General features: G+C 59.6%; 90 protein-coding genes, 4 tRNA genes, 1 other RNA gene and 2 pseudogenes (2 of these 97 running past the window's edge). 46 read left to right on the top strand and 51 right to left on the bottom strand.

What is annotated here, in order from left to right:
- The 3 genes from BMAGN_RS04535 to dapE form a co-directional block, all read right to left on the bottom strand.
- On the bottom strand, positions 1 to 1281 hold the 5' end (the start) of the coding sequence (locus BMAGN_RS04535; RefSeq protein ID WP_152593265.1) for a SpaA isopeptide-forming pilin-related protein. The gene continues 4980 nt to the left of window position 1, outside the view; only the first 1281 of its 6261 coding nucleotides appear in the window; it begins with the start codon at positions 1279 to 1281; the stop codon falls past the left edge of the window.
- Positions 1282 to 1793: 512 nt separating this feature from the next.
- Complete coding sequence (locus BMAGN_RS04530; RefSeq protein WP_022859994.1) at positions 1794 to 4577, bottom strand: Rne/Rng family ribonuclease; 2784 nt, start codon at positions 4575 to 4577, stop codon at positions 1794 to 1796.
- A 306-nt stretch (positions 4578 to 4883) separates the two neighbouring features.
- Positions 4884 to 6182 carry a succinyl-diaminopimelate desuccinylase gene (gene dapE / locus BMAGN_RS04525; RefSeq protein WP_022859993.1) on the bottom strand — a complete coding sequence of 433 codons (1299 nt, stop codon included), beginning with the start codon at positions 6180 to 6182 and terminating at the stop codon, positions 4884 to 4886.
- Between the two features lie 99 nt (positions 6183 to 6281).
- Here dapE and BMAGN_RS04520 point away from each other — a divergent pair, with 99 nt between their 5' ends.
- Positions 6282 to 7028, top strand: coding sequence for a ribonuclease HII (locus BMAGN_RS04520; protein WP_022859992.1), 747 nt, complete (start codon positions 6282 to 6284; stop codon positions 7026 to 7028).
- A 77-nt stretch (positions 7029 to 7105) separates the two neighbouring features.
- Here BMAGN_RS04520 and BMAGN_RS04515 read toward each other — a convergent pair whose 3' ends face one another.
- Both BMAGN_RS04515 and lepB read right to left on the bottom strand, forming a co-directional pair.
- Positions 7106 to 8050, bottom strand: coding sequence for an AEC family transporter (locus BMAGN_RS04515; protein ID WP_034250350.1), 945 nt, complete (start codon positions 8048 to 8050; stop codon positions 7106 to 7108).
- A gap of 34 nt (positions 8051 to 8084) precedes the next feature.
- On the bottom strand, positions 8085 to 8747 hold the full coding sequence (lepB, locus tag BMAGN_RS04510; RefSeq protein WP_022859990.1) for a signal peptidase I: 663 nt from the start codon (positions 8745 to 8747) through the stop codon (positions 8085 to 8087).
- Positions 8748 to 9063: 316 nt separating this feature from the next.
- On the opposite strand from lepB, the gene BMAGN_RS07865 reads away from it, so the two are divergent.
- Positions 9064 to 9636 (top strand): MarR family winged helix-turn-helix transcriptional regulator, encoded by a 573-nt coding sequence (locus tag BMAGN_RS07865; protein WP_022859989.1) that lies wholly within the window; start codon positions 9064 to 9066, stop codon positions 9634 to 9636.
- 184 nt (positions 9637 to 9820) lie between these two features.
- Here BMAGN_RS07865 and rplS read toward each other — a convergent pair whose 3' ends face one another.
- From rplS to BMAGN_RS04490, 3 genes are all read right to left on the bottom strand, one after another.
- Positions 9821 to 10177, bottom strand: coding sequence for a 50S ribosomal protein L19 (rplS, locus tag BMAGN_RS04500; RefSeq protein WP_022859988.1), 357 nt, complete (start codon positions 10175 to 10177; stop codon positions 9821 to 9823).
- 372 nt (positions 10178 to 10549) lie between these two features.
- Positions 10550 to 12247, bottom strand: coding sequence for a glucose-6-phosphate isomerase (pgi, locus tag BMAGN_RS04495; protein ID WP_022859987.1), 1698 nt, complete (start codon positions 12245 to 12247; stop codon positions 10550 to 10552).
- A gap of 164 nt (positions 12248 to 12411) precedes the next feature.
- Positions 12412 to 13671, bottom strand: a complete 1260-nt coding sequence (locus BMAGN_RS04490; RefSeq protein ID WP_022859986.1) for a mannose-1-phosphate guanylyltransferase — start codon at positions 13669 to 13671, stop codon at positions 12412 to 12414.
- A 162-nt stretch (positions 13672 to 13833) separates the two neighbouring features.
- Between BMAGN_RS04490 and BMAGN_RS04485 the strand changes: the two genes are divergently transcribed.
- Positions 13834 to 13909 (top strand) — tRNA-Thr (locus BMAGN_RS04485).
- Between the two features lie 385 nt (positions 13910 to 14294).
- A tRNA-Leu gene (locus BMAGN_RS04480) sits at positions 14295 to 14379 on the top strand.
- A 1059-nt stretch (positions 14380 to 15438) separates the two neighbouring features.
- Here BMAGN_RS04480 and BMAGN_RS04475 read toward each other — a convergent pair.
- The 4 genes from BMAGN_RS04475 to rph all read right to left on the bottom strand — a co-directional run bounded on the left by BMAGN_RS04475 (position 15439) and on the right by rph (position 19903).
- Positions 15439 to 16785, bottom strand: a complete 1347-nt coding sequence (locus BMAGN_RS04475) for an aminoacyltransferase (RefSeq protein ID WP_238548759.1) — start codon at positions 16783 to 16785, stop codon at positions 15439 to 15441.
- Positions 16786 to 16957: 172 nt separating this feature from the next.
- Positions 16958 to 18253 (bottom strand): aminoacyltransferase, encoded by a 1296-nt coding sequence (locus tag BMAGN_RS04470; RefSeq protein WP_022859984.1) that lies wholly within the window; start codon positions 18251 to 18253, stop codon positions 16958 to 16960.
- Between the two features lie 143 nt (positions 18254 to 18396).
- A complete protein-coding gene (locus BMAGN_RS04465) occupies positions 18397 to 19065 on the bottom strand; it encodes a non-canonical purine NTP pyrophosphatase (RefSeq protein ID WP_022859983.1) in 669 nt (222 codons plus the stop codon).
- A gap of 76 nt (positions 19066 to 19141) precedes the next feature.
- Positions 19142 to 19903: a ribonuclease PH gene (gene rph, locus BMAGN_RS04460; RefSeq protein WP_022859982.1), complete on the bottom strand. Its 762-nt coding sequence runs from the start codon at positions 19901 to 19903 to the stop codon at positions 19142 to 19144.
- Between the two features lie 124 nt (positions 19904 to 20027).
- On the opposite strand from rph, the gene BMAGN_RS04455 reads away from it, so the two are divergent.
- Positions 20028 to 21347 carry a nicotinate phosphoribosyltransferase gene (locus tag BMAGN_RS04455; RefSeq protein WP_034250347.1) on the top strand — a complete coding sequence of 440 codons (1320 nt, stop codon included), beginning with the start codon at positions 20028 to 20030 and terminating at the stop codon, positions 21345 to 21347.
- An 83-nt stretch (positions 21348 to 21430) separates the two neighbouring features.
- Here BMAGN_RS04455 and BMAGN_RS04450 read toward each other — a convergent pair whose 3' ends face one another.
- The gene (locus tag BMAGN_RS04450; RefSeq protein WP_022859980.1) at positions 21431 to 22321 is read right to left on the bottom strand and encodes a LysR family transcriptional regulator; all 891 of its coding nucleotides are present in this window, start codon (positions 22319 to 22321) and stop codon (positions 21431 to 21433) included.
- Between the two features lie 152 nt (positions 22322 to 22473).
- Here BMAGN_RS04450 and BMAGN_RS04445 point away from each other — a divergent pair, with 152 nt between their 5' ends.
- The 7 genes from BMAGN_RS04445 (at position 22474) to BMAGN_RS04415 (ending at position 29585) form a co-directional block, all read left to right on the top strand.
- Positions 22474 to 23256 carry an SDR family oxidoreductase gene (locus tag BMAGN_RS04445; RefSeq protein WP_022859979.1) on the top strand — a complete coding sequence of 261 codons (783 nt, stop codon included), beginning with the start codon at positions 22474 to 22476 and terminating at the stop codon, positions 23254 to 23256.
- 18 nt (positions 23257 to 23274) lie between these two features.
- On the top strand, positions 23275 to 23658 hold the full coding sequence (locus BMAGN_RS08080) for a flavodoxin (RefSeq protein ID WP_081640897.1): 384 nt from the start codon (positions 23275 to 23277) through the stop codon (positions 23656 to 23658).
- 720 nt (positions 23659 to 24378) lie between these two features.
- Positions 24379 to 25467, top strand: a complete 1089-nt coding sequence (locus BMAGN_RS04435; protein WP_022859977.1) for an ADP-ribosylglycohydrolase family protein — start codon at positions 24379 to 24381, stop codon at positions 25465 to 25467.
- Positions 25464 to 26405, top strand: a complete 942-nt coding sequence (locus BMAGN_RS04430; protein WP_022859976.1) for a PfkB family carbohydrate kinase — start codon at positions 25464 to 25466, stop codon at positions 26403 to 26405. Before BMAGN_RS04435 ends, BMAGN_RS04430 begins: the two co-directional genes overlap by 4 nt.
- A 39-nt stretch (positions 26406 to 26444) precedes the next feature.
- The gene (locus BMAGN_RS04425; RefSeq protein WP_022859975.1) at positions 26445 to 27971 is read left to right on the top strand and encodes a purine-cytosine permease family protein; all 1527 of its coding nucleotides are present in this window, start codon (positions 26445 to 26447) and stop codon (positions 27969 to 27971) included.
- Positions 27972 to 27974: 3 nt separating this feature from the next.
- Positions 27975 to 28535, top strand: a complete 561-nt coding sequence (locus BMAGN_RS04420; protein ID WP_022859974.1) for a cysteine hydrolase family protein — start codon at positions 27975 to 27977, stop codon at positions 28533 to 28535.
- A gap of 36 nt (positions 28536 to 28571) precedes the next feature.
- Positions 28572 to 29585: an aldo/keto reductase gene (locus BMAGN_RS04415; RefSeq protein WP_022859973.1), complete on the top strand. Its 1014-nt coding sequence runs from the start codon at positions 28572 to 28574 to the stop codon at positions 29583 to 29585.
- A gap of 24 nt (positions 29586 to 29609) precedes the next feature.
- Here the strand turns inward: BMAGN_RS04415 and BMAGN_RS04410 are convergent, their stop codons facing one another.
- Positions 29610 to 29855 (bottom strand): hypothetical protein, encoded by a 246-nt coding sequence (locus BMAGN_RS04410; RefSeq protein WP_022859972.1) that lies wholly within the window; start codon positions 29853 to 29855, stop codon positions 29610 to 29612.
- 31 nt (positions 29856 to 29886) lie between these two features.
- Between BMAGN_RS04410 and BMAGN_RS04405 the strand changes: the two genes are divergently transcribed.
- The gene (locus BMAGN_RS04405; RefSeq protein ID WP_022859971.1) at positions 29887 to 30147 is read left to right on the top strand and encodes a hypothetical protein; all 261 of its coding nucleotides are present in this window, start codon (positions 29887 to 29889) and stop codon (positions 30145 to 30147) included.
- On the opposite strand, the gene BMAGN_RS04400 is transcribed toward BMAGN_RS04405, so the two are convergent.
- Complete coding sequence (locus BMAGN_RS04400; RefSeq protein ID WP_193345728.1) at positions 30144 to 30419, bottom strand: DUF3039 domain-containing protein; 276 nt, start codon at positions 30417 to 30419, stop codon at positions 30144 to 30146. The genes BMAGN_RS04405 and BMAGN_RS04400 overlap by 4 nt on opposite strands.
- 236 nt (positions 30420 to 30655) lie before the next feature.
- On the opposite strand from BMAGN_RS04400, the gene coaD reads away from it, so the two are divergent.
- From coaD to ilvN, 7 genes are all read left to right on the top strand, one after another.
- The gene (gene coaD / locus BMAGN_RS04395; RefSeq protein WP_022859969.1) at positions 30656 to 31150 is read left to right on the top strand and encodes a pantetheine-phosphate adenylyltransferase; all 495 of its coding nucleotides are present in this window, start codon (positions 30656 to 30658) and stop codon (positions 31148 to 31150) included.
- A gap of 113 nt (positions 31151 to 31263) precedes the next feature.
- The gene (locus BMAGN_RS04390; RefSeq protein ID WP_022859968.1) at positions 31264 to 32001 is read left to right on the top strand and encodes a hypothetical protein; all 738 of its coding nucleotides are present in this window, start codon (positions 31264 to 31266) and stop codon (positions 31999 to 32001) included.
- Between the two features lie 28 nt (positions 32002 to 32029).
- On the top strand, positions 32030 to 32635 hold the full coding sequence (locus BMAGN_RS04385) for a YceD family protein (protein ID WP_022859967.1): 606 nt from the start codon (positions 32030 to 32032) through the stop codon (positions 32633 to 32635).
- 115 nt (positions 32636 to 32750) lie between these two features.
- Entirely contained in the window at positions 32751 to 32933 is a 183-nt protein-coding gene (gene rpmF, locus BMAGN_RS08075) for a 50S ribosomal protein L32 (RefSeq protein WP_022859966.1), read from the top strand.
- Between the two features lie 285 nt (positions 32934 to 33218).
- Positions 33219 to 34028 carry a ribonuclease III gene (gene rnc / locus BMAGN_RS04380; RefSeq protein WP_022859965.1) on the top strand — a complete coding sequence of 270 codons (810 nt, stop codon included), beginning with the start codon at positions 33219 to 33221 and terminating at the stop codon, positions 34026 to 34028.
- 165 nt (positions 34029 to 34193) lie between these two features.
- Positions 34194 to 36137 (top strand): acetolactate synthase large subunit, encoded by a 1944-nt coding sequence (locus BMAGN_RS04375; protein WP_022859964.1) that lies wholly within the window; start codon positions 34194 to 34196, stop codon positions 36135 to 36137.
- A complete protein-coding gene (gene ilvN, locus BMAGN_RS04370) occupies positions 36137 to 36673 on the top strand; it encodes an acetolactate synthase small subunit (RefSeq protein ID WP_022859963.1) in 537 nt (178 codons plus the stop codon). Before BMAGN_RS04375 ends, ilvN begins: the two co-directional genes overlap by 1 nt.
- Positions 36674 to 36725: 52 nt before the next feature.
- Here ilvN and BMAGN_RS08740 read toward each other — a convergent pair.
- Positions 36726 to 37679 (bottom strand): annotated as a pseudogene (locus BMAGN_RS08740) (ATP-binding cassette domain-containing protein); the annotation flags it as partial.
- 150 nt (positions 37680 to 37829) lie between these two features.
- A pseudogene (locus BMAGN_RS08735) lies at positions 37830 to 38882 on the bottom strand (ABC-F family ATP-binding cassette domain-containing protein); the annotation flags it as partial.
- Between the two features lie 195 nt (positions 38883 to 39077).
- Here BMAGN_RS08735 and BMAGN_RS04360 point away from each other — a divergent pair.
- Complete coding sequence (locus BMAGN_RS04360) at positions 39078 to 45290, top strand: hypothetical protein (protein WP_152593278.1); 6213 nt, start codon at positions 39078 to 39080, stop codon at positions 45288 to 45290.
- 42 nt (positions 45291 to 45332) lie between these two features.
- On the opposite strand, the gene BMAGN_RS07860 is transcribed toward BMAGN_RS04360, so the two are convergent.
- Both BMAGN_RS07860 and ffh read right to left on the bottom strand, forming a co-directional pair.
- Complete coding sequence (locus BMAGN_RS07860) at positions 45333 to 46718, bottom strand: endonuclease/exonuclease/phosphatase family protein (RefSeq protein ID WP_022859960.1); 1386 nt, start codon at positions 46716 to 46718, stop codon at positions 45333 to 45335.
- Between the two features lie 114 nt (positions 46719 to 46832).
- The gene (gene ffh, locus BMAGN_RS04350) at positions 46833 to 48446 is read right to left on the bottom strand and encodes a signal recognition particle protein (RefSeq protein WP_022859959.1); all 1614 of its coding nucleotides are present in this window, start codon (positions 48444 to 48446) and stop codon (positions 46833 to 46835) included.
- Between the two features lie 324 nt (positions 48447 to 48770).
- Here ffh and BMAGN_RS04345 point away from each other — a divergent pair, with 324 nt between their 5' ends.
- Positions 48771 to 49676, top strand: a complete 906-nt coding sequence (locus BMAGN_RS04345) for a cation transporter (protein WP_022859958.1) — start codon at positions 48771 to 48773, stop codon at positions 49674 to 49676.
- Positions 49677 to 49742: 66 nt separating this feature from the next.
- Here the strand turns inward: BMAGN_RS04345 and cysS are convergent, their stop codons facing one another.
- Positions 49743 to 51353 (bottom strand): cysteine--tRNA ligase, encoded by a 1611-nt coding sequence (gene cysS, locus BMAGN_RS04340; RefSeq protein WP_022859957.1) that lies wholly within the window; start codon positions 51351 to 51353, stop codon positions 49743 to 49745.
- Between the two features lie 180 nt (positions 51354 to 51533).
- On the opposite strand from cysS, the gene BMAGN_RS04335 reads away from it, so the two are divergent.
- The 6 genes from BMAGN_RS04335 to trmD all read left to right on the top strand — a co-directional run bounded on the left by BMAGN_RS04335 (position 51534) and on the right by trmD (position 55235).
- Entirely contained in the window at positions 51534 to 52262 is a 729-nt protein-coding gene (locus BMAGN_RS04335) for a type 1 glutamine amidotransferase (RefSeq protein WP_022859956.1), read from the top strand.
- Between the two features lie 165 nt (positions 52263 to 52427).
- The gene (locus BMAGN_RS04330; protein ID WP_022859955.1) at positions 52428 to 52838 is read left to right on the top strand and encodes a hypothetical protein; all 411 of its coding nucleotides are present in this window, start codon (positions 52428 to 52430) and stop codon (positions 52836 to 52838) included.
- Between the two features lie 152 nt (positions 52839 to 52990).
- Positions 52991 to 53434 (top strand): 30S ribosomal protein S16, encoded by a 444-nt coding sequence (rpsP, locus tag BMAGN_RS04325; protein ID WP_022859954.1) that lies wholly within the window; start codon positions 52991 to 52993, stop codon positions 53432 to 53434.
- A 2-nt stretch (positions 53435 to 53436) separates the two neighbouring features.
- Positions 53437 to 53670: an RNA-binding protein gene (locus BMAGN_RS04320; protein ID WP_022859953.1), complete on the top strand. Its 234-nt coding sequence runs from the start codon at positions 53437 to 53439 to the stop codon at positions 53668 to 53670.
- Between the two features lie 22 nt (positions 53671 to 53692).
- Positions 53693 to 54283 carry a ribosome maturation factor RimM gene (rimM, locus tag BMAGN_RS04315; protein ID WP_051126646.1) on the top strand — a complete coding sequence of 197 codons (591 nt, stop codon included), beginning with the start codon at positions 53693 to 53695 and terminating at the stop codon, positions 54281 to 54283.
- A gap of 64 nt (positions 54284 to 54347) precedes the next feature.
- Positions 54348 to 55235 (top strand): tRNA (guanosine(37)-N1)-methyltransferase TrmD, encoded by an 888-nt coding sequence (gene trmD / locus BMAGN_RS04310; protein WP_022859951.1) that lies wholly within the window; start codon positions 54348 to 54350, stop codon positions 55233 to 55235.
- Positions 55236 to 55284: 49 nt separating this feature from the next.
- On the opposite strand, the gene rsmD is transcribed toward trmD, so the two are convergent.
- Together rsmD and BMAGN_RS04300 are read right to left on the bottom strand one after the other, a co-directional pair.
- Complete coding sequence (gene rsmD, locus BMAGN_RS04305) at positions 55285 to 55932, bottom strand: 16S rRNA (guanine(966)-N(2))-methyltransferase RsmD (protein WP_022859950.1); 648 nt, start codon at positions 55930 to 55932, stop codon at positions 55285 to 55287.
- A gap of 5 nt (positions 55933 to 55937) precedes the next feature.
- Entirely contained in the window at positions 55938 to 57002 is a 1065-nt protein-coding gene (locus BMAGN_RS04300) for a PfkB family carbohydrate kinase (RefSeq protein ID WP_026502055.1), read from the bottom strand.
- Positions 57003 to 57350: 348 nt separating this feature from the next.
- Between BMAGN_RS04300 and rpmB the strand changes: the two genes are divergently transcribed.
- Both rpmB and BMAGN_RS04290 read left to right on the top strand, forming a co-directional pair.
- The gene (rpmB, locus tag BMAGN_RS04295) at positions 57351 to 57545 is read left to right on the top strand and encodes a 50S ribosomal protein L28 (RefSeq protein WP_022859948.1); all 195 of its coding nucleotides are present in this window, start codon (positions 57351 to 57353) and stop codon (positions 57543 to 57545) included.
- A 429-nt stretch (positions 57546 to 57974) separates the two neighbouring features.
- Positions 57975 to 60755, top strand: coding sequence for a tetratricopeptide repeat protein (locus BMAGN_RS04290; protein ID WP_152593291.1), 2781 nt, complete (start codon positions 57975 to 57977; stop codon positions 60753 to 60755).
- A gap of 81 nt (positions 60756 to 60836) precedes the next feature.
- Here BMAGN_RS04290 and BMAGN_RS04285 read toward each other — a convergent pair whose 3' ends face one another.
- Positions 60837 to 63221 (bottom strand): ATP-dependent DNA helicase RecG, encoded by a 2385-nt coding sequence (locus tag BMAGN_RS04285; RefSeq protein WP_022859946.1) that lies wholly within the window; start codon positions 63219 to 63221, stop codon positions 60837 to 60839.
- 98 nt (positions 63222 to 63319) lie between these two features.
- Here BMAGN_RS04285 and BMAGN_RS04280 point away from each other — a divergent pair, with 98 nt between their 5' ends.
- Positions 63320 to 64504: a pyridoxal phosphate-dependent aminotransferase gene (locus tag BMAGN_RS04280; protein WP_022859945.1), complete on the top strand. Its 1185-nt coding sequence runs from the start codon at positions 63320 to 63322 to the stop codon at positions 64502 to 64504.
- A 92-nt stretch (positions 64505 to 64596) separates the two neighbouring features.
- On the opposite strand, the gene BMAGN_RS04275 is transcribed toward BMAGN_RS04280, so the two are convergent.
- On the bottom strand, positions 64597 to 65364 hold the full coding sequence (locus tag BMAGN_RS04275) for a putative ABC transporter permease (protein ID WP_022859944.1): 768 nt from the start codon (positions 65362 to 65364) through the stop codon (positions 64597 to 64599).
- 100 nt (positions 65365 to 65464) lie between these two features.
- On the opposite strand from BMAGN_RS04275, the gene BMAGN_RS04270 reads away from it, so the two are divergent.
- On the top strand, positions 65465 to 66847 hold the full coding sequence (locus BMAGN_RS04270; protein WP_022859943.1) for a DUF2974 domain-containing protein: 1383 nt from the start codon (positions 65465 to 65467) through the stop codon (positions 66845 to 66847).
- Between the two features lie 269 nt (positions 66848 to 67116).
- Positions 67117 to 67785: a TetR/AcrR family transcriptional regulator gene (locus BMAGN_RS04265; RefSeq protein ID WP_051126640.1), complete on the top strand. Its 669-nt coding sequence runs from the start codon at positions 67117 to 67119 to the stop codon at positions 67783 to 67785.
- A 114-nt stretch (positions 67786 to 67899) separates the two neighbouring features.
- Here the strand turns inward: BMAGN_RS04265 and BMAGN_RS04260 are convergent, their stop codons facing one another.
- The 7 genes from BMAGN_RS04260 to murA all read right to left on the bottom strand — a co-directional run bounded on the left by BMAGN_RS04260 (position 67900) and on the right by murA (position 75756).
- Positions 67900 to 68967, bottom strand: coding sequence for a CPBP family intramembrane glutamic endopeptidase (locus BMAGN_RS04260; protein WP_160257212.1), 1068 nt, complete (start codon positions 68965 to 68967; stop codon positions 67900 to 67902).
- A 32-nt stretch (positions 68968 to 68999) separates the two neighbouring features.
- Complete coding sequence (locus tag BMAGN_RS08405; protein ID WP_022859942.1) at positions 69000 to 69920, bottom strand: DUF4190 domain-containing protein; 921 nt, start codon at positions 69918 to 69920, stop codon at positions 69000 to 69002.
- A gap of 83 nt (positions 69921 to 70003) precedes the next feature.
- Positions 70004 to 70825, bottom strand: a complete 822-nt coding sequence (locus BMAGN_RS04250; RefSeq protein WP_022859941.1) for a mechanosensitive ion channel family protein — start codon at positions 70823 to 70825, stop codon at positions 70004 to 70006.
- 57 nt (positions 70826 to 70882) lie between these two features.
- Complete coding sequence (locus BMAGN_RS04245; protein WP_022859940.1) at positions 70883 to 72019, bottom strand: D-alanine--D-alanine ligase family protein; 1137 nt, start codon at positions 72017 to 72019, stop codon at positions 70883 to 70885.
- Positions 72020 to 72234: 215 nt separating this feature from the next.
- Complete coding sequence (locus BMAGN_RS04240; RefSeq protein ID WP_022859939.1) at positions 72235 to 73233, bottom strand: NAD(P)H-dependent glycerol-3-phosphate dehydrogenase; 999 nt, start codon at positions 73231 to 73233, stop codon at positions 72235 to 72237.
- Between the two features lie 45 nt (positions 73234 to 73278).
- Positions 73279 to 74217, bottom strand: coding sequence for a lysophospholipid acyltransferase family protein (locus tag BMAGN_RS04235; RefSeq protein ID WP_022859938.1), 939 nt, complete (start codon positions 74215 to 74217; stop codon positions 73279 to 73281).
- A gap of 213 nt (positions 74218 to 74430) precedes the next feature.
- Positions 74431 to 75756, bottom strand: coding sequence for a UDP-N-acetylglucosamine 1-carboxyvinyltransferase (gene murA, locus BMAGN_RS04230; RefSeq protein ID WP_022859937.1), 1326 nt, complete (start codon positions 75754 to 75756; stop codon positions 74431 to 74433).
- Positions 75757 to 76223: 467 nt separating this feature from the next.
- On the opposite strand from murA, the gene BMAGN_RS04225 reads away from it, so the two are divergent.
- Both BMAGN_RS04225 and BMAGN_RS04220 read left to right on the top strand, forming a co-directional pair.
- Positions 76224 to 77561 (top strand): NAD(P)/FAD-dependent oxidoreductase, encoded by a 1338-nt coding sequence (locus tag BMAGN_RS04225; protein ID WP_022859936.1) that lies wholly within the window; start codon positions 76224 to 76226, stop codon positions 77559 to 77561.
- 23 nt (positions 77562 to 77584) lie between these two features.
- Positions 77585 to 78871 (top strand): metallophosphoesterase, encoded by a 1287-nt coding sequence (locus BMAGN_RS04220; protein ID WP_022859935.1) that lies wholly within the window; start codon positions 77585 to 77587, stop codon positions 78869 to 78871.
- 127 nt (positions 78872 to 78998) lie between these two features.
- Here BMAGN_RS04220 and BMAGN_RS04215 read toward each other — a convergent pair whose 3' ends face one another.
- A complete protein-coding gene (locus tag BMAGN_RS04215; protein ID WP_034250345.1) occupies positions 78999 to 79823 on the bottom strand; it encodes an IclR family transcriptional regulator in 825 nt (274 codons plus the stop codon).
- Between the two features lie 235 nt (positions 79824 to 80058).
- Here BMAGN_RS04215 and leuC point away from each other — a divergent pair, with 235 nt between their 5' ends.
- Both leuC and leuD read left to right on the top strand, forming a co-directional pair.
- Positions 80059 to 81480, top strand: coding sequence for a 3-isopropylmalate dehydratase large subunit (gene leuC / locus BMAGN_RS04210; RefSeq protein WP_022859933.1), 1422 nt, complete (start codon positions 80059 to 80061; stop codon positions 81478 to 81480).
- 9 nt (positions 81481 to 81489) lie between these two features.
- Entirely contained in the window at positions 81490 to 82173 is a 684-nt protein-coding gene (leuD, locus tag BMAGN_RS04205) for a 3-isopropylmalate dehydratase small subunit (protein ID WP_022859932.1), read from the top strand.
- A gap of 427 nt (positions 82174 to 82600) precedes the next feature.
- Here the strand turns inward: leuD and BMAGN_RS04200 are convergent.
- From BMAGN_RS04200 to BMAGN_RS04180, 5 genes are all read right to left on the bottom strand, one after another.
- Positions 82601 to 82675: transfer RNA gene (locus BMAGN_RS04200), tRNA-Gln, on the bottom strand.
- Positions 82676 to 82713: 38 nt separating this feature from the next.
- A tRNA-Glu gene (locus BMAGN_RS04195) sits at positions 82714 to 82786 on the bottom strand.
- Positions 82787 to 83030: 244 nt separating this feature from the next.
- Positions 83031 to 84587 (bottom strand): glutamate--tRNA ligase, encoded by a 1557-nt coding sequence (gene gltX / locus BMAGN_RS04190; protein WP_026502051.1) that lies wholly within the window; start codon positions 84585 to 84587, stop codon positions 83031 to 83033.
- 77 nt (positions 84588 to 84664) lie between these two features.
- A complete protein-coding gene (locus BMAGN_RS04185; protein ID WP_022859930.1) occupies positions 84665 to 85600 on the bottom strand; it encodes a hypothetical protein in 936 nt (311 codons plus the stop codon).
- 31 nt (positions 85601 to 85631) lie between these two features.
- Positions 85632 to 86291 carry a histidine phosphatase family protein gene (locus BMAGN_RS04180; protein WP_022859929.1) on the bottom strand — a complete coding sequence of 220 codons (660 nt, stop codon included), beginning with the start codon at positions 86289 to 86291 and terminating at the stop codon, positions 85632 to 85634.
- Positions 86292 to 86532: 241 nt separating this feature from the next.
- Between BMAGN_RS04180 and BMAGN_RS04175 the strand changes: the two genes are divergently transcribed.
- Complete coding sequence (locus BMAGN_RS04175; RefSeq protein ID WP_022859928.1) at positions 86533 to 87951, top strand: MFS transporter; 1419 nt, start codon at positions 86533 to 86535, stop codon at positions 87949 to 87951.
- A gap of 33 nt (positions 87952 to 87984) precedes the next feature.
- Here the strand turns inward: BMAGN_RS04175 and BMAGN_RS04170 are convergent, their stop codons facing one another.
- Entirely contained in the window at positions 87985 to 88542 is a 558-nt protein-coding gene (locus tag BMAGN_RS04170) for a GtrA family protein (RefSeq protein WP_026502049.1), read from the bottom strand.
- A gap of 140 nt (positions 88543 to 88682) precedes the next feature.
- Here BMAGN_RS04170 and BMAGN_RS04165 point away from each other — a divergent pair, with 140 nt between their 5' ends.
- Positions 88683 to 89027 (top strand): phenylpyruvate tautomerase MIF-related protein, encoded by a 345-nt coding sequence (locus BMAGN_RS04165; RefSeq protein ID WP_022859926.1) that lies wholly within the window; start codon positions 88683 to 88685, stop codon positions 89025 to 89027.
- Positions 89028 to 89126: 99 nt separating this feature from the next.
- On the opposite strand, the gene BMAGN_RS04160 is transcribed toward BMAGN_RS04165, so the two are convergent.
- From BMAGN_RS04160 to ptsP, 4 genes are all read right to left on the bottom strand, one after another.
- Complete coding sequence (locus tag BMAGN_RS04160) at positions 89127 to 90644, bottom strand: formate--tetrahydrofolate ligase (RefSeq protein WP_022859925.1); 1518 nt, start codon at positions 90642 to 90644, stop codon at positions 89127 to 89129.
- Between the two features lie 54 nt (positions 90645 to 90698).
- Positions 90699 to 92246 (bottom strand): C69 family dipeptidase, encoded by a 1548-nt coding sequence (locus BMAGN_RS04155; RefSeq protein WP_022859924.1) that lies wholly within the window; start codon positions 92244 to 92246, stop codon positions 90699 to 90701.
- Positions 92247 to 92464: 218 nt separating this feature from the next.
- Positions 92465 to 93019: a YbhB/YbcL family Raf kinase inhibitor-like protein gene (locus BMAGN_RS04150; protein ID WP_022859922.1), complete on the bottom strand. Its 555-nt coding sequence runs from the start codon at positions 93017 to 93019 to the stop codon at positions 92465 to 92467.
- A 184-nt stretch (positions 93020 to 93203) separates the two neighbouring features.
- Positions 93204 to 94883, bottom strand: a complete 1680-nt coding sequence (gene ptsP, locus BMAGN_RS04145) for a phosphoenolpyruvate--protein phosphotransferase (RefSeq protein WP_022859921.1) — start codon at positions 94881 to 94883, stop codon at positions 93204 to 93206.
- A 281-nt stretch (positions 94884 to 95164) separates the two neighbouring features.
- Here ptsP and BMAGN_RS04140 point away from each other — a divergent pair, with 281 nt between their 5' ends.
- From BMAGN_RS04140 to BMAGN_RS04125, 4 genes are all read left to right on the top strand, one after another.
- Complete coding sequence (locus BMAGN_RS04140; RefSeq protein ID WP_022859920.1) at positions 95165 to 95431, top strand: HPr family phosphocarrier protein; 267 nt, start codon at positions 95165 to 95167, stop codon at positions 95429 to 95431.
- 163 nt (positions 95432 to 95594) lie between these two features.
- Complete coding sequence (locus tag BMAGN_RS04135) at positions 95595 to 96644, top strand: LacI family DNA-binding transcriptional regulator (RefSeq protein WP_022859919.1); 1050 nt, start codon at positions 95595 to 95597, stop codon at positions 96642 to 96644.
- A gap of 33 nt (positions 96645 to 96677) precedes the next feature.
- On the top strand, positions 96678 to 97310 hold the full coding sequence (gene tmk, locus BMAGN_RS04130) for a dTMP kinase (protein WP_022859918.1): 633 nt from the start codon (positions 96678 to 96680) through the stop codon (positions 97308 to 97310).
- Position 97311: 1 nt separating this feature from the next.
- The gene (locus BMAGN_RS04125) at positions 97312 to 98466 is read left to right on the top strand and encodes a DNA polymerase III subunit delta' (RefSeq protein ID WP_022859917.1); all 1155 of its coding nucleotides are present in this window, start codon (positions 97312 to 97314) and stop codon (positions 98464 to 98466) included.
- Between the two features lie 44 nt (positions 98467 to 98510).
- Here the strand turns inward: BMAGN_RS04125 and topA are convergent, their stop codons facing one another.
- Positions 98511 to 101465 carry a type I DNA topoisomerase gene (gene topA, locus BMAGN_RS04120; RefSeq protein WP_022859916.1) on the bottom strand — a complete coding sequence of 985 codons (2955 nt, stop codon included), beginning with the start codon at positions 101463 to 101465 and terminating at the stop codon, positions 98511 to 98513.
- A 107-nt stretch (positions 101466 to 101572) separates the two neighbouring features.
- Entirely contained in the window at positions 101573 to 102643 is a 1071-nt protein-coding gene (locus BMAGN_RS04115; protein ID WP_160257209.1) for a phosphatase PAP2 family protein, read from the bottom strand.
- 164 nt (positions 102644 to 102807) lie between these two features.
- Between BMAGN_RS04115 and BMAGN_RS04110 the strand changes: the two genes are divergently transcribed.
- Positions 102808 to 104922 carry a family 43 glycosylhydrolase gene (locus BMAGN_RS04110; RefSeq protein ID WP_033510725.1) on the top strand — a complete coding sequence of 705 codons (2115 nt, stop codon included), beginning with the start codon at positions 102808 to 102810 and terminating at the stop codon, positions 104920 to 104922.
- A gap of 171 nt (positions 104923 to 105093) precedes the next feature.
- Here the strand turns inward: BMAGN_RS04110 and BMAGN_RS04105 are convergent, their stop codons facing one another.
- Complete coding sequence (locus BMAGN_RS04105) at positions 105094 to 107481, bottom strand: transglycosylase domain-containing protein (protein WP_081640893.1); 2388 nt, start codon at positions 107479 to 107481, stop codon at positions 105094 to 105096.
- 148 nt (positions 107482 to 107629) lie between these two features.
- Between BMAGN_RS04105 and BMAGN_RS04100 the strand changes: the two genes are divergently transcribed.
- Together BMAGN_RS04100 and ffs are read left to right on the top strand one after the other, a co-directional pair.
- Entirely contained in the window at positions 107630 to 108772 is a 1143-nt protein-coding gene (locus BMAGN_RS04100) for an inositol-3-phosphate synthase (RefSeq protein WP_022859912.1), read from the top strand.
- A 103-nt stretch (positions 108773 to 108875) separates the two neighbouring features.
- Positions 108876 to 108970, top strand: an RNA gene (gene ffs, locus BMAGN_RS08065) — signal recognition particle sRNA small type.
- Positions 108971 to 109077: 107 nt separating this feature from the next.
- Here the strand turns inward: ffs and leuA are convergent.
- The 6 genes from leuA to recR form a co-directional block, all read right to left on the bottom strand.
- Entirely contained in the window at positions 109078 to 110988 is a 1911-nt protein-coding gene (gene leuA, locus BMAGN_RS04095; protein WP_026502047.1) for a 2-isopropylmalate synthase, read from the bottom strand.
- 294 nt (positions 110989 to 111282) lie between these two features.
- Entirely contained in the window at positions 111283 to 111903 is a 621-nt protein-coding gene (locus BMAGN_RS04090) for a DUF5701 family protein (protein ID WP_026502046.1), read from the bottom strand.
- Positions 111904 to 112344: 441 nt separating this feature from the next.
- Positions 112345 to 113415 carry an aspartate-semialdehyde dehydrogenase gene (locus BMAGN_RS04085; protein WP_022860371.1) on the bottom strand — a complete coding sequence of 357 codons (1071 nt, stop codon included), beginning with the start codon at positions 113413 to 113415 and terminating at the stop codon, positions 112345 to 112347.
- A gap of 84 nt (positions 113416 to 113499) precedes the next feature.
- On the bottom strand, positions 113500 to 114060 hold the full coding sequence (locus BMAGN_RS04080; RefSeq protein ID WP_022860370.1) for an ACT domain-containing protein: 561 nt from the start codon (positions 114058 to 114060) through the stop codon (positions 113500 to 113502).
- 36 nt (positions 114061 to 114096) lie between these two features.
- Positions 114097 to 114858, bottom strand: coding sequence for an aspartate kinase (locus tag BMAGN_RS04075; RefSeq protein ID WP_022860369.1), 762 nt, complete (start codon positions 114856 to 114858; stop codon positions 114097 to 114099).
- Positions 114859 to 115003: 145 nt separating this feature from the next.
- A protein-coding gene (gene recR, locus BMAGN_RS04070; protein ID WP_022860368.1) for a recombination mediator RecR crosses the window boundary here: on the bottom strand, positions 115004 to 115343 show its 3' portion. Its footprint extends 266 nt past the window's final position; only the last 340 of its 606 coding nucleotides appear in the window; its start codon lies beyond the right edge, outside the window — the gene reads right to left on this strand; it ends in the stop codon at positions 115004 to 115006.

Raw genomic sequence — 115343 nt, 5'->3', positions numbered from 1 at the left:
ATCCGCAAATGATTGCTTGCCCTGATGCTTAACCGTAGGATCGAAGAGATAGGCCAACGATTCGCTGGTGCCATTGGTCAGTCCTGAATCGTTGCCTAGAAGCTTACCGCTACCCGATAGCCGGGGATAACCGTTATTGTCAAGCAGCGGCGCAACGATCCCCTGACGCACACCATCGCTTTCCGTAAAATTGTTATACAGGCCCAATCCGTTATTATTGTCGGGCTTATTGCTGCCGGAGTTCGTCACAAATTTGAAGGCGTGCCCCGCATTGATCCCCCCATTCGGATGGTTCACGGGTCCCTGATCCTGGAACCCCCAGCCCGGCGTGGGATCATTGCGGTTTGGCCGCTCCCAGTAGTCGAACAGGTTGATTACCGTGTTCTTGGGATTCACCACATGCTCGTCTATAACAAGATCATCGAATTCGCCATGGTTGGCCTGCATGTCCGGCTCGGACGCCTTGCCGTCTTCACCGGAGGCAAGTACCCCGGCAAGCCTGTCCTGCTGGTCAATGTCTTTCGCGTAGACAATAAGCGCCGTGGCATTCCCATCCTTGGCGGTGCCATACTTCGCGTTATCCGTCAGTTCCAGTCCGCGTCCGCCCGCTTTCACATTGAACAACCGGAATGTTTCCGCGAGACCGCCGCTTTCCGCGGCCCCGTCAGCATCGGTGAAGGACAGCGCGAATTCAGCGGCCTCTTCTTTCTTTTCCGCCAACGACAACGTGCCGCCCGTATCGGTCGCCACATATTCGCCGGATTCCGCATTCTGCAGCAGTACCGGATCCTTGGCGTCGCCTTGCGCCGCGACAACTTTCCACTGCCAGGAAATATCATCCATGGTCAATGCATCTACGGGGACCGCTGAAAGTGTGCCCTCATCGGTAAGTGCGCTGGTAATGGCGACCATAGCGAGTTCATCGAACAGGGCAACTGTCTTGCCAATGATCACATCGCGTTCGCTGGCGCGCGACCATCCTTCGAGCGCATTGATATCGATACCTTTTTCATGAGTACCTTGTACCGGCGCCTCTTCCATATCGTTATCGTTGTCATTCGCAAATAGACCATTGTCATTGCTCTGAGTCTCAGCTGACCGTGCGAGCCTGTCCTCCACCAGCGTCACTACCCGCATATCGTCCGCATACGCGTTTACGCCTACGGATAGCACCATCGCGGACGCAACGATTGCCGCGATGGCTGACGCGGCCGCCTTCCAGCGGCGTTTTGGCAAATGGGAACGCAAAGGCTTAGGGACATAACGATTGTGGTCTGCCATTCCTACCCATCTCGAATTTCGTTGCCTCAATCCATGTACGCACCACCCTTCTGTGGCGGGCAATCACTCCTCAAGGCGTACTGTCGTTTGAGCGCACTTCTCCAAATTTCACTATTGGTAAAAGTATAGAAAAATTCCCAACAGAGTGGAAGAGCACGTTCAATGACTGAAAGTCTGTATCACCCCCAATATCAGCGATTCCACAGGCTTTTCCCGCTGTGTTCCCGCTTGGTCCGAAGATATTGCGCAATATGAATCTTCACGATTCCCTCACGTAAGTTTTCAGTCAGATCCCGAATAATTGTCGTTTCATTCCAATACATGAGACAAGCATTACAACGGTCTCAGGCTGACATTTCGAAGCAACAGCATGGCTGGCACCCCACGCGGACCGCCCGACGGCACGCCGCCGGATCTAAGTTGCCGCAAACGCGAACAGCCCCGACGCGACGCGTACGGGGCTGTTTATGCTGGTATCGGCGTTTTATACGTCATACCCGGCTTGTGCGTGGTCAGTCGTTAGTGTCCGATCCAGCGGCCGTCGGAGCCTTAATATTTTCCGAACCGGATCCGTCACCGGATTCGGCGGAAATGTTGGCGGCGCGCCCATCGTTTATGGCGGCCGCCGCGGCGGCGATCTCCGCGAGCTTCGCTCTCACATCCGCGGAAGATCCCTTGGATGCGTTGTTCACGGCGGCCTCTTCGGCCCGGGTACCGTGACCGTGCTTGTTCGTCTTCACGAACGGATCCCCGCCCTTCATAGCGTATGGATCCGCATAGTCGGCGGAGACCGTCGGCTCATCATGAACAATGAAACCACGGCCATGGCACGTTGGGCACTCTTCGGAGAACGCCTCCACGAGACCCTGGCCAATACGTTTGCGTGTCATCTGCACCAAGCCGAGCGAAGTGACCTCGGCCACCTGGTGCTTCGTACGGTCGCGCGCAAGGCATTCGACCAGGCGGCGCAGCACGAGGTCGCGGTTGGCCGGCATCACCATGTCCACAAAGTCGATCATGACCATGCCGCCAATATCGCGCAGGCGCAACTGGCGCGCGATCTCTTCGGCGGCCTCAAGGTTGCATCGCGTCACGGTCTCTTCCAGCGAACGGCCCTTGCCAATGAAGCGGCCCGTGTTCACGTCCACGGTGGTCATGGCTTCGGTACGGTCGATCACAATGGATCCGCCGCTCGGCAGGTAGACCTGGCGCTCCATGCCCTTGCGCAGCTGGGAGTCGATCTGCCACTTGTCGAACACGTCCTTGCCCGCATGCTCGGCCGGATCCCACTTCTCCAGCTTGTCCTTGAGGTCGGGAGCCATGGCGTCGAGGTACTCGCAAATGCGCTGGTAGACGCCGTCACCCTCCACCACGAGCTTGCTGAAGTCGTCGTTGAAAATGTCGCGGACCACGCGAATGGCCACATCCGGCTCGCCTTGCAGCAGCTTCGGGCGCTTGCCATGCAGGAACTCTTCCTTCTTGGCCTGGATCTGCTCCCACTGGTGGATCAGGCTCTCGAGATCCTTCGTGATGGCTTCCTGCGAAGCGCCGTCTGCGGCCGTACGAATGATCACGCCCATGTCCTTCGGCGCGATCTTGGCCACAATGTTCTTGAGTCTCGAACGTTCATGGTCGGAAAGCTTGCGGCTGACGCCCGTCATGCCGCCGCTGGGCACAAGCACGAGGAAGCGGCCAGCGAGCGTCACCTGGCTTGTCAGACGTGCACCCTTGTGGCCGATCGGATCCTTCGTCACCTGCACAAGCACGGGATCGCCCGACTTGAACGCGAGCTCAATGCGGCGCGGCTGGCCGTCGAGACGCGTGGCGTCCCAGTTGACTTCGCCCGCATACAGCACGCCGTTGCGCGCCTGGCCGATGTCCACGAAAGCGGCTTCCATGCTCGGCAGCACGTTTTGCACGCGGCCCAGATAGATGTTGCCTACCGTGGCCACTTCCTGGATGTCGGACACGTAATGTTCCACAAGCACGTTGTCTTCGATTACGGAAATCTGCGTATGCTGGCCGCGCTCGCGCACCACCATAAGGCGGTTCACGTTCTCGCGACGTGCAAGGAAGTCCTGTTCGAGCAGCTGGTTCTGGCGGCTGCGTTCACGGCGGTTGTCCCTGCGGCGCTGCTTCTTGGCTTCCAGACGCGTGGAGCCTTCCACATCCGTGATTTCGTCAATATACTGCTGCTTGCGCGAACGGTGCGCGGAAGCGGCCGGCGCCTCTTCTTCCGCACTGTTCTTGCGGCGGCGGCGGCGACGGCGTACCGTGGTCGTCTCTTCCGCATCGTCGTCATGATGATCGGAAGATTCGTGATCCTCGGCATGCTGTTCGTTATCCGAAGATTCCGTTTCCTGCGCTGCCGAGTCGGCCGACTTGCGACGGCGACGACGACGCGTACGCGTGGGCTGTTCTTCCGACTTCGTTTCGTCGTCGATCGGAGAATAGACGATGTCGTCGAGCAGCAAGTCCTCTTCAATTTGTTCGACTTCGGCTGCGGCGGCGCGTTCTTCCGCGTTCAAACGGCGGTTCTTGTGGCGGCGCGGCTGCTCTTCGGAAGTCTCCTGCGACGACTCGGATTCCTGCTGCGCCGACTCTTCGCCCTTGTGATGGCGGTTCCTGCGGCGACGGCGCGGGTTCTGCAGTTCCTCGTCGCCCGTCTCGTTGGCGTCGCCATGGTCGCGCGACTCATGCGGTTCAGGTTCAGGCAGCACACTCGGCAACACGGGTTCCTGGAACAACAGCGACGTCATGGGACGAGCCGGCTGCGCGGGCATGGATTCCTCATGATCGTCGTCGTTACGATCGTTGCGTTCCGCGCGCGAATGGCGGCGCGTGACAGGCTCGAGGAACGGATCCTCCTCAACATGCGTCATACGGCGGCGACGGCGGCGGACGGGCTGCTGCGCGGATTCCTCGGTATCGGATTCTTCATGCGAGACGCGCGAAGCGGAGCGCGAACCGCGGCGGTGCTGCGTCACGTCCTCGGCGTCCTGCAACGCGGAACGGCGACGGCGACGGTGAACAGGCTGTTCTTCGGAAGAACCGGCGGGAAGCGCGGCATGTTCCTGAGCGGCAGGCAAAGCCGGCGGCATGGCGGCCGGTTCGGTTTCGGCGGCGCGCTTGGCCTTGGCGGATTCCTCAACCTTCATGGTCACATTCGCGTCCGCGGCTCCCGCGCCGCGCACGACCCTGCGGCCATGACTTCCACGCCTGCGGGTTGGTTGGTTTACCTTCTCGTTTTCGTTGGCTTCGTCATGGGCGAAGTCCTTATTCAATTGTTCGGGCACGATGCTCCTTGCGCGCGCATTGCAACCTGCGCTCGCCACGTTCCAGCCCCGTGCCGGTCTCACGCTACGCTCTCACCGCAGCCGCGCTTCTCGCGCCCGAATCGGGGGCAACTCACAAGCAAAACTCCTCAGTGGCGGACACCATCGCTTACGCGAGCCAAATCGTACAGACCGACCGACAAGCTCAAGCATAAGGGGATCGACGCCACCTGAGACGTTCATCGGCGGCCGTTGCAAAACCGCCGGAAAACATCACTATATGCAAGTATGGCACAACAACGCAGACAAGAACACCAAACTGCGCAATTAACGCAGCCAATCTTCCAAAATCTGCGCCATCCTCAGCAAATCGGATTCGGGCAGCTGCTCGTCGTGCTTATGCGCAAGGAGCGGGGACCCCGCTCCAAGGTTCACGGCCGGAATGCCGAGTTCCGAGAAACGCGCCACATCCGTCCAGCCGAGTTTGGCCACGGGATCAGTCCCAGTACGCCCTTTGACAAGCGCGGCCAGCGAGCGCGCGAGCGGTGCGTCAAGGCCTGGCCTGGCCGACTCCGACTCGTCCTTCATCTCGATATTGAATCCTTGGAACACGCCTCCCGTGACCATGTGTTCACCATTGCCCATCTGGGCCTCGCAATCGGGGCCGAACATCAGCGCCTTCGCTTCCTGCAACGTTTTGTTGGGTGCGAAACGGTAGTTGATGTGTACGCGGCATTCCTCGGGAATCACGTTCGTACCCGAGCCTCCCGAAATCATCGTGGCGTTCAAGCCTTCGCGGTATTCGAGGCCGTCCACGGCAATCGTCTGCGCCTCATACTGGTTCAGGCGGTTGAGCACTTCGGCAGCGTCGTGGATGGCGTTGTGCCCCATCCATGCGCGCGCCGAATGCGCGGCCGTGCCATGCAACACCACGTCGAAGCGCATGGTGCCGTTGCATCCGCCTTCGATGCCCGTATCCGTGGGCTCGCCGATAATCGCGAAATCGCCTTGGATCCAGTCTGGATGCGCGGCGATCACTTTGCGCAGGCCGTTCTTGCTGCCTTCGACTTCCTCATGATCGTAGAAGACGTAAGTAATGTCATAGGAAACGCGTTCCGGAGCGTTCAATACGGCCGCCAAATACAGCATGACGGCGTCGGAACCTTTCATATCCACAGCTCCCCTGCCCCACATGATGCGCTCACCTGCGTGAGTACGGGCCACGTCCGGACGGATGCGCGCGTCTCCCGGAGCGAGCCAGTGCGGCGGGAAATTGCCGATAATCGGCACCGTATCGAGATGTCCGCACAAAATCACGCGCTGGGACTTGCCGAAATTCGTGGAGGCGACCACGGTGTCGCCGTGCCGTTTCGTTTCCAGATAATCCAAATTTTTCAGGAATTTCTCGACCATGTTGGCGAGCACCGTCTCGTCCCCGCTTACGGACTGCACATTCATGATCTGTTCCATCAGCGAGTTCAGTGCGGCCTGCTTGTCCGCATTGTCGAGCAGGACGACGGTATCGTCATGATCAATTTTCGGAAAATCGAGCGTATGCGAACCCTCGTTATGGTGTACCGGAGCGGCCTGCATGCCGAAATCAAAATCGTTCGATTGATCGGTCATCGACTCCCCCTTTCCGTGTTCAATATAAAGTCGCGTAGTCTGTGGAGCAATCGTAACGGAAAAAGCGAGTGGTTTGGATAATTGCCCTACAATGCAGACATGAGCGTTTCAGTAATTCCCACCCTGCAACTCGAGCATTCTCTAGCCGAAAGCGGCGCGGACGTTATTATCAGTTTCGACGAAGTGGGACGTGGCGCGCTGGCCGGTCCCGTAATGGTGGGAGCTTCCGCCATATGGGCGCGCGATGTGGAAAATTTGAACGTTCCCGAGGGCGTGGCCGATTCCAAAATGCTTACGCCACACAAACGCGAACAAATAGTGCAGTCGCTTAAGGACTGGTGTGCGGCATGGGCTGTGGGATCGGCAAGCAACAAGGAAATCGACACATACGGCATTTCGGCGGCGCTCGGCATGGCGGCGTTGCGCGCCATTGCGCAAGTCGAGGAGCATATGATCGCGCAGGCTGCGGGAGCGCCACGCGCGCGCGACGGATGGCAACCCGAATTGCCGATGGACTGGAATCCGCAACTCACGTTCGCCGGGATTTTGGACGGTCCGTACGACTACATCACGAAAGCCGCGAACGCGATTGACGCGCCCGCCACCCCCGCGCCCGTGCACATCACCACAAAAGTCAAGGCCGACCAGTCGTGCGCCACGGTGGCGTGTGCGGCGGTGATCGCGAAAGTGACGCGAGACAACATTATGGAACGCTTGGCCACGCAGGAGCGCTATGCGCCATACGCATGGGACCACAACAAGGGGTATGGGTCCGCAGCACACAAGCAGGCGATCCGCGAATTCGGGCCGTCCGACTTGCATCGTACATCCTGGCATTTGCAATAGCGATTCGATTCAAGTAATCCTGCGGCGAGCGCCGGGACATGCGGCCGCAGCCGCGCTGGGTTGAGCCAGCAGCCCGCTCAGCTCAACAGCGCCGCAATAATGGCGATGAATACGGGACTTGTCAGCGTACTGAGCAGGATGCCGTCGCGTGCAAACGTCATGCCGACGTTGTAGCGCGCCGCATAGTTGTAGACGTTCTGGCCCGTGGGCAGCGCCGCGAGCACCACGCAGCCATACAGTTCGGGTCCGCGGAAGCCGAGCACGAAATAGCCGAGCAGGAATGCGATGACGGGCATGACGGCGTTCTTGAGCACGGCCACGGTGATCGTGGCGGCGCGGCCTTCCTTGTCTTGCATGGGCTTTGTGCCACACAAGGACATGCCGAACGCCCTGAGGATCATGGGGACGGCGGAGTCACCGATCATGCTGATGGGATCGAACAGGAACGATGGCACCACGAAGAAGCCCACATTGCTGGAAATGATCGATACGATCATGCCGGCCAACGAGCCCAGCAGCAACGGCTGGCGCAACGGTTGCGTGAGAATCTGTTTGGCCGAAACTTTGCCGTTGTCCAAGATGTCGAGCGTGGTGAGCGCCACGGGAGTGAACAGCAGCTGCTGCATGAGCAGGATCGGCGCCACCAGCGCGGGGTTGCCGAGAATATAGGTGGCGACGGGCAAGCCGATGTTGTTCGAGTTGACATACAGCGAGTTGAGCGCGCCAATCGTGGCGTCGCCGGCTTTCATGTGGAAGAACATTTTGTTCAATACAAGGAACACCACACCCACGAGCATGGCCGATCCGAAAGCCACAATCAGCGAGGAATGGAAAATCGCGCCAATCGATTCTTTGGCGAGCACGGCGAACATGAGGCAGGGGCTCGCAATGAAGAAGCTCAGCCGGTTGAACACGTATTGCGCCTGGGGGCCTCCCAAACGCAACCGGGCCGCCAGATAGCCGGCCGCGATCACGATGCCGATAACGCAAAAACCTTCCATGGCGCTGATCAAACCGGCCATAGGACACCTTTCTTACAGTCTTGACAATTGCAGACTATTCGTTGGCCGGTTCCGGCACACGTGCGAACACGTCATGATGGGCGCTGAGCCAGCCGATGCGATTGAGCGGCCAATAGCGCAGGAACGCCACACCCACCACGTCGTTGACGGGGACAAGTCCTTCGTCACCGTCGTTTTGATGGTAGCGGGAATCGGCGGAATTCGCGCGGTTGTCCCCCATCACGAACAAATGGCCCGCGGTGACATGCTCTTGGAACGCGAAAGAGCTCGGTTCGACGCCCGGCTTCAAATACGATTCCTCATGAATGGCCACGCCGTTGATCGTGACGGGATAGCCGGGCCCTTTGCAGGCCACCGTGTCTCCGGGCAGACCGATCAGGCGTTTGATCAGGAAGCTTGAGTTGGCGTTCGGCTCGTTCGCGAGCCAGTTCGCGGGATCCTTGAACACCACGATGTCGCCGCGCTGCAGTTTTTGGATATGCGACGCGAGTTTCGTGGTGACCACACGGTCGCCGGGCATGATCGTGTCTTCCATGGAACGTGACGGAATCACATACATTCCGAACACGAATACGCGCAACAGCACCACAATAATGACAGGAATGGCACACCAGAGCGCGAAGTCGCGCCATTTTGCGGACGCCGGCTCGTCATCCCGCGTCGCGTGCGCAGCTTCCTCGGTAGGAGACAGTCTCATTTTTCCCCACAATCGACCATATAATCTGTCACATCCTCAAGTCACTACCACAGTGCCACTACAGATGTCCATAATATGATACAATTCATGAGTTTACGTGGTACGTATTGATCTACTCTTGGAAAAGTTTTCAATATTTTTATACACTTGAACTTCATCATATAGAACTGGTGTTGCAACTTTGGGGAGGGTTGCAATGCTGCGGCGAAAAGGGTGATTTTCGTTGAATATTACACAATTGAAGACGGTTTTATTAGCAGCGCAAGGGTGGGCGGAACTTTTTGAGCACGCTGTATCGTCTGGCAAACCGCGCGACGTGACGGCACGTACGCAAGTATTCATTCTCATTTCCTTGGAACTCAACGGGAAGCAGTCGATCGGAGAATTGAGCAGAAGGTTGGAATACGCGCCGGAACAAGTTTCCCGCGCCGTAAAGGCATTGCGCAAAATGGGATTTGTGGAATGCAACCGGTCGGACGACAATCATCGCGTCGTACTCGCGGAGCTCACCGAAGCGGGCCGCGACCAACTGAACGAATACATGGCGTGCATGCTCGCGATGGTCGGCCAATACATGAACCGTCTTGACGCTCCCACACAGGAGTGGATGCTCAAGACCGCGGAAGAAACCGTGGACATCATGCGCAACCGTGTGGAAAACGAAAATTCCGCGGAAATCCCGACCTGTCCGCTATGCCAGCAGTATCGTTTCGACGTGCACGAGCAGGCGGTGCAAACCCAGAATGCGGAGCCGACGGGCCCCGTATACAAAACCGATCCCACGGCCAGCGAAGACGCGGCCATGCTTGCGGAAACCACGGGAGGCATTACTAATACGGCGGCGCGCAACCGCCCCGAACACGTGTCCATCGACGCGTCGGAGGCATAAGCGAGTTTTTAAAGTCGGCGCGGAATCGCCCAGCCATTCACCAGAATTGAACATCATCCAAAGCTTTACGGAACCTGACCTGCAGTACAGCTTTGGGAACCTGATCGCAAAAGGCCGGCACTCGAAAGTGTCGGCCTTCTTGTTTGCCGCCCAATGGCGGCAATTCACGATTGCAATACGCGAATCACTTGGTGCGGCGCTCGACGATACGAGCAGCCTTACCGCGCAGGTTGCGCAGGTAGTACAGCTTGGCGCGGCGCACCTTGCCCAGACGCACAACCTTGATCGAATCGATCGACGGGGAGTGCAGCGGGAAGCGACGCTCAACACCGGTGCCGAAGCTCATCTTGCGGACCACGAAGGTCTCGTGCACGCCGGAGCCCTGACGAGCGATAACCACGCCCGTGAAGGTCTGGATACGGGAGTTGTTGCCTTCCTGGATCTTCACGTTCACGTCGACGGTGTCGCCCGGACGGAAAGCCGGGATCTCCTCGGCGGACTTCATGTGCTTGGCGTCGAATGCCTCGATTGCGTTCACCATAATAATTCCTCTTTCGCCGCCGCATACCAGCGCATGGGTTGGCGGGCCGGATCCATACATGCGTACGATTACCGCGTCCCGAATACTGTATTTTCAAGGGATTGCCCTTGAAAAGCGCGCCGATCCGCCGAAAGACGAGTCCGGCTGGACCTAGTGGAACACCGACTTATGCGGCAGGCGGTATTCCGGCACAACGAGAGCCAATTATAGGGGGTTCGCAAGACAGGTGCGGCCGGCGACCGCGAGTGTTTTTAATTAAAAAAGTCCGGCGGCCTCCGAGAGACTGCCGGACTTATTTCGCTTTCCTCGTATCCTTTCTAGGCCTTCACCTCTAGAAAGGAAGATTTAAACGCTACCGTTGGTGAGCGCGAATCAGAATTCGCGGACCTTGCGGTAGTAGTTGATCAGGCTGCGCGTGGACGCATCCTGGGCGAGCAGCGCCTCGTCATCCTGGGAGATGGCCGGGGTGATCTGCTTGGCCAGCTGCTTGCCGAGCTCGACGCCCCACTGATCGTAGGAGTCGAGGCCCCACACGGTGCCCTCAACGAAGGTGATCATTTCGTACAGCGCGATGAGCTCGCCGAGTGCGAACGGATCCAGGCGCACGCCGAAGATCGACGTGGTCGGACGGTTGCCCGTGAAGACGCGAGCCGGCACGATCTCTTCCGGAGTGCCTTCAGCGCGCACTTCGTCGGCGGTCTTGCCGAAGGCGAGAGCCTTGGTCTGGGCGAAGTAGTTGCCGAGTAGCAGTTCGTGCACGTCCTGGTCGCCGTCCTTGAGCGGGTTCGGCGTGTTGGCGAACGCGATGAAGTCGGCCGGGATCAGCTGCGTGCCCTGGTGGATGAGCTGGTAGAAGGCGTGCTGGCCGTTGGTGCCCGGCTCGCCCCAGAAGATCTCACCGGTCTCGGTGGTCACCGGGGTGCCGTCCCAACGCACGGACTTGCCGTTGGATTCCATCGTCAGCTGCTGCAGGTAGGCCGGGAAGCGGTGCAGGTACTGGTCGTACGGCAGCACAGCGTGGGAAGCGACCTTGAAGAAGTTGCGGTACCACACGTTCAGGATGCCCATGAGCACCACGACGTTCTTCTCGAACGGCGTGTTGGCGAAGTATTCGTCGATCTCGTGGAAGCCGGAGAGGAACTCCTCGAAGCGGGCCGGTCCGAAGACCACAGCCAGGGAGGTACCGACGGCGGAGTCCACGGAGTAGCGGCCGCCAACCCAGTTCCAGAAGCCGAAGGCGTTCTGCGGGTCGATGCCGAACTCGGCGACCTTCTCGAGGTTCGTGGAAACGGCGACGAAGTGCTTGGCGACAGCTTCGGCTTCCTTTTCCTTGGAATCGTCGATGGCGTCGATGCGCTTGAGCTCTTCAAGCAGCCAGGTGCGGGCTTCGCGAGCGTTGGTCAGCGTCTCCAGCGTGGTGAACGTCTTGGAAACCACGATGAACAGCGTCGTCTCCGGGTTCAGGTCGCGCGTCTTCTCGGCCAGATCGTTCGGGTCGATGTTGGAGATGAAGCGGGCGGAGATGCCTGCGTCAGCGAACGGCTTGAGAGCTTCGTAAGCCATGACAGGACCCAGGTCGGAACCGCCGATGCCGATGTTGACGATCGTGTCGATTTCCTTGCCCGTGACGCCCTTCCATTCGCCAGAGCGGACCTTGTTGGCGAACGCGTAGATGCGGTCGAGGGTCTCACGCACGTCCTTGACGGTGTCCTGGCCGTCAACGATGTACTTGCCTTCGTCCTCCTTCGGACGACGCAGCGCGGTGTGCAGTACAGCGCGACCCTCGGTGTTGTTGATGTGCTCGCCGGAGTACATGGCCTTCGTGCGCTCGTCAAGCTTCACGTCCTTGGCGAGGTCAGCGAACAGCTTAAGCATTTCCGGCTTGATGAGGTTCTTGGAAAGGTCAAAGTGCAGCGTACCGGCGTCGAAGCTCAGCTTGTCCACGCGGTTCTCGTCTTCGGCGAACCACTTCTTCAAGTCGATGCCTTCAGCCTGCATTGCGTCATACTCGTGCTGAAGCGCAGCCCAAGACGGGGTCTGCGTGGCGTCAATAGGCGGATTGATAGCCATTGGTCGGTCCTTTCGTTTCAAAGGCTCTGCTCGGTACGGAATACGTTTTCCGCAACCGTTTGCATTCCTTTATACTCACAAAATAAGACACAAAACAGACAGGACGAAACGTGGAGTACACAAATCCAATCTGTTTTGTTCCTATTCTGCATCAAAATCGCTCATTAAAGCACGTCTTCATAGCCTTCATCGGCCAGATGGCGCACGATTTTCTTGACATCTTGGCTGCGGGCGCGCGGTGCGATCAATAGGGCGTCCGGAGTGTCGACCACTACCATGTCGTCCACGTCGAGCAGTGCGATCATTCTGCCAGATTTGGGCACGACCACGTCGCCAGCTGATTCGATGCTTACTACTTGGTCTACATCCCCGAGCACCTTCAAATTGCGCTCGTTCACGCTCGGCAAGAGCGCTGCGAGCGAATTGAAGTCGCCAATATCGTCCCAGCCGAAATCTCCCGGGATAACGGCCACGCCGCCAGCCAACGAAAGCGGTTCCGCGACGGCGTAATCGAACGCGATTTTTTCGATACCCGGCCACCAGCGTTCCATCGCCTCGTCACAGTGGGCGTGGAAGTCGGCATAGTCAATATCGACCGTTTCCACTATTTTGACCGGTTCCGCAGTTCCCGACGATTGCGCCGACTCGGCCGCCGCGGTGCGCGCCGCTTCCAGCGTCTCCATATAGTCACGGTCGTCCTCGATAATCGCGTCCGCAATTTCGTCAATCGCGGCGGCGAGCGCCGGCTTGTATTCGTGCAGATGGTTGAGCAGCACGTCGGCGCGCATGACGAACATGCCCGCGTTCCAGCGGTATTCGCCCGTAGACAGGTACGCCTGGGCCGTGGCGGCGTCTGGCTTTTCGACGAACTGTTCCACGACATGTGCGCGAGGGGCACCCGGGACGCGGTCGGCGATTGATTCGCCCTCATGGATGTATCCGAAGGCCGTGGACGGGCGCGACGCCGCGATGCCGATGGTGGCGATGTACCCGGCGCGGGCCGTCTCCACGGCTTCGCGAACGGCTTCCACAAACGCCGCGGTTCCGCGGATCACATGGTCGGCCGCGAAGGATCCCACAATGATCTGGTCGCCGTGGCGGCGGCTCAACACTGCGGTGGCGAGCGCAATGGCCGCTGTCGAATCGCGCGGCAACGGCTCGGCGAAGATGTGGTCGGCGGCAAGAACGGGGATCTGCTCACGGATGGCGTCCACATGGGCGCGGCCCGTAGAAACGGACACATGGTCGATGCCGGCGATGGCCGCAAGCCTGTCAAAAGTGGACTGAATGAGCGTGCTGCCCGAGTTGAGCAGGTCATACAAGAATTTAGGGCGGCTTTCGCGGCTAAGCGGCCACAGGCGTGTGCCCGTGCCGCCGGCGGGAATGATGGCGTAAAAATCGTCGAATCCGTTGGAAACACTCATGGTCATTCATCATAGCGGCTTTATTGCTGCTCTTCCGAGCGGATATTTTCGCATGGTAGGCACGTAAACGACACGCCGAAATTTCGAGAATTTGAAATTTGCGGAACGCTCCCCTATACTCCTTATCTTGTTGCGGTAATCGGTACAGCCGATTAGCAATGTGCCATTTTAGCTCAGTCGGTAGAGCGGCTCACTCGTAATGAGCAGGTCGACAGTTCGATTCTGTCAAATGGCTCCAGTTGGCCCGAAACTTCGGTTTCGGGCTTTTTTGTTTTCTGTTCTTCTGATTATGCAGTGTATAAGGCATTGTTCCTTCAGTTATCCACCGTCTTTCCCGCAGCAGCATTGTGCATAACTTTCGCGCGACGACGTTACGCACGCCTCAAACAACAGGAATGCCGGAGGACAAGGGGATCCAAGACCGCACCACGGCCGACACCTCACAAAATCCAAGCCATATCGCGGCGCTTGCGCCGCCACGTCGATTCATAGACACCGTTGTGATACAGTGGTAAGTCGATTCACGGTGCCGGCTATGGAAAATGCCCTAAAATCGCGGAAATTTGGCTCCTGCGGAGCCCTATGTGCGGTTTGGGAAGTTTTCCAGGACGGATCGGGAACGGGCGCGAGTGGCGTAATTGGTAGCCGCGCAGGATTTAGGTTCCTGTGACTTCGGTCGTGTGGGTTCAAGTCCCATCTCGCGCACCAGTGCAAATTTTTGCACCCTGGCATGGGCGCGCAAGCGCTCTTATATGAAATCAATAGTGGCGTTACCGGCAATTGAGGGACATGGAGAGAGGCTCCTCCGGTTTGTTATGCCCAAAAAGGCTGTGGAAAACATTGCATTCGGCAACTTATGCACGTCATCATGCACACCCTGTGAATTATTGCGGCGCATAACTCCTCTTTTTATAAGCAATCCACACGATTATCCACATTTTTATATTCCTCTCCCGTTTTTATGATCGCCGCGCCTCTTTTTTACGAAAAGAAGGCTCTTATACGTCATTTTCTGACATAACGTTAATCAAGGGACGTCACGCTATCTCCACTTGTAAGGGCATCAACGGGCGGAAACCCGCGTAAAACCGGTAATTTTCACCCATCTTGGCATACATCGGTACACATATGGCACAAAAGGCCGTGAGTGGACGACATATGGCCTATATAGGCTCTAAATAAGGGCATTACAAGTCTGAATAACGACCTTGATTCAAAGTTATGCACTGAAAATCAGCCATTATCCCCTATCCGGATATATCAACATTGCATACTTATGCATAACTTTATACATTTGTATACAACCATTATGCATAACTGTGCATACTCGGTTGCGTATAAATGAATATTTTTATTCAATCATTATTCATCTTTTATTACGCCACGTATTCACGGCAGAATCGTTTTTAAAGTCGACTATATTTTTTAGATATTTTATAGTCAGATATTTTAATCTTATCAGTTTTCTTCTTTATTTATTATTTAATTTCTAATTTATAAATTACGATAATCTATTTTTAGATATCTTTTTATTTTGATTTGCGATTTTTGATATCTGAAATTAGAAGAATGATGGACGCCGTTTTATATGACACTTCTTCTTCAATTAGTCGAGATTCGACTTTTTAACGGATTCTGTAGAAAATTTCGTGTTGCACACGACGCAAGAACGAACTATCAAAATGAAATCGAAACAAAATGAGGCCCGCGATTGCTCGCGGGCCTCTTCACGGTCTAGTGCGACCTCAACCTTGCACTTTGCCGATGTTACTTGCGCAACTTGTGGATGAACTCCTGGATGCCGTAACGCAGTGAGTTGACGGGCAGCGTGAATTCGCCCGGCAGCTCCTCGACATATCCGTTGAAGCCCTGCTTGAACTCGAGCACGCCATAGCCTTCGGCGGACGGATCGTCGAAGTAGCCCGAGATGCCGTAGAAATTGTAACGGTCGATGCCGTGTTCAATGCACCAGTTCATCGCCTCATGCTGCAGCGCCGTGGGCGCATAGAACTTCGCGTACTTGTCGTTGCTGCCGCTCATGAGGTAGACCATCTCGTGCGGGTGCACGATGAACAACGCGGCCGCCACGGGCACCACGGTGCCGTCTTCGGCAATATACTCTTTCGCGCGCTCGATGCGCTTGAGGGCCGACGCCTCGTTCTGACGTGCAGTACGCAGCTTGCTGGCCTTCTTGTCGCTCAATTCCCCCTGGGCCTCTTCGGGCTCAAGCTGCGCGATCACCTTGCGGGCCGCTGCAAGCTTGTCTTCCCACACCTTCATGTACTCGTCCAAGTGGATCTCGGCGATCATGAAGTGCGCGGCATCGACAAAGGAATCGAACACTTCCTCGGCATACTCCACAGAACGGTTGTGGAAGCCCTGGCGGGCGGAGCTCAGCTCGCAAATGTCGTGGAACACCTGCAGCTCGTCGCGGCTCACCTGGCGTACCGTCACGCAGCTGTTGCGCGCGATCTTCACATTGCGGCGCGTATTTTTCGCGTAAGAGGACAGCAACGCCTTGCTGTCTGAAAATTCAGTGAGGTCCTTGACATAGACCCAGCGGTTCACCACGGAACCATAGCCGACGTCGAAGCCGCCATGCTTCCAGCCGAGGTTCGCGAAGTTCTTCATCATCGTCGAATCGGCGTCGCCGTCGGGAGCGCCTTCGGACGTATGCTTGCGGTACACGTCGCCCGGCCATGCGCTCACGCTGATCGCATGGTGCGCCTTGGCGTCGTTGCGAATCGCGTCCGTCAACTTGCCCAGCAGCGGACCATCGTCGGGATCGGCCAGAGGACCCACCCAAATGGAGCCCGTCTCGCCGAACTTGGACGGCGTATAGGCCACCATCGCGCCCGCCACGGGCACATCGTTGTCATCCACCAAACCGATCAACGACGTGTCTTCCACCGAATGGTTCGCCAAGTCGCGCATGGCGGTGGTCTGCTGGAAGTTGCCCTCGGGAAGGGCCGCGGACAGCGCGTCAAACTCGGCGTCCGTCAACTTGCGGACCTTGAGTCGGTCCGCGGCATGCTCGTTATGAGCACGTTCCTTGAAGTATTGCTCTACGTGGCCGGACACGGTTTGTTCCAGCATGCTAGAGGAAACAGGCATTCGCACACACTCTCTTATTGCAAGTCTTGGCGCAAGCCGGCCCCATGAATCTGAACCATCGGGGACTTGCGCGCAAATGATCATTGCTCAATTGACCAGAGGCAATTATAGCCACGCCTCATGGTCAGGAACGCCGTGCACGCTGTGAGCTTGGAGCGGCAAAAATGCGCGCTCAGTGCTTCAAAATCTTGTGCGCCAACTGCGAGAGCCCATACATATGCGGGTGCACGAGCAGCATGAATTCGCCCATAAGCTCCTCGACATATCCGTTGAAGCCCTGCTTGAACTCGAGCACACCGCGGCCCTCGTCTTCAGGATCGTTGAACTCGCCGTCAATGCCATAGAAGTTGTAGCGGTTCACGCCGCGCTTGACGCAGAACTCGAGCATGGCCTCATGCTGGATCAGCGCCGAAGCATAGAACGGCTTGTATTCCTCCACGCTGCCCGAGAACAGGTACACGGTTTCGCGCGGATGCGTCACGAACAGCGAGGCCGCGGCCGGCAACACGGCTCCCCTCGTGCACAGTTCTTCAGCCGACTGCAAGCGCTTCTGCGCCGCCAACAGGTTCGAATGCTCTTCCGTGTAGCGGCGGCGGATCTTCGTGGTTTCACGCTGGTTAAGCTTGATCTCCAACGAATTGACGAGCTTGCCGAGCTCGTCAACGCGCTGCTGCATGCTGGCGCGGTATGCCTCCGTATGGATCTCGGCCACCATGAAATGCGCATGCTCGCCATACGCATTCTTGAAGGAACGGAAGTATTCGGCGCCGCGATACGCGAAATGACGACGCTGCGCCGTCTGCTGCTCGATTTTCGCAAAGGTCTCCAGCTCTTCGACCGCGATCTCGCGCACGCGCACGCCCATCGACAGGGCGCGCTTGACGCTCCACTGTGTGCGCTTGGAATAGGAGGCCAGCAGCTCTTTCTCGTTCTTCAGGCCCGTAAGGTCCTTGAGGAAGCGCCAGCGCGGCACAGCCGTATAGCCCACCGTAAAGCCCTCATGGTGGAATCCGGCGTCCTTGAGGTCGTCCAACGCGCGCTCGTTCGGTTCGGTCGAGTGCGCCGGCAAATTCGCCACCACGGGCGAATCGGGCGGAAGGGGCTTGCCTTCCGCGCTCAAGATCTGGTACGGCATTTCCGGCGTAATATCCACGTGGATCGCGCCTTGCTGCTTGGCATACACCTTCAAATGCTCGGTAAAGAAGTCGACGAGCTCCTTGTCGGTCAAATCGCACAGCGGGCCGTCCACAATGGAACAGAACGTGGCCATGGGGGCCTTGCGCGTGCTTACGAGCGCGGCCGCGACCACGGCGCCGGCTTCCTTGACCGCGATGAACGCGACCTGTGCACCTTCATGTTCGCGCAGTTTGGCCGCGGAGGCGGTCTGCTGGAAGTTTCCGTACGGAGCCTTGTTGGCGAATTCCGTAAACTCGGCGGCGGAGATGAGTGCGAATTCGAATGACCTCATAAACTGTTCAGGCTCCTTTTGACCGGCATGGGCCGGCACTTCACTTCAAGCTACTTCAAGCTGGTTCCAGCCACCCAAGCATAGTCCCGGGTGGCCGTTTGATGGCGACTGTCCCCTCACGGCGACAGTCGCGTCGCAAATTTTCAGCCGCGCACAAGCTTTTCCACGGCCGGCATGAGCGCGCGCAGCGCCTTGCCGCGGTGCGAAATGGCGTTCTTCTGTTCGGACGTCATCTGGGCGCTTGTGACGAGTTCGCCGCCCTCGACCGCTTCCTTGGGCTGGTCGTCAGGCATGAACAGCGGATCGTAACCGAAGCCGTTCGTGCCGTGCGAGGCGCGCAAAATGGTGCCCGGCATTTCGCCCAGCGACACGGTTTCGTCATCGATGTCGTATACACCGTTGACGGCCTGCTCTTTAGGCACCACCAGCACTGCGGCGCAACGGAAACGCGCCGTGCGACGCTCGTCTGGAATGTCCTCGAGCTGGGCGAGCAGCAGCCTGTTGTTGGCCGCGTCGTCGCCATGCACGCCGGCCCAGCGCGCCGAAAGGATACCTGGGGCGTTGCCCATGACGTCCACAATCAGTCCCGAATCGTCGGCGATGGCCGGGCAGCCCGTGCTGGCCGCCACGAAACGCGCCTTGAGGAGGGCGTTTTCTTCAAAGGTCACGCCCGTTTCCACGGGATCCGCCAGTCCCAGGGAACCGGCCGAAACCAGTTCTACATCCGCCGCCGCATCTTCCAGATGCTCTTCGATGATCTGGCGGATTTCCACCAGTTTTCCCTCGTTATGAGTGGCCACAACAATTTTCATGTCGCCCTCCCTTCACCTATGTGGTGCGTCTGCGCACGTCAATAATTACGTCAGTACCAAATATTTTCGTAAGCAATCAGGCGTTCAGCGCCGCGCGCTGGGCCGCCTGCAACGCCTTGTTGCCCTTTTCGGCCAACGCCAGCAGCTCGTCCAGTTCCTTGCGGCTGAACGGACGGTGTTCGGCGGTGCCCTGGATCTCAATGAAATCGCCCGAGCCCGTCATGGCCACGTTCATGTCCGTCATGGCCTGGCTGTCCTCAATATAAGGCAGGTCCAGCATCGGCGTTCCATTAATAATGCCTACGGACACGGCGGAAACCGCGTCCTTGAGCACTTTATCCGCAGAACGGATCAGGCGCTTGCGTTGCGCCCAACGCAAAGCGTCTACGAGCGCCACGTAGGCGCCCGTGATGGACGCGGTACGCGTGCCGCCATCGGCCTGCAGCACATCGCAGTCGATCTGGATCTGGTTCTCGCCCAGCGCCTTCATGTCGACCACACCGCGCAGCACGCGGCCGATCAGACGGCTGATTTCGTGCGTACGACCGCCGACCTTGCCGCGGATCGACTCGCGGTCCGTACGCTCGGCCGTGGCGCGCGGCAGCATCGAATATTCGGCCGTGACCCAACCCAGTCCGCTATCCTTGCGCCAGCGCGGCACGCCGGCCGTGAATGTCGCCGTGCACATCACGCGCGTATTGCCGCAGCAAATCAGGACAGAACCTTCCGGAACGTCGGTAAAGTTGCGGGTAATGCTCACGGGACGCAGCTCGTCCACGGCGCGTCCGTCGGGACGGATCGCCGTTCCCGCTTGCAGCATGTCTTTGATAGCGACCATTTCGGTACCCCATTTCACGTTTTCTTCAACCTATTTGATCATAGGCAACCCGCATTACGTAATCTTGCGTTACTCTGGGAACCAGCTGTTATCTGTTGAATTATTCATTATTACGAGGGCTTTCATGGACTATTCACCCGCACTCATGACTGACATGTACGAATACACCATGCTCGACGCGACGTTGCAGGACGGCACGGCCGATCGTACGTGCGTTTTTGAAGTCTTTACGCGCCATCTTCCTGAAGGCCGCCGCTATGGTGTGGTCGCTGGAACGGGCCGCATTCTCGATTATCTGAAAGATTTCCATTTGTCGGACTACGATCTGAAATTCCTGCGCGACCGCCATATTGTCAGCCCGCAGACGATTCAGTGGCTGGAAAATTTCGAATTTTCCGGATCGATCCGCGGATACCGCGAAGGCGAGATGTTCTTCCCGAACTCCCCGATCCTGCAGGTCGAAGGCACGTTCGGCGAGTGCACGCTGCTCGAAACGCTCGTGCTGTCCGTGCTCAATTATGATTCCGCCGTCGCGTCCGCTGCGAGCCGCATGACGTCCGCGGCCAACGGGCGCCCCTGCATGGACATGGGCGGACGCCGCACGAACGAGTGGTCGGCCGTCGCGGCGGCGCGCGCCTCGATGATCGGCGGCTTCCAGGGCACGGCGAACCTCTTGGCCGCCAAGGAATACGACCTGCCGGCTATCGGCACCGCGGCCCATTGCTTCACGCTTGTACACGATTCGGAACGTCAGGCGTTCGAGTCCCAAGTCGCCGCGCTCGGCAAGAACACGGCGCTGCTGCTCGACACTTATGACGTGGAACAGGCTGTGAAAACGGCGGTTGAAGTGGCCGGACCCGACTTGGGCGGCGTGCGTATCGATTCGGGTGACCTCGCGGCCCTCGCACAACGCGTACGTAACCAGCTCGACGCGCTTGGCGCCACGCAGGCGAAGATCACGGTGACCAACGATCTGGACGAGTACGCCATCGCATCCCTGCAAACTGCGCCCGTGGACTCTTACGGCGTGGGCACGCAGCTCGTGACAGGATCGGGCGCCCCAACCTGCTCGATGGTCTACAAGCTTGTGGAACGCGAAGGCGCGGACGGCACCATGATGCCCGTGGCCAAGAAGTCGACGAACAAGGCCAACATCCCGGGACGCAAGCTTGCGTACCGTTCGTTCGAATACAATCTCGCCGACTGCGAGCATGTCATTGCGGGCAACAGATCCCAGCTGGACGCCTACCAGCCGGAAGAGGGTTGGAAAGACCTGCTTGTGGATTTCGTGGACCATGGCGAGATCGACGATACGTTCCGCGGCCATGACGCGATCATGGACGCCCAGAACCACCATGCCGAGGCGCTTGCCGAGCTGCCGATCACGGCGCAGTCGCTGATGCGCGGCGACCCCGTGATCCCCACGGAAGTGACGCTGCTGTAAGCAATCCTTGCGGGGCGCGCCATGCGGCTTGCCCTGGCTCCTGCCGGCTGGCCGCCCCGCATTGATATTGCTTTTATTGTCGGCTATTCCTGCGCAATGACGTTGCGCAGTTCATCAAGGAACGCCTGCGAGGCGGCCGTGAGCGTGCGACCGGAACGCCATGCGATACACAAGTTCGTATACGAGGGCGGCTCAAGCGGACGGAACGCCAGCCCGCTCCCCTCGCTCGCATCCACGAGGCCGGCCAGTCCGAGCGCGTATCCGCAGCCTTCCTTCACAAAACAGGACACGTTGTACGCAAGGTTCATTGTGCCCACAATATTGGGCGCCGACTGCGCGTCCGCCGGCAGCCATCCCGCAAAATCATGGCGTTGCGCCGATCCTTTGGCAATGAAGAGCGGAAGATTGCGCAACATGTCCGCGCTAATGGCGTCATATCGCGTAAGCGGATCGTCCTCGGGCATCAGCACGCCCGCCACATCATGTTCGGGAAGCGGCAGATAGTCGAACCTGCTCATATCCACGGGCTGCACGAGTATGGCGAAATCGGCCAGACCATTGGCCAGGCGCTCGGTGTTGTCGGGACCGTATCCGTCATACAAATCGAAGGTGATTCCCGGATGGCGCGTGCGCACGCGGCCGGCGGCGCGTCCCACAGTGCGCATCGCCACGGTTTGCGCGGCGGCAATATGGACCGTTCCCTCAATCGTGTCGCCTTGGTGCATTTCCGCGTACGCACGGTCGGCGAGCTCCACGATTTCGCGCGCACGACGCTGGAACACCATGCCCTCGGCGGTCAGTTCGGTCATGCGGCTGCGGTTGCCGCGAATGAACAGCGTAGTGTCGAGTTCCTTTTCCAAATCGCGCATCTGGCGCGAGAGTGCGGGCTGGCTGATGCGCAGCACGTCGGCGGCCGCGGAGATGCCGCCTTCCTGCGCAACGGCAAGGAAATTGCGCAACGTATGCAGATCCATGACTCCCCTTTTCCGGCGTTCGCAACGTCATAGTCCGGCTCTATTTACATGCATTTTTTGCATACGATTATATAGAACAATTCTATTTGTAATGGAATATGAACTTTTTTATATTGAGTTTCATCGATCCCCCCGCACTGAAGGAGACCAACATGAAACCCACCCACGTGCTGATTGTGGGCGCGACGGGCAGCGTTGGACGATTCGCCGTAACGGAAGCGAGGAACCAAGGCTACCGCGTACGCGCGCTGGTCCGGCCCGCAACATGCGCCTGTTTCGGATCCGATGTGGACGTGGTCCGCGGCGACTTGACGAGTATGGACGACATGCGCCGCGCGTTGGAGGGGATTGACGGCATAGTGTTCACGCACGGTTCCAACGGCGGTCCCACGCTTACGGAAAACGTGGATTACGGCGCCGTACGCAATGCGCTGAAAGCGTTGGACGGCCGCAAAGTACGCATCGCGCCGATGACTTCGATCGGCGTGACGCATATGGATACGTCATACAACCGTTCCACTCAGGCGCACGACTGGAAGCGCCGTAGCGAGCGCCTGGTCCGGGCGAGCGGCAACGACTACACGATCGTGCGTCCGGGCTGGTTCGACATGGAACCGGATGGCGCACACCGTTTGGAATTCCAGCAGGGCGACCGCGGTCCGGCCCTCGGCCCGCAAGATGGCGCCGTCTCGCGCCAGCAGATCGCGCAGACGCTCGTGACTGCTCTGGGCTGCGAATCGGCCAATCGAAAGACACTGGAACTGGTGGATATTCCCGGCCCTGCACAGTCGGACGCCCAGTTGGCGCCCATGTTCGCGGCGCTCAAGTCCGACATGGGGCTCGACGGCGTGGACGACTTGCCCAACTTCCCCGAATCGGCGCAGCCCAAGCGCGTCAAAGAGGAGTTGGCACATACCGAATCGATGAACCGGTAGTTCACAAAGGAGACCATCATGATCACTTCATCTGACGGCCCCACCACTAGCATTCACAAAGCGCGCGCCAGGCGTTGGTGTGGCGCCGCCGCGTTAACGATGATTATTGCCGCCACACTGGATGGTTGCGGTGCGCAATCGTCATCCAGTACTTCATCACCAACTTCAAGTCCAATTTGGTGGGGCGATGCCGCCTGGCCTCTGGAGACGTTCGCGAAAGGGAACGACTTCTCGGGTAAGACCGTGATTCCGTTCTGCACTTCCGGATCGTCTCCGGCCGGTCAAAGCGGCGCGAAATTGGCGCGCCTGGCCGGCAATCGCGGCACCTGGCTGGACGCGAAACGATTCTCGGCGAGCACGTCCGATGCCGAGATTGCAAAGTGGGTGCGTAGCGTGCGATAAGCGCGCATCATGCGGCGGTTAGGAGACCTGCCCGCGCGTGAGATATTGCGGTTAATGGGTAATCTGCAGATTCGTTGCGTTAAATTGTGCAGGTTACTGATTAACCGCATTTCTGTTACGTGAATAGTTGCGGCTTTCTCATTGGTTGCATAAAAATACGCAGATTACGCGTTACCTGCGGTTTTCGATCGTTAAAATCTGCAGTTTGCTGCTTAAGTGCGTAAAAATGCGCGGATTACCCGTTAACTGCAGATTTGTTGCGTGAATATTTGCAAATAACGACCAAGACGACGATTATTCACGTGAAAAACTGCAAATAACGTCTTAACCGCGCTTTTCATTCGCGTTCCGCGGCGTGTCTCGACTAAAAACCGCGGTTAACGAGCAAACTGCAAAAATTCACGTGAATAATCGTCGTCTAACCAGTAATCTGCGTATTTTCACGCGGGTAAGGAGAAACCCGCGTATTTTTACGCAACAAAAGTGAGATTAAAACGAAACAGCGAAGATTCACGCAACCTCCGACTTCAGAGAGGGTCCTATTTAATACGTTTAATACGGGAATCTTCCCAGCTTTCCGGCGACACCGATATGCCCCATCCCCGTAGTAAGCAAGACGCAACCCAACCACGTATGAAGAAGTATGATGGGTCGCGTGACGATACGCAATGATGCAAAACAACGCAAATCGTCCTTGCATTCGCTACGGGAAGCGGATAAATGAGAGAGATTGAACACGAAGAACTGACGTACGTGCGCGCCAAAGGCGCCCTTACGGGCCTCGCGCTCGGCGACGCATTGGGCATGCCCACGCAAAGCATGTCCGCCGCGGACATTCAGCACTATTACGGCGGCCATATCCATGGATTCGTGCGGGCCGTCGCCGAACAGCCCATTGCGCCCAATATGAAAGCGGGCGCCGTCACCGACGACACCGAGCAGGCGTTTGTGCTCGCGAACCGTCTGATTGCGGATGGCGGCACATTGGACAATCATGCCTATGCGCAAGATCTGCTGGCCTGGGAATCGGCGATGAAGGCCAAAGGGTCGTTGGACCTGTTGGGCCCCTCCACGCGGTTGGCGCTTCATGCGCTTGCGGACGGCGTGGATATTGAGCATACGGGCACCACGGGTACTACGAACGGCGGCGCCATGCGTGCGGCTCCCATCGGCATCGCGTTCTCCCCTGACGCGCCCGACCATTTGTTGGCGCGCATGGCGCGGGAATCCTGCCTCGTCACGCATAACACCGTGCAAGGCATCCAAGCCACCACACTGGTCGCCGCGGCTGTCAGTTTCGGCATTTCAGGAAGCGAGCGCCCGCTGGAAGACGCGATCTCGTATGTGTCGCAGCTTCCCGAAAGCGGCCATTGGTCGGCCAAGGCCTCCGTATTGGCGCGCGTGCGCAGGTTCTTTGACTGGGCGAACACGGGCGCCGGCAGCAGTATGGAAGCGTCCGAATTTGCGCAAACACTGCGCCGTGAATGCGGTACAAGCGTGGAGGCGAACGAGTCCGTGGCCGCGGCATTCGCATTCGCGGCGCGGTTCCGCCGGGATCCGAACGAGGCCCTGTACCAGTGCGCGTCGGTGGGCGGAGACACAGATACGATCGGCGCGATGTGCGGAGCGATGTTGGGCGCCCAGTATGGCGACGAAGTGTTCCGCCCCGATTTGGTCCGCCAACTCGTACGCCAGCTCAAGGAAGACAACCATCTCGACCTTGACGTCACGGTGGCCGGTCTTGTGCACATTCGTTTGCGCACTTTGCACACGCGGGATCCGCGGCACTCAGGGGATCCGCGCTCATGACAGGCCGCGTAATTTCACTCGGCCAGATCATTGTGGACATCGCCATGCGCGTCCCGTCCGTGCCGCGAGCCGGCGAGGACGTGTTCGCGGACGATCCCCGTTGGTATACGGGAGCGAGTTTCAATACGTTGCAGGCCGTGCGCCAAATGGGCGTGGACGCCTGTTGGGCCGGCATCTTGGGCACTGGCCCCATGGCCCACATCATCTCCCGCACGATTCAGGAAACGGGCATCCGCCACATCGGGCCTACCGACAGACAACGTGACAGCGGATTTTGTGTGGCGATGACCGACCAGAGCGCGGAACGTACGTTCGTGTCCACGCGCGGCGCTGAAGCGTATGGCGGCGCGGGCACCTTCCACCAAGTCCACCCGTCCGCGGCGGATGTGGTACACATGACGGGCTATACCTTCGTCCACGAAACACGCGCCGGACTATACGCATTTCTCCGCCGCACGTTGCACAGGGATTTCAAGGCCGTATTCGATCCGGGCCCCGTCCTCGAGGACTTGCCCGAGGACGCCTTGCGACTGTTGGTCGACTACCGGCCCATCTGGTCGGTCAATGAACGCGAGCTCTCGATTCTCGCGCACCGTCTTGGCATAGAGGCCACAGGCAATTCTGACACTTTCGCGTATATGACAACCGCCGTCGCCCGTAAGCTGCATGCGCCCGTAGTGGCGCGTGTCGGCAAAGGCGGCGCTTGGGTGGGCGCCGAGAACACTTGTGCCCACCATATTTGCGGCTACCCCACGCATGCCGTTGACACCAATGGTGCGGGCGATTGCCACACCGGTGTCCTATGCGCGCGCCTGGTTTGCGCAGATTCGCTGACCGCGGCGGCGCGCATCGCCAATGCTGCTGCATCCATTGCAGTGAGCCGGCCTGGTCCGGCAACTTGCCCCACGTATGAGGAGGCGTTGCGGGCAATGCAGTAACCCCCATTACATCCCACTGAAGAGAGAATTGAGGGAATTATGGAAAAACAAAAAGACACCTCATTGATTGAGGATACGGGCATTGACACCATTGCCGAGGAGGATCGCAAAGGAACGCCGAAAGACCTGTTTTGGCCATGGTTCGCCGCGAACATCTCCATTTTCGGCATCTCATACGGCGCATGGGCCTTGGGCTTCGGGCTCTCCTTCGGCCAGGCGCTCGCCATGTCCGTGGTGGGTCTCGTGGTTTCCTTCCTGCTTGTCGGCATCATTTCCATCGCCGGCAAGCGCGGCAATGCGCCCACCATGGTGATCACGCGCGCGACCTTCGGCGTTGAAGGCGCGAAAGTGCCTTCGGCGTTAAGCTGGATCGCCACGCTGGGCTGGGAAATCTCGCTCACCACCACCGCAGTGCTCGCCTTGTCAGCGGCCATTGAATCGCTCGGTTGGGGCACGGGAGCGGGACCCAAAATCATTTCCACGATCATCGTGGTCGGCCTTGTGGCCATCGCCGGCATCTTCGGCTACGACCTTATCATGAAATGCCAGCAGGTCATCACCATCGTCACGGGCATCGTAACGATCGGATTCTTTATTCTTGGCTGGGGAAGCATCGACTTTTCCGCCATCGGCTCGATTCCGGCGGGCTCGGTGCCAAGCATGCTCGGCTGCTGCTTCTTTGTCATGACCGGTTTCGGCATTGGCTGGGTGAACATCGCCGCCGACTATTCGCGCTATCTGCCGCGTAAGGCGTCCAATGGCGGCATCGTGTTCTGGACCACGTTCGGCGCATCCATCGCCAATGTGTTCCTCGTGGGTTACGGCCTGCTGCTGGCCGTGTCGAACGCCGACCTCGAGCAAGCCGTGAGCGACAACCCGATTGGCGCCATCTCGTCCATCCTGCCGACCTGGTATCTGGTTCCGTTCACGATCATCGCCATTCTGGGCCTCATGTCCGGCGCCATTATGGACAACTATTCCAATGGCCTGGCACTGCTCTCGTTCGGCATCAAGATTCCGCGTACGGCGGCCGCGGCCATCACGGCCGTACTCACCGTGATCGGCGTGGTGTATGTGTCGTTCTTCTCCGACTCGTTCATCGGACCGTTCCAAGGGTTCCTGACCACGCTGGGCGTCCCGCTGGCCGTCTGGGCCGGCATGTTCGTCGCGGACGTGATCCTGCGCAAGAAGGATTACGATACGGTGGACCTCTATAATCCGAAGGGCCGTTATGGAGCCTGGAATACGAAGTCCTTCATCATCTTCATTGTGGGCACGATCGTCGGCTGGGGCCTGGTGGTCAACAGCGCCGCGAACTGGCTCGCATGGCAAGGCTATTTGCTCGGCATTTTCGGAGGCAAGGACGGCACGTGGGCGTCGGCCAACCTGGGCGTGATCATCGCGCTCGCCATCGGCCTGTTCGGAGCCCTTATTTTCCAGCGTTCCGATATTCGCGCACAGGAAAGCATCCCGCTGCATGAGGAGCCGCAAACCGCAACCGTCATCGACCACGAAGACGAGACGCCCGAGGGATTCTCGCCCGAACCGCTTGTGGATGTGAGGTGAGCCATGATTCGAGACGGAGAATGGCTGGTCGTTGTCGACCGACAGAAAGTGTTTGCGGAAAGCGACTGGTCCACGTGGGCCGTCCCCGACCATTCCTACGACGCCACTACCGAACCGTTCCAGCGGCTCGCGCGCGAGTTCGACGACCATGTGGTCTACACCAAATATGTGTCTCCCGAACCGCCCACCGGGGCATGGGCCGACTATTTCGCCGACTGGCCCGACTTTGTCGTGCCCGCCACCGATCCGATGTTCGATTGGACGGACGATATGGCGGATCTTGTCGCCGGCCATCCGGTAGTCACGAAAACCGTGTTCAGCAAGTGGGGTCCGGAACTCGCACGCATTATCGGTGGAGCCAGCAAGATCACGGTCTGCGGAGTCGCCACCGATTTCTGTGTGCTGCAGACGGCGCTCGCCGCGTGCGATGCGGGCGTCTCCGTACGCGTGGCGGCGGACGCATGCGCGGGAACGTCACCGGAGAACCACCAGCTCGCGCTGGATCTGATGTCCCTATACGCGCCGCTGATCACGGTGAGCGACAGCGCTACGATTCTTGCGTAAGCAGTAATCAATATCCGACCAACAGTAAGGAAACCAATGCTGGAACCTTCACGACAGTACACGGCCGATCCCACGCGTTATGAATCCATGCGCTACGTGCGCAGTGGCGACAGCGGATTGAAGTTGCCGGAAGTCTCGCTGGGACTGTGGCACAATTTCGGCGACATCACGCCGTTCGACACGATGTGCCAAATCGCGTTCACGGCCTTCGACAACGGCATCACGCATTTCGATCTGGCCAACAATTACGGGCCGATGACGGGCGCCGCGGAACGCAATTTCGGCCGCATCATGCACGACTATCTGCGCCCGTACCGCGACGAAATGATCATCAGCTCCAAGGCCGGCTATGAAATGTGGCCCGGCCCGTACGGAGGAGTCAGCGGCTCGCGCAAGTACCTGATCGCCAGCTGCGACCAGAGCCTGGAACGCATGGGACTCGAGTACGTCGACATTTTCTACCACCACTGCATGGATCCGGAGACGCCGCTTGAGGAGACGATGCTGGCGCTTGAACAAATCGTGCGTTCGGGACGCGCGTTATATGTGGGCCTGTCCAACTATGACGGCCCCACGATGCGCAAGGCCGCGGCGATTCTCGATGAACTGCACGTGCCGTTCATCATCAACCAAAACCGGTACAACATTTTCGACCGCACAATCGAGCGCAACGGACTCAAGGAAGAGGCGCACGCACTGGGCAAGGGCCTGATCACCTTCTCGCCGCTCGCGCAGGGCCTGCTGACCGACCGCTACCTGGACGGCGTGCCCGCGGACAGCCGCATCGGCCACGATCCGCGATTCCTCGACAAGAACGCGCTCACCGAAACAAAACTCGGCCAGATCCGCGACCTTAACAAGATGGCGCAGCAGCGCGACCAGACGCTCGCCGAAATGGCGCTCGCATGGTTGCTGCATGACGAAACCGTCACGTCCGTGCTCGTGGGCGCTTCGCGTCCGCAGCAGGTGCTCGACGACATCGCCGCGATGAACAACACCGAGTTCACGCAGGAGGAGCTCGACAAGATCAACGAGATTTCGTCGCGCTGAGCCTTCCTGGACTAGCGAATATCGTCACATCGGGCGGCGCAGTCGGCGCGTCATCAGCATGACCAGCCACATGGTGACTCCGCCGCCCACAATAAGCCATACAAACGGCACCCACATCGTGGCCGTGGGCACGAAAATCATAAGCAGCACGGGCAGCGCGAACAGCACCAGCGTCATGAACGCTTTGGCCGGGTTGAGCACGGCGAGCTTGGCCGACCAGACGATCTGCGCCCAAACGCCACGGTCGCTGCGTCCCGCAGTCGGGAACACAAAAACGTTCCTGCATGCTTCGGGATTGCATATGGCCCCGCATAAGTCCGATTTTGCCGTGCCGCTTGAATCAGGCTTCGAAGTGGCCGACGAAAGCGGCGACTATATGCAAGTGCCGGCGACCATCGAGTCCATCGACACGGTCACCGGCACGGCGCGCGTAAGGCTTGAGATTCCGCGGCAGCTCACGCCTGCCGCGGTGCGCTACGCATGGCGCAGCTGGGGGCCGGCCCCGCTGTTCAACGAAGCCGGACTGCCCGCGTTCCCGTTCGCCCACCTGCGCGCGAACTAGCGCATCATTTCGTCATAAATGCGCTTGCAATCCGGGCAAATCGGATACTGCGACGGATCGTGCTTGGGTACCCACACCTTGCCGCACAGTGCCACTACGGGACGTCCCGTAATCTGCGACTCCATGATGCGGTCGCGGGACACGTAGTGCGCGAAACGGTCCGCGTCGCCCGTGTCGGAACGCTGCTCTTCGGTTTTTTCCTCGGGACGTTCCAGCACGGCTGTGCCCAAATCCGGGTTCGAGGCCGGCGCCGCCGGATTCGATTCCGCCATCATGCTGGCGAGCTGCAATGCGTCGCGCCATGCTTCCTGATTCATGATTCCCTCCAATACGCCTATTTATGCACCTTTCATCATAGAAAAACCGCGCCATATACGCCACCAATCGCGGATATCTTTGCCAAATTCGCCACTTTCGCGCACCAATCGCGTTTCCCCGTTCGCTTACTGCCTGATTTCACGCCGTTATCGGCCTGTTTCATCGGCCGGCGGCATTACGCTTAGGAACCATGACAATCGCTGTATGCCCGGGATCCTACGATCCAGTAACCAACGGCCACCTCGACGTAATCATGCGTTGTGCCAAGCTGTTCGACCAGGTCCACGTCGTCGTGGCCGTCAACGCCGCAAAAACGCCGCTTTTCACTGAAGAAGAGCGTGTGGAAATCATCCGCGAAGCCTTGGAGGCCAAAAGTGTTTCCAATTTCACGGTCGCCAGCACGGAAGGCCTGATCACCGACTATTGCAAGCAGGTGGGCGCCACCGTCATCGTCAAAGGCTTGCGCCAAAACGGCGACTACGAAGCCGAGCTCGGCATGGCCCTCGTCAACCGCAAGCTTGCGGGCGTGGAAACGATGTTCCTTCCCGCCGACCCCATTCTTGAGCATATTTCCAGTTCCGTGGTCAAGGACGTGGCGCGCCATGGCGGCGACATCAGCGGCATGGTTCCCGACCGCGTCGTGCCGATTTTGGGAACGATGCTGCGCAATCGCGACGCCAACTGACACAGTCTGACAATACCCAAACAAACCATCTACAATGCTGAACCAAACGCAACGCTTGGCCGGATCGGGGAATATCAATGAGTGAGGATTCGCAACACGTCTCTCCGCGCACCATGTGGGGGCGGGACAACGCAGGAACGCAACCGCATGACGAGGACTTTACGCAATCATCAAGTTACCAGCGCATCGACGACTCCACCCAGGAAAGTGAAGTGATCGAGGAAAACGCGGGACCCGCGCAGCGCGTCCCCATGGACCAGCTTCCCGACTTGAGGCGCCAGAACGACGATGATATCGACCAAAATCGCGCCGAATTCACGACGGTTTACGACATCATCGACCAACTGGAAAACACGATTACGGAAGCCAAAGGCACGATCTTTTCCCCGTCACTCGTCAAAATCGACCGTGACGAGTTCCTCGACCAGCTCGAAGAACTCAAATCCAAGCTGCCCGTGCAGCTGGAACGCGCCAGCGCGCTTATGAGGGAAGCCGAACATCGGCTGGAAACGGCACAGTCGCAGGCGAACGTGATTATCACGTCGGCGCAAAGCCGCGCCACCGACATGGTCCACGAAGCCCAGCAGCAGGCGCAAATCTTGGCAGGACAGGAACATGTGACGCAGATCGCGCGCCAAAAATCGCGCGACATGCTCGACCAGGCGCAGGCGAAGGCGGACACGCTCACGCAGGGCGCCGACCGCTATTGCATCAAGGTCATGGAAAGCTTGCAGCAGCAGCTCAACAAGCTCGGCAACGACGTTCAGGGAGGCCTTACCGTATTGAAGGACCGCCAGGAAGACGCCGCCGAAGAACTCGAACATCTCACGGACGAGGACTATCCTCGCTAAACCGGAGTAACAAACAGTAAAGGACATCATGGCACGAGTACCATTTACCGATTGGACGATTTCCGTGGCGCAGGTCGGCAGCCGGCCGGGCCAGACGAAGGATATCGACGCCGTTTTCCCGGCGCCTGAAGGCATTGGCGACGCCATTGTGGGCATTGACGCCGGCGCCGACGTACACGTGACGGGCCATTTCGACTCGATCGTGGACGGCCTCATTTTCATGGGCACGCTCTCCGCTCCCGCGCACATGGTGTGCGCAAGGTGCGACAAGGACATCAGCCAGACCTTGAGCGAGCAGGTCACGGCGTTCTTCCCGTTCGAGGACAAGTCGGCCAAGCCTGGCAAGAACGACGAGGAAGTGGACATTATCGCGGGCGAGGAAGAGGCCGAGGACGTCTATCCGCTGCTCGACAACGGCGCATTCGCGAATATCGAGCCGCTGATCCGCGACACCTTCGTGACCACGCTGCCGCTTCAGCCGCTGTGCAAGCCCGACTGCAAGGGCCTGTGCTCGCAGTGCGGCGCGGACCTGAACGAAACGCCCGACCATTCGCACGACATTCCGGACATCCGTTTCGCGGCGCTGGCCGATTTCAAGGCGAAGCTCGAAGAGAACGAAGCGGAACAGGACTGAGAGCGTGGCGTGGCGCGTGCATCATCCACGCGCCACCACACACACTTGTACGGAGGGCGCGTTAAACTTCTGAACGCTTAAGCTCATATTGTTCGAACGAAACAGAGGATAAGAAATGGCACTGCCAAAGTACAAGATGTCGCGCGCCAATACACGCACTCGTCGTTCCGCTTGGAAGGCCAAGCCGGTAGCGACTCTCGCATGCCCGAACTGCGGCGAACAGACGATGCCGCACATCGCATGCCCGAACTGCGGTTCCTACCGTGGTCGCGTGTACCGCGAAGCAATCGCTAAGTGATTCTGAGCGTACTCAGCATTTCATGAGAACCCTGCCATCGACGGGTGGCGGGGTTTTCTTATTGGTGTGGCATGTTCAGCAAGGGGTTCATCATGGGGGAATTTTTTTGGAATAGGTATGGACTATCGCGCTTAGGCACGAGACAATAGACAAACATATATGACGGTTGTCAAGAGAACCGCCGAGCAAACGTTGTAACACTGCGCCGTGTTCAATATTGAGGCCATAGTTGGCGATATTCTGGACTCTTATTCCGCAGTATGTTGTATGGAGAGAAGCGCTTTTATGAGCAAGCATAACCACGAAGTCGAGATTCCGGCGACGCAGCTGGCCGAGGTTGCTATTGCCGAATGCTCACAGACCCCGGAAGAGGTAGCCCGCGATAACGTGTCGGCGGCCGGTCGCCTCTTCGAGGCGCTTGGCACCAAACTGTGCCCGGAGCTGCTTATTGAAGCGCTCACGCACCGTTCTTTCTCCCATGAAAACCCGGGCACCAAGAACTATGAACGCCTCGAATTCCTGGGCGACGCCGTGCTTGAACTCGTCGCCACGGAAACGCTGTACAAGAAGCACCCGGACATGACCGAAGGCCAGCTCGCGAAGATGCGCGCCAAAGCCGTTTCGGAAGAGTCGCTGAGCAAAATCGCGCGCGAAAAGCTGCATGTGGGCCAGTACATTCTGCTCGGCCACGGCGAATCGGAACAGGGCGGCGCCAACAAGAGCTCGATCCTGTGCGACATTGTCGAATCGCTGATCGGCGCCACCTTCGTGGAGTACGGTATCGACCATGCGCGCGCCGTGGTGCACCGCCTGATTGACGAGACGCTTGAGGAAGTGGCCACGGAAGGCCCGGCCCTCGACTGGAAGACGTCGTTGACCGTCAAGGCGCACCAGATGGGATTGGGCGAGCCCAGGTACCGCATGGCCGTCAGCGGCCCCGAATACGCGCAAGTCTTCACGGCGCAAGCCATGCTGGGTGACAGCGCCGAAGTCTTCGGCGTAGGCGAAGGCAGCAGCAAGCGCAAGGCGCAGCTCGTGGCCGCCGAGCAGGCGTGGAAGGCGCTGGACGAGCGCAACGCCGACTCCAAGGAATAAGCACGGCCTCCCACGCTTTCCCCAATTTTCAGGCTTCAAGGTTCTGTCCGCCCGTTTATGTGGCGAACAGAACCTTCTTATATTCTGGGCAGTCCCTTCAATGCCCCCTTGCGCGTTCAGTAGTATGACTCAGACCAATACACTGACCAATGAGAGGAACGAACCATGCTGCCTTCACGCCCGCTGGGCTTCAGCGGCATTCCCTCGAAGAATGCCACGCCATCACACCGCAACGTCTCCGGCGAACCGATGACCGGTGCGCAGGCGTTGATCCGTTCGCTGGAGGACTTGGGCGTTCAGGACGTGTTCGGCATTCCGGGAGGCGCAATCCTGCCCGTATACGACGCGATCAACGAGGACACGAAGTTCCGTTTCATTCTTGCGCGCCACGAACAGGCCGCCGGTCATGCCGCCGAAGGCTACGCCGTCGCCACGGGCCACGTGGGCGTGTGCATTGTCACGTCCGGGCCGGGCGCCACGAACATCATCACGGCCGTCGCCGACGCGAACATGGATTCCGTGCCGCTGGTGGTCATCACGGGCCAGGTGGGCGTCAATTCCATTGGCACCGACGCGTTCCAGGAAGCCGATATTGTGGGCGCCACATATCCCGTGTCCAAACATTCGTATCTGGTCACGGACGCGCAGGACATTCCGCGCGTGCTCACGGAAGCGTACTACATCGCGAATTCGGGCCGTCCCGGACCTGTGGTCGTGGACCTTACCAAAACGGCGCAAACGGGCATGATGCACTACTCATGGCCGCAAAAAATGATTCTTCCGGGATACAATCCCGTCACCAAGGCGCACGGTCGTACGCTGCGCGACGCGGCCATGCTGTTCCAGCGCGCGTTGCGTCCCGTACTCTACGTGGGCGGCGGCGCCGTCCGTTCCGACGCGAGCCGCCAGATCAAGGCGCTGTCCGACCTGACGGGCGCGCCCGTGGTCACCACGCTGCCCGCGCGCGGCATTATTCCGGATTCCGATCCGGCGAATCTGGGCATGCTCGGCATGCACGGCACGATCGCCGCGACGGGCGCCGTACAGCGCTCGGACCTGCTTGTCGCGATCGGCGCGCGTTTTGACGACCGTGTTACGGGACAGCTCGACTCGTTCGCGCCGTCCGCAAAAGTGATCCATATCGATATCGATCCCGCCGAAATCGGAAAGAACAGGGATGTCGACGTGCCGATTGTCGGCGACGTCGCGACCGTGGTGGACGATCTGCTCGTCGAAATCGAAAGTCAGCACGAGCAGCACGGCCGGCCCGACCTGACGAACTGGTGGACGATGATCAGCCAGTGGGTCGAACAGTATCCGCTCACCTACACGCAGCCCTCCGATGGCAGCCTTTCGCCGCAATGGGTGATCGAGCAGCTCAGCAAGCTCGCCGATCCCGACACGATTTGGGTTTCGGGCGTGGGCCAGCACCAGATGTGGGCGTCACAGTTTATCGACTTCGAGCATCCGCACGACTGGATCTCCTCGGGAGGCCTCGGCACGATGGGCTTCGGACTGCCCGCCGCCATTGGCGCGAGCATTGGCGCACAACGCTACCGCGAAAAGCCCGCGGGAGTGTGGCTGGTAGACGGCGACGGCTCGTTCCAGATGACGAGCGAGGAGATGGCCACGGCCGCATTGGAAGGCACGCCCATCAAGGTGGCGCTGCTCAACAACTCCGTATACGGCATGGTGCGCCAGTGGCAGACGCTGTTCTACAAGCAACATTATTCGGCCACGATTTTGCACGACGAGCCGCTTGTGGGCATTCCCGACTTCGTCAAGCTCGCCGAGGCTTATGGCTGGGAAGCGATCCGCGCCACGACGCCTGAGGAGGCCGTCGAGGCCATGAAGCGCGCGCAGGAGATCAACGACCGGCCCGTGCTTGTGGAACTGCTCGTCTGGAAAGATGCGCTGGTCATGCCGATGGTGGCCGCGGGCGCCTCGAACGACGATGTGCTATACATGCCCGGTATCACGCCGCTTAAGCAGTCCACGCCCAGCGAGGGCGAACCCGGCGTCGCCGCACGCATTGTGGGCGAAGGCATGGGATCCGTGCACGCGCATAACGACGAACCCGTGAATCACGCGAAACGTAAGGGGATGTGATGGCTCGCCAAGCAACATTACACACGCTGTCCGTACTCGTGGAGAACCGGCCGGGCGTGCTCGCGCGCATTGCGGGCCTGTTCGCCAGGCGTGCGTTCAACATTCATTCGCTGTCCGTCTCGCCCACGGAACGGCCCGACATTTCACGCCTGACCGTTACTGCGGATGTGGAGGAAGTGCCGCTGGAGCAGCTGACCAAGCAGCTCAACAAGCTGCTGCATGTGCTCAAAATCGTGGATTTGGATGCACATACGACCGTGGAGCGCGAGCTTGTGCTTATCAAGGTGGCGGCCACGCAGGAGACACGCCCGAGCGTGCTCGATACGGTTCAGCTGTTCCGCGCGCGCGTGGTCGACGTGCACGCGCAGTCGCTGACCGTGGAAGCCACGGGCGCCGCAAGCAAAATCGACGCGCTGCTCAAGCTGCTTGAGCCTTACGGCATCATTGAGCTCGTGCGCTCGGGAACCGTGGCCATGGGCCGCGGCCCCAAGGCGCTGAGCGAGAAAGTGGCGGGTTCGGAAATCACGGGCCGCTAGTCGTTTGGTGGGCGCCTGACAGCCGTCTGCCAGCCCGGCGCCCACTGCCCTCCTACTCGATTTTTTCGCTCAAATCGAGCCACTCGACTTCCAGCGCATTCGACTCGTTGTTCATCTTCTGCAACTCCTGGTTGAGCGCGTTGAGTCCCTCATAGTCGCTCGGGTCGTTCGCGGCCATGCGCTGCTGCAGATCGGTACGCTGGGCTTCCAGCTTGGCGAGCTTGCGTTCAATGGCGCTGATGCGCTTGCTGATCTTCGTAAACTCCTTGCCGCCGATTTTCTTCTCGGAAGCGCCTTGATCGCTGGAGGCGTTCGCGGCGGCCGACTGCTCAGCCTTGGCCGTGTTCGACTCCATGCGTTCCACGTGCTGCTGGTTTTCCACCATGTCCAAGTAGTCTTGCACGCCGCCCGGCAGATGGCGGATTTCGCCACCCATCAGCGCGAACTGCTGGTCTGTGACGCGTTCGAGCAGGTAACGGTCGTGGGACACGACGATCAGCGTCCCTGGCCACGTGTCGAGCAGATCCTCCATTACGGCCAGCATGTCGGTGTCCAGATCGTTGCCGGGTTCGTCCATGATGAGCACGTTCGGTTCGTCGAGCAGGATCAGCAGCAGCTGCATGCGGCGCTTCTGACCGCCTGACAGATCCTTGATCGGCGTCATCAGCTGCGCCGACTCGAATCCGAGGCGTTCCATGAGCTGTCCGGGCGTCACTTCCTTGCCGGCCACCACATAGCTCGGCTTGTAGCGGCTCAAGACTTCCTTGATTTTGTACTTGCCGAGACGCTCAAGCTCGTCGAGACGCTGCGAAAGCACGGCAAATTTGACGGTTTTGCCAATGTTGACATGGCCGACCGTAGGCGTCAGCGATCCGTCCAGCACTTTGAGCAGCGTCGACTTGCCCGCGCCGTTCGCGCCGACAATGCCGAAACGGTCGCCCGGTCCGATCAGCCACGTCTGGTTGTTCAAAATCTCGCGTCCCGAAATCGTCACTTCATGGGCCGCCGTGATTTCCTCTTCATTCGATTCCGTGTCGGTTTGCGCGGATTGGACGGGAGACGGACGGTCGATATGGGTCTCGACTTCGCTCGTACGGTTGCCTTCGCCGAGTCGTCCCGTATGGTTCGCCTCGTTGCGCGGGTTCTCGATGCCTTGCGCCGACAAAATGCGCGGATCCTTGTCCGAATCCACATTGATCGTCACGGAGCCGAACGCCTGAGGTTCTTCCACCAGCGGCGGCACCACGTCCACGCGGGACGTGCTGGCCGTAAGCGCGGCGGCGTTCGGATCAATGCCCGAAGCGTCGGCGGCCTTGTCAAAAATCTGCGTGACGTCAATCAGGTCGATGACCTGCTTGCCGAGTCGGCTGGTGGCCATCTGCTTCAATTCCAGCGTATTGCGCATGGGCGGCACGTCGGCGATCAACGCGCGGGCCGACTTGACATGGAACTTCTGCTTCGTGGAGCGGGCTCGTGCACCGCGCGACAGCCACGCCAATTCCTTGCGCGCCAGATTGCGCCGCTTCGTTTCGCGTACATCGGCCTGGCGGTCACGTTCCACGCGCTGGAGCATGTAGGCGCTGTAACCGCCTTCGAACGGTTCGATCTGGCCGTCATGCACTTCCCACATCGACTCGCACACCTCGTCAAGGAACCAACGGTCGTGCGTGACCACAAGCAGGGCGCCCGTGCCCTTGGACCAGCGGCGCTTCAAATGTTCGGCCAGCCAGTGGATCGTCACCACGTCCAAATGGTTCGTGGGCTCGTCAAGCGCGAGAATGTCCCAGTCGCGCAGCAGCAGGCGCGCCAAATCGGCGCGACGGCGTTGGCCGCCCGACAGCGAACCGATTTTGGCGTCCAAATTCATGCCGCCGAGCAGCGCTTCCACAATCTCGCGCGACGTATTGTCGCTCGCCCATTCGTAGTCTTCGCGGTTCTCCAACGCGGCCTCGCGGATCGTGGCGTTGTCGTCCAGCTGGTCGCGCTGGTCGAGCATGGCGAACGTCAGGCCATTGCGCTTCGTGACCCTGCCCGAATCCGGCTGGACCGTGCCCTCAAACAGGCGTAACAGCGTGGATTTACCGTCACCATTGCGGCCCACAATTCCAATGCGGTCACCTTCAAAGACGCCCTGCGTGACATCCGTAAAAATCGTTTTGGTCGCAAACGCGAGTGAAACGTGCTCAAGTCCTAAATCATACGTCGGCATAACCATCCACTGTATTCACCACGCTTAACAAACGGCATGCGTGCGTCAAGGATGCGCCGGGGGGTGGATGACACACCCGTCCGACCACACCCCCGGCCTGCGATGGACATCCCCGCGCCGCCAGCTGAAGCTGGAATCTACGCGTCCGGTTGGCGATACCGGACCACGTGGCACACCAGCGAAAAGGGGGAACTCATGCCACAACGATCATTACGTACATGGTGGGGAGCGCTTCTGGCCGCGCTCGCCATGATTTTCGCGGGATTGGGGCCCGCGCAGGCGCTTGCCATGAGTCCCAACGGATTTGGCATTGACGGCGGCAAATACGGGGCCGGACGCTTTATCAATCCCGTAAGCCTTATCGGTTTGCATGAGGTGAATCTGGGCGTCCAATGGATTTCCCTCGCCGACGGGTTGCCCGTCTACTGTATTGAAATGGGCCAATGGGGCGGCAAGGAAACCACTTGGGCGCCCGCCACGGACAAGGATTCGCAGATCGCGGCCGTCATGGTCAACCAGAATCTGCGCCATATCAATGACGACTTTATCCAGTCGGCCGTGGCATATGCAATTCACGACCATCTCGATCCCGACCTCGCGAACAACTGGTCGTGGCTCAAGGCCAACAACAACGGCCTGGAAGACGGAGACTGGAATGCCACGGCCAACAAGGCCGCTGAACTTTGGCAGGCCGCCAGCAATGCCGTGCCCGCAAAAGCGGACATTCAACAGGCCTATACAAGCGGCAAACGCACGGGATCCGTGGATCCGGGCATCCTCAACGCCGCAGGCAAACGCATAGCGGGACTTGCGTACACCGTTACGCTCAAAGGTCCCGCACGCTTCAACGACACCAAGGACGGCGCGCAAACATACAAAGGAACCACTACGGGCGGCGCGCAATCAATCGTCTGGACCGCCACAGGCAACGGTGACGTGACGGCCACCGTTTCTTATGCCACACCTACTGGCGGCAAACAGATTATCGACGGCTACCAGAACACGTTCAAACCGCTACAAACCACATCCACGCAAAACGGTTATGTGTCGTTCCGCGTGCAGTCGGACTTCCAGCCCACCGTCACCACGAACGTCTCGACGCGCGAAGTCCATCCCGGCGACCGCATTACCGACACTGTCACGAGCGGCGTCAAACAGGGCGACAGCTGGGCGGACGGCGTGCACGTGTTGGCGCACGGCTACTATTTCACGGGCGACGAGACGCTGCTCTCCCCCATCCCGCAGGACGACGGAAAAGGACACACCAACGATATTGACAATCCGGAAAGTCCTGTCGACTATCTGCACCGCCTGATCGGCGCCTATGGGGAACCGGTCGGCGAAGCGACCGTCACGTTTACCAAGCCTGGCGAAACGAAAACGGTGACGGCGCAGGCCGGCGGCAAAGACTACATCTCTCCGGAAAACGGCACCTTCGGATCGTGGTACTGGACGATCAGCAAAACGGAGCAGCCCGAGGAAACGCGCGACTATATTACGCACTCCTACAACGATCTGCTGGGCAAAATCAACGAAACCTCATCCCACCCGTCCTCGATCGTGCACGATTCCACAGTGCTGGAACAAGCGTCGGGACTCGACACCGACATCATGGACACGATCACGATAGCGGGGCTGCCCGCGGACTATGGCGACTTTGCGGGCAACGACGAATACGGCATGAGCGCGGACGCCAATGCCACAATCCGCGTATGGTGGGCCGGTTCGGGAACGGGAAACCGAGAACAGGACATGCAATACGAGCCGGACTCCCCCAAGGAGCCCAAACAGGACGAGCACCACAAGCTGCTCGGCGAATGGGAAGTCCCGGCAAGAAACGGCACCTACAAAGTGGGCGGCGGCGCGATCACATTGCTGGAACACGGTACCAAACAAGCCAAAACGGTGGCCAAAGACGTCGCCATTCGCGCCAGTGACGCCAAAGAAACAGGATATTACGTGTTCATATACGACTTCCCCGGATCGTCACGCGCCACGGCCTTCCGCAGCGACTACAACGATCCGTGGGAACGGTCGTCTATTGAGCAGACGGCTTCGCCCATAAGCCTCACCTCCCATGTGTCGCACGAGGAAGTGGGCCAGGGAGACCAGTTCTACGACGTGGCGCATGTTACGGGACGCGTGGAACGCGGCTCCTATGTGCTGTTCACGGCCTATGACGCTGTGCATGGCGACCCCGATCTCGCCGCGCCAACACTGTTGCGCGAAGTGCGCGTGGATGTTACCGACAAGCAGGCAGACGAAAGCGGCGAGCGCGCATTCGACGTATTGAGCCCCAAAACGTCGACGGACACGGTGGGCAATGTGTATTGGAAGGCGCAGCTGTTCGCGCCGGACGGCAAGGCGCTCGCGTCCCACGAGTTCGGCATCGAATCGGAAACGGTGAAGGTGCGCGGCATCAGCGTCACGTCGAAAACAAGCGCCGAACAGGTGTATGTGAATCAGGAATTCAGCGATACGGCTACGATTCATGGGAAGGTTTCACGTGGAACATTCGTGATTTTTGAGGCTTATGATCCCGTGGACGGCGGTCCTGAAACCACCACGACCAAATTGTTGGAGAACGCCAAGGTGCCTGTCACCGACCAGCAGGCGGATTCAAGCGATTGGAACACCACATTCGACGTGGTCAGTCCCACTGTGAAGGCGACGCGTGCGGGACGCGTGTACTGGCACGTACGTGTTATGCGTGCCGACGGCCATCCGCTCGCTTCGCACGAGCTCGGCGCGGCCGGTGAAGATGTACTGGTGCTCCACCCCTCTATCACTACCAATGTGTCGCGTACCGCCGTAAAACCGAATGAGGAGTTTTATGACACGGCACGCATCACAGGCAGCGTGGAACGCGGCTCCTACGTGACCTTCGACGCGTATGCGCCTGTAACGGCCGGACCAGAAACCGTGGATGCAAAACTGTTGGACGCCATACGTGTGCCTATCAGCGACCGGCAAGCCGACGCGAGCGCATCGGAACCTGTGGTGGTGCGCAGCCCCGCCACCAAAACGGCGCACGCGGGCACCGTATATTGGCGCGCCACGCTGCATATGGCGGACGGCACGGCCGTGGCCACGCACGATTTGGGATTGCCCGAGGAAACCACCTATGTGGCTCCGGGCGGCTATGTGTCTTCCGAGGCCCAACCCATGGGCGGCGCGGGAGAGCCGCTGTATGACATGGTCACGGTTTACCACGAGTCCGAAGGCCACGAGGGCAACGGCAACGCGAACCCGTCGGGCATGGTCGGGTCGATTCCGCAAGGCTCGTATGTGACGGTGGAACTTTACCGGCAGGACGGCCACAATACGGCGTCGAAGGCGAACCGCATCGCCTCCCATGATTTCCCCGTGGATGTGGCGGCCATGCGCGAAGGCAAACTCACCTTCAAGGCCGCGCACGAATCCTTCCATTTGGACAGTGCGGGCGTGGTGTATTGGGTGGCAACACTGAAAACAGCCAACGGCGCCGTATTGGACAAGGCCGTCTACGGAGAGTCGGGCGACCAGCACGGCACGGGAGTGGAATCCCAAGAGCGCACACCCGTGCAGGAATACTCCACTACGATCGCCAAACAGTGGTTCAGCGTGAACAACACCCAATACGCCGAACAGACCGTTCGCGTATACGACGTGCTCAAGCAAACCGCCTGGCGTCAGCAGGAAGGCGATGCGGGCGTGATCGTGGCCCAGACCGCTCCCGGCACGCAATACCTGTTTGAGGTGTGGAAGCAGGGCGCGGGCGATGTTGCCACGGACACCTTGATGTTCTCGGGAGACGCCCACGCCATGCCGCAGTCGCGCTTGGCACCGCAAGGCGAGAACGCGGACGCGATCTGGCAGCAGATGAAGTCGGAGACGTTCACGATCGGCGCCGACTGGGGCGCGGGCACGTATTACGTACGCGTGCTCGTAACGCATCCCGATGTGGACCGCAGCGTGGAAGGACGTGACCATGTGGTCGCCTACACGCCGGCGCGCGACAAAAGCGAATCGTTCCGTGTGGTGTCGCTTGCGTCGCAAAGCGTTGAGCCGCTCGTATCCACCGACAACCAGTATGTGCAAGACTCGTTGCGCGTGGAAGGCACGCTGCCGAAAGGCTCTTCCTATGAGGCGCAGTTGTGGACGACGGACGCCGATGGCAATTGCGTCAAGCCCGTGGGCCAAACCACACGTGTGACGCTGGAAGAAGATGTCACCAACACGACGCTCACGTTGCCGGTCATGGCCACACCGCAGCAAGCGGGCGCCTATCAATGGCGCTTCCGCGTATGGACGCCCGACGAACTCGGCGGCGAGCCCACGATCGAAGACGCCTCCGTACGCGTCCCCGACGACTGGAAACAGGGTGACGGCTACGCGTCACACCATCTGGTCTACGACGGCACCAATGTGCCCGCAGAACATATGGAAATCGTACGCATCAGTACGAATGTGGCGGGAACGAGCGGCGTCCATACGGATGCGGACGGACGCCACTATGTCAACGTGACGCATGGCGCCTCCGTACAGGACCGCGCGGTCATCGAAGGCAATCTTGCGGACGGCTACACGCTCGGTTTCGATTTGTATCGGCAGGACGCCGGCGAAGATGCGGACGCGGACCAGCTCATCAAATCGATCGAACCTGTCGCGTTGGCGAGCGCCACTACCGAATTGGAGTCGCAGATCCGCGAACTTACGGAGCCGGGCACCTATTATTGGGTGACTCGGTTCGCGAAAGCAGACGGTTCCGCATGGCTTCCCGACAACGCGCCTTATGTGCTCTCCCCCAAACGCGTGGTCGAGGAGACGTTCGAGGCGGCTCGCATCACCACGGTGACGAACGCGTGGAGCGGCGCGGGCGGCACTACGGTGGATACGGCCCGCATTGAGGGCTGCGTACCGCAAGACGCCACCGCGAATTTCGAACTGCACGATTATGACACGGGCGATCTGATTGGCGAAACGGGCCAGGTGACGCTTGGCGAGCTCGGTTACGAGTCGTGTTCGCATGGTTCCAATGTGCAAACGGTCACGAGTCCCGCCGTCTCCGTGCCGGAGGCGAAGGATTACTATTTCGTGGAATCGTTGCGCTTGCCGAATGAACCCGAAGATGAGTTCCATCGCGGCAATGACCGCGTTCCATATGAGTCCACGCGCGCCATTGCGGCCAGTACGCGCACTGCCACGCAAGTTGCCGCAGGTACGGCCGTGTCCGACTATACGGATCTCAAGAATCTCGTATATGATGGCGATCCGCAATTGCGGGACGACTTGGCCGGTCCGCTTACGATTGCGTGGGAGGTCTGGAGACAAGGCACAGGAGACGAGTCCACCGACACGAAACTGGCCGTCTTGGACGCACTGGAACTTGAGGACGGGGCCACTGAAGCGAACAGCCCCGCCTATCTGTTCAAGGAGATGGGCGTCTACTATTTCCGTGCGCGCGTATGCTCACCCAACGGCGACACGGTGGCGTATGGCGAGGCCCGCGAGCCTGCGGAAACGGTTCGCGTGGTGGAGGCCGAGTCGTCCACGGATCCCGTAGTCGAGGAACGTACCGAGATCCGTGATACCGTCACGATTCGCGGACCCGTGCTCGCGGGCACGATGGTGTCGTGGAACGTGTATGCGTTGGGCAATGGCGAAGCGGCCGACGACCAGGAAGTGGCGAGCTGGACGGACGCCGACCACGGCGCCTACATGCTCACGCAGGCCGACGCCGCCACCGCGATGCATGATGGTGAGGTAAGTATCACGAGTCCCCTCTCCTACCGCGGCAAAGCGGGACAGCGCGTGTACTTCGTGTTCTCGCTGACCGCTCCGGCGCGTGGCGAAGACGGGACAGTGAATACTGGTCGGTTGGCGAGCGCCGAAGATCTGACGCTTACCAATATTCAAACAGGCGAACCCACGGCCGCGTTCTTTACGGATGCGGCGCGTGTGACCAATGAAACGGTGTCGATTATCCGCATCACCACACAGGTCTCGCGGTCGAAAGCCACCGTGGGCGACGTGCTTCACGATACGGCGCTTATTACGGGCCATGTTCCGCAAGGCCATTGCGTCACGTTTGAATATTGGCGCCAGGATGATGGCGACGATGTGGCCGAGGACAAGCTGGAGACCGCTACGGCCTGCGTGACGGTTCCCGAAGGCGCCACGCACGTGAACAGTCCCGACGTGGTGGCGGGAACGGCCGGCACGTTCTATTTCCGTGAGCGGCTGGAGCACGCTACCAGCCATAAGCGCATCACCTACGGTGAGCCGCGCGTAAGCGGCGAAACCGTACAGGTCAAGGAGCCTAAGCTTGCGAAGACGGGCATTGCGCTTATGCCGTTCGCCATGGGCGGCGCGGGATTGCTGCTATGCGCAGCCGGCCTGCTCACCTTGCGCAAACGGTGGAGGTGATGCAGGCCGGATTAGTGCTTCGTTATCGTTTTGTTATTGCTGCTACTTCGTGAAATGCAGGGTTGCCGTGAGTCCCAAGTGGTCGCTGCCGTCCACGCGGATCTGCTTGACCTGTGAGGCCGTGAGGTATCGCGTGAACAGAATGTGGTCGAGTACAATGCGCGGCCACGGCAACCAGCTCGGATAGGTGGCGTGAATGCCTTTGGCTTCCACGAGCGCGCTGTCGTTCAGTCCGCTGTTGAGCAGCGCGCGGAAGCTTGGGTGCGGGATGCTGGAGTTGAGGTCGCCCATGATCACGACCATGTCGCGACGGTTCGCATCCGTTCCGTATCCGTATCCGCGGGCGTTCACGGCACCCTTCTGCTGTGTGGGATCCCCTGCGAATCCGGCCACGGCCTCATAAGCGTCGGGCTGCTTGGGTTCGAAGGTCACCGTTTCGCTGGTGCCGTCCTCCTGGCGTACGCGGATGGTGTTGTCCTCGTTGAGATCGGCCGTACCCGCGGCATTTTGCGCGGACATCGTGGCCACGCTGATTTGGCTGTCTTGCGTGGCCTCCACGTCGGTACGAATGTCGTCCACTTCCAGCGGACGGCCCGTGTAGCTGTACATCTGGCGCTGTCGGCTCGGCTGCACTTGCTCGGCAAGTTTGCCAAGGCCGCGGATGCCTTCCGACCATTCGCGGCAACCGCGCATCGGGGATTTCGGATGGGCGGAAGCGAAGGTGATCGACTGGTCCTCGTTGATCGTGAATTTCATGGCGGGCACTTCGGCGGCCGGGATTTCCACGGCTGACGCGGTTGTTTCGTTCGGTTCCACGCGGCTGAAGATGGCGTTGAATCCGCCGTTGTCAGTGGGCAGCTCGACGCCTTGGACATGGTATGGCAGCAGCGCTTCGATGCCTTCATTTTTCAGGTCTGCGATAAGATCGTCGGAGACTTCCTGCAGCGCGAGCAACGCAATATCGTTGCGTTCTACGGCATGGATAATTTCGATGCCGTTCGCACGTCCGTATCGGCAGTTGAGCGTCATGACGCGGAACGTTCCCGGATGGTTGCCGTCAAGGCGTTGACGTGCGGCACGATGTTCCTTGCTCGTCTGGTCTGCGGATTTGCCGGCCTGTTCGGCCAGTTCGCGCTTCCTCGCGTAATATTCGGCGACCCTTTTGGCGGTGTTCGGGGCCTGGATGTTGTTGAGGATGTATTGCGTCTTGCGCGCCAGCGCCGCGAGCAGCACCATGGCCGCGCACACCACGTACGGCCAGTCCTTCTCCAGTACGCCGAACACCACGAATATCGTGAGCGGAATATATAAGAATGGCGTCAGCGCCAGCACATACGGCAAAGGATTATGGCCGTCCTTGCCGGCCGGCAGTTCCGTAAGAGCAAGCCAGATGCCGCACACCAACAGCAAAATCCAAAGAATAACCATGCCCGTCCTCGTTTTTTCCTCTCTCCATCACGTGAAACCATCCCATTGTTTCACGTGAAACTAGAAAAAATGAGGACGTGTTTCACGTGGAACACGTCCTCATCGTCATGTTTGTCAGTGCAGCAGTCCGCTCAATCCGCCGCCCAGGTTTGGCGGCAATTCGGTGTCGCCGTTCATCAGGCCCTGCAGCTCAGGCGGGACGCTCGGCTGCTTGGCGAACGCGGAACCCGAACGGTTGCCGCCCGCAAGCTTGGCGCGCAACGCTTTCTCTTCAGCCTCGCGCTTCATCGGGTTTCCGGACTTGCCCTTCTTGCCCTTCTTACTCTTCTTGCCTTTCTTGGACGAACCGCCGCCCATGCCCGGGTAACCGCCCAGACCGGCCTTGTTCGTCATGCGGCGCATCATCTTGGACGCCTGCTCGAAGCGCTGGAGCAAACCGTTGACGGCGGATACCGTCACACCGGAACCGTAGGCGATACGGGCACGACGCGAACCGTCGATAATCTTCGGGTTGGCACGCTCTTCCGGTGTCATGGAACGGATAATCGCCTCGGTACGGTCGATCTCGCGCTCGTCGAACTGCTCGAGTTCCTTGCGGTGCTGGGCCATGCCCGGGATCATGCCGAGCAGCGACTTCATGGAGCCGAGCTTGCGCACTTGCTGGAGCTGGGCCAGGAAGTCGTCAAGGCCGAAGCTGCCTTCGGACATCTTCTGCGCGGCCTTGAGGCTCTCTTCCTCGTCGAACTCGCGCTGCGCCTGCTCAATAAGCGTAAGAATGTCGCCCATGTCGAGGATGCGCGAAGCCATGCGGTCCGGGTGGAAGACCTCGAAGTCCTTGAGTCCTTCGCCGTTGGAGGCGAACAGGATCGGCTTGCCCGTCACGCTCGCCACGGACAGCGCGGCACCGCCACGCGCGTCGCCATCAAGCTTGGACAGCACCACGCCCGTGAAGTCCACGCCCTCGTCGAAGGCCTGCGCCGTGCGCACGGCGTCCTGGCCGATCATGGCGTCGATCACGAACAGGATCTCGTTGGGCTGCACGGCGTCGCGAATATCGCGCGCCTGCTTCATAAGCTCTTCATCCACGCCCAAACGGCCGGCGGTATCGATGATCACCGTGTCATACACGTGCTGTCGCGCGTAAGCGATGGAATCCTCGGCCACCTTGACGGGGTCGCCCGTAGTCTGGCCCGGAGCGGCCACGGCTTCGCCGCCGTCGGCCTGCACACCGCGCTCGGGAGCGTAGACGGGAACACCCGCACGCTCGCCCACCACTTCAAGCTGCGTCACTGCGTTCGGACGCTGCAAATCGGCGGCCACGAGCAGCGGCGTATGGCCCGATTCCTTGAGCCAGTAGCCCAGCTTGCCCGCCAACGTCGTCTTGCCGGCGCCCTGCAGACCGGCCAGCATAATGATGGTCGGGCCGGTTTTGGCGAAGTTGAGCGGACGTTCCACACCACGGCCCAGAATGTCGGTCAATTCCTCATTGACAATCTTGACCACTTGCTGCGCCGGATTGAGCGCCTGGGACACTTCGGTGCTCAGCGCACGTTCGCGCACCTGCCTCGTGAAGGAGCGCACCACGTCGAGCGAGACGTCGGCGTCCAGCAACGCGCGGCGGATCTCGCGAATCGTACCGTCAATATCCGCGTCGGAAAGTTTACCCTTGCTCTTCAAATGCTTGAACGCATTCGAGAACTTATCTGTTAACGAACTAAAAGCTGCCATAATGCCCCCAAGTTTAATGGTTAGCAGAGAAATCCGGCAAACTTATGCAATCCGGTCAACGTAGGGCGGCAGGAACAGCGAATCTTTCATTCTTTGGGATAGGCGAATGTCGGATCGGTACGGTGAATCTTCGTTATCTTCGATTTCTCCCCGTTTCTCCCTATTTCTACCCAAATCTTCCCGTTTCTTCCCATTTCTACCCGTTTCTATCCAAATCTTCCTCGCCAAGTTCGCCCGTCACAAAAGCCCGATTGCCGCCGGCGAATCCAAGTCGCGCGACGCAAAACGGCGCGGAATAATACATATATGGCACGGAATAGCAGGATGGATCAGAAAAGCATTGAACAGCGCGCACTGGTCGTGGGCATTGTGGTGAACATCATCACGATGGTCGGCGGATTCGTGGTGTTCTTCATTACAGGACTTAAAGCGATGTTCTTGGACGCGGCGTTCACGGCAATCGCCGTAGCGTCGGGCGGCGTGGCCGCGATATTGTCCAAAACCACGGCCCGCACCACACAGCGCTACCCCAACGGCAAGTTCGCGCTGGAACCCATGTATGCGATCGGCAAGTCCATTTTTACGATCTCCCTGCTCGCATTCTCGTTCATCGAAGTGCTGCGCGAAGCGATCGACTACTTCTTCCTCGGCGTGCGCCACAAACTGGAATTCGGTCCCGTGGTCATTTACCAGATCGCGGCCGTGGCGCTGTGCCTATGGCTCGTCTGGTACTACCGGCATGAAAACAAGCGCATCGGCAACGTCTCGACCATGCTTAAGGCCGAAGCCAACGGCACATGGGTGGACGGCATCATTTCCATGGGCATCGGCATTGTAGCCGTGATCGTATTCCTCATTCCGGAACATTCGCCGCTCGACTTCCTGCATTACACGGGCGATTTCTTCATTACCACGGCCATTGTGATCCTTACTACCAAGGAACCATGGTCGGTGTTGCGCGAAGCGTTTGTGGAGCTGGTGGGCGGCGTGCATGAGAACGACGATCTCATGGAATATGTGGAAGACCGCATCGCGCGTCTCGTGCCGGCGGACCTCAAGCTCGACCGCGTGCAACTGTTCAAGACGGGCATGAACTTCGATGTTCAGGTCTTTTTACATGGCACGGGCCAGTCGATTGATGTGGACGAACTTGTAGGAGCACGCCAGCGCATGGAAGGCGCGTTGCAGGAGAAACTGCATCTCGTGAACGTGGACTTCGTATTCGAGTAATTCAAGCAATCTTCAGAAAGCTGGGGGCTTCAGAAGCCGCAACCTCCGAAGCCCCAAGCCCCTCACTCACTTCAGCGACCAGGTGGTGCCCTGCGGCGAATCCTCGAGCGTGATGCCCGCGGCCGTAAGGGCGTCGCGAATCGCGTCCGCCGTGGCGAAATCCTTGTTGGCGCGAGCCTGCGCACGGGCCTCGATCTGGGAGGCGATCAGCGCGTCAAGCGCCACACGCTCGGGAGCATCCTCGCCGTTCGAGTTGCGCTGCGCGGACCACGGTTCGGCCAGCGGATCAAGTCCCAACGTGTCGAGCATGGCGCGCACGGCGACAAGCGTTTCGCGCAGTTCGCCGCGGGCCGCGTTCTCGCCGCCGAGCACGCGGTCGATCAGGCCGTTGCCCTGGCGGATGGCCGTGAAAATGGCGGCCGTGGCGCCCGAAACATTGATGTCGTCGTTCATGGCGGCCACAAAATCCTGCGGCAGCATGTCGGCCGTAATGGCCGTGATCTCCTCGCGCTCGGGCTGCTCGCCCAGCGTCTCCCCCGCACGCTCAATGAAGCCGTTGACGCGTTCATACGCGGCCTGCGCCTCGTCGAGCGTCTGGTCGCTCCATTCGAGCATCGAGCGGTACTGTACGGAACCGAGCGCGTAGCGCACGACCCACGCGGAGTGCTCGGCGAGCACGGCCGGCACGGACAGGCCGTTGCCCAGCGACTTGCTCATCTTCTCGCCCTTGGCCGTCACCCACGCCGAATGCATCCAGCGGTTGGCCGATTCGTAGCCGGCGGCGCGCGTCTGCGCCATTTCGTTCTCGTGGTGCGGGAAACGCAGGTCAAGGCCGCCGCCGTGAATGTCGAACATGCCTTCCAGATAACGGTGGCTCATGGCCGAGCATTCGATATGCCAGCCCGGCCGGCCCACGCCGAACGGAGCTTGCCAGCGCGCCGTAATCGGATCGGTGTCCTTGGGCGCTTTCCACAGCGCGAAATCGCGCACGTCCTTCTTGTCTTCGGACATGTCGGCGGGATCGACGGGATTGTATTTGTCCTCGCCGGCCGCGTCCACGGACGGACCCATGCTGTCGGCGATGGCGGCGGCCTCATCCACCTCGGTCGTCTGCTTCTGGTGCGTGAGCTCGCCATAATGCGGCCACGACGCCACATCAAAGTACACATTGCCCGTAGGTTCGCCGTTCTCTTCGCGCACCACATACGCGTGGCCGCGGTCGATCAGGCGCTGGATCATGTCGATCATGGCCATCATGTGGCCCGTGGCGCGCGGTTCGTAAGTCGGCGCGAGCACGCCGAGTTCGTTGTAGGCATGCGTGAACTCGCATTCATAAATATAGGCGCGCTCCCACCAGCGTTGGCTGGCGGCCGCGGATTTGTCGAGAATCTTGTCGTCGATGTCGGTGACGTTGCGGATGAACGTGACGTCGTATCCCAGGCGCATGAGCCAGCGGCGCACAATATCGAACGCGACGGCGGCGCGAATATGACCGATATGAGGCGAGCTCTGCACGGTCGCGCCACACACATACACGCCCACTTTGCCGGGCTGAAGCGGCTGGAACGCGCTTGTCGTATGGGTGGCGGTGTCGTACAGTACTAGATCCTGCGCGGCCCGCGTTACGGAAGAGTCCGCGGAGCCGTTGGAAATTCGCAGATTTTCGGCGTTTGTCATATTTTCTGAACCTACCGATCTTCTAAGACAAACTTGCGCGGGTTCCGGGCCCGCTTTCTGCGGTCGATTTTATCTATTAAAATCTGCTGACGGAAATTGAGTATGTGCGTGGCCGCGCGCCACGACCGCAGGACTTACACTCGGTACCGGAACATGTCCGCCGATATGGAAGGCAGGAATATGGCGAAACCTCAGGTGCTCATACTGCAGCACGCCGATTGGGAGCGTCCCGGACGGATTCTCTCGTATCTGGAAGAATGTGAACTTCCCACGCAAACGTTGCGTATCGCGACGCAAAAGAAGCCCGATGTGTCCGACTTTGACGAAACGGCCGGTCTTGTGGTGATGGGCGGACCGATGGACGCCGACGACACCGACCACTTCCCGGGACTTAAAACGGAAATGAAGCTTATCCGCGCTTGCGTCAGCTCCGGAAAGCCCGTGCTGGGCATCTGCTTGGGCCATCAACTGCTTTCACTCGCGCTGGGCGGCAAAATCAAGCACGGCTCTTCCGCGGAAATCGGCATTGGCCCCATCAAACGTGTGGCCGGCCAGGGATTCCTGGAAATGTGGGACAAATCCGTCAACGTGCTCAACTGGCATACAGATTGCGCCACGTTGCCCGAAGGCGCCCAGCTGCTCGCTAAATCGGAGGCCACGAAAGTGCAGGCCATGCGCTTCGGATCGGCGCTCGGATTGCAATTCCATGTGGAAGTGACGGCCCCGCTGCTCGAAGAATGGCTCAGCGAACCGACCATGGTCAAGCAGCTCAAGGCCGCCGGCGGGTCCAAAGCCCAGCTGCGTGAGGCGTTCGCCGCGGCCGACCCGCAAATGCAGGCCGTGGCCGAGGCCATTTTCTCGGGTTTCGCCGCCCGTTGCAGTACCTACGCCAAAGCGCTGCTCAAATAGCGGTTCCGCATGCTCTTAACCTTGCAGCCATAAAATTTTCTGGGCGTCATCTGGAAATATAGCCAGCTGCAAAAATACCCCCGAACCCTACGCGAATATGGTCTAATGAAACCGTTGACAACCACACGGCGGCCGGGAGGCCACCGAAAGGGAAAGGTTAAGATCATGGAAAACTTTGAAGAAATGCGTGAGCATCATTTCGAGCACAAGGCAGAGCGTGAATTCGACCGCGCCGAGCGCCATGACGAGCGCGCCTACAAGGAATATGTGAAGGCCGCACAGTCCACCGACGAGTCCTTCGACCGTTCCGACGAGGGCCACATCCACATGGCCAACCACGACGCCAACAAGGCCGGCCGTGAAGTGGACCGTGGCGACCACGAAGAAGACGTGGTGGACAAGGAAATCAACAAGGTCGCAGAAGATCTCGAGAAGGCTGGCGACAAGGCCGCCGAGTCCGAGATCAAGGAAGACGTGAAGGCCGACAAGAAGTTCTCCAAGGAGGAGGACAAGGAAGCCAAGGAAGAGGCCAAGGACGCTAAGAAAGCCTGCGGCTGCGGTTCCAAGAAGGACTGAGCACTTTTCCACCCCCTTGATGTATAATCACGGGGTTATTTGTGGCTGCGGGGCCCTCTACTGCCGCGGTGCACAAGGAACACGCGATTCCGATGTTCCATGCCCCACATGGAGCGGAAGAAAAGCACCCCTAGATTACAAGGAGAGCCATTTTGGCAACCAAGATTCGTCTCAAGCGCATGGGTAAGAAGTTCTACGCCGTCTACCGCGTGGTCGTAATGGATTCGCGCAAGAAGCGTGACGGTCGCGCTATCGAAGAGATCGGTCTGTACAACCCGAACACCCAGCCTTCCACCATCGAGATCAATTCTGAGCGCGCTCAGTACTGGCTCGGCGTTGGCGCTCAGCCGTCTGAGCCTGTGCTCAAGCTGCTGAAGATCACCGGCGATTGGCAGAAGTTCAAGGGCCTCAAGGGTGCTGAAGGCCACCTGAAGGCTGTTCCGGCCAAGCCGGAAGCCGCCGTTCTCGTGGAACAGGCCGAAGCCGAAGCCCAGAAGCTTAAGGCCGCCAAGTCCGCAGCCAAGGAAACCGCCGCTCAGGTGGCCGCTGCTGACGAAAAGGTTGAAATCGTTGATTCTAACGTTGAGGAAGCCTGATTATGCTTGCACAAGCCGTGGAACATCTGATCAAGAACATCGTTGATTTTCCTGACGACGTTTCGGTCAAGTCCCATGAAAACGCTCGCGGTGAACTGATTCGCGTTCGCGTGAATCCGGAAGATATTGGTCGCGTGATCGGACGCAACGGCCGTACGGCGAACGCCGTGCGCTGCGTGGTCCAATCCATGGCCGACCATAAGGTCCGCGTAGACATCATGGATGTTCGTAAGTGAGACTGTGAACGTGGTGCAGAATTTGCATAGTGACGACCCTCAGCAGCGTGAGCTGTTGAGGGTCTGCCATATTGGACGCGCACAGGGACTGAAAGGTGAAGTCACCGTGCGCACATTTACGGACGAACCGGAAGAACGGTTCGCTCCCGGTGCCCAATTGTTCACGCGCGACGGCCGAACCGTGTTTACCGTACAGCGCGCGCGAACGATGAACAATCGCTGGATCGTCAAGTTCGAAGGCATCGACGACCGCACGGCAGCCGAGTCGATCAACGGCACGGACCTGTATTGCGAAGCCGAAGATCTCGAAACGATGATGGAAGACGATCTGTGGTACGCCAAGGACCTGATTGGCCTCGAGGCGCGCATCACGCAGGACTCCATGGTCGGTTACCCGGCCGGACTCGTGGTCGGCAAAGTCGTGGACGTGTTGGACGGCCCGCAGTGGCTGCTCAAAATCCGTCTCGCCAACCCGCCGATCGACGAACAGACGGGAGAGCCTGGCGAGCGGACGGCGCTTGTACCGTTCGTGGAGCAGCTCGTTCCCGAAATCGATCCGGAAGAGCGTTATTTGACGCTCGATCCGCCGCAAGGACTTATTCCGGGACTGTGACCGGACGAAACTGCCGCATATCCATGGGCGCGTTTTGTATTGCTTGTTTTATAGCATGGCGCTCATGGATATCGACATCGTCTCTGTGTTCCCCGAATATTTTGAGGTACTCAATTTAAGTCTGCTCGGCAAGGCGCAAGCGAAGGGCCTTGTGCACGTGTCAAGCCACAATCTGCGCGACTGGACGCACGACGTGCACCACTCCGTGGACGACACTCCTGTCGGCGGCGGCGCAGGCATGGTGATGAAGCCGGAAGTCTGGGCCGAATGTCTCGACGAACTGCTGGGACTGGCGCCGCAAGAAATCGTCGAAACCGTTCATGAAACGGCCATTCCCGACAATACGGACGATATTGACGACGCGTCTGTCACTGAAGACGCCGACGTTGCGAAACATGCTGACGACTGGCCCGTATTGATCTTCCCGAATCCGTCCGCTCCCCTGTTCACCCAGGCGGACGCGACGGAACTGTCGCGCAAACAGCATCTTATTTTCGGATGCGGTCGTTACGAAGGATATGACGCACGCATTCCCGAGTATTACCGTGCGCAAGACGTGGACGTGCGCGAATATTCGATTGGCGACTATGTGCTCAACGGCGGCGAAGTGGCCGTGTCCGTCATGCTGGAAGCCATCACGCGACTGATCCCGGGATTCATGGGCAACGCCGAATCGATTGTCGAGGAGTCGTACACGGGAGACAACGCGCTGCTGGAACATTACCAGTACACGAAACCGGCCGTATGGCGCGGCATGGCCGTCCCGAGCGTGCTCACAAGCGGCGACCACGGCAAAGTCGACCGGTTCCGCCGCGACGAGGCGCTCGCAAAAACGAGCCGTATCCGCCCCGACCTTATTGAAGCGCTCGACTGCACAGCACTCGACAAAAAGGACCGCAAGGCGCTTATGGCGCTTGGCTGGAATGTGTCAGGCGCGCATCCGCGCAGGTAACCGTCAGTAGTTGTGCGGGCACGGAGTTGCTACTACGGGCAGCTCCGACCTACTCTTCGCTCGAGTTCGATGCTGACTCTGGAGCCGACTCGGACTCCGGCTCCATATAGAACACGGCCGTCTCGCCGTAATCGCGGCGCTCGCTGATCTGCCAGCCCGCGGGAGGCGTGGGCAGTTCGGAACGCGTGGAACGCTCGAGCATCATGAGGCCGTCTTCGGCCACGACTTTGCCCTGCACAAGGTCGGCGAGCAGCGCGTTGCAATCTTCCGTCGTCACGGCGTAGGGCGGATCCATAAGCACCACGTCGAACTGCGTGGGCTCTTCAGCATGCTTCGCGTTGTTCGCGGCCATGCGCGCCACATAGCGTTCAGCGCGCGCCTTGACCACGCGCACGGACAGTTCCGGACCGCTGGTCCACGCCCGCTGGCGGCGCAGCAAGGTAGCGGTCTGGGCGATCAGCTGGGCTGCCTGGGCGTTCGCCTCCACGAGCACAAGATCGTTCGCGCCGCGGCTCAACGCCTCGAATCCCAGCGCACCCGTGCCCGCATACAAATCGAGCACGCGGGCGTCCTCCAGGACGCCCCATGAATCCAGATGCGAGAAAATGGCCTCTTTCGTGCGATCCGTAGTGGGTCGCGTTACCGACCGCGGTGTGGTGAGCGGAGTTCCTTTAAAACGGCCAGTAATGATATGCATGCGTTTTAGCTTAGCATCCGGCCTTGCGCCGTCTCCTTTACCGCGGTCTGAGCCAGCGCCACCGACTCCTCGAAGCTCGCCGACGTGGGAATGCCATGCTTGTTGTGGGCGATGGCGATCGAGGCGGCCGCATTTGCGATCTGTACGGCGTCCTCGATATCCCAGCCTTCCGCGAGTAGTGCGCACAGCGCTCCCGTATGGCACGGTCCCGCAGAACGGATATGCGTGGCCTTCGTTTCAAAGCCCTCGATATGCACCACAGGACGATTCTTACGGCTCACCCAGGCGCCACGGGCGCCAGCACGCAGAATCACCGTGGAGTGCAGCGCGTTGCCGAGCGCTTCACAAAGCTTGAACATGGATTCGTCGAATCCTCCGCCCACGGTAAGCGTGCTGGATTCATCCACATGCACGGCCAGTCGGCTGGCCAGCGTACGCGCCTCCTGACGGTTCAACGACCAGATGGGCCGCGCGAGCACGAGATGTTCGAGCAGTTGGTCGCTCACGAGCTGCAGCGAGTTCGTGGGGTTGATCACGATTTTGAACGTGCGCTCGTCGGGACTACATTCGGGACGTTTGATGAATTCGTTGACGCCTACCGCGCTTTCATTCATGAGTGACGTGCCCGAAATATAGACCACGTCGCCTTCGCGTGGCGTAACGTGGTCGAACATGCGCACGTCGCCCATCGATTCCGCTCCATGGCTCGCGATGAACGTTTTGGCCGAACCGTCGTTCAGGACAATGCGGAAGCCGTTGTCGCGCGTTCCGTTGACTTGCCCCGTGGAGACGACGTGGGCGCGCTTCATTTTTTCGTGGATATAGGTGGCCCAATGGCCCGTTCCCATGATGCTCGCGTTTTCGGTGCGCGCCCCCATTTTGCTGGCGGCCTGCAGTACGCGGAAACTTCCGGAAACCGACCGCGAGACGTGGCGCGCGTTGATGAACTCGCCCGCAGCGGGAAGTTCTTTGACATCCATCATGATGTCGACCCAGATTTGTCCTAAGGAAATTACCGTGGGCTCATGGTCCCGCTGCACATGAAATCTACTGAGAAAGTCGCTCAACATAATTGCTCCGATCTTCTACCGCACTCCTCTAGCGCGTTCCAATGCTCACTACAATTCCTGTCATCAATCTGTACTCGATCGCCGGTGGCTATACCAGCATTCTTCCGATATTCTCACAAAACCCGTCCGTTTCATAAGGGTGTGAAACGGACGAGATTCGCTACGATGGTGCGCAAATCTGTATGATTCCTCACAATCGGCATGTTTTATGACAATCCCCAGCGTTTTGCGGTTTGCAAAACCCCCTAAACCGTTGTAGCGTGGTGTAGTTGCGTGTTTTTCCACGCCTTCGCGTAGGATGTTGCACGCAAGACTTGCAAGTCAACAGAAATTTCAAGGGAGTCCATTATGGCAGCTCGTTGCGCAGTGTGCGGCAAGGGACCGCAGACCGGTTTCTCGGTCTCGCACTCTCATATCCGCAATAAGCGCCTGTTCCGCCCGAACCTGCAGCGTGTTCACACGACGATCAACGGTGAAAACACCCACATCCGCGTGTGCACCAAATGCCTCAAGGCCGGCAAGGTTTCTCGCGTAGCGGCGTGAGCATGAGATAAATGTGAATAACCCCGAAGAGTTAATCTTCGGGGTTTTTCCGTATTTGGAGGGACTTGTAGGGGTACGCGGGATTTGTGGGGCTTCTTTGGTCCGCTGGCGGTACAAACGTCCTATTACTTCGCCTGATCCGTGGTGGTTGCGTACCGCCCGCGGTACAAACTCCCAGTACTTCCCCCCAACTTCTGCATTTTGCGACAGACACGCCGCGATTCATGTCGCAAAATGCAGAAGAAGCAATGCAGAAAAACTGCAGAATAAAGAGGCTGAAACCGGCCGCTAACGCTTCAAATCCGCGCCTCCCCTTCACCTCGCCCACATTACGAAATCATTTTGCATTTTCGCAAGATTTTTATTCCGTTGAAGGCTTGTTACAGATACGATTTTGGGGCATACAAACAAGGAAAAAGGGAGGCTCATATGACTGAGGTACTACCGCTACCTATGACCGCCCGTGTCACGAAAATTTCCGCTCTTCCCGGACTACCGAGTACTGAAACGTACGCGGTGGTCAATGGCGCGCTGTTTGCCAAAGTGGACCAGGACATTGAGGTCGCTGGTTATGTAGTGCAGCTTTCCGGCAAACGCAAGGCGCTCCCGCTGGCCGTGATCAGTACATCCATGAAGGCCTACGCGGTGAACGCTCCCGACACTTCAATAAAACGCATCACTAATAAGCACAGCCCCAACGTGCTCGACACCCATCCGAATCATGTGGATCGGGAATGCTGTTCGGTTACTGAGGCCCCGGATGCCGCGACGCCGCTCAGCATGGGCGCAAACGCAACCGCAGCCGCCACGACCCCGAACGCCAACACCGCAAGCGCGGCGAGCACCACGAATGCGGGCACGATGATTCATCTGTGCAATATGCCGGACTTGTGGCTGGCGCGCTGGCACGAATCCAAGCATAGTGGCGCCATCCAAGTGACGAATGAGCAGGAGCCGGATTTCCCCGTGACCGTGGGCGAATACGTGCATTACTCGGACTATTTCCGCTTCATGGGCGCCATCACCGACTTTGGCGACCACATGGGCCAATGGCATGATCCGCTGTCGTTCATGACCGTGGCGTGGCTCGGGTTGTGTTATGTGCCGCGCATGCACTGCAAGCGTGTGGGCGCAGGCGGAGGCCGCATCGGCGAGCTGTTCCTGCGCGTACTGCGCCAGCCGCTTCCCGACGCCGTCAATGCCTTGATCTGGCGCGGCACCACGCACGCGACCGACGTCAGCGACTTCGAACGTTTCTCCGCGCGTCAGCTCGTGGAAGCTGGCGCGGGCGACCTGCGTGCCATCGCGGCGCAGCACAAGCTCGAGCTCATCCGTCTGACCACCACGGACATGTTCTGGATTCGCTTCGATGAAACGCAAGTGCAAGGCCTGCAACACGATCTCATCGCTTCGGTGGAAGCGGCCCTAAACCGTCTGTCCACCGTGGAAATCGCGGCGCGCAAACGCGACAACGGCATGGGCATGCTTGCCACGCCAAGCGAGCAGGACTGCTATGACGCCGTGAAGGAAAGCGCGCACAACATGCGCGAGCACGCCAAATTCATCCGCCAAACGGCCACCGAAGACAATCCCTGGCGCACCATCCACAACGTCGAGGGCCAGCAGGGTGGCAATTGGGACGCCTACACACGATTCACTTCCGTGTGCGAGCAGCTCTCGCTGCCTTACCGTCTGGAATACCGCTGCGATGTGAATACGCAGGAAGGCGTCATGGCCATCGTGTGCACTACGCCCACGGCCATGATGTTCCCGTCCACGGATATGGTCGACGGCTCCTACGAGGACGTCAAATCGCGCCGCAGCGCCCATGCCGCCGCATATGCGCTGCGCCTCAACGCGCTTATGGCATATAACGCGTTTACGAGCAGCCTGAACATCACGAATGTGACCGTGACATGCAACGCGGGTTCCATTACGGGAGACACCGTGTTGTCGTTGCGTTACGACCGTACGATGTTCAATCTGCATACGCTGCCGCCGCTTATTTCCGGTGAATTGGACAATGTGGAGCTCGACAATGATCCGCTCGGCATCTACCGCATGATCGATCCGGCGGAACATCGGTTGCGTTTCAACCAAGATCGCGGCCTCAGCCCTGTCGATCCGCTTGCCGTTTCCGACTCCCTGCTCGCGCAACGCAAGCCGTTATGGGAAGACGATCGGCCGCTGCCTCCGTCGCTGCAGAAATTGTTGCGTGCGGACACCGCGAAAGAACTCGACGTCATGAATGACGATGAAATCGTCACGCGCGCCGAGATCAGCGAAATCGTCGCGGAAAATGAGGATTCATTATTGACGGCGTCGATCGAACTCGAGTCGGTACTGTTGCGGCTGGAAGACGCCACCCAACCCGATGAACACACCGACGAGGAGGCGGCCGACGAGTTCGCCGCGCAACTGTCGGGCCAATTCTCATTCGAAACGACGCAAGACGGCGCCGTCGACTTTGCGCATGGCAAGACGCCGGAAATCCGCGCGAAAACGAAACGGCTGTATTGCGAACGCCCGATTATGCGACTGTTGGTCAGTCTCGACGGCAATGACGATTCCGTACGGTACGAACGCGTTCCCGACGCGATGTTCGACGCGAAACTGCTGCTGGGACGCATCGACCGCGACGCCGGCAACCACGACCGCGCGCTTAGCGAGCAGCGCGAATGCGTGGCGTTGGCGCCGACCACCGCGCAGTCGTATATCGACCTGTCCATGACGTACGCGGAACTCGACGAAGATTTCGACGAGGCTTCGGACATGCTGATCCATGCGCTGCGCGTGGCCGTCATGCCAATGGACATCGCGTTCTGCTATTACCGCCTCGCGTATGCGATGTGGCAGCTCGGCTCGCCGGACGTGGCGCTCGCCTGTTACGTGAAAGCCACGGAAAACCAGCAGTCGGCGTTTTACGAGAACGCGCGCGCCGAGATGCAAGAGCTGATGAGCATCATGGATGAGGATACGCAAATCCCCACCACGCCCCAGGCCCATGCCACCTTACGCGCGGCGGCAATTCCTGTAGCGCCCAGCGACAATGTGGTTAATATTGTGGCGCAAGCGGCGATCGAACTCGTGGACGCGGGTTTCCCGCTTGCCGCGGACGAGGCCGTGTGGTTCCTCAGCCGCATTACGGAAGGCGACGTGTGTTCGTTGGTCAGCGCGAGTCTGCGCATCGGCGCGGACGCCATGGTTTAGGTAGTTGAAGTAGTGGTATGACCGCGGTTGCGCTGGGCGCAGCCAGATCCTTGGCACGCCAGACCGCCGCGCGAACTTCCGCTAATTGCTCGTGAGGAACCCTTCATTGCCGCGCGTGAAGTCCAGTACCGCCCCAGCCAACTGGACTTCACGCGACAACGCGGGATCCTTGTCCAACAACGCTTGCGCCTGCGCGCGCGCCTGTTCAATAAGCGCGGCGTCCTTGACCACACGCAGCAGCTTAAGGCTCGTCTTGCCGCCCGACTGCGCGTCTCCGAGCACGTCGCCCGCGCCGCGCAGCGCCAAATCTTCACGCGCGATTTCGGCGCCGTCCAACGAATGGGCGATCACGTCAAGACGCTGCTGGCCAATGGAATCGGGTTCGGCGCGCGACACGAGGAACGCCCAGCTGTTCGTGCCGCCACGTCCCACGCGGCCGCGCAGCTGGTGGAGCTGGGACAATCCGTACCGGTCGGCGTCAAAAATGATGATGCAACTGGCTTGCGGCACGTCCACACCCACCTCGATCACCGTGGTGGCCACCATTACGGGCGTCTTCCCCGAGGCGAAGCCTTCCATCACGGCGGCTTTCGTCGCGTCGTCGTCACGGCCCGTGAGCCTGCAGAACGCCACATCCGCGAATTGCGGCAACGCCTGCAAGCGGTCGTAAATTTCATCCACAGAATGCAACGGTTCGCGCACGGCCTGTTCGCCCAGGTCGTCGTCGGTTAGCAGCATGGGCTCGTCGGACACGACTTCATGCGAGACTTTGCGTTTCGCGCCCGAGCTTTCCGCGTCCTCCTCGTCCTCATCGATGCGCGAGCAAATGATATAGGCGCGCTCGCCCGCGTCGATACGCGACCGCACATGCGCGAACATCGATCCCATAAGCCGGCCGTCGTATTCGTCAATAATGAACGTGCGGATCGGTTTGCGTCCTCCCGGCAGCTCCGTCAGCCACGAAATGTCAAGATCGCCGAACCATGTCATGGCTGCGGTGCGCGGAATCGGTGTGGCCGTCATGACGAGCAGATGCGGATCATGCTCGCCTTTGTTGCGCAAAGTTTCGCGCTGGTCCACACCGAAACGATGCTGCTCGTCGATCACGGCAAGCGCCATGTTGGGCATTTGGAATGTAGCCGAGAACGCCGCGTGTGTGGCAATCACTATGCAGGGCTGCCCGCTGGCGGCCGTAGCGAGTGCGCGGCGCCTGGCCGCAAGTTTCATGCCGCCTGTCAGCAGCACCACGGGCACGTCGGGCGCCACTTGGGCGATTTGTTTGCTGATCGACGCGTAATGCTGCTGGGCGAGCACCAGCGTCGGCGCGACCATTACGGCCTGCTGGCCCGATCCCACGGCCTGCAGCATGGCTGCGATGGCCACCACGGTTTTGCCCGATCCCACTTCGCCTTCGAGCAGGCGCTGCATGGGATGGTCCTGTTCCATGTCGTTGCCGATTTCGCGGATTACGTCGCGCTGGCCGTCGGTGAGTGTGAACGGTAGGGCGTCGATGAACTTGTCGCGCAATGCCGTGTCCGTACAGGCGATGGCCGGCGAGTCGCCCGCTTTGGCGCGCGCCATGAGCAGCGCAGTCTGGCATACGATCGCTTCTTCACAGCGCATCGTGGCCAGTGCACGCTGGAACGAGGCCACGGAGTCGGGGTCGTGGATCTGGCTGAACGCCTCGGCGCGGCCCATATAGTGTCCCTCTTGCTGCACGCTGGCGGGCAGAATGTTGGGGATGGCCATGACGAGCCGCTGCGCCACTTCCTTGCTCGACTCATAGAGCGTGGTCATTGATGGCGCCGTTTGCGTTTCATTGCCACGCGCGTCCGCCGTGGCGTCGGCCGCCGATTTGCCGGCGAGCAGCATGAGCAGCGCCATAATCGTGTCGTGAATATGTTCGCTGGAGATGCGCGAGTTGGCGTGGTAGACGGGTCGCGGCCGGCATACGCGTTCGAGCGCCGCCATTGCGGTGGGAGCGTCGAAATGGGCGGGATCGTCGCCTTCTTGCGCCACCGTCAGCACTTCGGGATGCGTGAATTGCAGACGGTCGTTGTATTCGCTGGGTTCTCCTGAAATAACGATCAATGATTGCGCGCGCAGGCGGCTGCTCATCCAATCGATATACGATTTCCTGCGCGAGAAATAGACGAGGGACGCCACCGCTCCGCGTTCTTCGCGTTGGCGTGCGAATTCGTCGTCGTCCACGTTGACTTCGAGGCGATATCCGCCGCGCGCGCTCATTGGTGTGGCGCGAATGCCGCGCACACGCACGACGGTCGCCATTTTGCTGCCGACCACGGCCTCGTTCAAGGTTTTGACGCTGACGGGATCGGTGACGCGGAACGGATAGTACGTCAGCGCGTCCGCCACATTTTCCACGCCAAGAGATTTCAACGCATTGACGCGCCGCTTGTTGGTAATCAGCGAACTAATGGGCGTTTGCAAGGAAATCTCGGTCATGGTTTTATACTACGCGCCATATTTCGTGAAGAATAGCGTTACCGCGGCCAGAAAACAGGTATAACAGTGCGTAACCGTACGCAAGGGAGATTGCCGCAATGATTAATGAGACTTACAAACATATGATTGGCGAAAAATCCGTGATCCGCGAGATTGCGGAGACGGCCTCCGCGCGCCGGCGTGAAATCGGCGCCGGCAACGTGTTCGATTTTTCGCTGGGCAATCCCAACGTGCCCGTCTCCCCCGCGTTTACGAAGGCCATGATGGACCTGTATGCCAACACGGATTCACAGACGTTGCACGGATACTCGCCGTCCACGGGCAACATGGCGTTCCGTGAGCGCATCGCCGATTCGCTCAACCGCCGTTTCGGCATGCAGTATGAAGCGAAGCACATCTTCCCCGTGTCGGGCGCGACGGCCGCGCTTGCGCACGCGTTGCGCGCCGTGACGATGATGGGGTCTGAAGTGATCACGTTCGCGCCGTTCTTCCCCGAGTATCGCCCCTATGCGCAAGCGTGCGGAGCGTCGCTTACGGTGCTTAACAGCGATCCCGACACGTTCCAGATCGATTTCGAGGCGCTCGAATCCACGATCAACGAGGGCACGGCCGCCGTGCTCATCAATACGCCGAACAATCCCAGCGGCGCCGTCTACAGCGAGGACACGTTGCGCCGACTTGGCGAACTGCTGGAACGCAAGCAGCGCGAATTCGACCACGACATTTTCCTGATCAGCGACGAACCGTACCGAGAAATCGTGTTTGACGGCGCGTCCCAGCCGTACCCAAGCAAGTATTACCGCAATACGCTGAGCTGCTATTCATTCTCGAAATCATTGTCGATTCCGGGCGAGCGCATCGGCTATGTGGCGATCCATCCCGAAGCGACGGATGCGGACTTGCTGGCCGTCATATTCGCCCAAATCAGCCGCACGATCGGCCACAACTGCCCGTCGTCGTCGATGCAGCTGGCCATTGCCGAAATTCCGGACGCGACAAGCGAACTGGGCGTATATGAGACGAACATGAATTTGCTGTATGACGCGCTTGTGGATCTCGGCTTCACGGTCACGCGTCCCGGCGGCACGTTCTACATTTTCCCGCGCACGCTTGAGCCCGACGCCGTAAGCTTCTGCAAGAAGGCCATGGACTACGACCTGTTCATGGTGCCGTCGAACAGTTTCGGCATGCCGGGCTTCATGCGCCTGTCCTATTGCATGGAAACCGCGCAAGTGGAGGCGGGCATTGAGCGCCTCGCCAAGTTCGTGCGCGAAAACTACTAGCACTGCGTTTCCAAGCGGGCGGCCCGGCAATCCGTGCCGGGACCGCCTCCCAACCGATGGCCGCCCGCTTGGAGCATTGATGTGCTGGTGATTTACTTGTTGCCGCCGGCCTTGTTGCCGGGCAGGAAGGAACGGATGTCCTCCAACACATGCGGGGCGTGCTGCGTGCGCATTGTGGAGTAGGCGTTGATCAGGCGGCGCTGCTGGTAGGACAGGCGCTTGTGCAGATCTGCGGAAATCTCCTGTGCGCGGTCGTCGGCGTTTGTGATATGCACGTCGGCTTTCGCAATTTCTTTGCTCTTCCAGCGCTTGATGTCCGTTTCGATCGTGCCGAGGCGGTTGTGCAGCGAACGCAGGCCCGCGATCGTCACAGCCAAATCGGCCAGCAGAATGACCAGCAGCACGGCGCTGACCACCGTAAGCACGACAGGCGGGATCAGGTCGATGACGTCCTCCACATGCGGCTGCACGAGCTCCTTGACGAGCGTGGCGCCCAAGCCGAACGCGATGAACCCGTTCAAATAGACGCGGCCGTTGATATTGAACGGCTTGTTGCTGTAATCCCAGAATCGGACATGGAACATTTTCTCGATGGACCATGAGGTCAGATATTCCAACGTGCATGCGAGTACGCCGCTACTCAGGAACACGGCGAGCCACTGGTGCTCGTCACGCAGCGCGAAAATCACAATTACCGCGCCGAATCCGTAAATCGGGCAGATCGGACCGTTGAGCATGCCGCGGTCCACGAACCGTTTTTTCGTGAAAATATTGAGTACCGTTTCCCACACCCAGCCGACGAAACTGTAGAGCAGGAACCACAAAAAGACACGTTCTATTTCAATCAATACGTATGGCATTGTTTTACTGTAGCGTTCTGCCGTAACGAAATGGCGCTTGCGGCCACGTTGCGTTTGTTTACAATAATATTTCGGCAATTTTGATACGGAGGGGCGGATCATGGATACGATTCTTGATTACGTACGCAACGAAACGCGTTCGTTTGAAGAATTTCCATTCAACGACGCGGACGCGCTCGTTTTTGCGCTGCTCACCTACGACAGGATTCCCGACCAAGTGCCGTCATTGGCGTCCATAGAACAGCGTTACGGCACGTTGCGCGCACGGTTGCGCGCGTTCCGCCTGCGCCATCCGCTCCAGTCCGTGCGCACGCTGCGCCGGCCACCATTCCACGGATTGCCGATGGAAGAAGTACAGAAAGACGTGGTGGTGTGGGAACGGCGCCATCCCGACATTGTGCAGGGCACCACGGGATTCGTCAGCGCCGAACTGTGCCACGATTTTTACCAAGGCGCCGCCAACAACCCGCGCTACGCGCAGATTCTCGTGAACGCGAAAGAAGAGATTTTCAGCGAGGACCAGCAGACGCAATTCGCTGTCGAAACGTTCCTGTTGCCGAACAACACGATCATCATTTCGTTCCGCGGCACCGACGATTCGTTCGTGGGCTGGCGCGAGGACTTCAACATGGCCTACCAGTATCCCGTGCCCGCCCAGCGCACGGCATGCGAATATGTGGAACGTGTGGCCAAACTATGGCCGCAGTACCGCATCGTGATCACGGGGCATTCCAAAGGCGGCAATCTGGCCGTCTATGCGGGCATGAACGTACGAGACGATGTCAAAGACCGCATTGAGCGCGTCTACTCGATGGACGGCCCGGGATTCCCGCGCAACGTGGTCGACAGCTACGAATATTCCACGATTGTGGACCGCGTGGTCAAAATCGTGCCCGAATCCTCGATTATCGGCATGATTATGCTCGATCCGCCCAGTGAACGCATTGTGGTCGTCAAAAGTGACGCGAGCGGCATTGAACAGCATTCCGCTTTCACCTGGCTTATGGACGGCGACCGTTTCGAAACGGTGCCCGAGCTCTCGGAAACCTCGCAAGTATTCAACACGTCGCTTAACGAATGGCTTATGGGCATGTCCCAGCGCCAGCGTGAAAAGAGCGTAAACGCACTGTTCCGCGTGCTGGAGGCTTCAGGCCGCAACAGCGTCTCCGCGCTCGTGGAATCGCCGCTCTTGTCATTGCCGCGCCTGTTCGGCACCTATGTGGGACTCGACTCGGACGAACGCGAATATCTCAACCAGGCCGCCATGCTCGTGGCGTCGGCATTGCGCTCGCGCCCGTCCGCACACACCGAGTCGGAACACACGATTGATCCGGACACGCTTGAGGAAGCCGTGGAGGACGCCGTCGTGGACAAGGCCAAGGACGAAGCCGCGCATGCGGACGGTTCGGACGAGCCGTCCGAGTCGGGGAAAACGGGTGCCGCGGGCCAGACCGGCGAGGCCTCGCAAAACCCGACCGAATGAGTGAAAAACCTCTCGAAAACCGCGCCATTTGAGGGCGCATGCCCCGACAACTTGGCCTCATTTGATAAAAGTAAATCGTTGCAAGCGAACAGCCGTCATACATTGACACCTATGGATACACTAGAGGCATACGACCACTTCGAATGGGGACTCGGAGCATATACTTGAGGTCTCAATCGGGCGATAATTCAATGTGCCGCACCCACGCACCAGACAAGACGCGGCCGCGATTGAGCAAGGAATCAGACTTCATATAAGAGGAGAACATAATGCCTAGGCCACGCCGAGATTCGGAAATCCTACCGGCCAAGGACCGTCTAGAAAACGCTTTTTGGGGATTGCTGAAAGACCGCGAATACCACCGCATCACGGTTACCGACGTGGTGCGCACGGCGGAAGTGAACCGCAATTCGTTCTACTACCATTTCTCCGGTCTTCCCGAGCTCGCTGATTCCGCAATTTTGCATGAGGTGGAAGACCTTCCCGTACCGCATCTGCCGCAAGTGGGCGTGGATCCCGAGGAAATGTGGCGCGACTATTGCAACCGTCTGTTCCACGATCCTGTTCAGCGCGAACGCCTTGACCGCATTGGATTGCTCACGGGCCCACATAGCTCCCCGGAACTGCATGACGCGTTGCGCGACTTCCTGCGCATGTCCATACTCTCCTCGCTTGGCTTGGACATGGACACGATGGACGTCAAGACGCTGATGCTCATGCACTTTACGATCGGCGGTTTGCTCAGCGTGATGGAAGCTTGGAACGAGGTCAAGTCGCGTCCGCAGATCGACGAGATGATGAGCGAGGATATTGCCGTGATCGCCATGGGCATCTACTTCTCCATGACGCAGGAAAACATGGACTCCTTCTGGCGCCACATGTTCAACTCCCCGCGTCCCGCGCGCACGAAGTACGCGATGGCCCGCATGACGGTGTGAGGTTCGCACTTCCGCCCATACGGTACATTCCGCCGTATGGCATATGAAAAGGCTCCTTATGAACGCTTCATAAGGAGCCTTTTGCGTGGTCTGGAGCATTACGCCCAGTAACACTTACGCCACCATTTGCCAGAGCATAAGCAGTCCGCACAGCACCATGAACGCGATGCTCGCGGGATTGCCGTACGCCACTTTGCCGGCCGTGCCCTTGGGCAGTTGGCATGGCGTGTGGTAGAACTCCGTGCGGTGGATGTTGCGGACGAAGAAGACGACGCCCACAATCGCCACGGCCATCATCACGAGCCCGTACAGAGCAGCCACGGAGACCACGCCGTTTTGCGCCGAGTAGACGAGCTCTTCCTGGCCGCCCACGGCGTTCACAAGCGCCGGCGCGATCACGGCGCCGTTGAGGTTGATGATCATATGCATCGTGATCGTCGTCCACAGGCTGCTCGTACGCATGTAAATGTAGCCGAACATGATGCCGATGCCGAACGCGTAGAAGAACTGGTAGATGTTCGCATGGAACAGCGCGAACACGAAGGCCGAGAAGATGACGGCCGTTTTCTCGCCGAACAGGCGCAGTCGTGAAATGATCTGCTTCCTGAACAGCCACTCTTCCACAATCGGACCCAGGATTACGGCGAACACAATGTCCACCACAGGACTGTGACCCATGAGTTGGGTAATGGGGTTGATAGTGTTCGGCGCGAACAGGCCCATGAACACCGAACCGATAATGTTGCCCACATACATCACGGCGAATGTCATGACCAAGAACACGATGTACTGCTTGGCCGAGAGCCCGAACCTACGCGTTTTGACGGGTTTGATGCCGCTCATGTTCCAGATGGCCAGCGGAATGGCCACGCCATACAGCGGAACGTCCGACACGAGATACATCATCGCGTATTCCGCCGAAGTCCCCGAATGGATTGCCGTCGAGAATATGTTGGAGAGCAACGCCGTAAGCAGGTACCAGACCACAATCATGACGAGCAGTGACGCGGCGACGCGCGTATAGCGCTTGCGCGCAAGGGCGATGTTGCGCTCGTCTTGCGGAGTGCGCTGCTGGTTCATGGCTTGCCGGTACGGGTAAGGCATCGGCGGCCCGAACGGATTGCCTTGCGGCGCCCAATTTGGCGGCAGGTTCGGGTGTGGTGGCTGGTTCGGTGCGTTCACATTAAACCTCATTCATGATGGATGATTTTGGGTCAGTCGTTGTCCGCGGTTACCGACTGGTTGAACAGTTGCGCTCCATCCTGCGTCTTGACCGTCAGGTGGACGGTGGTGTTGCCCGCGTCTCCGCAAATTTCATCAAGCGAATCGGCAAGGTCCTGCAGGTCGTTGTGCGCCTGCTGCGGCGTCATCTGGTCGATGACTTTCTTGGCCTGCGTCTCATAGCCGTTCTCAAGCGTGAGCGTGGTGGTGACCGTGTCGCCCTTGGCTGTCACGGACGTCTGCACGCCCTGCGGCAGCTGGTTCATGACTTCCTGGAGCTGCTGCTGAAACATCTTCGAATTCACGAGCTGCTCCACGTTCTGGTAGGCGTGGTCGTCGGCCTCTTGGTCGATGCGCGATTCAAGGTCGCTCGTATACTGCTCGAGAAAATCCTCATGCGGGGTCGCGGACTTCGAGGAGCGGGATGACGCGGCTTGGGACGAGGAGGAGGCGGAGCTCATCGGCGCCGAATTCATGAAGTTGTTGAATTCGCCGCTGACCGTCATGAACGCGAACACCATGGAGACCACGCTGATCACGATGCCCGCGATGGCCAGTCCGCGGCCCTTTTCCTTCGTCTGGTTGATCTTGACCAGACCGACGATGCTCAAAATCAGGCCGAGGATCGCGATGAAGAACGAGCAGACAAAACCGGCGATCGCCAAGCCGTTCCAGCGGTCCGGATGCTGCTGGTAGCGGTGCATCTGCATATAGTCGGGCACGGGTTGGCCCGGCTGACCCGGCTGCTGGTACGGATTTTGCTGGTACTGCTGTTGCGGCTGCTGGTATTGCGGAGCCTGATACTGCGCGGCCGGCTGCGGTTGCTGCGGCGGAATCTGGTCCGGCTGTTGCGGCTGGTTCTGCGGATTCTGCTGCGGCGGAAGTGGTTCCGGCTCGCCGTTGGGTTGCGTCATGATAGTTCTTTCTATTGAGTTACGAATTCTTCCTTCTCTAGTTCCCTACTATAACTGTCTTCCTTGGGACTACTACAGGATTCTCACTGAGAAATATGGGCGGACGCCTCCACGTCGCTGCCGCCTGTCGCGGCACGCTGTTCGAGCAAATCGCAGCCCGCAATCGCGCGCGCAACCGAGTCCATTACGGTCGACAACAGCACGTCTTTCTTGGCGAACGCGTAGATCTCGCCCGTTATTCCGTATGGTGTGAGCCCCGTAAATTTCACGATCGGCGACAGGTTCGGATTCATGACGTTCGCACAGTCTTTATTGACGAGTCCGAGCAGCGTCTGCGTCAGCATCTCGTCATCCGTACCGGACTTGGCGGTGAACGGAACTTTCACGAGCGACTCGAGCGACGGATCTATTTTTTCGACAGCGGTCGTACTCAGTATCGAATTTGGGATAAGCACCACGCTGCCCGACCGGCTGCGCACCACGGTCTGGCGCCACGTAATATCTTCCACGACTCCCGTAACGCCCGAAATATTGATGACGTCGCCCGGCGAAATGACTTTGCCGGCCATCAGATCGAAGCCCGAAATAATATTGGCGATCACATCTTTCAGGCCCAGCGAAACGGCAAGACCGCCGATGCCCAGCGCCGTGAACAATGTGGAGGGATTAATGCCGAAAATCGGCTGCAACACTGCGGTCAGCGCCAGCGCCACCACAATGATGCGCATCACGTTGATGAACAGTGACGCGTTGGGGATATTGGCTTTCTGCAATCCTTTGGCCATGATTCGGGCCAGCACGCGCGCCAGAATATAGGCGAGCACGGCCACGATCACGAGCCAAAGGATTTTCAGCCAGTTGTCACGAAAAAACGTGGTTACAGCAGTGAGAATGTCGTTGATCATAGGTCACTACTGTAACCGCACGCATGCGTGTGCGCGAAGGCGCACACCGCGAAATATTTAGCGCAGTACGCCTTCGATAAGCTTCGTGATGAGATCGGAATATGCGACGCCCGTGGCCTCCCACGCCTTCGGATACATGGAAATCGGCGTGAAGCCCGGCATCGTGTTGATCTCGTTGACCAAAATGTCGCCTTCAGGCGTCACAAACGTGTCCACACGGCTCAGGCCAGCACCGTCCACGGCGAGGAACGCGCGCACGGCCGTTTCACGCACACGCTGCAGCATGTCCTCGGGAAGGTCCGCGGGAACCTCCACATGGCTGGCGGCGGAGTCGGTGTACTTGCTGTCGAAATCGTAGAACTGGTCGTCGCCGCTGTTGCGCTTGTCGAGCACAATCTCGCCCGGCCAGCTGGCCTGCGGTTCGCTGCCCGGTTCCGGGCACAGCACGGCGCATTCGATTTCACGGGCCGTGATGCCCTGTTCCACGAGCACGCGCCAGTCATGCTTGGAAGCTTCGAACACGGCGGCGGCAAGCTCTTCAGCGTCGTCGGCGCGCTCCACCTTCGTCACGCCGAAGCTCGAACCGGCGCGCGACGGCTTGACGAACAGCGGGTACTGCAGGTTCGCGGCACGCACCTGGTCGAGGAATGCGCGGCCCTGCGAAGCGAACTGGTCCACATCCGAATAGTCGCGCGTGTCCAGCGTGATGCCCGGAGACACGTGGATGCCGGCGGCGGCCAGCAGCACCTTCGTGTAATGCTTGTCCATGCAAGCGGCGGACGCCAGCACGCCACAGCCCACATAAGGCATGTTGAGCATTTCGAAGACGCCCTGGATCGTGCCGTCTTCGCCGTACGGACCGTGCAGCACGGGAAGCACGGCGTCAATGTGACCGAGGGATTCGAGCGTACCGTCTTCGTTGCGGGCGAGGAAACCGTCCTGGCCCAGCGCGAAGTCGACCACCACATCGCGGCTCGTGGACGTGCGCTTGACCACGGGCATACCCTGGGCCATGTCCCAAGCGCGCGGATCGTCGCCGTCCACGATCCACTGTCCGTCCTTGGTGATGCCGATGAGTACGGGCTCAAACTTGTCCGTATCCAGGGCGCGCAGCACGCCGGCCGTGGAAATACAGGAAATGGAATGCTCGTCGGCCTTGCCGCCATACATGATCGCGATACGACGTTTCGTCATAATCCCTCGCTTGAAATCCTTCTATGGTGCGGACCCGGTGGCCCGCGTCTCTTTGTTGAGCCTACACCGGAAACGTAACAAAGCGTTGGTGGATATGACGCTCGCGTAACGTTGCGGGTTTGGCGCGTACGGAACTTGTATGAAAGGAGCCTGCGAAGCATGTGCTCCGTAGGCTCCTTGCTATTGATGACTTGCTGTTCGGCTTACTTTGCAGCTCACTCTTCGGTGACGCCGGCCGGGAACATTTCCTGCAGCATCTGCTTGCAGGAGATGCCGTCGGCGATCACACGGCTCATGGCGTCGGCCAGCGGAGTCTGCACGTGGTACTTCTTGCCCAGCTCCACAACAGCGGAAGCCGTAGCCACGCCTTCGGCCACACCGTTGGAGACCTTGGTGGCCTCTTCAACGCTCATGCCCTTGCCGAGGTTGGCGCCGAACGTGTAGTTGCGGCTCAGCGGGGAACCGCAGGTGGCGATAAGGTCGCCCACGCCGGCGAGTCCGTCGAACGTCTTCGGTTCGGCGCCCGCGGCTTCACCCACGGCCTTGAGCTCGGCCAGGCCGCGCGTTTCGATCATGGCGGCGGTGTTTTCGCCGTAGCCCGCGCCATGGGCCATACCCACGGCGAGAGCCACCACGTTCTTCAGGGATCCGCACAGTTCCAGACCGACCACGTCCGGGCTCACGAAGGCCTTGAAGTAGTCCGTGGTGCACAGCTTGGCCACGGTGTAGGCGTTGGCGATTGTGGTGCAGCCGACTACGGTGGCCGCTGGTTCGCGAGCGGCGACCTGCTTGCTCAGGTTCGGGCCCGAAATGGCGAGGAAGCGGTTGGACGGCAGGTCCAGCGCTTCGCATACGACTTCGTCCATGCGCTTGCCCGTGGTGCGTTCAATGCCCTTCATCAGCGATGCCACGAGCGTGGTTTCGTCGATGAGATCCTTGAATTCCACGAGCGCTTCGCGCGCGTGCTGGGCGGCGATGGCCACCACCACAAGATCGGCGTCCTTGACGGCCTCGGCGCGGTCGCCCGTGGCGGTCATGTTGTCAGGAAGCTTGTCCACGCTGGGCAGACGCACTGGGTTACGGTGCTCCGTCTGGATCGCCTTGACGATCTCCGGCTCAATGGCCCACATCATCACGTTGTTGCCGGCATCCGCCAGCACTTGGCCAAACGCCGTTCCCCAAGCGCCCGCGCCCAGTACAGTCACATTCGCCATTATCGGTCCCCTTTCGTTGGGTGAGTAGTTGTCGGTAAGTCTGTGTCAGGCTTTCATGTCGCGGCCCGCGTCACGCTCCGCGGGTGTCACATATGGATCCGCCGTTTCCGGAACGCGTTTCATGAGACGGTAGTCGTAGAACGTGTCCGGCGCCTTTTCACCGCGGATGTCGGCCATGATTTCCTTCATGCGCAACCGGATGCGGCGGGCGAGTTCGTCGGCATAGGATTCCGGCGGTTCATCTCCCCATGTGTCGCTGTCGGCAAGCAGATCGGAATAGTCGAGCTGCGTATCGAAAGCCATTACGACGTTCTTGCGCGGCCACGGCCACCACTGGTTGATGCTGGCGGCTCCCCATACGGCTGTCACATACAGCGGAATTTGGCGTCCCATGCGGCGCGAAGCTTCCAAAGCGATGAAGCCCACACCGTTTTTCATGCTCATCGGCCACTTTTGCGGGTCGCGCGTCAGCGTACCCTCGGGCCAAATCGTAAGCGGACGGCCCGTGGTAAGAATCTGAATGGAGGTTTCCTCAATGGCGCGCGCCTGACCGCTGCGGCGCTTGACGGGCTGCATGCCCACGGCCTGGAACCATTTGCCGATAATCGGCCATGACGCCATTTCGGCCTTCGCCATGAACCTTGGTCGCCGTCCCATCTGGAATTGCGCGCACATGGGAACGAACACGTCGAACAGCGTCACGTGCGTGGCGGCGCAAATATATGGGCCGCGTTCCGGGATGTTGTCCAATCCCCACGCATACGGACGGCAACGGTTGCGCAGCACGCGCGCGCAGCCTTCGAGAAGCCGATGCGTAAGCTTCGGATTCTGGTCGTTGATCTCCACTTCATGCACGTTGCGCGGGCCTGTCGGCAGCCAACGCGTGGGATCCACCAGAACATGCTCGCGCCGCAATTCGGCGAGACGCTCATTGCTCAACGGTTTCACGCTCGAACGTGGTGAAGGTTTTCCTTTGGATGCCATGCCACCCATTGTGCCCCAATGAATGTACTGAACATGCGCACTGTTAACCGTGCGCTTATTTTTCGCATGCGGTGTAGTGGAAAGGAAAGCTTCATACAGGTAGGAAACGCCTCATACAGATAAGAAAAAGCCTCCTACTGGAAAATCCAATAGGAGGCTAGGTCATATGCCGTCACATAACGTCACATAACGTCAGGCAACTGGCCGGATCGACTAGTCGATATCCGCGCCCAGTGCGTGCAGCTTGCCGCGGAAGTCCGCGTAGCCGCGGTCGATGAGCGAAATGCCGTGCACGTTGGACGGACCCTGGGCGGCGAGCGCCGCGATCAGGTGGCTGAAACCGCCACGCAGATCCGGTACGTCAATGTCGCAGCCCGTCAACGGCGTTTGGCCGAAGATGACGGCGGAGTGCTCGAAGTTGCGCTGCTGGAAGCGGCACGGCAGGGAGCCGAGGCATTCCTTGTACAGCTGGATCGTGGCGCCCATTTGCACGAGCGGCTTCGTGAAGCCGAAGCGGTTCTCGTACACGGTTTCGTGCACGATCGACAGGCCCTTGGCCTGCGTCAGCGCCACCACCAGCGGCTGCTGCCAGTCGGTCATGAAACCGGGGTGCACGTCCGTTTCGATGGCCACGGGCTTCAGGTCGCCGCCCGGATGCCAGAAGCGGATGCCTTCGTCGGTGATGTCGAACTCGCCACCAATCTTGCGGAACACGTTCAGGAACGTCATCATTTCCGGCTGCGTGGCACCCTTGACGAAAATGTCTCCATGCGTGGCCAGCGCCGCGGACGCCCAGCTGGCCGTCTCGATGCGGTCGGTCAGGGACGTGTGCGTGTAGCCCTTGAGTTCCTTGACGCCTTCAATGCGGAACGTACGGTCGACGTCCACGGAGATGATGGCGCCCATCTTCTGCAGTACGGCCACAAGGTCCATGATTTCAGGCTCGGTTGCAGCGCCGGACAGTTCCGTCTTGCCTTCGGCGAGCACGGCGGCGAGCAGCGTCTGCTCGGTGGCGCCTACGGACGGGTACGGCAGATGGATCTTGGCGCCGTGCAGGCCGTTGGGCGCGGTGATGTGGATGCCGTCTTCGTGTTCCTTGTCCACGTGGGCGCCGAGCTTGCGCAGCGTTTCCAGATGGAAGTCAATCGGTCGGCCGCCGATGTTGCAACCGCCCAGCGACGGGATGAACGCCTCGCCCAAGCGGTGGACCAGCGGGCCCGAGAACAGGATCGGGATGCGCGAAGATCCGGACAGCGTATCGACATCGGCCACGTCGGCCAGCTGCACATGCGTGGCGTCGATCGTGACGATACCCTTGTCGCCGTCCACATCCACGCCCACGCCATGAAGGCGCAGCAAATCGGACACTACATGCACATCGCGGATTTCCGGTACGTTCTTTAAGACGGACACGCCCGGAGCCAGGAGCGCGGCCACCATCGCCTTGCTCACAAAGTTCTTCGCTCCACGCACTTTAATGGTGCCGTTCAGCGGCTTGCCGCCTTCTACGTGTAGCACGTCGTCTTGCTTCTCGACCACGTTGTACCCTTTCAATTCACACAGATTTCAACGCTGCGCACACGATCGGCGTATGCGAGGTTATACTTTCACTACAGCTCAACAAGGTATTCTATTTCAGGAACTGCCAAATACCGCGCAAAACGCCACAATTGCTCCACAATTCCCCGCGCCGTGAATCAAGCCGTAACCCAAGCGCAAACCAAGCCGCGAACCGTCTAAAAACTCTTCCGGCAAACTTTTGTAGAAATCGCAAAGAATGCCCGCGTTCATCTCATTACCGGCCCGTTATGTGGTTGGTTAGAACAAGGCACTGCTGCCAATACTGGTCAACGGCAAACATGGCCAAGCACGGTCGAATCCGGAATCAAGACCGTTAAGACTCAGGGCGTAACCTCAAGGTTTTACCAAGGTAACCCCCTACCATCCGTAACAGAAGTCGGCAGACCATCAATCTAACTGAAAAACAATGCGAAGGAGCATAAGGCATGACTACGGTTGCTGTAATCGGTTGCACCCACGCGGGAACGTTCGCCACCACCGCCATTTTGCAGGAGCATCCCGATTGGGACGTCCACGTTTTCGAGCGCAACGGCACGGTGTCGTTCCTTTCGTGCGGCATTGCGCTGTGGGCGGGCGACCATGTGTCCGACCCGAAGAAGATGTTCTATTCCTCCCCTGAAAAGCTGGAGGAAGCGGGCGCCCACATGCACATGAACACGAACGTGACGAATGTGGATATCGACAAGAAGACCGTGGAATATGAGGACATCGCCACGGGCGACGCCTCCACGCTCCAATTCGACAAGCTTGTGGTCACCACGGGCTCGCGCCCTGTGGTGCCGCCGATTCCGGGCATCAAGTCCCCGCACGTGCAGCAGTGCAAGAACTGGGGCGACGCCGTGCGCATCAAGGAGCGCATGGCCGGCGCCAAGTCCGCCATCGTGATCGGAGCCGGCTACATCGGCGCCGAACTGGCCGAACAGTTCAGCCTCGCGGGCATCGACACCACGCTGATCGACGGCCTCGACCGCGTGCTGGCCAACAACTTCGACAAGCCCATCACCGACCAGGTGGAAGCCAAGTTCCGCGAGCATGGCGTCGAGCTGGCGCTCGGCCAGAAGGTCGTGTCGTTCCACGACAACGACGACAACACCGTCACCGTCATCACCGAGTCGGGCGAGTACACGGCCCAGTTCGCCATTCTAGCCATGGGCTTCCGCCCGAACACGGATCTCGTGCGCGGCCAGGTGGACATGCTGCCCAACGGCGCGATCAAGGTGAACAAGTACATGCAGGCTTCCGTTCCGGACGTGTATGCGGCTGGCGACTCCGCCACCGTCTTCTACAACCCGACGGGCCAGCAGGACTACATTCCGCTTGCCACCAATGCCGTGCGCCAAGGCCTGCTCGTCGGCGCCAACATCGAGAAGCCGACGCGCGAATACATGGGTACGCAGGCCACAAGCGCCGTGCAGCTGTATGACCTGTCCCTCGCCGCTTCCGGCCTGACCGAGGCCGGCGCCGAACGCCGCGGACTTTCCGTCAACTCCACCGAGCTCGTTGAGGACTATCGTCCGGCATTCATGATGTCGACGGCGCCCGTCACCTCGATCCTGACCTGGGATCCCGAGACGCGCGAAGTCAAGGGCGGCCAGTTCTGCTCCGAAGCCGACATTTCCGGCGCCGCGAACGTGATTTCCATGGCCATCCAGGCGCACTTCACGATCGACCAGCTCGCGAACGTGGACTTCCTGTTCCAGCCGAACTTCGACCAGCCCGTGTATTACGTGGGCGCCGTGGCGATGAAGGCGTGCGCCGAATAAATCCATAAGCTAGAGTCTGAATCATGAGCGAACATGATCATGACGTACGCGCACAGCTCGGGGAAGGTCAGGACCGCCGTCCTCTCTCGATTTCCGCACGGTTGGGACGTCTTCAGTTCCATCATTCCGGAAAGTTCCGCGTGCTGCAGTTCGCGGATCTTCAGGACGGCCCGAAAGTCTCGAAGGACGCGATCGCGCTGATGCGCGCGGCATTGGAGGCGGCGCGACCGGATATCGTCATTTTTACCGGCAACCAGATTGCCGGGTACGATCCGGCCTACGCCGCCACCTACCGCAAGCGCCGCTGGCGGTCCACCAATCCGAGCGAAACCGATATGGAGCGCACGAAAGCGCTGGTACGCCAGCAAATCGGCCAATTTGTGCAACCGTTGATCGACGCGGGCGTTCCGTGGGCCGTCACGTACGGCAATCACGATTTTCAGTGCGGACTGAGCAACGCCGAATTGGACTCGATTTATCGGGAATTCGAAGGTTGCGTAAACGGGGACGCGAGTGAAATCGGCGACGCGACATTCTGCCAGGAATATTCGGCCGCCCTTCCCGACGAACTCATTTTCGCCTGTGAGCCGGGCACATTCGGACTGCCCGTGCTCAATGAACAGGGCACACGTCCCGTACTCGGCCTCGTCTTGCTCGACTCAGGCGATTACGCGCGTTCCGGCGGATACGGAACGCCGTCGGCGAGAGGATTGAAATTCCTGAAAATCTGGCCGCGGATTATGGGACGTTCCGTACAATCCGTCGTCTTCCAGCACACGGCGATGCCGCAGTATTATGAACTGTTCCGTCCCGTCGCGGCCAACGCGGCGCACGCGATCGAGGGCTACCGCATGTTCGCGGGCCAGCATTACGTGCTCGACGAGACGAAAGTGCGTCCTGGCGGCTATCTGGGCGAAGGCGTGAGCTGTCCGGACACGGACGACGGCGAGTTCGCGATCTTGGAAGACACGAAGGGCTATTGCGCGGTTGTGTCCGGCCATGACCACCGCAACGCGTTCGACGGATCCGTACAAGGCATCCGCCTGATCGAGACGCCGACGTGCGGATTTGAGGCGTATGGACCGGTTCCGGCCAAACGTGCGGCACGATTGTTCGAGTTCGACATTCGCCACCCGTTCAATCCGCGTACGCAACTGCTCGAGTTCGGCGAGCTTGTCGGCAAGCCGAGTTCCAAGAAGGCGTATGTGTACGGCATGACGGCCGCGTCGAAATCGGAAAGCGAAGGCGTGGACCTGCTGCACAAGCCCAGCTGGCTGCGGCGCTTCTTCACATCGCTCATGAAATCGTGATGTGCGCGCCGCAAGTGCGCATATAAAAGAGGGACCCGTACTTCATTGGTGCGGATCCCTCTTTGTATTCAAGGTCGGCGAGCCTCGTTGCTTACCTCAAAAGTCTGTACAGAATTTTGAAGCTCGCTTAGCGGCTCAGGCTCGCCTTGAGCAAAGCGTCGGTCAGGTACTTGCCTGCGCCCATGACCAGCGGCGCGTAACGGCGGCCAGGGTTGGTTCCCATACGTCCGGACGGACCGGAGATGGAGATGGCCGCGATGACCTGTCCCGAGGCGTTGCGAATTGGCGCGGAGATGGAGCATACGCCCTCATCGCGCTCGTTGATGGACTCCGCCCATCCACGCTTGCGCACCGCGGCAAGTTTGGCCGCCGTGAACTTCGCGTGACGCAGTCCCTGGTGCAGACGCTCGGAATCTTCCCAAGCGAGCAGAATCTGGGCCGCGGAGCCCGCTTCCATCGTGAGCATGGCGCCCACGGGGATCGAGTCGCGCAAACCGCTGGCGCGTTCCACCGAGGCGATGCACACGCGCTGTTCGCCCTGACGGCGGTAGATCTGCGCGGATTCGCCCGTGCGGTCGAGCAGGGTCTGCAGAATCGGTCCGGCAGCGGCCAGCAGGCGGTCTTCGCCCGCGGCGGCGGCCAGTTCCGCAAAGCGGGAACCGAGCACAAAACGACCGTGCTGGTCGCGCAATACGAAACGATGACGTTCGAGCGCGATGGCCAGACGGTGTGCGGTTGGACGAGCAAGTCCCGTAGCGGCGACCAGCTGACCCAAGGTAGCCGGGCCCGATTCCAGGGCGTCCAAAATCTTGACGGTCTTGTCCAGCACACCCACGCCGGAATGAATTTCATTGTCGGTCACGAGACGACTTGCTTCGCTCTTGGCCGGGCTGGGTGTCGGGGCATTTTTGATTTGCTGGAATACCTCAGCGTTCAGCGTAGTTGTTGTCATACGCACGATTATTACATCTCAAATACTGAAATTCCAAATCAGAGATATGCAGGTTTTGTGAATTCCCCCCGAATATGCCTTAAAAACCCTTGAAATCAAGCTTCTTTAGACTATTTTTATGATTTTTATCATGCACATAAAATCTCCTCATTTCACATCGTGACATTACGAAATGATTACAAATTCATATTCCCTAGTCTTGTCGCATTAGTCAGAAAAGTACGGAAGGTACATTATGGGGAAAACGCTTGCCCAAAAAGTTTGGGACGACCATGTTGTGCGGCACGGGAGCAATGGGGCGCCCGACCTGCTGTACATCGACCTCATGCTCATGCACGAAGTGACAAGCCCGCAAGCTTTTGACGGCCTGCGCGTGGCTGGGCGCACACCGCGCCACCCCGAATTGCTGATCGCCACCGAGGACCACAACACGCCAACGGTGAATATCGATTGCCCGAATCCGGACGCCACTTCCGCGCTGCAATTGAGCACGCTGGAACGCAACTGCGAGGAGTTTGGCATCCGCCTGCACGGGCTCGGCGACGCCGACCAGGGCATTGTGCACGCATTTGCGCCCATGCTGGGCCTTACACAGCCCGGCATGACCATTGTATGCGGCGACTCCCATACGTCCACGCATGGGGCCTTTGGCGCCCTTGCATTCGGTATTGGCACGAGTGAAGTCGAACATGTGATGGCCACGCAGACGCTGAGCCTGAAGCCCTTCAAAACGATGGCCGTCAATGTCAACGGCGTATTGCCGCCCGACGTGACCGCCAAAGACGTGATTCTGGCGATTATCGCCAAAATCGGCACGGGCGGCGGACAGGGATATGTCATCGAATATCGCGGCAGCGCCATCGAGCATATGACGATGGACGAGCGCATGACGATCTGCAACATGTCGATTGAAGCGGGCGCACGCGCCGGCATGATCGCGCCCGACGACACGACGTTCACGTATCTCAAGGGCCGTCCACACGCGCCGCAGGGCGAACTCTGGGACATGGCCGTCGACTACTGGAAGACGCTGCGCACGGACGACGACGCCGTATTCGACAAGGAAGTGACGCTGGAAGCCGCCGAACTTGCGCCTTTCGTCACCTGGGGCACGAACCCCGGCCAAGGCGTCCCGATTTCTCAAAGCATTCCCGACCCCGACTCGTTCGAGGACGCCACGCAACGCAACGCCGCACACCGTGCACTCGATTACATGGATCTGGAACCGGGAACGCCGATGAAAAGCATTCCCGTCGACACGGTATTCATCGGATCGTGCACGAACGGACGCATTGACGACCTACGCGAGGCCGCGGCCATCATGAAAGGCCGCAAGAAAGCGGACTCGATCCACCGCGTACTCGTGGTGCCTGCGTCGTCGCGCATCCGCATCCAAGCCGAAGAAGAGGGACTTGACAAGATCTTCGAGGAATTCGGCGCGCAATGGCGCAATGCGGGCTGCTCGATGTGCCTGGGCATGAATCCCGACCAAATGGTCGCGCATGAACGCGCCGTCTCCACATCGAACCGCAATTTTGAAGGACGGCAGGGCAAAGGCTCGCGCACGCATCTCGTATCTCCGCAGGTGGCGGCGGCGACGGCCGTCATGGGAACCATTTGCACGCCCGCCGATCTGCCCAGCCTGATGGAAGCTTAAGGAATACGCATGGAAAAACTTGTAAGCATTACGGCCACGGGAGTTCCGCTGCGCCGATCGAACGTGGACACGGACCAGCTGATTCCCGCCGTGTTCCTCAAGCGCGTGACGCGTACGGGATTCGAGGACGCGCTGTTTTACGCGTGGCGTCGCGATCCGAATTTTGTGCTCAACCAGGACGCCTACCGCGACGGCAAAATTCTCGTGGCCGGCGAGGAGTTCGGTATCGGCTCGAGCCGCGAGCATGCAGTATGGGCGCTGCATGACTATGGATTCCGTGTGGTCATTGCGCCAAGCTTTGCGGACATTTTCTACGGCAACACTGCCAAGAACGGCGTGCTGGCCGCAATTATGCCGCACGAATCGATTGAGCTGTTGTGGGACGAGCTTGAGGCGCATCCGGGCATGCAGCTGACGGTGGACCTGGAATCGCGCACGGTGACGTGCGGAGATACGGTACTGCCGTTCGAAGTGAACGATTATGTGTGCTGGCGCCTCATGAACGGGTACGACGACATCGACCTGACGATGCAGCACGAGGATGACATCGCCGCCTACGAAGTCATGCGCGCCGAACGGTTCCCGTTCAAGCCGCAGACGCTGCCCGCCGTTACGGAGGGCGAGGCATTCGTGACGTCCGCGCGCGAGCCCGAGGAGGAACCCGACTGGGCCGGCCCGATCTCGGACCGCTAGGAGGCTGATTTCGAGGTGCTAAGAGGTTAAATTCCAGACCGTTGAAGGGCCGGGGCGCGCAGAGGTTTCTGTTTCCTCTGTGGCGTCCCGGCTTTTTATTGGAGGATGGGATTCTTTCTCTGTAGTTTCTATTTCTTCTGCGCTGCTTCTTTTGCGTTGCTTCTTCTGCATTTTGAGACATGAAACCCGGCGTGCCTGTCGCAAAATGCAGAAGTTGGGGAAAGTGTTGAGGGTTTGTACCGCGGACGGTACGAGTTCTCCAAGGGTTTGGCCGGTTTGTGCGCCCACTGTACCGCGGACGGTACGGGTTCTCCAAGGGTTTGGCCGGTTTGTGCGCCCACTGTACCGCGGATGGTACGCAACCACCACGGATCGGGCAAAAGAGATACAGAAACAAAAAACCCTCGCCGAAGCGAGGGTTCTTTATTGGCTGGGATGCCTGGACTCGAACCAAGAATGGCTGAACCAGAATCAGCTGTGTTGCCAATTACACCACATCCCAATTTGGCAGGCGCTCCAACTGTTTCCAGTTGAAGGTCGTACCCCCGACCGGATTTGAACCGGTGTTGGCGCCGTGAGAGGGCGTAGTCCTAGACCGCTAGACGACGGGGGCGTTGTTTCCATTGCTAGAAGCAACAGAAAAGAAATATACGCGTCATGCACTCATTGCGCAAATCACGGCGTGTCGCGTGTATTTCCAACGGTTCATAGCCAGTTGGCCAACCGCCGCCCCATCATGAAGCAACAGTTGGCCAACTAATTTTTTGCGATTTTTATCGATTCCGCGTTAGCAGTTATCGATTCCGCGCCGGCAGGTATCGATCGCTACCGGCTGCGGACCAAAATCATCCGACGAATCACTTGGCAGCCTTGGCGGCCAGGATCTCGTCCACATGCGCGCGCAGGTTCTTCAGGCGCGCGATCGACACGGGCTTGCCCACGACCTCCATGGACTCGAACAGCGGCGGGGACACGCGGCGGCCGCTCAGGGCCACGCGCACAGGGCCGAAGGCCAGGCGCGGCTTGTAGCCGCCGTCCTCCACGAGCGCCTTGTTCAGCGTCTCGTGCAGGTTGTCGGTCGTCCAGTCGGCCTCGTCCACGGCTTCAAGGGCGGCGATGGCGGCGTCGAGCACTGCCGGGGCCGATTCCTTGATCTGCTTGTGGGCGTCGGCTTCGGGCTCCAGATATTCGTCCGTGCTCAGCAGCGAACCGACCATGCCCGGCACTTCGCCCAGCAGGCGCACGCGCGTCTGCACGAGCGGAGCGGCGGCCGTCAGGATCTCGCGCTCGCGCGGCGTCAGATCTTCCCACACCTTGGCGGACACGAGGCCCTCGCGGAACAGGTACGGGACAGAACGGTTCAGGAAGTCCCGCGGCTCGAGTATACGGATGTGCTCGGCATTGATGGAGATGGCCTTGTCGAGGTCGAAGTGCGCCGGGTTCGCCTTCACGTTGCGCACGTCGAACGCCTTGATCATCTCTTCCATCGAGAAGATGTCGTTGTCCGGGGAGATGGACCAGCCCAGCAGCGCCAGGTAGTTGAGCAGGCCTTCCTTGATGAAGCCGTTCTCGCGGTGCAGGAACAGGTTGGATTCCGGATCGCGCTTGGAGAGCTTCTTGTGGCCTTCGCCCATCACGTATGGCATGTGGCCGAACAGCGGCATTTCCTTGGAGACACCCAGCTCCATGAGGTAGCGGTAGAGCACAATCTGGCGAGGCGTGGAGCTCAGCAGGTCTTCACCGCGCAGCACGACGTTGATGTTCATCATGGCGTCGTCCACAGGGTTGGTAAGCGTGTACAGCGGATCGCCGTTCGGGCGCACGATCACATAGTCCGGTACGGAACCGGCCTTGAACTCGATTTCGCCACGGATCAGATCGTTGAATTTGATGTCCTCGTCGGGCATCTTGATACGCAGGGCCGGCTTGCGGCCTTCAGCGCGGAACGCTTCCTTCTGCTCTTCGGTCAGGTTGCGGTCGTAGCCGTCGTAGCCGAACTCCTTCGGGCGGCCCGCGGCCTCGTTGCGGGCGGCGATTTCTTCAGGCGTGGAGAAGGACTCGTAAGCGTAGCCGGCGTCGAGCAGCTTCTGGGCCACATCGGCGTAGATCTGGCCGCGCTCGGACTGGCGGTACGGACCGTCCGGGCCGCCCACGTTGATGCCCTCGTCCCAGTCGATGCCGAGCCACGTCAGGGCGTCGATGATCTGGTTGTAGCTCTCTTCAGAATCGCGCTGCGCATCGGTATCTTCGATGCGGAACACGAGCGTGCCGCCCGTGTGGCGGGCTTCAGCCCAGTTGAACAGCGCCGTACGGACCATGCCTACGTGCGGCGTACCGGTCGGGGACGGACAAAAACGAACACGAACGTTCTCTGGAAGCTGCGGCTTCACAGACTCTTGTAGATCTTCACTCATGAAGCACTATTGTGGTCTCACGTTCCGACGTTCGACCCACACCGTTCCGCCGTCCTGTCCGGCCCCGCAAACACGCTTTACAGCTCGACTTCCGGTTTGGTCGGATCGTCCTTGACGTGCGCGAATTTGGCGGCCAGCGCCTCCTTGTTCTTGCGCTCGTCCTCTTCCTTGGCGCGCAGCTTCGCTTCGGCGGCATCCCACAGCACATCTTCCTTGTGCTTGCGCCATTCAGCCAATGCCAACGGCGCGAGAATACGCGCGAACGCGAGCGCCGAATCGCCGGAGTCGCTGTACTCCCCGTTGCGCATCGCGTATGCGGCCAGCAGGCCGTGGATCTGTTCGGCCGTCGCGCCGACGCGCGGTACGGCCAGCAGTTCGCACAGTTCGTTCATGAACAGCAGCAGCGGCAGCGCGGCACGTTCGACGCGTTCCATTTCCTTGCCGTCCACGCCGCCGATTTCGTGGTCGGGCACGTGCGCGACGGCGCTGATCATTTTATCGACATGCACGATGATGCTCGCGAACCGCTGCGCAATGGCGTCGGCCTCGGTATTGAGCACGTACTGCTCGTCCTGCTCGATGGCGGCTTGCATGTCGTTCTGGAAATGCTGGGCCAGCTCCTGCACACGTTCCACAGTCTTGTCGCTCCAGCCCGCTTGCAGCAGGTCGGCGGCCTCGAGCAGCACCGTCACGTCCAGCGAGTCGCTGTAGGTGTCCATCGCGTCATACGCATCGTTGGCGGCCAGCAGCGCGTCGACAATGCGCTGCGGGCAGCCCGGAATTTCGTCGGCGCCTTCGTAGACGTATTCGGCGTCGTTCATGCGTACGCTCTCGCCTGTGGTGATCGTGGCGATCGCGCGCGTCAGGCGCACCTGCAGGTCCTCTCCGTAGCGCGCGTCGTTATCCATGTATTCCGCTTTGGTCAGCGGCCACAGGCGCATGAGTTCGCTTGCGGCCCCGCACGCTTCCCTGATCTGGCTCGTCGCGGCGATTTGTTGCGTCAGCTGGTCCATGAGTATCCCCTGTCTTTTGTATTGTGGCTCGTCACTTCACGCCGGCGGCCGGGTCGACGTACGTGATCGACAGCACGCGCTTGGTTTCGGAATCGAATGTGATGGACGTGATGGAGGCGAGCGCCGTGTGGCGCAGCAGCATGTTGTGTTCCGGATGTCCCGTTTCCAGCAGGTGACGGAACGACCAGATCGGCGACTCGTGGGAAACGACGATAATTTGCTCGCCCGCGTACTGCTCGATTTTTTCGAAACTGAAATCGCGCACGCGGTTCGCGATTTCGCGGTACGTCTCTCCCCAGCTCGGTTTCCACAGATTCTTGACGAGGCGCCAGTTGCCGTTCTTCCAGAGTGCGCCTTCGCCGTGTCCGATGCGCTTGCCCCTGAATTCGTTGCGCGCCTCGATAATGCGGTCGTCCGTGATCAGTTCCAGCGGCTGTTCGCCTCGCGCCTGGCGCGTGGCGTTAAGCGCCGTCAGAATCTCGCCGGCCGTTTCCCTGGTACGGTCGAGCGGCGAGGAGTAGACAGCGACGGCCGTGTTGATTTGCGGATTTTGCGCGATGTAGCGTCCCGTGGCGCGCGCCATGCGCACGCCTTGTTCGGACAGATGGAAGTCGGGAAGGCGTTCATAGAGCAGATGGTCCGGATTGAAGACTTTGCCGTGGCGAACAAAATTGATAGTGGTGGCGCTCATGAAGGCTCCTTTCCGTCCCGAATGCTTGCTGCACTTCACTGTACGCGGTTTTACTGTAACAAACTCCAGTCCCGGAAAACTCTTACGGTGAGCGCACAATTTTGCCCCGAAAATACGCGTGTCACATATTGCATAGCGATAGAGTATTGCCGTGATTCATCGCCTATGATGAACAGCGCTGGCAATGTTGTTAGCGCTCCCGTCCATCCGACCATCCCATTATTTGCATCCGAGGACTCTTATGCGCTCCACTTCGCGCAACCTACTGAAGGATTTAGGCCACCGCATTTTTGACGGATACGCCCAACTGTTGCGTATCCCCCACACGCTGCGCTTTACCGTAGGCGCGGTGATCGCGTGCATGCCGTACCCGATGGTCGGCATGACGATCACGATCGCCGTACAGTTCCATTACGGCAACTACAAGCTTGCGGGACTGCTCACGGCCATCCAGGCCATTGCCGGCGCCGTGTTGAGTCCCGTGTTGGGTACGCTGATCGACCGGTTCGGACAACGTGTCATTTCCATTCCGTCTATCATCATCTGGACGGCGGCCGCCACGGCCATGGTCTCGTGCATCAACGCACAAGTAGATCCGTGGATTTTGTACTGCATTGTGCCATTCCTCGCGTTCGTGCCGCCGTGGGGCGCCATGAGCCGCTCGCGTTGGACGAATATCCTCAAGCAGGACCGTGCGGGCGTCAACCGCGCCATGTCGCTATGCGGCGTGTTCGACGAGGCCATGTGGGCCATCGGCAATCCGCTGGCGTCCATTCTGGCCGTGATCTCGGGCATTCTCGCGTTCTCGTTTACGGGCGTATGCGTGATTATCGGCGCCCTCATGTTCCTGACCGAATTGAGCACAGAGCCCAAGAGCCAAGTGGCAATGGCGCGCGAGGAAGGCATCTCGCCCAAGGAGTTCCGCCTGCGTGAAGACGAGAAGGCGCGGGTTATGCGCGCCACGACGGCCGAACGCGACATGCGCGCCAGGCTTCTCGCCGAAGGCCAGAGCGAGGAAATGGCCGACCGCGAGGCGAAGGGCGCCTACGAACGTGCGCTTGCGGGCAAGAAGGAATCGATTTGGAGCGCGGGCCTTGTGGCCGTATGCGCCACATGGTTCGGCCTTGGCGCGTTCCAGTCGGCAGCCGGCATCTCGATCATTTCGTTCGCCACCGAGTCGAACATGAAGCAGTACACGGGATTCGTGTTCGCCTGCTTCTCGATCAGCTCGCTGATGGGCGCGCTTATGTATGGCGCGAAAAACTGGGTGATTCCGCTCTGGAAGCGCTTCTATTTCTGCCTCGCCGTAGTGAACTTGGGTGTGGCGACATTCCTGTTGGCCAAGCATCTGTGGGTCATCATGATCATCTATCTGATCATTGGCGTGTGCCAGGCCCCGACCTGGGTCAACGGCAACCAGCTCATGCTGCATTTGGTGCCGCAGTCGCGCCTTACCGAAGGCATGGCGTGGATGGGCGCCATGAACTCGATCGGCGGCTCGGCGGGCTCAGCCATCGCGGGCGTGTTCATTGACGACTACGGTTCGCACGGCGGTTTCATGGTGGTGACGGCGCTCGCCATCACGTCGCTGGTCATCGCATTCTGCGGGTTCAAGCAAATCAAGACGAGTACAGAAACGCCGGTGCTCACGGAAGTGTGAGACACCGGCGTCGCATGGGCCTTGGGGCTGGAATTATCGCCAGCCCTTGGGCGTATGCTCAATCGACCACATGCCAAGCTTGTGCGAGAAGCTGTTTTCCCATTTGGCTTCGAGCTCCTCTTCGGTATACGTGTTGCCCTTCTTCTGCAGCTTGTCCATGATGGCCGTGTGCGTATCGTCGAGCAGCATCTTGCGGATCACGAAGTTCCAGATGGCGACCACGAACGTGGCGATGATCTTGCCCATATTCGTGCGCAGCACATACTCCACATGCTGGGACACATAGGCGTCGGTGTTCATGCCGTAGGTGGACAGCCAGATGATGAAGTTGTTGATGAACAGGCCCACCACGGCGGAGAACAGGAAGATGAGCACTTCCATCCAGTGCGCCATATCGGGACGGTGCTTGAACACGTACTTCATGCTTGCGAAGTAGTTGAAAATCAGCGAAAGCGTAAAGGAGATCGTTCCGGCGATCACATTGTGCATGTGGAAAAGGATCACCAGGAAATTCAGGATACCGAAATCCAGAACGGCGGCGATAATGCCGACCACACCGAATTTCAAAATCTGTTCAATCAATTTTTTCACAGCATACTATTAAACACCGCAGCACAAACCTAGCGACTTTTGTTCATATTTCCATGCAATTCCCATGAAAAACCGCAATCGGTTCCTACACTGGAACACAGTGGTTTCCACCAACAGTTTGACCAACACGGGAGGATATTATGCCAGTCATTCACGTACACACTTCTGAAGAGTTGAGCCTCGGCCAGCGCGACGCACTCAAGGCGCATTTCGGCCGCGCCATCACGGCGGTGCCGGGCAAGACCGAGCAGTGGCTCATGTGCATCTTCGAAGATAGCCCGATGTACTTCGGCGGCGACGACACCACGCCAAGCGCCTATGTTGAGGTCAACGTGTTCGGCGACTCCGTGGCCCGCGAGAACTGGGAAAAGCTCACCACCGAGATCATGGGCGCGTTCAAGGCGGAAACGAACATTCCGAACGACCGCACCTACATCCGTTACACGGCAACGAAGGACTGGGGCTGGAACGGCAGCAACTTCTGATCGCTCCGTACAGCGCATAACGCGATAGATCCGACTCATTGCAAAAGGCCCGCAGCATATGCTGCGGGCCTTTTGCGTAGTGCGTCAATTACGGGAAGATCACACGATCTTCGGCATCGGCGTGGTCAGCGACGTCGTCAAGTTCACCTGGACAACGCCGGCGCCCGTATGCGGTTCCACCTTCTTGAGCGTTACCGTACGCTCGTCGGCGGGGGCCGTGTCGTCGTCGGTCATCGTGGCCGGGGACTTGACGGCCAGCAGCGCCAGTTCCGTAATGTCGAAACCGGCCGACTTGCACAGCCTTGCCGCGGACAGCAGCGAATCCGTGAAGCCGTCCTTGAAGATCACACGCTCACGCGGCACGCCATACGCCTTCTCGGCAGTCCAACGCAAGTTCTCCACGAGCGACATGCCCTTGTGGCTGTGCACGGCCGATGGCATCGGATGGTTCTCAATCGCGTCGATCAGCGGATCAAGCTGGTCGGCGATGCCCTCGCCGCCGTCACGGAACAGGTTGCCGATAATCGGCGTACGGAAGCCGAGTTCCTTGGCCTCTTCACGCAGCTCCGGAATCTCGCCGTCTTCGCCGTCCCACAGGTTGATCAGCGGGAACGTTGGAATATCGAGATTCTCCAAATGTTTCACGTGGAACGGGTAGCGCCACTGCAGCGCCGGGTCGTCACGCCACGTGGTGGCGCGCGTCACGATCACGGCGAAGGACGGCCACTGCGCACCATATTCACGGCACGCGATATCGAGCCACTTCTGGGCGCCGGCGTCGGCGCCGTAACCGGCTTCCACCACAACCACGTCATGCAGCGAGCAGGCCATTTCCACGGACACGAGCGACGGAATGCCGAGCGACACGTTGCCGAACGGACCGCAGTGCAGGTAGACGGGAGAACCCTGCTGCGTCTGCGTCTTGACGGGCTTGACGGCGTCGGTCAGGATGTTCGTGATGCGCCACAGGTCGACGAATTCACGGAACAGCACGGCCTTGCCGTCTTTCGTGCCCGCGATCATGTTGCCCACGCGCTCGGAAATCTCTTCCATGGAACGCGACAGCACCACAATCTGCATGAGTTCGCTGGCCGGCGTCAGCACGGTGCGCTCGGGCACGTTCGCCTTGCCGCGGTCCACCACGGTGGCGCGCAGCATGCGCGACGGCACTTCGGAGACGCGCGGCACGAGCACCGTGTCGATCAGTCCGTCGTCCACGGCCTTTTCTGCGAACGAGGCGAGCAGGTTCTGGGCGTTTTCAATGGCGGCCATTTCTCCACACAGGCCCCAGTCGGCCAGTTCGGGGTGTTCCAGCGACGACTTGCCGCCGCCCGAAGCGCCACCCTTGGAACCGGCTGCGGTAATGCCCATGCTCGGTTGGCGCAGTACGGCGGCCGCGTCGATGCCGCGCTCACGCAGCGCGTCGATAAGAGCGATAGTGGCGGTGGTCTTGCCTTCGCCACGGGAAGCCTTCAGCGGTGTATCCGAGGTCACGAGCAGGATCTTGCCGTGTTTGCGTGGCGCATCCGGATTCTTCTTCAGCTCTTCAAGATAGCCAAATGCGTCAATTTTATCCACCACTCCGTATGGCATGGTGAATTCGTCAATAGTCTTCACTTGGTTCCTTTCTGTATTGTGCGTAAGCTTGCGCGATTCCCGTACTGCTTGGGTTTAGAAGTCGGACATGCTGAAGGCGTTCTTCATCTGCATGCTCGCCGTATACAGCGTGTCATTAAGCAGTGTATCCGTTTCATGTTGCAGTTTGAAGGCCATGTCGTCGTTCATGGATTCGAGCACCTTGCGCACGTCTTCATTGCGGACTGCTTCAATGATGCTGTCGGGATCCATCGGCTCGAGGGCCTCGTCGTCGACGGGCACGAGCTCGTCGACGCGGGCGTCGGCTTCATGCACCATGTGGTGGCCGAGACCGCCCATCTTCTCCTGGTAACGCTCCACGAAGGCCGCGGTGTCACCGAACGCGGCGTTGCACATCACGGCGATAATGCGGTCGGCCCAGTAGATGTTGTCCGTGCTTACGCGCGTGGTCGTGTTGGACACGTACTCCGGCATGGAGTTCACGTTCGGGAAGAACGGCACGAGGGCGTTGAACGGGTTGGAACCGAAGGACATCCACTGCACGGCGCGGTTGGCCTGCGGGCGGTACGGACGGATCTGCATGACGGCGAGCTGGCTCTGGCGATTGATGCCGATCGGGCGGAACAAGTGACGCGTCACTTCCGTGCCCGTCTTGCCGTACGGATCGTAGTCGGTGCCCTGGTAGTGCGAGCTCAACACGTACTTGATGTCTTCCATCGTGATCTTGTGGTCGGGCTGGCGGCACCACGGAATATCGTCGCTCGTCGGCTTGTGGTCGGCATCCTCGCCGTCCCAGACCTCGTCGTACGGGTTCAGGTAGCGCTGCATGAACCATGCGCGCGGCGTGTTGTAGACGTGGTCGGAATCGGAGTGGGAGCCGAAGGCTTCACGCGGGTTGAACGGGCTGACGGATTCCACGGACAGGTCGAGGTAATTGTCCTCAATGAACTCGGCCAGATCGGCGGAGCACATGTGGTTTTCCTGATCGCCCAAGGCGTCCTCGATGTCGAATTCGTCGATGCCCAGCTGGTTCGGCATCGTCACGTAAGCCTCGTCGGGCACGCGCTTGGCGATCCAGTGATGGCCGCCGACGGTTTCGAGCCACCAAATCTCGTCCACGTCGGAGAACGCGATGCCGTTCATTTCATACGTGCCGTACTCTTCGAGCAGTGCACCCAAGCGCTGCACGCCTTCGCGGGCCGTCTTGATGTAAGGCAGCACAATCGTGAGCATGTCCTCTTCGCCAATGCCTCCCGGCACTTCCGGCTCGTCGCCGCGGGCCGGCTGGTACTCGACGAACGGGTCGGCGCCCAGCACTCGCTCGTTCGTCGTGATCGTTTCCGTGGCGCTCATGGCTACGTTCGCTTCGTTGACGCCGGCTTCGCCCCAAATGCCCTGCTTGAGATCCGCATTCGGCACGCAGGAATACTGCAGCGGGTTCTCCGGCAGCTCGATCGTCACGTGGCTGATCACGCTGCGGTACGTGCGCGGCTGATCCTCGGGGTGCACAATGATCAGCTTCTTCGGATCGAACTCGCCATTGGCGCTATCCTCGTTGCGCGCGATGATCGTGGATCCGTCGTAGCTCGCGTTCTTTCCGACCAAAATGGTGGTGCAGGCCATTACTCTCTCCTTGTTGTGCTTCATAAACACAAGACGGATGCGCCAGCACACTGCCGTATACGTGGCGCATCCGTCTCATGATTACCATGTCATGGTATCGATTGTAATTATTGCTCTCCCCCACCGTGCTGATGCTGATGGTGGTGGGCAATGCCGCGTGCCAGCGCTACCGCGGTGTATCCAAGAACAAGCGCTGCCATCGCCTCAACCATGGTTCGTCACGCCTTTCCCGTAATAAACATGGCGCCCTCGTCACACACATACTGGCTCTTGCGCATGGCGTGGATCATCTCATTCATCCAGAATCCGTTCTCCAAACCTTCCAGCGGCTTCGTGGAGCCCCACACCTCGAGGAAGTAGTCGTGGTCCTTGTCCGGCGGAACAGGTCCGTTGTAACGCATCGTGAGCGCCGGATCCTGCGGACGGCCCAGCAACGGGGAGGCGGAAGAATTGCGGCCCTGGACGGCCTGCGGAATCATGGCCGGCATCATGCGCGAGAAATCGGCCGGAATGGACAGCGCATGCGGATCGCTCGGATCGAACATGATTGCGTCCACCGGAAGATTCGCGACGGTCCAGTGGATCCACTCGAATCCGCACACTGGAATGGAGTCCGGATCCACGAATTGCCAGTGCAGGTATTTCGTATGCGGATCCAGGCGATCGATAAAGAACGGGAACGACACAATCGGTTCCCCGTCGAGCTTGTTCGAGTCGGGAGCGGCTTTCGCGTACTCGTCGGGAATGACGTCAAAATCAGCAGACACTAACATGATGATTCCTTTTATATTTTCTTGCCAACGTCTTTTCTGTGCCCATTCATAATCGAACGGATTTCCTCAGAGTTTACTGAAATTTTCTATGAGCGTGCTGAAAGGCGGACGCATACGAAAATGGGCCCGACAAGCGGGCCCATTTCCATGTTACCTATGCATAAAAAGTGAATTCAACCAGTGATCAGTCTTCGTTCCAGCCTTCCATCGTGCACCATTCGGCCGGGTGATAGAACTCGCCGTTGAGGGCGCGGGCCGCGAGCTCGCGGGCCTCTTCCATCGTGTGCTGGGCCAGTTCGGCGCGCACGTCGTCCAGCGCCACCGGCGTCATGGACAGCGAGTTGACACCGAGGCCGGCGAGCACCACGGCCAGATCCGGATCGGCGGCGGCTTCACCGCACACGCCCACGGGCATGCCCTTGGCGTTGCCGGCGTCGCAGATGAGCTTGATGGCGCGCAGCACGGCCGGGTGCCATGCGGTCTGGTAGTTGGACACGGAGCCCAGCGTACGGTCGGCGGCCAGCGTGTACTGCGTCAGATCGTTCGTACCAATGGAGACGAAGTCCGTAACGTCGGCGACCTTGTCGGCCATGAGGGCCAGCGAAGGAACCTCGGCCATGGAGCCCACGAACTTCAGGCCGTAGCTCTTGCCGAGCTTCGTGAAGAAGTCGGCTTCGAACTCGTCGGAGACCATCGGGGCCATAACCCATAGGTTGGCGTTCGTCTGGGCGTCGGCGGCGGCGAGGGCCTTGAGCTGGTCCTCGAGCACCTTCTTGTGCTGGGACAGCGTACGCAGACCACGCAGGCCCCGAGCCGGGTTCGGCTCGTCTTCCGGAGTCAGGAACGGCAGCGGCTTGTCGGCGCCGGCGTCGAGCAGACGGATGACGACCTTCTGCCCCGGGAACTGGCTGAGCAGCTCGGTGTAAGCCTTGGTCTGCTCTTCCATGCTCGGCGGTTCGGCGTTGCCGAGGAACAGGAATTCGGTACGGAACAGGCCGACGCCTTCGGCGCCATACTCGTGCGCTTCCTTCGCGTCGGAAGGCTTGCCAACGTTGGCCAGCAGCGGCAGCAGCGTGCCGTCCTTGAGCTGTCCCGGCTGGCCGCGCAGTTCCTTGGCCTTCGCGGCCTTGGCCTTGGCGGCGTGCGCTTCTTCAACCTGCTCGGCGCTCGGGTCGGTGATGATTTCGCCCTTGGCGGCGTTGACGATCACTTCTTCGCCATTCTTCAGATCGGCGGCTTCAGCGGCGGACACCACGGCCACAATGCCGCGGGCGCGGCACAGGATGGCCGTGTGGGAAGTCGGGCCGCCTTCGGAGGTCACAATGGCGAGCGTTTTGGTCATGTCGAGCGAAGCGGTATCGGCGGGAGACAGGTCCTTGGCCACGAGCACAAACGGCTTGTCGCTGTCCGGAACGCCCGGAGCCGGCAGGCCCATGAGGTCGGCGATCACACGCTGGCCGACATCGTGCAGATCGGCGGCACGTTCACCCTGGTAACCGCCAATGGCGCGGAACATGTCTTCCACGGCGCCGAAGCCTTCGAGCACGGCGCGTTCACCCGTCTTGCCCTGGGCGATGAGGTCCTTGATGGACGCGGCCAGCTGCGGGTCGGATGCGAACATGGAGATGGCCGTAAGAATCTCGGCGGCCTGCTTCGTGCCCTCGTCGCCGTTCTTGGCTTCCTCTGCGCGCTTGGTGAGGTCGGCGTTCACGGCGTTCAGCGCCTTCATAACGCGCTCGGTCTCAGCTTCTGCGGAAATGGAATTGTTGCGGGCTTCGTCCTTTGGTTCCGGCAGTGGATCCGCCATACGAAGCACTGGGCCGACGGCTACACCGCGACCGATGCCAACACCCTTGATGATCATGTGCTCTCCTTCATTGGGGACGGTTGCTTAGGACCAAGAACTGAAGAGCCACGATGCTGCCGCGCCTCTCGTTTCCAGAAGTTTTCAGTAAACCGTCTTAAAAACCATGCGTGATATTACTCAACAAGCTAACAATTATAGCGTGTAAACGTTTTCAGAAAACCGCGTGTCATGCTATAGTTAAGCATAGTGGTTCTGGAGCCATGCACAGTTGGTTCCTCACCCGTACGCAATGTCTTATTGACATAGAAATGTCTCATCGGCATAAAGGAGTGTCCATTATGGCAACCGCTACTCGTAGCACTGTTATCAACGATCCAGTCGGCATCCACGCTCGTCCGGCAGCTCAGTTCGCTCAGGCCGCCGCCGCTTCGGGCCAGAACGTGACCATCGCCAAGGAAGGCGGCGCCGCTGTTCCGGCCAACTCCATCCTGTCCGTCATGGGCCTGGGTGTGAAGCAGGGCGACACCGTGGAAATCACCGTGGAAGGCGACAACGCGGAAGCCGTTGCTGAGAACCTCATCAACATTCTTCTCGCAGCCGAGTAAGCTATACGCTGAAAGATTTGCGGCAGAGGCCCGTCCGCTTTCACCAGCGGGCGGTTTTTTTTATTGTGCATACGTAATCACCCGGTGAGCGTTCACATGTACGCGCACATGCGTGCATGCAAACCGGCCGAGCGCTGAGAGCATTAGAGGAGAGTACAACATCATGGTGCGCCAACTGCATGGTTCCCCGAGTTCCATAACCGACGTGGCGGCGCTGGCCAATGTTTCCATAGCCACCGTCTCGCGCGTACTCTCCGGCAAACGCGCCAAAAACGACGATATTTCGCGTCGCGTGCGCGAGGCCGCCGCACAACTCGACTATTCGGTCAACCGTGCGGCCAGTTCGTTGCGCGGCACCACCACGAAAATGGTGGGCGTCGTGGTTCCCAGCACGTACGACCTGTTCTGCAGCGCGTTAATCGACGCGCTTGAGCCTGTGATCGACGATCACAGCGACCAGCTCATTCTCGGCCTCGGCGCCACGCACGACTTGCAAATGTCGCGCATCGAATCGCTGGTGGACCGCAACGTGGACGGTCTGGTGGTGGTATGCGCTCCGGACACGGACCTTACGGATGTCTTCGACCGGCACGCGGGCCAATTGCCGATTGTGCAAATCGGCGAGGGACGCCGCTCCGTGCACACGTCTTCCGTCACCATCGACCAGGCGCTGTCGATGGAACAGGTGATCAGCCACCTGGCCACGCTGAACGTCAAAAGCGTGGCATACTTGGCCGGCGAACAGTTCTCGTTCGAATCGGCGGAAATGCTCAGCATGCTGCACACGCAGCTGCGCGCGTTCGGTTTGACCACACAGCCGTCATGGAACCAGTTCGGTCCGGCCACTGTGGAACGCGGGTTCAACGCGACGATGCGCATTCTTGCCACCGACCGCCCCGACGCGATCGTGTGCGTGGACGACAATGTGGCGTTCGGCGCGATGGTAGCCATACGCGCGTTGCGCCTGCGCGTCCCACAAGACATCAAGGTGATTGGCGCCAACGATTCGCCGCTGAGCCGCGAAAGCAACCCCACGCTCACCACCTTGCGTCCGCCCTTTGAGCAGATCGCCGACGAGGCGATGCGCCTGATCGAACGCGGACCGTCCTACACTTCGCATATTTCGCTCGTCTCCCAGCTCATCGTGCGCGAATCCACGCTCGGCACGGCGGCCGATATGGAGCGTCAAATCACGAGCGGGGCCGACGAGTAGCGAGTATCCGCAAAGCTCGGTACCTTGGAATTTATGACTGAGGGACTGTTTATTTCGTTCGAAGGCGTGGACGGCGCCGGCAAAACCACCCAAGTGCGCAAGCTCGCCGACCGTCTGCGCGCGCAGGGCCGCACGGTGGTGACCACACGCGAACCGGGCGGCACACCAATCGGCGCACGCATCCGCGCAATGCTGCTCACTAAAGACTACGAGTCGGCGGCCATGGGCGAGCGCACGGAAGCGCTGTTGTTCGCCGCGGACCGCGCCCAGCACGCCGCCGAGACGATCCGTCCGGCAATCGAAAGCGGCGCCATCGTCATTACGGACCGCTATCTCGACTCTTCCGTCGCCTACCAGGCGGGCGGCCGCGAGCTGGGACAAGAGGAAATCCGCAACTTGAGTCTGTGGGCGACGAATAATCTGCTTCCCGACCGCACGTATCTGCTCGACATTGATCCGGCCGTTTCGCACACGCGTTTCAGCGGACCGGAAGACCGCATGGAGTCAGCCGGCGACGATTTCCAGATCCGTACGCGGCGCGAATTTTTGAAACTGGCCGAGCGTGAACCGCAACGGTTCCGCATTATCGACGCCACGCAATCCGTGGACGACATCGCCGCGCAAATCGCGGCCGATATGGACAGCCTGATGGCGGCGAGGAACTGACATGAGCGTATGGGACACCGTAGTCGGCCAACACCGGGCCGTCGAACAACTCAAGCACATCGCCACGGGAGATCCCGCGCATATCGCGCAGGCATGGATGATTTGCGGACCGGAAGGGTCAGGACGCGCGGCCATGGCGCGCGCGTTCGCGGCGGCGCTCGAATATCCCGTCAACAGCGGCGAGCCCGTCCTCTCCCCCGCTACGCAGCAGGTGCTCGCGGGCACGCATCCCGACGTCACCGTGCTGACCACGAAAAAGAACACGATCAGCATCCAGCAGGTGCGTGAACTGATCACGCATTCGGAAGAGATGCCGAATTTCGCCCCGTGGCGCATCATCATTATCGAAGACTTCGAACGCATGCTGGAGCGCACGACGAACGTGCTGCTCAAGGAAATCGAGGAGCCGAGCGCGCATACGATCTGGATTTTGTGCGCGCCAAGCGCCCAGGACGTGCTGCCCACGATCCAGTCGCGCACGCGCGTGGTAAATCTCGCCGTGCCGCAAGACCATGACGTGGCCGCATATTTGCGCACGCTTCCTGACGTGGACGAGGCCACCGCCGAACGCTCGGCGCGCTATGCGCAAGGCAATGTGAACGAGGCCGAACTCTACGCGCTCAATTCGGACGCGCGCAGCGCCCGCGACGAACTCGTGCATGGCATTTTGACGTTGCACCATCCCGGCGACGCCGTGGCGTTGGCCAAAACCGTGCTCGACGACGCGCAAGCCCAAGCCGAAGAACAGACACAGCGTGAAGCGCGCCAAACGCAGGAGGAGTTCTTGCGCATGAACGGCGTGGCCAGCGAACGCGACTTGCCGCGCGAGTTGCGCCCCGAATTCGCCAAACTTGCGCGCAAAAAGGATTTGGACGCGCTGGCCAAGCGCCAGGTACGCGACATGTTGAGCCGCGCGCTGACCACCGTGGCCAGCGTCTACCGCGATATCGGCGTGCTGCAAAACGGCGCGGCCGACACGAACGGCATTGTCAACCGCGAGTATCAGGGGCAGCTCGGCGAGCTGGCCGCGTCATTGACGCGCGCCGACGTGGTGCGCATGCTCGAAAGCATCGCTACGGCACGCCGGCGCATTATGGGCAACGGCAACGCGCGGCTTGATTTGGAAGCCATGCTGTGCAGTCTCATGCACGCGTGACGCATGTACGAGGCACATATGCGGCACAGTGAGGCGCCCGCCAATTAGTGCTTGGGAACCACTGGCGGGCGCGTAAACCCGTCATTGGCTTCCAGCCATGCCACATCGCTTTTCACGGTGGTCGGCGTGGAGCCGATTTCCTTGGCGATACGCGTGTTCGCCCAGCCCTGTTCGGCCAGTTCGCGCACCTTCTTGCGGCGCGCTTCGCGTTCGCGTTCTACTGCGGACTTCTTCGGCTTCGAACCGGACTTGGCGCTTGATTTGGCACCCTTCGCCGCGCTCTTCGTTCCCTTCGCGGCGCCCTTGCGGCGGCGCTTGGACGGGCCGGCCGCACGCTTTTCGGCAAGCAGGCGGAACGCGTCTTCGGCGCTAATCGTCTTGGGATCGTACTGCTTGGGCAGCGAACGGTTCGTCGTGCCGTCCGTGATGTAGGGGCCGTAGAAGCCTTCCTTGATCGTCACGGGCTTTTGCGACTCGGGATCCGGTCCGAGCTCGCGCAGCGGCGGCTTGGCCGTACCCCTGCGGCGGCCGTACTTGGGCTGCGCGAACAGTTCGCGCGCCTTGGCCAGGTCCACCGTAAAGATTTCGTCTTCCGAACCCAGCGAACGCGTTTCGCTGGAACCCTCGCCGTCCGTCTTCGTCAAATACGGGCCGTAGCGGCCGTTGTTCGCCGCGATCGTCACCGTCTTGAGTTCGCCCGTTTTCTCGTCGGTCTCCTCATACGTACCGACCGTGCGCGGCAGGCTCAGCAAACGCAACGCGTCTTCCAGCGTCAGCGTCTGCGGGTCCATCGACTTGAACAGCGACGCCATCTTCGGACGCGCCTCTTTATTCTTGGCCGACTTGCCCTGCTCGCTCGAATCTTCCGATTCGGGCGCCACCAGCGCCACATACGGACCGAAACGACCGTTGCGCACTTCAACCGTGCCACCCGTGGCCGGGTCAGTGCCGAGCACACGCGGGCCGCCAGCCTGATTGTCGATAAGTTCGCGCGCTTCCTGCACCGTCAGTTCGTCAGGCGCAAGCGTGTCCGGAATCGACGCGTGCTTCGGGTTGCCGTCCGCGTCCAAGTGCTGCGTATCTTCCAGATACGGGCCGTAGCGGCCGACGCGCACATTGATGCCGTCGCCAATCGGAATCGTGTTGATCAGTCGCGCGTCGATCTCGCCGAGCTGCGCGACCTGCTGCTGCAATCCTTCATGGACTTCCTGCGGAGTGGTCGCCGAATCCTTGTCGTTGCCGAAATAGAAATCGGTAAGCCATTCGATGCGCGACTCGTGGCCGTGCGCAATCTGGTCGAGGCCGTTTTCCATATCGGCCGTGAACTGGTAGTCCACATACTTCGGGAAGTTCGTCTCGAGCAGCTTGATGACGGCGAACGCCAACCACGACGGGATCAGCGCGCGCCCGCGTTCGTACACATATCCACGGTCGATAATCGTGGAAATGATGCTCGCATAGGTGGAAGGACGTCCAATTTCCTTAGCTTCCAACGTCTTGACAAGGCTCGCTTCCGTGTAGCGTGCCGGCGGCTGCGTCTCATGGCCGTCCGCTTCCACTTTGACGGCCGGGACAGTGTCGCCTTCATGCAGCGGCGGCAACGCGTCCGATTCGCCCGCTTGACGGCCCGATCCGAACGCCTTGAGATAGCCCGGGAACTCGATGACGGTGCCCGAGGCCTGGAACACGGCGTCGCCATAGCCTTGAGCGTTGGCCTGCAGCTTCACGGTGGCCGTGGAGCCCGTCACATCCGCCATTTGCGAGGCGAGCGTGCGCTGCCAGATCAGCGTGTAAAGCTTGAGCTGGTCGGCCGGCACGCGCGTGGACAGCTCGTCGGGGCTGCGGAAATGCGAGCCTGCCGGACGAATGCATTCGTGGGCTTCCTGGGCGCCCGCCGTCTTCGTGGCGTACTGCTTGGGAGCATCCGAAAGGTATTCGGCGCCAAAGTTCTTCGTCACCGATTCGCGCGCCGCATGAATGGCTTCCTGCGACAGCGTCACGGAATCGGTTCGCATGTAGGTAATAAAACCGTTCTCATACAGGCCCTGCGCGGCGCGCATCGTCTGGCGCGAGCTCATGCCCAAACGGTTGCCGGCGGCCTGCTGCATCGTGGACGTGGTAAACGGCGGCAGCGGACGGCGGCGGTACGGCTTCGTTTCCACGCTCTTGACATGGAATTGTGCGGATTCCAGCGCCTTGGCGATACCCTGCGCCGTGGCCTCGTCCATCGGCAGCACGTCGTCGCGCTGCGCGGCACCGGTCAATTCGCCGCGGTCCGTAAAGTCTTTCGAACCGGCCAGACGGCGGTTGTTCAAGGAGATCATGCGCGTGGTAAATTCCGTGCGCCCGCCCTGCGCGTCGGCGGCGGCCAACGTGGCCAGCACATCCCAGTACGCCTTGCGCACGAATGCCATGCGTTCACGCTCGCGCTCCACAATCAGGCGCGTAGCCACGGACTGCACGCGTCCTGCGGACAGGCCCGGTCCTACCTTGCGCCACAACACAGGCGAAAGTTCGTAGCCATACAGGCGGTCGAGAATACGGCGCGTTTCCTGCGCGTCCACCATATGCGTGTCCACTTCGCGCGTGTGGTCGAGCGAGGCGCGGATGGCTTCAGGCGTGATCTCGTGGAACACCATGCGCTTGACGGGAACTTTCGGCTTAAGCGTTTGCACCAGATGCCATGCAATGGCTTCGCCTTCGCGATCCTCATCAGTGGCCAGGTACAGTTCGTCGGCATGCTTGAGCGCCTGCTTGAGTTGCGAGACAGTGCGCTTCTTGTCAGTGCCCACAATGTAGTACGGCTTGAACCCGTCATTCACGTCCACACCGAACTTGCCATACTGCGCCTTGTCGTCCGCGGGAACCTGACTGGGCTGCGCAAGATCGCGTATGTGCCCAACCGAGGCCATGACCGTGTAATCGTCTCCCAAATACCCGCCGATTTTCTTGGCCTTCGTGGGAGACTCAACGATGACGAGCTTGCTGCCTTTTGCCATGCGTTTCTCCTTATATATGAGGAATAGTTCCCCTACTCTCGATCGCCATATTACTCATATTCTCTACACAGGCGCGTGTTGCGCGTTGTTCGCGGGCATATTTTGTGCTAAGAACGGCGCTTGGGAGGAGTGGGAGGCGTGCCGATCAGGCCCATTTTGCTCAACGGTGAAGCCGTCAGCTGGCGCAACGACAACACGAGTCCGAACACCACGCACACCGTGCCCACAATCAAGGCCGTGGCCGAATCGTCGGCGCCGCGCGCCGTCCACGCGGCCACTGCGGAAAGGCCCAACGAAATTTCCCAAATCACATAGGTCGCATACGCGTACGCGCACACGCCCAGCGCGATCAGCGCACTTGCCACAATCTGCACGCTGGCGCTCGGCACGCGCTTGCCGGGCCGGTCCATGCCCGACCTCGCCGTGCAAGCAAGCATCAACAGCACGAGGCCGCTCGTAATGAACACGGCCATCACCACGTCAATCGGACGGTGCCACCGCATCGTCACCACGGAAAATCCCACGGACAGCGTGAACAGCACACCAATAAGCGCACACGCCGCGCGCCATACGCGCGGTACCGCGCACAATAGCGCCACGCTCGCGATCGCCGCCATCATCACATGTCCCGAAGGCGCGGAATTCGTGGTCGACGACTCCACATGGATGAGGAACGGGCGCGGCAGCACAGGTTTGAGCACACGGCTTGCAATAAACGCCACCACAATGAAACCGGCCAATTGCACGGCCAGCCACCAGCGTTTGCGCACCAGCGCGACCACCAGCGCGAGCGCCCCCATCACGAGGCTCGTAATAATGACCACCAGCGAATTGGAGAACGGGAAGGCCGTGGAAGACAGGAACGCGGGCATGCGCGAGGCGTAGCTCGTGATCACCTGGTCCTCATAGCTTTGGCCCAGTACCGTGTGCACGCCAAGCCAGTAGGCCAGGCCGCCCAGCGCCAAAAACAGCACGCCGAACACAATGCACAGCACCATGCTTGAGCGTCGCGGACGGTTCAGCAACGGATCCACTTGCACGAGCTGGCTGGCCAAATCTTCAGGCGCCTGCGGATCTCGGGGCGTTGCGACAGGTTGCGGCTGCGGCACGCGCGCAGGCGTCGCCATATGTTCAGGAACCAAATGCCATTGCGGCTGGGGAGTCTGTTCGTCACTCATAGCAACGACTTTACGGCGTCTTGCGAATGAATGCGGCACAATCGCCAATACGCTGACGCACGGGAACCGGCGCGACCATACGATGACATGCGTTATGACAACCATGGGCAAAGTCGCTAAGTTAAGACTACTGAATTATTTGTGTTTTGCTGAAAGGTTTTTCCATGAAGACCTATTCACTGTTGGCCTATACCAGGCGTCCCACCAGCCGCCAAGAAGCTAACAATGACGACATCGCCGCGAGCATGCATCTGGCCATCCGCGAGCGCGCCGACGGCAACTGGCGCGCCTTGAACGACAACTACGGCATTCTGTTCGCCGCTGCCGTTCCCGTGGACCAGGCGCCCAAGAGCGCGTGCGGGGCGGCCACGGCCGGCCAGTATATTGTCGACCGCGAGCATACGGACGCTGTCAACGGGGACGCGCCCAGCGATGCCATCGCCTACAACGCGCTGATGCCGGGCGTCGATCTGGTGCTCAAGTCGCTTGTCGATCCGTATCTGTTCCGCATGCGCGACGGCACGTTCGGCGTGGCCGCCACGCGTACGAACCGCGGCGGCCAGCCCGACGGATCGGAATGCGATTCGTTGCTGCTCGTCACAAGCGACGATCTGTTGACCTACACGCAGTGGGGTCAGCTCAAGTTCAAGACGCAGGGCGGCGTGCACCGTCCCGCGATCCGCTTCCGCGAAGAGGAAGAGGATTACGAAATTTCGTGGGTTACCGACGAAGGTGAAATCTGGCACGCGATTACGGACGATCTGATCGAGCCGACGCAGTCCGGACAGCCGCTCGACTGCGCACGCGTACCATTGTGGTGGCATGCGTTCTTCGATCCGGACGTCTATGATCCCGACCGTTTCAATATTCCAGACTGTGTTCCCGGCAACACGATTTCGCTGAGCGTTTCCGAAATGGAACAGCTCATCGACCGTTTCGGCCACATTTACAACACGGCCACGTGGGCGCCGCGCCAACTGATTCCGTCCGAAGTCGAAAGCGAGCAGGAGGCGCAGGAAGCGCTCGATCCGCTTACTCAAGTGCGTGCGAAATTGCGCTACAGTGACGATTCAATGACGACGCGCGCCGTCGACTGGAATTTGGACGAGCTGCATGAGTTGGCCGAGGAACTCGCGTCCGGATCGCTGGAAACGGGCGACCAATGGCAGTTGAGCGGCGTGATCCGGCAGGAGAAATATCCTGTCCCGTTCGCCGAGGGACGCGCCGATCCGTCAATTTTCGCATGGGAATGGAACGGCGAACCGATGTTCCTGTTCATTGCGACGGACGATACGGACGGCAACTGCATTGATCCGCACCATGGCCGCACGCACATGCCGCTGCGCACGGCGTCGTCCATTTATGAACTGTCCGACCAGGCGCGCGCGGAAGAACAGGAAATCGACTTGCTCACGTGCGGCGATCTCAATAGTGAGGGCCGCGCGATGACGGGCTGTTTCTGGGCGCCGGAACTGCATGTGATCAACGGACGGCTGTCGATTCTGTTCATGCCGTCGTTCGACGGCGAGCCCGACGAGAACGGCGAGACGCACACGGACATGTGGACGGGACGCTGCCACATCATGCAACTCAAGCAGGATGAGGACGGCAATGATCTCGATCCGCGCGTTCCCGAAAACTGGACCGTTCCCGAGCCGATTGTGCGCGCCGACGGCGGCATCCTCAATCCCGTCCAGCAAATTTCGCTGGATATGACGGTTATTCAGGACGACGACCACTGGTATTACGCATGGCAGCAGGTCGGCAGCATCTGGTGCGCGCCGTTCGATCCCGAGCATCCCGCACGCCTTACGGGAGAACCTCGCCAGATTGTGCTGCCGGAATTCGCATGGGACAACATGATTGCGGAAGGTCCGAACGCGATTGTGCACGACGGCACGATTTTCATGCTGTATTCGGGTTCGTCGGTCGGCATCGACTATACGACGGGCCTGGCGATGGCTCCGGCCGGAGTGGACGCGGATTTAAGCGACCCCGAGAATTGGACCAAGCTCGATTATCCGTTGCAGAAGTCCAGCATTTACAACGGTTCGTGGCAGCTGGGCACGGGACACGGCATGTGGTCGTACGATGAGGACGGCAACTTGCTGTACGTGTTCCACGCCGCCAAATACGAGCATGGCGAGTATCGCGGACGCTACACCGTGGTCCGCCGCGTGCACTGGTCCGAGCAGGGGTTGCCCGTGCTTGACATGCAGCGCCACGAAGAGCTTGATCCCGCGTTCGCACGCGTGGTGATGGACATTACTGTGGATTGATCGCGGGTCGCTCCGATCCGCTGGGGCCCGCCGCGCCGCACATGGCGCGAACATGACATAGATACGACAAGAGGCCACATATTGTGGCCTCTTGCTGTTTGTTGGCTTCTTAAGCGACTACACCGCTGGAACGTTGCCGGGTAGCTGGAACGCTATCGCATGACTGGAACGTCACTCGCCGGCGCCCTTCTGGTCCGTTTGCGGAGTCGTGCCGCCCGTAGTGCCGCCCTGGCCTGGGTTCTGGCCCGGGTTCTGTCCCGTGCCGCCGCCCGGAGTGGTTGGCTCGGTGGACGGAGTCGTCGGCCCAGTGCTCGGCTCCTGGGACGGAACCGCCGGAGTGGTCGGTTCCTGGGTCGGCGTCACCGGAGTGGTTGGCGAAGGCTGCGGAGCCGGCTGCGTTTGCTGTTCCGTTTCCTTCTTGTCGCCATCACCCGTGGTGGTGGATTCCTTGTCCTTGGAATCATTGTTGTTCTCGGTGGTCTGCGGCACAGCCTGCTGCTGCGTGGCCGCGGAGCTGCCGCCGCCAATGCCCCAGTTGCCTTCCGGTCCGCCGATCTTACCCGTGTCCTCGGCGGTCGGGAACGGCAGGACTTCCTGGCCTTCCAGCGCCTGCCTCATGAACTCGGCGCACAGATGCGACGGGTAACCCGTGGAGGACACACCCCAGCCGTCGAAGGCCGGCACCTGCTGAGCGCTGCCGTCCTCACCCGGATTCCAAATGGCCCACACGTTGAGCAGCTGCGGCACATAGCCCACGAAGGAAGCCGCCGTCTCATCGTTTGCCGTACCAGACTTGCCGGCGATCGGACGGCCGATTTCGTACTGCAGCGTCGGCGCCGTACCGCCTGCGGAAGTGGTGCCGAGCATGGCCTTCTGCACAAGCGCGCAATCGTTGGCGTCGAAGACGCGCGTGGCGTCATCCTTCGCCTTGTACAGCGTGTCCTTGTCCTTGGAGACCGTGGCCACCACGTGCAGCGTATGCTTCACGCCATCGCCCGCGATCGTGGAGTGGCCTTGCGCCAGATCCCATGCGGTAATCGAGTTGATACCCAGAATGTTGTACAGCGTATCGGGGTTGATCTTGCTCGTGATGCCGGCTTCCTTGACGATCTTGGCGTATTTCTCAGGCGTCAAGTGTTCGTTGACGTTCATGAAGACCGTGTTGACCGACTTCGCCGTGGCCGTATACAAGTTGATGTTGCCGTAGCTCATGTTCAACGCGTTCGGCACATCCGCATACACGCCAGGCGTGGTTTCGAACTCCAGGCCCGAGTTGCCGTTGAACAGCGTATTGAAGCTCACGTCGTCCTGCGCGGCGCCCAGAAGGCCGAACGGCTTCATTGTGGAGCCCGGCTGGAACGTGGCCTGCGTGCTGTTGTTGAGCTGGTGCGCAAGGAAGTCCGAGCCGCCGTACATGGCCTTAACGGAACCGTCGCGCGGATCCGTGGCGATGCCGCCGACCTGGATGCTTTCGGGCATGCCCGCCGGACGCTCGTCGCCCACGGCCTGCATCTGGCTTTGCATGGACTTGTCCAGCGTCGTGATGATCTTGTAGCCACCCGTTTCCAGCTCTTCCTTGGTGAACGCCTTGTTGCCCACCAATTCGTTTTCCACGGTGGTCAGCAGATAGCCGTTGGGGCCCGCAAAATCATTGAATGTCTTGAGCGGGATCGGCTCAGGGTACTTGGCGTCTTGCGCCTGCTTGGCCGTGATGTAGCCGTCTTCCTTCATGATGCGGATCACGCGGTCATAACGGCTTTCGGCCTGCTTCGGGTTGTCGTACGGGTTCCAGGTGCTCGGCGCCGGAATAATGCCGGCCAGCGTTGCGGCCTGATCCACCGTCAGATCCTTGGCGTCCACGCCGTAATAGGTCTGCGCGGCGGCCTGGATGCCATACGCGCCGTTGCCGAAGTAGACCGTATTCATGTAGTTGCACAGAATCGTGCTCTTATCCTGGGTGTGCGCAAGCTTGATGGCGAGCACAGCTTCATGCAGCTTGCCCAGATAGCTTGTCGTTTCACCCAAGTAATAGCGTTCCGCATACTGCTGCGTCAGCGTGGAACCGCCTTGGCGCGAACCCGTGGTGATGTTGTTCCACAGGGCGCGTGCGATACCGCCCAAATCGATGCCCTTGTTGGTGTAGAACGAGCGGTCTTCCGAAGAGACGATCGCGTCGCCCACATAGTTCGGCAATGTGGAGCAGTTGATGATCTCACGGTTCTCCTCGGCGAACGAACCGATCTTCGTGGTGCCGTCCGAGTAGTAGACCGTGGTCTTCGAAGCCAGAGCCGTGTCCTCCGGGTTCGGGATTTTCGTAGTGGCATACAGGTATGCGAAGGTGGCGCCGCCAATGACGAGGATGGCGCCAATGACCCCGAGCAGAATCTTCCACCACAAGCCCTTGTGCTTCTTCTTCGGCTTGTTGTTCTTCGGAGTCTTGGGAGAATTTTCAGATATGTGTTGACCGTCGATATTCGCTGCAGGCGTTCCCGTGGAACGGCTTGATTTCGGACCGTCCCCATTTGGGTGCGAACTTGCGGTTCGTGTCTTTGAAACCATGAGTCCCACGGTAGCCCATAAGGGCGAAAAGTAATGGTATCAATTGCTGATCGGCGAAAATATGCTGTGCATTTAATCCGCTGGTGGGACGGCGACTGTATGCTTGGGTGTTGAAAACGCGCAAGCATACACAAGGAGTCTTTTAAAAATGAGCATTCGCGTGGCTATTGCAGGCGTGGGCAATTGCGCTTCATCCCTGGTGCAGGGTGTGGAATACTACAAGGACACCAAGGACGAGGACAAGATCCCTGGCCTCATGCATAACAATTTCGGCGGATACCGCGTGCGTGATATTGAATTTGTCACCGCATTCGATGTGGATTCCGAAAAGGTGGGCAAGGACCTGTCCGAAGCCATTGGCGCTTCCCAGAACAACACCATCAAGTTTGCGGACGTGCCGGAACTGGGCGTGGAAGTTCTGCGCGGCCCTACGTATGACGGTCTTGGCGAGTACTACCGCCAGATGATTACCGAATCCGACAAGGAGCCGGTGGACGTGGCCCAGGTGCTGCGCGACAAGAAGGTGGACGTGCTTGTCTCCTACCTGCCGGTTGGTTCCGAAGAGGCCGACAAGGCTTACGCTCAGGCCGCCATGGATGCGGGCTGCGCATTTGTGAACTGCTTGCCGGTGTTCATCGCCTCCGACCCGGTGTGGGCGCAGAAGTTCCGTGACGCCGGCGTCCCGATCGTGGGCGACGACATCAAGTCCCAGGTCGGCGCCACCATTACGCACCGCGTGATGGCCCGCCTGTTCGAGGATCGTGGCGTGCGTCTTGACCGCACCTACCAGCTGAACGTGGGCGGCAACATGGACTTCATGAACATGCTGCAGCGTTCCCGCCTCGAGTCCAAGAAGATCTCCAAGACTCGCGCAGTGACCTCGATTGTTCCTCACGAGCTCGATCCGCACAACGTGCACATCGGCCCGTCCGACTACGTGGCATGGCTCGACGACCGCAAGTTCGCGTTCGTGCGCTTGGAAGGCACCACCTTCGGCGATGTCCCGCTGAACCTCGAGTACAAGCTGGAAGTGTGGGATTCCCCGAACTCCGCCGGCATCGTGATCGACGCCGTGCGCGCCGCCAAGATCGCCCTCGACCGCGGTCTGGCCGGCCCGGTGCTCGCCCCGAGCTCCTACTTCATGAAGTCCCCGGCCGTGCAGCACGAGGACAACGAAGCTCGCCAGCTCGTTGAAGAGTTCATCAAGGGTGAAGTCGAAGCCACTGAAGAACAGCTCAATGAAGATGTGGCCGCGGCCCAGGCTGCGGGCAAGGATGTCTGGAAGGCCTGAAATTTAGGCATACCGCACTTAACTTGTGCATAACGAACTGCCCTGTTTGCGCTTGACGCAAAACAGGGCAGTTTGCATATTTTCAAATTGCGTGTACACTGACTGTTGCCTCCATGTGGCGCTATGTCACCCAATCCCCCCAGGGCAGGAATGCAGCAAGGGTAAGTGGCCTCTAACGGGTGCGTGGAGGTTTTTCTTTTATCTGGCGGCTGGGTTCCCTTCTGCATTTTGCGACAGACACGCCGCGGTTCATGTCTCAAAATGCAGAAGAAGAAGTCAGGTTTGATGCAGCCGCAACCCGCCTACTACCGCTGTGCGCGATTGATCGCGGAAATAATGGCCTTGAGCGAGCTTGTGATAATGGACGAATCCACACCGGCGCCCCACATCACGCACTTTTCCGCATCCTGGCCAATCTCGCATTCCACATAGGAGGCGGCCATGGCGTCCGTGCCAGCGGACATCGTATGCTCGGCGTAATCAAGCACGCGCGCGTACACACCGAAGGTGGCCACGGCGTTGAGGAACGCGTCAATCGGGCCGTTGCCGATCCCGCTGATCTCGCGCACGATTTCCTCGTCCTTGCCCACAACCACGCCACGATCGAGCACCTTGGCCGTCAACTGCGTATCCGAACCGTCCTCGCCCGACGACAGCGCCACATTGAGCAGCTTGAGCCTGCCCCACTGCTGCAGCGACGAATCGTGCATATCGCTGACAAGCTTGCCCGCAGCCGTGGATCCGTGATCGTCGATCGCCAAATATTCGTCCTTAAACAGTCGCCAGATGTCTTCGTCCTTTACTTCCAACTTGGTTTGGTCGGCATACGCCTGTACCGTGCGCTCGAAATCGACTTGCATGCGCTTGGGCAGGTCAAGATTGTGGTTGGCCTTGAGCAGGTACGCCATGCCACCCTTGCCCGACTGCGAGTTCACACGGATAATCGCCTCGTACGAACGGCCCAGATCCTTCGGGTCGATCGGCAGGTACGGCACGAGCCACAAGAAGTCCTCGAGCTGCACGCCCGCTTTTTCCGCGGCCATTTCACGCGCTTCGAGACCCTTCTTGATCGCGTCCTGATGCGAACCCGAGAAGGCCGTGAACACGAAATTGCCCGCGTACGGATGACGCTCGGAAATCTTGAGCTGGTTGCAGTATTCCACGGTTTTGCGGATCAGCGGCACATTCGAATAGTCGATCTGCGGATCAATGCCTTGCGTCAGCATGTTCAGACCCAGCGTCACCAGATCCACGTTGCCCGTGCGCTCGCCGTTGCCGAGCAAGCAGCCTTCAATGCGGTCCGCTCCCGCCAGAATGCCGAGTTCGGCGGCGGCCACACCCATACCCTCGTCATTGTGCGGGTGCAGGGAAAGAACGACGGCGTCGCGGTCCTTCAGATGCGTCGACACATATTCGACTTGGTCCGCGAACACGTTGGGTGTCGTCATTTCGACGGTGGCCGGCAGATTGATGATCATCGGATGGTCGGGAGTCGGCTGGATCACGTCGATCACAGCATTGCACACGTCGACCGCATACTCGGGTTCCGTTCCCGTGAACGATTCGGGAGAATATTCGTAATAAATATCGGTTCCCTCGGCGTCGCCTTCCAAATCTTTGCACAATTTCGCGGCGTCCGTCGCGATCTGCATAATGCCGGCCCTGTCTTTGCGGAACACGACCTCGCGCTGCAGCACGGATACGGAATTATAGAAGTGCACAATCGCACGTTTCGCACCGCGCAGGCACTCGTACGTCTTGCGAATCAGATGTTCGCGCGCCTGAGTAAGCACGACGATCGTGACGTCGTCGGGAATCAATTCGCGCTCGATAAGCATGCGAATAAAGTCGTAATCAGTGGCGGACGCACTCGGGAAGCCGACTTCGATCTCCTTGAAGCCCATATCCACGAGCATCGTCCAAAAACGCAACTTGCGCTCGGAATCCATAGGATTGACGAGAGCCTGATTGCCGTCGCGCAAATCCACGGAACACCAGCGAGGGGCACGACGCAACCGCTTGTCCGGCCAGGTGCGCTGAGGATAGTCGAACGGCACCTGCCTGTTGTACGCCAAATACTTGGTATACGGCATATGGCTTGGCTTCTGCGGTGCCCCAATGAATTTTGCGGGAGGCAACGACGGATCGTTGTTCCCTCCGTTGGACGCCGCAGCGATAGCCGCAAGATCAAACACTGACGAACGATCCGGATCCATCATTACTCCTCCTGATTGCTGCATATACTCCTCATTTCCCCATATGGAGCGACACGGGCCCAGAGATCGAGCCAGTAACTTCATCGTTCCCCATATAGCGTTACCGGCTTTGGAAAGCCAGTACCCCCCCCCACAGTAGCGAGAATGAGACGGCAACCGGAAGAGACGTCCATATATGTCAAAAGAATTATCACAATTTGGACGCCGAAACGTTTTATATGAAATGGTATGCCAGCAAATGTGCGTCAGCGAACGTGTACAAGCAGGTCCGCTGACGTCAATGCGCGAACTAATTCACGCGAACAACGAGATGCCGCGGCGCGCCATGCAATACGCGTTGCCGAGCCAAGTATGACGCGAATTGGGCCATACGGCGCCTAGTCGCGGAGCGTTCTGGCTCATCCAAATGCTCGGCACACGGCCGTCGTTGCTGCGCGATCCCAGCAAATTGAATCCGTTCTTTTCCAGCAACCATTCCGGATGCTGCGTGGCGATCGCCAGACCCTCTTCGAGCGTCAGCGGAATGCGCTCATCGGAATCGATCAGCTTGCGCGCCACGTCGGGCTCGCGATTGACATAGCACGTGCCCGTATGCGGCTCGATCACCAAATAAAACGGGCCTTCGGGCGGTTCGAAACCGGCTTGCGGTTGGAAGCTGGCAATATCGCGCGGCGGCATCGTTGTGAAGCCCGCCATACGGTAGATCGACGTACGTGCGATCAGCGATTCGGGACTGACCAGCTCGCGCGTGGGAACCAGCAGAATATCGGATCCCAAATCGCTCGATTCTAGCGCGCGGATCAATGGTGCCGCGAGCGCCCGGAACGACGCCGCGCTCATATCCGCCACATCCGGATATCCGAGCGCCACGATGCGGTCCAACTGCTTTTGTGCTTCAACTGATGCCACTGACATGGCTTCCAGCATAGCCCGTTCGCTTAATAATGACGCGCGTTACGCGAATGCAGAACGCCGTTGCCTCATACGGAGCGTTAATATTTGCAATTTACTGGTTAACTGCGGATTCGTTGCGTGAAATTTTGCAGTTAACCCGTTATCTGCGGTTTTCTTGCGTGAATATTTGCAGTTTCCTTATTAGTCGCGTAAATATACGCGGATTACCCGTTAACTGCAGTTTTCTTGCGTGAATATTTGCAAATAACGACTAATACGACGATTATTCACGTGAAAAACTGCAAATAACGCCTTAACCGCACTTTTCACTCGCGTTCCGCGGCGTGTCTCGACTAAAAAGCGCGGTTAACGAGCAAACCGCAAAAATTCACGTGAATAATCGTCGTCTAACCAGTAAATTGCGTATTTTTACGCGGGTAAGAAGGAAACCCACAACCAACGTCACAGCTGATCGGCGAAGTGCTTGCGCGCCACGATTTGCGCAAGTTCCACGGCATTCAGCGCGGCGCCCTTGCGCAAGTTGTCGTTCGTCACGAAGAACGCGAGGCCCTTGCCATCGTCAACGGCCTGGTCGGAACGGATGCGGCCCACAAAACTCGGGGTCTTGCCGGCGGCCAGCTGGGCGGTGGGAATGTCGTTCAATTCGACGGCCGGAGCGGACTCGAGCACTTCACGGGCGGCGTCGGGCGTGACCTCGCGCTCGAACTCGGCGTTCACGCTCATGCCATGAGCCGTGAATACGCCCACGCGCACGCAGGTGCAGGAGGCCTTGAGGTCGGGCAAGTGCAGGATTTTGCGGCTTTCATTGCGCAGCTTCTGCTCCTCGTCGGTTTCGAGCGAGCCGTCGTCGGCAAGCGCGCCAATAAACGGCACTTCGTTGAACGCGATTGTGCGCACGACTTTGGTCGGCTCGGGGAATTCAATAGCGGTGCCGTTGAACACGAGCTGGTCGGCGCCTTGGTCGAGCGCGGCCTGAGCCTCGTTCATCAACTGTTCCACGCCCGCACGTCCCGCGCCGGAAACGGCCTGATAGGAGCTGACAATCAGTCGTTTGAGGCCGAAAGCGTCGGCAAGCGGCTTGAGCACGGGCATAATCGCCATCGTCGTGCAGTTCGGGTTGGCCACGATGCGCGACGGAATGTCGTCAAGATCGTCGGGATTGACTTCCGCCACCACCAGCGGCACGTCCTCGTGCATGCGCCACTGGGAGGAGTTGTCGATCACATACGCGCCGGCCTCGGCGAACTTGGGCGCCCACTCCTTGCTCGTGGAACCGCCCGCGGAAAAAATGGCGATGTCGATGCCGGTCAAATCGGCCTTGGCAACGTCTTCGACTTCGATTTCATGACCGCGCCATTCGAGCGTGCGTCCCGCCGAGCGTGCGGACGCCATGAAACGCAAGTTCTTTACGGGGAAATCGAGTTCGTCCAGCACGCGGCGCATCACCATGCCGACCTGGCCCGTCGCGCCCAGCACCGCCACATTCACGCCGCGCTCATTGATTTGTACCATGAATTTACCTTCCGTTAGTGCCGTTGTCGGCCTTGTCAGCTTCGTTGCTACCGCCAACGGTTGTCAGCGGATCGTTCCGGAATTTCAGCGGCCCGTACCGCCGTATACCACCGCTTCCACTTGCTCCGCGTCCAGTCCGTACGCGGTGTGCAATGCCTTGACCGCATTGTCAAGCTGGGCGAGCGGCACCAGCGCGGCGATGCGGATTTCGGAGGTGGAAATCATGAGCACGTTGATCCCTTCGTTGCTCAACGCGCGGAAGAACTTGGAAGCCAGGCCCGAATGCGTCTTCATGCCGACGCCGACCACGGCCACCTTGCCCACATTCGTGTTCACGTCGAACGAGGTGTAGCCGAGCACATCCTGTTTGTCGAACAGGAGTTCCTGGACGCGCTTGGCCGCCGCTCCGGGAATCGTAAAGGAGATGTCAGCCGTGCCCGTGGACGCGCCCGCCTGCACAATCATGTCCACGTTCACATCGGCTTCCGCAAGGCCCTCGAAGACGCGGGCCGCCATGCCCGGCTCGTCGGGAACGCCACGGACCGTGGCAAGCACTTCCGTACGGTCATGCGCCACACCGGAAATGATCGGAGCCTCCTGGCCCAAGTCGGGGAACATGTCGCCCAACGTGTCTTGATCGTTCATGAAAGCCTCCATTTACAAATGATTACAGATTCGTGATTACAGATTCGGCAAAGATGCGGGATTGACGCCGTCGGGAATGACGAGCGTGCCACGACGATGGGAGAACGAGCTGCGTACGTGCAGCGGCATGTTGAAACGCTGCGCATATTCCACGCAACGCAACGCGAGCACTTTGGAACCGCACGACGCCATCTCCAAAATGGCGTCATACCCGATCACGGGAATGCGGCGTGCTGTGGGCACAATGCGCGGATCAGCCGTAAAGACGCCGTCCACATCGGTATAGATTTCACAAATATCGGCGCCCAACGCCACGGCCAGCGCCACCGCGGACGTGTCGGAACCGCCGCGCCCCAGCGTGGTGGCGTCGCCACGTTCGCTTCTGCCCTGGAATCCGGCCACAATGGCCACGCTGCCCTTGTCAAGCGCCCGGCGCACACGGTCGGGCTTGACGGCGCGAATATGGGCCGCGCCAAACTGCGCGTCCGTCATGAATCCGGCTTGGGAACCCGTGAACGAATACGCGTGCGAACCGGCCGCATGGATCGCCATCGCAAGCAGGCTCATGGAGATGCGCTCGCCTGCCGTCATAAGCATGTCCATTTCGCGCGCGGGCGGATCGGAATCGATACTCATCGCCTGGTCGATCAGGTCGTCCGTGGTGTCTCCCATTGCAGAAACCACCACGGCCACGTCGTTGCCGGCGTTTTTCGTCTCGATAATGCGGCGCGCGACGCGCTTGATCGAATCGGCGTCCGCCACCGAAGATCCGCCATATTTCTGCACAATAAGGGCCACAGTTATCTCATCCTCTAACTCGATCGAATTGCTGCACGCCGTGTTGCCTCGCTGTTGCATATCGGGCGGCAATCGTAGGTGAGCATCCCGATTATAAAAGCCCTTATGTTGCGCAGTTTAGACAACTTTCACCATACGAACTGAATTATGAAACTTCTTGTCGTCCGGCCAGAGCGCGCGAAAGCGTGATTTCATCGGCGTATTCAAGGTCCGCGCCTACGGGCAGGCCGCTCGCCAAGCGCGTGACTTTCACGCCCAGCGGCGAAATAAGGCGGCTCAAGTAGGCGGTGGTGGCCTCGCCTTCAATGTTGGGGTTGAGCGCCACAATAATCTCCTGCACTTCGTCGCCGTGCAAACGCTGCAACAGTTGCGCGATCCTCAAATCGGACGGCCCGACGTTGGCCATCGGGTTGATTGCACCGCCCAGCACGTGGTACAGGCCGCGGTATTCGCGCGTACGTTCCACGCTCATGACGTCCTTGGGC

The organism is Bifidobacterium magnum, from assembly GCF_000741255.1.
Taxonomy (GTDB): Bacteria; Actinomycetota; Actinomycetes; order Actinomycetales; family Bifidobacteriaceae; genus Bifidobacterium; species Bifidobacterium magnum.
Note: the sequence above shows the minus strand (reverse complement) of the source record. Positions and strands in the feature narration are given on the sequence as shown.

Bases quoted from the DNA above. Each gene is read 5' to 3' on its own strand.
- dapE (WP_022859993.1), bottom strand. From the start codon at position 6,182: ATGACCGATCAATCGAACGATTTTGATTTCGGCATGCAGGCCGCTCCG.
- BMAGN_RS04520 (WP_022859992.1), top strand. From the start codon at position 6,282: ATGAGCGTTTCAGTAATTCCCACCCTGCAACTCGAGCATTCTCTAGCC.
- BMAGN_RS04515 (WP_034250350.1), bottom strand. From the start codon at position 8,050: ATGGCCGGTTTGATCAGCGCCATGGAAGGTTTTTGCGTTATCGGCATC.
- lepB (WP_022859990.1), bottom strand. From the start codon at position 8,747: ATGAGACTGTCTCCTACCGAGGAAGCTGCGCACGCGACGCGGGATGAC.
- rplS (WP_022859988.1), bottom strand. From the start codon at position 10,177: ATGGTGAACGCAATCGAGGCATTCGACGCCAAGCACATGAAGTCCGCC.
- pgi (WP_022859987.1), bottom strand. From the start codon at position 12,247: ATGGCTATCAATCCGCCTATTGACGCCACGCAGACCCCGTCTTGGGCT.
- BMAGN_RS04490 (WP_022859986.1), bottom strand. From the start codon at position 13,671: ATGAGTGTTTCCAACGGATTCGACGATTTTTACGCCATCATTCCCGCC.
- BMAGN_RS04475 (WP_238548759.1), bottom strand. From the start codon at position 16,785: ATGCCTGTTTCCTCTAGCATGCTGGAACAAACCGTGTCCGGCCACGTA.
- BMAGN_RS04470 (WP_022859984.1), bottom strand. From the start codon at position 18,253: ATGAGGTCATTCGAATTCGCACTCATCTCCGCCGCCGAGTTTACGGAA.
- BMAGN_RS04465 (WP_022859983.1), bottom strand. From the start codon at position 19,065: ATGAAAATTGTTGTGGCCACTCATAACGAGGGAAAACTGGTGGAAATC.
- rph (WP_022859982.1), bottom strand. From the start codon at position 19,903: ATGGTCGCTATCAAAGACATGCTGCAAGCGGGAACGGCGATCCGTCCC.
- BMAGN_RS04455 (WP_034250347.1), top strand. From the start codon at position 20,028: ATGGACTATTCACCCGCACTCATGACTGACATGTACGAATACACCATG.
- BMAGN_RS04450 (WP_022859980.1), bottom strand. From the start codon at position 22,321: ATGGATCTGCATACGTTGCGCAATTTCCTTGCCGTTGCGCAGGAAGGC.
- BMAGN_RS04445 (WP_022859979.1), top strand. From the start codon at position 22,474: ATGAAACCCACCCACGTGCTGATTGTGGGCGCGACGGGCAGCGTTGGA.
- BMAGN_RS08080 (WP_081640897.1), top strand. From the start codon at position 23,275: ATGATCACTTCATCTGACGGCCCCACCACTAGCATTCACAAAGCGCGC.
- BMAGN_RS04435 (WP_022859977.1), top strand. From the start codon at position 24,379: ATGAGAGAGATTGAACACGAAGAACTGACGTACGTGCGCGCCAAAGGC.
- BMAGN_RS04430 (WP_022859976.1), top strand. From the start codon at position 25,464: ATGACAGGCCGCGTAATTTCACTCGGCCAGATCATTGTGGACATCGCC.
- BMAGN_RS04425 (WP_022859975.1), top strand. From the start codon at position 26,445: ATGGAAAAACAAAAAGACACCTCATTGATTGAGGATACGGGCATTGAC.
- BMAGN_RS04420 (WP_022859974.1), top strand. From the start codon at position 27,975: ATGATTCGAGACGGAGAATGGCTGGTCGTTGTCGACCGACAGAAAGTG.
- BMAGN_RS04415 (WP_022859973.1), top strand. From the start codon at position 28,572: ATGCTGGAACCTTCACGACAGTACACGGCCGATCCCACGCGTTATGAA.
- BMAGN_RS04405 (WP_022859971.1), top strand. From the start codon at position 29,887: ATGGCCCCGCATAAGTCCGATTTTGCCGTGCCGCTTGAATCAGGCTTC.
- BMAGN_RS04400 (WP_193345728.1), bottom strand. From the start codon at position 30,419: ATGGCGGAATCGAATCCGGCGGCGCCGGCCTCGAACCCGGATTTGGGC.
- coaD (WP_022859969.1), top strand. From the start codon at position 30,656: ATGACAATCGCTGTATGCCCGGGATCCTACGATCCAGTAACCAACGGC.
- BMAGN_RS04390 (WP_022859968.1), top strand. From the start codon at position 31,264: ATGTGGGGGCGGGACAACGCAGGAACGCAACCGCATGACGAGGACTTT.
- BMAGN_RS04385 (WP_022859967.1), top strand. From the start codon at position 32,030: ATGGCACGAGTACCATTTACCGATTGGACGATTTCCGTGGCGCAGGTC.
- rpmF (WP_022859966.1), top strand. From the start codon at position 32,751: ATGGCACTGCCAAAGTACAAGATGTCGCGCGCCAATACACGCACTCGT.
- rnc (WP_022859965.1), top strand. From the start codon at position 33,219: ATGAGCAAGCATAACCACGAAGTCGAGATTCCGGCGACGCAGCTGGCC.
- BMAGN_RS04375 (WP_022859964.1), top strand. From the start codon at position 34,194: ATGCTGCCTTCACGCCCGCTGGGCTTCAGCGGCATTCCCTCGAAGAAT.
- ilvN (WP_022859963.1), top strand. From the start codon at position 36,137: ATGGCTCGCCAAGCAACATTACACACGCTGTCCGTACTCGTGGAGAAC.
- BMAGN_RS04360 (WP_152593278.1), top strand. From the start codon at position 39,078: ATGCCACAACGATCATTACGTACATGGTGGGGAGCGCTTCTGGCCGCG.
- BMAGN_RS07860 (WP_022859960.1), bottom strand. From the start codon at position 46,718: ATGGTTATTCTTTGGATTTTGCTGTTGGTGTGCGGCATCTGGCTTGCT.
- ffh (WP_022859959.1), bottom strand. From the start codon at position 48,446: ATGGCAGCTTTTAGTTCGTTAACAGATAAGTTCTCGAATGCGTTCAAG.
- BMAGN_RS04345 (WP_022859958.1), top strand. From the start codon at position 48,771: ATGGATCAGAAAAGCATTGAACAGCGCGCACTGGTCGTGGGCATTGTG.
- cysS (WP_022859957.1), bottom strand. From the start codon at position 51,353: ATGACAAACGCCGAAAATCTGCGAATTTCCAACGGCTCCGCGGACTCT.
- BMAGN_RS04335 (WP_022859956.1), top strand. From the start codon at position 51,534: ATGGCGAAACCTCAGGTGCTCATACTGCAGCACGCCGATTGGGAGCGT.
- BMAGN_RS04330 (WP_022859955.1), top strand. From the start codon at position 52,428: ATGGAAAACTTTGAAGAAATGCGTGAGCATCATTTCGAGCACAAGGCA.
- BMAGN_RS04320 (WP_022859953.1), top strand. From the start codon at position 53,437: ATGCTTGCACAAGCCGTGGAACATCTGATCAAGAACATCGTTGATTTT.
- trmD (WP_022859951.1), top strand. From the start codon at position 54,348: ATGGATATCGACATCGTCTCTGTGTTCCCCGAATATTTTGAGGTACTC.
- rsmD (WP_022859950.1), bottom strand. From the start codon at position 55,932: ATGCATATCATTACTGGCCGTTTTAAAGGAACTCCGCTCACCACACCG.
- BMAGN_RS04300 (WP_026502055.1), bottom strand. From the start codon at position 57,002: ATGTTGAGCGACTTTCTCAGTAGATTTCATGTGCAGCGGGACCATGAG.
- rpmB (WP_022859948.1), top strand. From the start codon at position 57,351: ATGGCAGCTCGTTGCGCAGTGTGCGGCAAGGGACCGCAGACCGGTTTC.
- BMAGN_RS04290 (WP_152593291.1), top strand. From the start codon at position 57,975: ATGACTGAGGTACTACCGCTACCTATGACCGCCCGTGTCACGAAAATT.
- BMAGN_RS04285 (WP_022859946.1), bottom strand. From the start codon at position 63,221: ATGACCGAGATTTCCTTGCAAACGCCCATTAGTTCGCTGATTACCAAC.
- BMAGN_RS04280 (WP_022859945.1), top strand. From the start codon at position 63,320: ATGATTAATGAGACTTACAAACATATGATTGGCGAAAAATCCGTGATC.
- BMAGN_RS04275 (WP_022859944.1), bottom strand. From the start codon at position 65,364: ATGCCATACGTATTGATTGAAATAGAACGTGTCTTTTTGTGGTTCCTG.
- BMAGN_RS04270 (WP_022859943.1), top strand. From the start codon at position 65,465: ATGGATACGATTCTTGATTACGTACGCAACGAAACGCGTTCGTTTGAA.
- BMAGN_RS04265 (WP_051126640.1), top strand. From the start codon at position 67,117: ATGCCTAGGCCACGCCGAGATTCGGAAATCCTACCGGCCAAGGACCGT.
- BMAGN_RS08405 (WP_022859942.1), bottom strand. From the start codon at position 69,920: ATGACGCAACCCAACGGCGAGCCGGAACCACTTCCGCCGCAGCAGAAT.
- BMAGN_RS04250 (WP_022859941.1), bottom strand. From the start codon at position 70,825: ATGATCAACGACATTCTCACTGCTGTAACCACGTTTTTTCGTGACAAC.
- BMAGN_RS04245 (WP_022859940.1), bottom strand. From the start codon at position 72,019: ATGACGAAACGTCGTATCGCGATCATGTATGGCGGCAAGGCCGACGAG.
- BMAGN_RS04240 (WP_022859939.1), bottom strand. From the start codon at position 73,233: ATGGCGAATGTGACTGTACTGGGCGCGGGCGCTTGGGGAACGGCGTTT.
- BMAGN_RS04235 (WP_022859938.1), bottom strand. From the start codon at position 74,217: ATGGCATCCAAAGGAAAACCTTCACCACGTTCGAGCGTGAAACCGTTG.
- BMAGN_RS04225 (WP_022859936.1), top strand. From the start codon at position 76,224: ATGACTACGGTTGCTGTAATCGGTTGCACCCACGCGGGAACGTTCGCC.
- BMAGN_RS04220 (WP_022859935.1), top strand. From the start codon at position 77,585: ATGAGCGAACATGATCATGACGTACGCGCACAGCTCGGGGAAGGTCAG.
- BMAGN_RS04215 (WP_034250345.1), bottom strand. From the start codon at position 79,823: ATGACAACAACTACGCTGAACGCTGAGGTATTCCAGCAAATCAAAAAT.
- leuC (WP_022859933.1), top strand. From the start codon at position 80,059: ATGGGGAAAACGCTTGCCCAAAAAGTTTGGGACGACCATGTTGTGCGG.
- leuD (WP_022859932.1), top strand. From the start codon at position 81,490: ATGGAAAAACTTGTAAGCATTACGGCCACGGGAGTTCCGCTGCGCCGA.
- gltX (WP_026502051.1), bottom strand. From the start codon at position 84,587: ATGAGTGAAGATCTACAAGAGTCTGTGAAGCCGCAGCTTCCAGAGAAC.
- BMAGN_RS04185 (WP_022859930.1), bottom strand. From the start codon at position 85,600: ATGGACCAGCTGACGCAACAAATCGCCGCGACGAGCCAGATCAGGGAA.
- BMAGN_RS04180 (WP_022859929.1), bottom strand. From the start codon at position 86,291: ATGAGCGCCACCACTATCAATTTTGTTCGCCACGGCAAAGTCTTCAAT.
- BMAGN_RS04175 (WP_022859928.1), top strand. From the start codon at position 86,533: ATGCGCTCCACTTCGCGCAACCTACTGAAGGATTTAGGCCACCGCATT.
- BMAGN_RS04165 (WP_022859926.1), top strand. From the start codon at position 88,683: ATGCCAGTCATTCACGTACACACTTCTGAAGAGTTGAGCCTCGGCCAG.
- BMAGN_RS04155 (WP_022859924.1), bottom strand. From the start codon at position 92,246: ATGGCCTGCACCACCATTTTGGTCGGAAAGAACGCGAGCTACGACGGA.
- BMAGN_RS04150 (WP_022859922.1), bottom strand. From the start codon at position 93,019: ATGTTAGTGTCTGCTGATTTTGACGTCATTCCCGACGAGTACGCGAAA.
- ptsP (WP_022859921.1), bottom strand. From the start codon at position 94,883: ATGATCATCAAGGGTGTTGGCATCGGTCGCGGTGTAGCCGTCGGCCCA.
- BMAGN_RS04140 (WP_022859920.1), top strand. From the start codon at position 95,165: ATGGCAACCGCTACTCGTAGCACTGTTATCAACGATCCAGTCGGCATC.
- BMAGN_RS04135 (WP_022859919.1), top strand. From the start codon at position 95,595: ATGGTGCGCCAACTGCATGGTTCCCCGAGTTCCATAACCGACGTGGCG.
- tmk (WP_022859918.1), top strand. From the start codon at position 96,678: ATGACTGAGGGACTGTTTATTTCGTTCGAAGGCGTGGACGGCGCCGGC.
- BMAGN_RS04125 (WP_022859917.1), top strand. From the start codon at position 97,312: ATGAGCGTATGGGACACCGTAGTCGGCCAACACCGGGCCGTCGAACAA.
- topA (WP_022859916.1), bottom strand. From the start codon at position 101,465: ATGGCAAAAGGCAGCAAGCTCGTCATCGTTGAGTCTCCCACGAAGGCC.
- BMAGN_RS04115 (WP_160257209.1), bottom strand. From the start codon at position 102,643: ATGAGTGACGAACAGACTCCCCAGCCGCAATGGCATTTGGTTCCTGAA.
- BMAGN_RS04110 (WP_033510725.1), top strand. From the start codon at position 102,808: ATGAAGACCTATTCACTGTTGGCCTATACCAGGCGTCCCACCAGCCGC.
- BMAGN_RS04105 (WP_081640893.1), bottom strand. From the start codon at position 107,481: ATGGTTTCAAAGACACGAACCGCAAGTTCGCACCCAAATGGGGACGGT.
- BMAGN_RS04100 (WP_022859912.1), top strand. From the start codon at position 107,630: ATGAGCATTCGCGTGGCTATTGCAGGCGTGGGCAATTGCGCTTCATCC.
- leuA (WP_026502047.1), bottom strand. From the start codon at position 110,988: ATGGATCCGGATCGTTCGTCAGTGTTTGATCTTGCGGCTATCGCTGCG.
- BMAGN_RS04090 (WP_026502046.1), bottom strand. From the start codon at position 111,903: ATGTCAGTGGCATCAGTTGAAGCACAAAAGCAGTTGGACCGCATCGTG.
- BMAGN_RS04085 (WP_022860371.1), bottom strand. From the start codon at position 113,415: ATGGTACAAATCAATGAGCGCGGCGTGAATGTGGCGGTGCTGGGCGCG.
- BMAGN_RS04080 (WP_022860370.1), bottom strand. From the start codon at position 114,060: ATGAACGATCAAGACACGTTGGGCGACATGTTCCCCGACTTGGGCCAG.